Below are 115343 nucleotides of genomic sequence, written 5' to 3'. Positions count from 1 at the left end.
TAACTTTGTCTTTCCAAGAACGGATCTTAGTGATGTCCGTTTGAGGTTCGCCAAATACAACACCGTGTGCTGCCATCGCTTTGGCTTCTTCAATTACTTTAGAAACGTGTAGTAATGCTTTTGAAGGAATACAACCGACATTAAGACAAACACCACCAAGCGAGCTGTAACGCTCAACAATCACGGTTTCTAAACCTAAATCTGCACAACGGAATGCCGCTGAATATCCAGCAGGACCGGCACCAAGTACCACTACTTGTGCTTTAATTTCTTTGCTCATTTTGACCTCGTTATAGTCATTATCCCTGACAAGCTGACGATTCCCATTTCACTATTTACTGCACGACATGACAGTGAATGGGAGTGAATTATCTAATTCAGAATTAACAATAGTTTATCGACTTGTTAACGCTGTGAAAAGTGATTCACGTTAGCCTGTGAGCTAGACAACATTCTTTTTTCTTTGAGTCCTATCGCATCGTTTTTCCAACTCGGATTTCGATGCAATAAGTCGAAATATATAAAAAATAAGGTGGCTGTTTGGCCACCCTATTTTATCCCTTACTACAGAACTAAACGGCGAATGTCAGACAGACAAGCATTTAGGTAAGTAATAAAGCGAGCACCTTCAGCTCCATCGATTACGCGGTGATCGTAAGAAAGAGAAAGTGGCAACTGTAGGCGTGGTTCGAATTCTTTACCATTCCATACTGGTTTGATTTCAGATTTAGACACCCCAAGAATACCAACTTCTGGTGCGTTCACGATAGGTGTGAATGCGGTACCACCGATACCACCAAGGCTTGAGATTGTGAAACAACCACCTTGCATATCAGAAGACGTTAACTTGCCTGAACGTGCTTTCTTAGAAATAACTGCCAGTTCTTCTGATAATTCGTAGATGCCTTTTTTGTTTACATCTTTAAATACAGGAACCACTAAGCCGTTTGGCGTATCAACCGCGATACCGACGTTTACGTATTTCTTCAAAATGATGCTTTCGCCATCATCAGAAAGAGAAGAGTTAAACGTTGGGAAGGCTTCTAACGCTTTTGCTACCGCTTTCATGATGAACACAAGTGGTGTGATCTTCATGCCAGTGTCGCGCTTGGCTTCAATTGCATTTTGTTCTTTACGGAACGCTTCCAATGCCGTGATATCAGCGTTATCCCACTGAGTAACGTGTGGGATCATTACCCAGTTACGGTGCAAGTTAGCACCAGAGATTTTCTTGATTTTAGACAGCTTTTGAATCTCAGTATCACCAAACTTGCTGAAATCAATTTTCGGCCAAGGAAGCAGACCAAGTGCGCTGCCATCGCCGCCTTTACCTGATGCAGCCGCACCAGATTCAAGACGTTTTAGAGCTTCTTTAACGAAGTTTTGTACATCTTCTTTCAAGATGCGGCTCTTACGACCTGTGCCTTTTACTTTAGCAAGGTTAACACCAAATTCACGCGCTAAACGACGAACCACAGGAGAGGCATGTGCGTACTCATGGTTATCTTGGAAATCACCGCTTGTTGCAGGCGCGCCAGCTTGTGCTTTAGCGGCTGGTGCTGCTGATGCTTGAGGTGCGGCAGCTTGTGGCGCTGAAGCCGCAGGTACAGAACCTTCCACTTCAAAGATCATGATCAAAGAGCCAGTCGACACTTTATCGCCAGCAGCAATTTTGATTTCTTTGATTTTACCAGCAAACGGAGCAGGAACTTCCATTGATGCTTTGTCGCCTTCAACCGTAATTAAAGATTGCTCTTCTTCTACAGTATCACCAACCGCAACCATAACTTCCGTGACTTCAACTTCATCACCACCGATGTCTGGAACGTTCACTTCTTTCGCCGCAGACGCAACAGGTGCAGCCGCTTGAGCAGGGGCTGCTTGTTGTGGGGCAGGGGCAGAAGAGGCCGCGCCACCAGCACCAGCAACTTCAAAAATCATCACTAATGAACCGGTTGAAACTGAATCGCCGACGTTGATTTTAATTTCTTTTAGCGTACCGGCGAAAGGTGCTGGCACTTCCATTGACGCTTTATCACCTTCAACAGTAAGAAGAGATTGTTCTTCTTCAATGCTGTCACCGATAGCAACCATGATCTCAGTGACTTCAACTTCATCACCGCCGATATCAGGAACATGAACTTCTTTTAGTTCGCTTGCTGCTGCAGGAGCAGGTGCTGCTTCGGTTTTAGGTGCTTCGGCTTTAGGAGCTTCAGCAACGGGTGACGCTGCTGCGCCTTGTGCTTCAAAGGTCATAATGAATGAGCCAGTCGACACTGAGTCACCCACGTTAATTTTAATTTCTTTTACGATACCTGCTTGAGGAGCCGGTACTTCCATTGACGCTTTATCGCCTTCAACGGTAATAAGAGACTGTTCTTCTTCAACCTTGTCGCCAACGCTTACAAGAATCTCAGTGACTTCAACCTCATCGGTACCAATGTCAGGTACATTAATTTCGATTGTCATTATGCTTTCCTATTAATTGATTGAAATGCGCTGCAATAAAGAGTCATCACAGCGCATCAATGCTTATTCACATTGGCTTATGCGTATAGCGGGTTGATTTTATCTGCATCGATGTTGAATTTAGCAATTGCGTCAACAATAACCGATTTTTCAATATCGCCACGTTTGGCAAGTTCAGTCAGCGCAGCAACCACAACATAACCGGCATTCACTTCGAAGTGAGTACGTAAGTTATCGCGGCTATCTGAACGACCGAAACCATCAGTACCCAACACTTTATAAGACTCAGATGGCATGTAAGCACGCACTTGCTCTGCGTAGTTTTTCATGTAATCCGTTGCAGCGATTGCTGGCTCAGATCCAAGTACCGTTGAGATGTAAGCCACTTTTTCTTCCGCTTCTGGGTGAAGCATGTTGAAGCGCTCAGCATCTTGGCCATCACGAGTCAATTCATTGAAAGAGGTTACTGAGAACACATCCGAAGCCACACCGTAGTCATCGCTTAGGATTTTCGCAGCTTTGCGTACTTCGTTCATGATAGTACCCGAGCTCATCAATTGAACTTTGCCCTTGCTACCAGTGTAAGACTCTAACTTGTAGATACCTTTACGAATGCCTTCTTCCGCGCCTTCTGGCATGGCTGGCATGTGGTAGTTTTCGTTCATCACAGTTAAGTAGTAGTAAACGTTCTCTTGGTTTTCACCATACATACGCTGAATACCATCTTGCATGATAACCGCGAGCTCATAAGCAAACGTTGGATCGTAAGAGACACAGTTTGGAATGGTATTCGCTTGGATGTGTGAATGACCATCTTCGTGCTGTAGACCTTCACCATTTAGCGTTGTACGACCAGCCGTTGCACCCAATAGGAAGCCACGTGCTTGTTGGTCACCCGCCATCCACGCCATATCGCCAACACGCTGGAAGCCGAACATAGAGTAGTAAATGTAGAATGGGATCATTGGAAGATCGTTGGTGCTGTATGAGGTCGCCGCTGCTACCCATGAAGACATTGCACCAAGTTCATTGATACCTTCTTGTAGAACCTGACCTGAAGTCGCCTCTTTGTAGTAAGACACTAAGCTGCGATCTTCTGGGGTGTATTCTTGACCTTGTGGATTGTAAATACCGATTTGACGGAATAAACCTTCCATACCAAAAGTACGAGCTTCATCGGCAACGATTGGAACAATCTGCTTACCAATGTTTTTATCTTTAATTAAGATATTAAGCGTACGCACAAACGCCATTGTGGTCGAGATGTCACGTTTTTGCTCAGTAAGCAGTGCATCAAAATCACTTAATGCTGGCACTTTAAATTCTTGGGTGAACTTAGGCAGACGCACTGGTGTGTAACCATGTAGTGCATCACGACGAGCGTGTAAGTAAGTATGCTCTGCTGACCCTTCTTCTAGAGTTAGGTAAGGCAGTTCTTTTACTTTCTCATCAGACAAGATGTCTTGTAGACCTAAACGGTCACGTAGATAAAGAACATGGGTCATGTCCATTTTCTTCACGCCGTGAGCAATGTTCTTACCTTCAGCCGCTTCACCCATGCCGTAACCTTTAACCGTTTTCGCAAGGATAACAGTTGGCTTACCATTGGTTTCTTGAGCCGCTTTAAACGCAGAGAACAATTTAGATGAATCATGACCGCCACGCTTAAGCGCAAAGATTTGATCATCGGTCATGTCAGCCACAAGTGCTGCTGTCTCTGGGTATTTACCGAAGAAGTGTTCACGAACGTACGCACCATCTTTCGATTTAAAGGTTTGGTAATCGCCATCGATGGTTTCGTTCATCAATTGCAGAAGTTTACCTGTGGTGTCTTTAGCAAGTAGTGCATCCCAGTTGCTACCCCAGATAACTTTAATTACATTCCAACCTGCGCCTTTAAATAGGCCTTCAAGTTCTTGAATGATGCTGCCGTTACCCATAACCGGACCATCAAGGCGCTGTAGGTTACAGTTGATTAGGAAACATAAGTTGTCGAGTTTTTCACGAGAAGCGAAAGAAATCGCACCGCGTGATTCTGGCTCATCCATCTCACCATCACCAAGGAACGCGTAAACACGTTGATTGGTGGTATCTTTAAGGCCACGACCGTTCAAGTACTTCAAGAAGCGAGCTTGATAGATAGCAGACATTGGACCTAGGCCCATCGATACGGTTGGGAACTGCCAGAATTCAGGCAATAGTTTTGGATGCGGGTAAGATGGAAGACCGTTACCTGTTGATTCTTGACGGAAGTTGTCTAGTTGCTCAGCCGATAGACGACCTTCAACGAATGCACGCGCATAGATCCCTGGAGAAATATGACCTTGGTAATAAACTAAATCGCCACCGTCGGTTTCATTTGGAGCGCGGAAGAAATGGTTAAAACATACTTCGTAGAAAGACGCTGCTGATTGGTAAGACGCCATGTGGCCGCCAAGATCCAAATCTTTTTTCGATGCACGCAATACGATCATGATGGCATTCCAACGAATGATCGAACGAATGCGACGCTCTACTGTGATATCACCTGGATAAGCCGCTTCTTGCGTAGCTGGGATGGTGTTTACATAGTTAGTGTTAATACCCGTTGGCATATCAACGCCATCTAAACGAGCTTTATCAAGAACTTGCTCTAGTAAATATTGAGCGCGTTCAACACCTTCTTCGCGTACCACTGATTCAAGGGCTTCTAACCAATCTTGAGTTTCCAGTGCATCAACGTCATTATTAATGACTTCAGACATAGCGATCTATCCTTCTGTTGGTTTATCAGGCTATTGCTTATCTAAGATTATGCTTATCAAAGATAAAGAATAGTTAACCTGTATTAAGATTCGTTGGCTTGTTGGATTCGGCGTAATGAACGCTCACGACGACTCTCTTCTCGAGTCAAATCCAACAAAGTCTCTTCAATGTAAGCCAAGTGTGCATGAGATGCTTTGCGTGCCAATTCTGGCTCTCGCTTAAGGATCGCTTGCACGATATTGGCACGGTGAACACTCACCTTTTCCACCACTTCATCACGACGATAAAGTAATTCTAAATTCTGTAATACGTTTTGTTCTAGCAAAGGAGCAAGGCTACGAACAATATGCAATAACACCACATTGTGAGCCGCTTCAGAGATGGCAATTAATACCTTCATTACCGCGCTAGATTCTTGCTTAATATCTTTATTTTCAATCGCGATTTCGACTTCTCGTTGACACTCTGAAATATGTTCAAAATCTTCTGTCGTGCCACGCAGCGCGGCAAAATAAGCTGAAATCCCTTCCATCGCATGGCGAGATTCCAATAAATCGAGTTGCGTTTCTGAGTGAGTCGATAACAATTCTAGTAGTGGATCGGAAAAAGACGTCCATAATTTTTCACATACGAACGTACCGCCACCTTGCTTACGAGTCAGTAAGCGTTTTGCTTCTAAACGCTGGATCGCTTCACGAATGGAAGGGCGAGAAACATCAAATTGTTTGGCTAGTTCACGCTCTGGCGGCAATTGTTGCCCTGCAGATAATGTGCCTTCTACAATCAGCCTTTCTAATTCTTGTTCAATCACATCAGAAAGTTTTGGCTGACGGATCCGTTGATAAGCCATGATGAAGTCTCGTTTCACTTATTGAGTGTAAATTGGTAATACCAATTACCAGCGCACGAAAATTTTACATAATCCTAACGCCAGTGTCTAGTCAAAAATTGATTCAAATCATAGAACGAATAACGAATTAACCAACCATTAACAATTATTCATTAAAACACCAATAAGATTGGTAAGACCATTTAATAATGGTCCCACAAAACGCACCTCTTTATAGGTATTTGTTACCCCTCTTTATCTATTTTTCTTTAAAGTGTGATTAAGATCGATCTCTTATAACAAAAAAAAGCGTTACCGAAACAAGCTCTATTGGGAGAATAAAATAAAATTGTTGCATTTATTTAACACGCGAAATCAAACCTGGCTTCACACGGTCTACTTTGATACCGATATCAAACCAACTTGAGATTCAAGATGAAGTATTTTCTCAATATAGTGATTAGAGTTATGATCATTAGCGTATTTTCAAGCTCGGCGATGGCCGCGCCTAAAGCCGATCTTTGGCCTTATTGGAATGTCAGTAATCCAAACAACCCCCAAAGCATTGATCACTCGGCTTGGCAGGGCATTTTAGATCGTAACCTTAGTGTGCAAGGCGACAATCATTTATTTGGTTATGGCAGCATAAGCGATCAAGACAAAAAATCGCTGCATCAATACATCCAGCAACTAACCCAACTCGACCCACGTCAATACAATAAAAAGCAGCAATTCGCCTATTGGGTTAATTTATATAACGCGTTAACAGTGCAAGTGGTGTTGGATAATTACCCCACTAAGTCAATAACCAAAATTGGTGGCTTATTTTCGTTTGGGCCTTGGGGGCAAGACATCGCCACTATTAATGGTAAAACCATCACTCTCAATGATATTGAACATCGGATCTTACGCCCAATCTGGCGAGATCCTCGCATTCACTATTCAGTTAACTGCGCCAGTTTAGGTTGCCCTAACTTAGCGACTCAAGCGTTTACTGCGCAAAATACTGAGGCGCTTTTAGCTCAAGCGGAACGAGAATTTATCCTTAGCGATAAAGGGATGAAAATAACCAACGGCAAGTTACAGCTTTCTTCTATTTATGATTGGTTTGTGGTCGATTTTGGCGGTCAATCAGCCATGCTGGATTATTTGGCAAAATTTAAACCGGAGATAAAGAGGATCATAACCAAGCCGAACTTTAGCCAACCAAGCTATGAGTATGATTGGCGCTTGAATGGGAGTTAAAAAATAGAACAAAAATAAGCGAGATTCCCTGTCTCTTCGCCTAGGCTCATGCATGGAATGACGCGTTGGATCGCAAGGCTCAGGCATGGAATAACGGGGATTTTTCACCGAACGTTGACGACTTAAAGAGCGTCATCTTGGAGAGTGACGAAGGAGCGAGTTCAAGATCTCCTACCACCATTTGAGACTCAACGCGTTGTTGGAGATCCCTGATGTCACCTTCGGCTCCTCGGGATGACGCTGCCCGTTTAAAAGTAACGCAACATACATCGTCACCTCACAAACAAGAAATAAGTTAAAAATCGTCACCTCACCAACAAGAAACGGGTTAAAAATCGTCATCTCGGAAACGAGGGACGAGTTATCCGTGATCTCGTTTCTAGTCTTTTTACTGATTATGAACTCAATAGCTCACACGTTATCACTTGATCTCCCTCGCAAATCCACTGCCATTTGACCAAGATGCTTTAGCGGCTACTGAGTATTTATTAACCTTTTTATCACTTATAAATCCCCCTATTCAACTAGTCAGTCGCAAAAAAATGTCACCTTGGTGAAACAATTAACAAACATTACAATCTGGCTCGAAAGCGCGCTGCAATTGATTTCTCCTTTCTCTGCCTTGTTTCTATCCTGTGCTGGTCAACAACCTATATCCAAATGACCATTATTCGAAGTCGTTGGTGCTGTAGTAAACGACAGTACTCAATACACAGAATAAACCTTTCTATATTCACGGAGATGAAAAATGAAATTACAACAAGGTAAAAAGAAGCTACAAAAGGGTTTCACCTTAATTGAATTGATGATCGTAGTAGCGGTTATCGGTGTGCTTGCTGCTATTGCTATGCCTCAATATCAAAAATACATTGCCAAATCTGAAGTAGCTTCAGTATTAGCCTCTTTAACTGGAGTAAAAACTAACATTGAAGCATACACTGTTGAAAATGGAACATTTCCTACAAACGCTCAATCATCAGCCTTAGGTATACCTACTATGGATCTCGGCACAGCATCAATTACTTCTAATAGTGCAGATTCTGGAACGTTAACATTTACTTTTGGTTCTGTAACTACCGATGCTAGCGCCTTAGTTGCCGATAAAATTATTACTCTTTCCAGAACAGCAGGAACTGGAGCTTGGCTTTGTGGTACAGCTTCTGGAGCAACAGGCTTAGACTCTGATTTACTCCCGAAAACATGTAAATAATTACACATAACAAATGAACATCAACCTCGCCTCCATTTTACGTCAAGCCGACTTCCTGACTCACGAGCAGGAACAGGTGGTGGTGAGCAGCGTTCTTAACGATAAAAAAAGCGTCCCCGTGGTGTGCGTGGACGCTGGTTTTATAGATAGCCAAGCGTTATTGCAACAACTGTGTCAATTATTTGCCCTACCCCAAGCTCACCTTGACCATTACAGCTACGCCGAAGTGTGTGAACAACTCGGATTACGCGATTTAATCACTAGCCACCAAGTGCTGCCGCTACAGATTGATTCACAAAGCTTATTACTGGCGGTATCCGACCCCACCAATACTGGGGTGGAAGACGATTTTCGCTTTGCTACCGGTAAACAAGTCGAATTTATTCTGGCCGATTGTAAAGAGCTGGAAGGCGCGATCCGCCGCTTGTATGGCCGAAGCGCAGGCAGCGACAGTGGCCAAGGCAAAGACATCACCCAAGACGAACTGGCTAACATGGTGGAAGTTGGCAGTGATGAAATTCAAGAAACTGAAGATCTCAGTCAAGATGAAGCGCCGGTCAGTCGTTTTATCAACCAAATTTTGCTCGATGCGGTGCGCAAAGGGGCGTCAGATATTCACTTTGAACCGTATGAAGAATTGTATCGGGTGCGCCTGCGTTGTGATGGTATTTTGGTTGAAACCAACCGCCCTGCGCAGCATTTAGGACGCCGCCTTGCCGCGCGAATTAAAATATTATCTAAGCTCGATATTGCCGAACGCCGCTTGCCGCAAGATGGGCGGATCAAAATTCGCTTAAACGCCGATACCGCGATTGATATGCGAGTTTCAACCTTGCCGACCTTATGGGGCGAGAAAATCGTATTGCGTCTGCTCGACAGTAGCGCTGCCAATTTGAATATCGACAAACTTGGCTACAGTGCCCCACAAAAAAAATTATATTTAGAGGCGCTACAGCAACCGCAAGGCATGATCTTAATGACCGGCCCAACCGGTAGCGGTAAAACCGTTTCTTTGTACACCGGATTGCGGATTTTAAACACCCCAGATAAAAATATATCGACCGCCGAAGATCCGGTCGAGATCAACTTAACCGGAGTCAACCAAGTGCAAGTGAAACCGAAAATTGGTTTTACCTTTGCTGCTGCTCTGCGCGCTTTTTTACGTCAAGATCCCGACGTGGTAATGGTGGGCGAAATTCGCGATCTCGAAACCGCTGAAATTGCAGTAAAAGCGGCGCAAACTGGTCACTTGGTATTATCAACTCTGCATACCAATTCATCCGCCGAAACTATTGTGCGTTTGTCGAATATGGGGATTGAGGCGTTTAACCTTGCTTCATCGTTAACTCTTATTATCGCTCAGCGCTTAGCCCGTCGTTTATGCTCTCACTGTAAAAAGCCCGATCCATTCCCCGATGTATTGCGCCAAAAATTAAATATCGCGCCGGATGTGGTGATCTACAAAGCCTTTAGCCAAGGCTGCCCAGAATGTACCGGTGGCTATTCTGGCCGAGTAGGGATTTATGAAGTAATGCCATTTAGCACCGAAATTGCCACAGCGGTGATCAAAAAAGCCTCTGCCAACGATATTGAAATGATCGCGGTAAAACAAGGAATGTCGACCCTGCGTCAATCCGGCATTGATAATTTAAAACAAGGTGTGACCAGCTTCGCCGAACTGCAACGCGTGTTGTATTTTTAGTAATTTAATCAACCTACCTCCTTTTTAAAACCCAGTAACAAGGAAGCATCATGCCTAAAACTGCCAAAATTAAAGCGCCAACTTTACGCAACTTTCAATGGCGTGGAGTCAATAGCTCGGGCAAAAAAGTCTCTGGGCAGATCATGGCAATCAATGAGAGCGAAGTGCGCGCCAAATTAAAAGAGCAACGGGTACAAATCAAAAAACTCAAACGTCGCAGTGTGTCTTTTATTGCCAAAATGAGCCATAAAGTAAAACGCAAAGACATCACGGTATTAACTCGCCAACTTTCCACCATGCTGACCACTGGCGTGCCGATTGTACAATCACTCAAACTGATCGCCGACAGCCAACGTAAAGCGGAAATGAAGTCGATATTGTCGATCATTTGTACTCAAGTTGAAGCCGGTACTCCTATCTCTAAAGCGCTTAAAGCCAGTAGCCCCTTTTTTGATGATTTCTATTGTGACTTAGTCGCCACCGGTGAACAAACTGGTAATTTAGGCCAAGTTTTTGAACGCCTTGCCACCTACCGAGAAAAAAGTGAAGAACTGCGATCCAAAGTGATCAAAGCGATGATCTACCCAGGCATGGTAATGTTGGTTGCTACCAGTGTCTCAATTTTAATGTTAACTATGGTTATTCCTGAGTTTGAAACCATGTTTAAAGGCTTCGGCGCTGAACTGCCCGCTTTTACCCAACGAGTGATCGACCTGTCTCACTTTATTCAAGACTACTTATTGCTAATGATCATCGGGGTATTTGTGTTTATCTTTGCGGTGAAACAAGCTCGCAAACGCTCATTTAGTTTTAGATTAAAGACCAGTCGTATAGCGTTAAAAATGCCAGTATTAGGACCGGTATTTTCCAAAGCGGCGATCGCCAAATTCAGCCGAACTCTTTCTACTAGCTTTAGCGCCGGTATTCCAATTTTAACCAGCCTACTCACCACCGCTAAAACCGCTGGTAGCTTGCATTATCAAGTGGCGGTTGAGCAAGTCCACAAAGACACTGCCGCCGGCATGCCGATGTACATAGCAATGCGTAATGCCGAGGCGTTTCCTGAAATGGTATTGCAGATGGTGATGATTGGCGAAGAGTCCGGTAACTTGGATGATATGCTCAATAAGGTCGCCACCATTTATGAGTTTGAAGTGGATAACACCGTCGATAATTTAGGTAAAATCATTGAACCTGCGATCATTGTCTTTTTAGGCGTAGTGGTTGGCGGACTGGTGGTGTCACTTTATCTGCCAATCTTTAAGCTAGTTAGTGTATTCTAAGGCTATTATTTTCACTTTCAGTGGCGCTGTGAGCTAACATGATAATTTTTGACTATTACCCTTTTCTATTCCCTATTTTAGCAGGTGTGTTTGGCTTGCTGATTGGCAGTTTTTTAAATGTGGTGATCTATCGCCTACCCGTAATCATGGAACGCGAATGGAAACAAGAGTGCTTCGACTACCTTAGTGAACTCAAGATTGGTAAAAAGTTTAAAAATGATCCCGAAATAACCGCGCATTTAGATGAGTTAGCACAACCGTTTAATTTAAGCATTCCACGTTCACGCTGCCCTAAGTGTGGGACTCAAATTCGCGCAGTCGATAATATTCCCGTGATCAGCTGGTTATTTTTACGTGGTAAATGCCGTCAATGTGCCAACCCAATTAGCCCTCGCTACCCTGCTATCGAATTATTAACTGCTCTGCTTGCGGTAGTGGTTACCTGTTATTTCCCTGCCGATTGGTATGGCTTAGCGTTATTGTTTTTCACCTTTACCTTAATAGCGGCCACCTTTATCGATCTCGATACCATGTTGTTGCCTGACCAATTAACCCTGCCGTTATTATGGGCGGGATTGGCATTATCGGCGTTTGGTATTAGCCCGATTTCATTACAAGATGCGGTGATTGGCGCAATGGCGGGTTACTTATGCTTATGGTCGGTATTTTGGGCATTCAAATTACTCACTGGTAAAGAAGGCATGGGGTATGGCGATTTTAAATTGCTGGCCGCTCTTGGTGCATGGCTTGGATGGCAACAATTACCGTTATTAATATTACTCTCTTCGGTGGTGGGACTCATCTTTGGCATTATTCAATTACGCCAGCAGAAAAAAGGCATCGATATGACCTTTCCATTTGGCCCCTACCTTGCCATCGCCGGGTGGTTTTGTTTGATTTGGGGGCACGATATCGCCCATTGGTACTTCACTTATATGCTAGGTGCGTAATTTTATGATCATTGGACTGACGGGCGGGATCGGCAGCGGTAAAACCAGTATTGCTAATTTATTCCACCAGCATTTTAATATTGATTTGGTGGATGCCGATATTGTGGCGCGTCAAGTGGTGCAGCCGAACACGCTTGGCCTCAATGCGATAGTGCAACACTTTGGCGACTCGATATTAACCGACACTGGTGAGCTTGATCGTCGCCAGTTACGTGAACGTATTTTTTCTGCTCCAAGTGAAAAACAATGGATCAATGATTTACTTCATCCGTTAATTCGCACTGAAATCAAACGTCAACTTCAACACGTTACCTCACCTTATGTGATTTTAGTGGTACCACTATTGGTTGAAAGCGAGTGGAAGAATTTTGTCGATCGTATTTTAGTGGTCGATGCGAGTGAGCAAACTCAAATTGAGCGAACTTGCTCACGCGATAGCACCTCGCAAACTCAAGTCCGCGCTATTCTCGCCTCACAAGCCTCAAGGCAAGAACGCTTATCTTTTGCTGATGATGTGATTAACAATGACGCCGATCTCAATCCACAAACTCAACAAGCGTTACTATTACAAGTGACGGCGTTGCATCAAAAATATTTAGATATTAGCCCATCGTAGGCAAATTACTGGATTTAAAGGTAACTTGAAGCGACAAGGGGATAGCAAGACCTATCAATATCTGTGACAATAGCTCTATCAATGTCACCCAAACTATGTGTTGAAATTATTATGTTAAAATTCGAACATCCATTAAATGAAAAAGTACGAATTTATCTGCGAATAGACACTCTAATTAAGCAGCTGCATAGTTCTGCCTCTTTTGAGACCCCGCAAGCCTATCAGCTTTTTTTCCGTTCTTTATTTGATTTAATGGATCTGTTTGAACAAATTCAAATTAAATCTGAAATTGGCAAAGATCTCGAAAAACAAAAACTTGCTTGCAAACATTGGATGGGGGTTGCAGGGGTAGATCAAGCGATCCTCACCACTATTTTAAATGAAATTGATACTAGCTTTAAACAAGTAATGGCAGCGGAACGTTTTGGGGGCAGCTTAAAAGAAGACCGTTTTTTAAGTTCGATCCGTCAACGTTTTAACCTCCCTGGCGGCACTTGCTGCTTTGATTTACCCGCGCTACATTACTGGCTGCATTTACCATTAGAACAGCGACTCGCGGATGCCAAAGTTTGGACTGATACCCTGGCACCTTTAAAACAAGCGTTAGCATTAATGTTGCGCCTAACGCGTGAAACCTCACAACTCAAGCCTCAAATCGCTCGTAATGGCTTCTTCCAAAGTGAAGCCGAAGATGCCCACGTTCTACGTTTGCAATTACCGGTTGAGCTCGGCGTTTACCCTATGATTTCTGGGCATAAAAACCGCTTTGCAATTAAGTTTATGTATTTTGATACCGGTAATGCTTGCAGCCAAGATATCGAGTTTGATCTCGCGATTTGTTAACGCTACACTTCTGAGCATATAAGCGATTAAGTTATCAAAACCGAGTAATCAATATGAACAGCCCTACGCCAAAGAAAACCACCGTTGTTAAATGCCCTACTTGCCAAACAGATGTCGTTTGGGGAGAAATCAGCCCTTACCGCCCTTTTTGCAGCAAGCAATGCCAAATGATTGATTTTGGTGAATGGGCCGATGAAGAAAAATCGATTCCCGGCGCGCCAGATATGTCGGATTCAGATGGTTGGTCGGAAGGTTAATACCAACGCCGTCATACCCTGCTTGAGTCTTGCCCTTAACGCGTCATTCCATGCCTGAGCCTCGCCCTCAACGCCGTCATTCCATGCATGAGCCTAAGCGAAGAGACAGGGAATCTCGCTTTTTTCTTTATGAACGTGTGATAATTTTTGGTGGTTAATCGGTGGGGAGTGATTTAAAAGCGAGATCACGGATAACTCGTTCCTCGTTTCCGAGATGACGGTTTTTAAGTCGTCGTGCTTTTTGAAATCACGATGATTTGAACTGAAAATCTCAATGAACAGCTGCTTATATAAGATCACCTCACAAACAAAAAAGGCCAGGTGGGCACTCATGTCAAAGCACCACCTAACCTTTTGTTCACTCTTTATAATTTCTGCTTTGCTTAGCAAACAATGTTTAACAAATAATGCTTAACAAACAATATTGCTAGACAATCATTACCGCTTGGTAACGATTACCGTTTGTAAGCGATTACAGTTTAATAACCACACGACCCGTCACTTGGCCATTAGTAATATCATCGGCGTACTTAGGCACTTCATCTAAACTCACTTCGGTACACGCTTGCTCAAAGTAACTGGCAGGAAGAATTTCAACTAACTTATTCCACGCCGCAATACGTTTCTCGCTTGGGCAGTTCACTGAATCCACACCTTGCAAACGCACGTTACGCAAAATAAATGGCATTACCGTGGTCGGTAAATCAAACCCTGCCGCCAGACCACAAGCTGCAACCACTGAGTTGTAATCCATTTGTGCTAAGACTTTAGCTAATACTTTGCTGCCTGTAGTATCAACTGCGCCAGCCCAAATTTGTTTCTCTAATGGACGAGCAGGCTCTTCAAACTCACTGCGATCAATAATGCGTGTTGCGCCAAGTTTTTCGAGTAGCGGACCGTTTGTTTCAACACGCCCCGTCACGGCTGCCACTGTGTAACCGAGCTGGCTAAGTAAAGTCACCGCAACAGAGCCAACACCACCGCTGGCACCCGTCACTAAGATTTCACCATCTTCAGGTTTTACGCCACCATCAAGGATAGCTTGAACACATAACATCGCGGTAAAGCCTGCGGTACCAATCATCATCGCTTGCTTGCTATCAAATCCTTGTGGCAAAGGCACTAACCAATCGGCTTTCAAGCTGGCTTTTTGTGCCATGCCGCCCCAATGGTTTTCACCTACGCCCCAACCGGTTAATACCACTTTATCACCTGCATTGTAGCGTGCATCTTTTGACTCAAGAACGGTACCGGCGAAATCAATGCCAGGAACCATTGGGAAGTTGCGGATAATTTTTCCTTTCCCTGTGATGGCCAAACCGTCCTTGTAGTTTAAAGAAGAATAATCAACCGCTACCATCACTTCACCTTGTGGCAAAGTGGCTTCATCTAACATTTCAATACTAGAAATAGTGCGTTTTTCTTCTTGATTTAGAACTAATGCTTTAAACATAACGTCTCCAGATTGGCGCTCTTAACGCTTAAAATAAGAAATAAAATCTTGCTGATATTCGTGACGACTTGTTTCGAGTTGCTTGCAGTATAGACAATAATTATCAATGAAAAAAGTGAAACTAAATCATTTAATACATTACAAATAATCATAGATTTAATACAAAAGTATTCTCGCTACGACTTTAGTCACAAGTTAACCTCGTTCACAAAATGGACACAACTGGCTATATTTTGATAACAAGTTCATTTAACATCGTTAGTGTTAGATGTGTCAATAAAGAATAATTATAATAACCACCCATTCATATCAAACATCAATTAATTGGTGAATTGATTCTGAAATGTTTCATTAAATGGCATTACTAACCCAATATCGAGGTTCAACATGGCTATTCCTTTTATCGTGAGTGATCACCCTGCACTTTTTACCATTAATACCAATGATAAACCTATGTATGAAGACATTATCCCTGATGAGTGCGCCAAGGTGTATCAGACCATTGGCGAGTTTTTGCAATCATAAATATCTAACAAATGGTTGGAAATTTTACAATCTCCACTTCATACCCTTGCTCTGTGTTTCCAACAAAATCGAGGTAGTTTTTAATTGCGGGCAACGCATCATCCACATGGTGGGAAACGTACAGCAATTGGCTTAAATTTTCTTGTGCGAGCATATTTAAGGTATTCATCACCAGCTTACGGTTGATAAAATCCAAGCCTTGATACGGCTCATCTAAAATCAATAACACCGGTTGTTTAATTAGCGCCCGACCAATAAGTAATAACCGCTGCTGACCATAATCCAACTGCTTAAAACTAATTTTCTCACAATGACTCATGTGCAAAATAGCCAACCAATCTTTCGCGAGATCGATCTGCTTTTTACTCGGCTTTTGATACAAACCAATCGAATCAAAAAAGCCGGATAACAACACCTCAAGCGCACTGCAATTGACTCGATATTGTAGATGCAACGCCGAGGATACAATGCCAATTTGTTGCTTCACTTGCCAAATGGTTTCGCCACTGCCGCGCGGTTTGCCAAATAAAGTAATATCGTTGCTATAACACTGAGGATGGTCGCCTAAAATCAGCCCTAATAAGGTACTTTTTCCGCAGCCATTCGGGCCGCGAACTTGCCAATGCTGGCCATTATTAATACGCCAATTCACATCCTTAAAAATCAGCCCATCGGTGTATTCCACTTTGCCGTTTTTTAACTCCACCAGTGGATCGGGGTATTGCGCTTGATAACGCTGACGTTTAATTAACCCCATTACCTCATCACTGCGCTGTTGCGATAACTGATTAAGCTGCGCCATCACTGGGTGTGCGTGCCACTGCTCGATCGACATTCCCTCCCCTAAGGTATTGACCGTCACACCTTGCTTATTTTGGCTATGATTAAACATCGCCACGTGAGTAATGCACTCCGGCACCTCATCTTGACGGGAAGTCATCACGATAATTTGTATGGTCTGGGAGAGTTGATTAATCAGGCTGGATAATTGTTGTTGATGGGCAAGATCTAATCCGGCGTAAGGCTCATCTAAAATAAGCAAGCGAGGACGAATAGCTAACGCTCGCGCCAACATCACACGGCGAGTTTCTCCGGTCGATAATTGACGAAAACCTCGCAAACGCAAATGAGCAATATCGGTTAATGCTAATAATTCATCCCGTTGCTCGGCAGAGTCACAACACTCTAAAACTAATGCTTCGACCGTGGAACCGATATCAATTTTATCCATAAAATCAGTATCATCATTGGCAATTTCTTTTTCGAGCAATGCCTGTTGCAAATGCAAAGACACCCAACCAATCGAATCAGGCAAACCTTGTAAATTCAGCCCAATATTCGCTGAATGATCGCCTGCCACTGGTTTAGGATTGGCTTTTAAATCTAAGTCACCGGCCAGCACTCGACCTAACGTTGAACCACAATGACTGTAAGTCGAAAAGATCACCCAATGCTGCTCGGGCTCAATGGTCCAGCAAGGCACTTCGATTTGCTCGGTGGCAAGAGATAGTTTGAGATCGCGTAAACAAATAGTCATGCTTCATCCTTGATTAATATCTTTTCTTTTTACCATTCCATTGATAGCTAATTGAGTCAAATATAAATCAATGGCATATAAGAACAGCCATAAAAAAACCCGCAAATCTGCGGGTTTTTTATGGTCAGTTATAAGGGGGACTGATTACATCATGCCGCCCATACCACCCATTCCGCCCATGCTACCCATATCAGGCATTGCAGAACCAGAATCTTGTGGCTTATCAGTTACCATCGCTTCGGTCGTGATCATAAGACCGGCAACCGATGCGGCGAACTGAAGTGCGCTACGAGTGACTTTCGTTGGATCTAAAATACCCATTGCGATCATATCGCCATATTCGCCGGTTGCAGCGTTGTAACCGTAGTTACCTTCGCCTGCACGAACATTGTTAGCAACCACAGATTCTTCATCACCTGCGTTTTTCGTGATTTGACGAATTGGGGATTCCATTGCGCGAAGTGCTACGCGAATACCGACGTTTTGCTCTTCGTTATCGCCAGCTAAACCATTTGCAGAAACGGTTGCTGCAGCGCGGATAAGTGCCACACCACCACCGGCAACAATACCTTCTTCAACCGCAGCGCGAGTTGCGTGCAGTGCATCTTCAACGCGGTCTTTTTTCTCTTTCATTTCAACTTCGGTTGCTGCGCCAACTTTGATGACTGCTACGCCGCCAGCTAATTTAGCTACACGCTCTTGCAGTTTTTCTTTGTCGTAGTCAGAGGTTGCATCTTCGATTTGTTGACGAATTTGGGTTACGCGACCTTGAATGATTGACTCTTCACCTGCGCCATCAATGATCGTGGTGTTTTCTTTAGTGATGGTGACACGTTTCGCTTGACCAAGATCTTCTAGCGTTGCTTTTTCAAGCTCAAGACCGATCTCTTCAGAAATAACCGTACCCGCCGTTAATGCCGCGATATCTTGTAGCATCGCTTTACGACGGTCACCGAAACCAGGCGCTTTAACTGCCGCGACTTTCACGATGCCACGCATGTTGTTTACTACCAATGTTGCGAGTGCTTCACCTTCTACGTCTTCTGCAATGATAAGCAGTGGACGAGAGGCTTTAGCGACAGCTTCTAGTGTTGGCAGTAATTCACGGATGTTTGATACTTTCTTATCAACCAATAGGATGAATGGGCTTTCTAGATCAACGCTGCCCGCTTCTGGGTTGTTGATGAAGTATGGCGATAAGTAACCACGGTCGAATTGCATACCTTCAACCACGTCTAGCTCGTCTTGCAGTGCTTGACCTTCTTCAACCGTGATCACGCCATCACGACCAACTTTATCCATCGCTTCTGCAATGATTTTACCAATGGTGCTATCTGCGTTTGCAGAGATCGCGCCAACTTGTTCGATTTCAATGCTAGTCGCACAAGGCTTAGATAAGTTTTTAAGCTCTTCGACGGCAGCAGCAACCGCTTTATCGATACCACGTTTCAGATCCATTGGGTTCATACCCGCAGCAACCGCTTTAAGACCTTCAGTGATGATAGATTGCGCCAATACTGTCGCCGTTGTTGTTCCATCACCAGCAACATCGTTCGCTTGAGAAGCAACTTGCTTCACCATTTGTGCGCCCATGTTTTGGAATTTGTCTTCTAGCTCGATTTCACGTGCAACAGATACGCCATCTTTAGTGATAGTTGGTGCGCCAAATGATTTATCTAGCACCACGTTACGACCTTTAGGCCCTAAAGTCACTTTTACCGCGTCAGCCAGAACGTTGACACCTTCTAGCATTTTGATTCGTGCGTCGTTACCAAATTTTACGTCTTTTGTAGCCATGTTGAATATTCCTTAAATCTATTGAATGCGTTTGGTTTTTTGAATGCGAGTATTAATCAATAACAGCCATGATGTCATTCTCTGACATGACTAATACTTCTTTACCATCGATTTTTTCAGACTTGGTGCTATAACCTTCAGCAAAAATTACCGAGTCACCGACTTTAACGTCTAGCGGCAATACTGTGCCATTTTCTAAGATACGACCTTTGCCTACAGCTAGAACGATACCGCGAGTTGATTTTTCCGCAGCAGAACCGGTTAGTACGATGCCACCAGCCGATTTAGATTCAACTTCTTGGCGTTCAACAATAACTCGGTCGTGTAAAGGACGAATGTTCATCTGGTTGTTTCTCCTAGTAGATGTTCATAGAAATTTTAGGGATGCCGAATCATTCGGCTGATAAAGATGTTGGGGAGCTCAGGCCATAATCCAAGGGGGCAGACGAAAAAAAATGTGATCCCGGTTGGAGATCTTGAACTCCCGAGCCATAGCGTGCCCGCTTCCCGCTTTTTCGCTTTTCCTGTATCCTATTGCTTCCATCATCAACGTTGTCATTACCATGCATGATAAACACGGCCTACTCACTGGCCACATTCAAACCGTCTTAAAAAAAATGACCGTACCAATGATGTTTGGCTTATTTGCGATCCTGACATTTAATCTTATCGATACCTTTTTTATCTCGTTATTAGGCACTCAAGCCTTAGCGGCGATCAGTTTCACCTTTCCAGTCACCTTTGGCGTGAGCTGCATTACGCTTGGCATCGGCATGGGGTTATCGGCCAATGTTGGTCGTTTACTTGGGCAAAAAGATGACAGCAAAGCGGCGAGTTTTTCGACTCATGGTTTATTGCTGGCAATACTCTTGGTCAGCATTGCTTCAACCATTGGCTTTCTCACAATTAAGCCGCTATTTAGTGCATTAGGAGCGACTCCGCCGCTGCTCCCGTTGATTGAGCAATACATGTCGATTTGGTATCTCACCATTCCATTATTAGTCGTACCTATGGCCGGCAATAGTGTGATCCGCGCCACCGGTGATACCAAAACGCCCGCTAAGATCATGATGATGTCGGGGTTAATTAACGGCATACTCGATCCGCTACTTATTTTTGGCTACGGCCCTTTTCCTGAACTTGGCATTCAAGGCGCGGCGATTGCCAGTGCGATCAGTTGGTTAGGCGGGTTAATCCTTATTTTACATGTGTTGATCTTGCGCGAAAAAATGGTGGCTCGACCAAAGTTTGCAAACATCTTGAGTGATTGGAAACAAATCTTAAAAATTGGCACTCCAGCGGCATTCTCCAGTGCGATGAATCCGCTATCGGGCGCAATTTTAATGTGGATGCTGGCAGGATTTGGAACAGAAGCGGTGGCGGCTTATGGCGCTGCACAACGAGTCGAATCGATTATGATCTTAGTTTTAATGTCGCTTGGCTCAGTACTCACCCCGTTTATCGCGCAAAATATGGGGGCAAAGAATCCACAACGTAGCTTTGAGGCTTTGTTTGTGTCGATGCGTTTTTCGCTGATCTTTCAATTTGGTTTATTTGTATTGATGGTGCCGCTAAGTTGGCCTATTGCTTCCTTATTTAGCCAAGAAGAAAGTGTCCACCGAACCTTGTGGCACTTTTTGTTAATTGTGCCTTTTAGCTATGGTTTCCAAGGGCTTGTCATGATGTTGGTCAGTTGCTTAAATGCAATGCACTTGCCACTTAAAGCCTTCTTCTGGAACTTTGCCCGCCTATTTATTTTCACCTTACCTTTTGCTTGGTTTGGTAGTCATCATTACGGCGTGCAAGGCCTATTTGTTGGCATCGCGGTTGGTAATATAGTCGGTGGGATCTGCGCTTATGGTTATGCGGTGTATTTTAGAAAGCAATTATTGCAACAGCTTCAAGAGTGAAGCCATAACGCTCAGAAGGCATAAAATTAAAGTTACCACTGTATTTTGAGGTTTGCAGCGAAGCGCACTCGGCGTCTCGCTGCCTATTCTCAGATTGTCGTATTTATCTCTGCAACCAACTCTTTGGGTTTTGTGGCTGACTGTTACGTCTAACTTCAAAGTACAGTGATGGGCGATCTTGTCCACCGGTATTACCTGCCAGAGCAATGGTTTCACCAGCAGCGACCACATCACCATCTTTTTTCAGTAAGGTTGAGTTATAACCATATAAGGTCATATCACCTTTACCGTGATCCAGTAATACCACTAAACCGTAGCCGCGTAGCCATTCGGCAAATACCACCTTACCAGAATGCACCGCTTTCACCGCTTGACCTTGTTTGGCGTTAATCACAATACCTTTCCAAGTCACTTGCCCGCTTTGGCGAGTACCATAACTGTGGGCAATACTGCCTTTTAATGGCCACGGCAAGCGACCTCGGTATTTCGCCAGCCCATCCATTGGCGAAATATTACGTTTTGCTGCTTTAGCTATCTCGGCTTTTAAGCGTGTTTCATTGCGACGCAATTCAGCCAAGCTACTTTGATTACTCTTAATGTTAGTGCGAATGCCTGAGACAGTGTTTTTACGTTGGCCTTGCGCTTTTTGTAGATCGCGGCGCTTGTCTTTTTGGCGCGCCAATAGCATAGATTGCTTATTTTCTTCGACTGAAAGTTGTTGTTGTTTTTCGTCCAATTGAGATTGGGTTACTTCTAACGCTTGGATAGCTTCGGTACGAGCGGTCGCAAGATGCTGGAAATATTGGCTAATGCGATCTTTTTCTGCTGGATCGCCGCCTTGTAAAATTTGGGAGACATCATTATTGCGGCTAGTGATGTAATAGGCTTTGATTAATTTTTCAAGCGTGGCTTTTTGCTCGGCTTTGGTTTGCTCTAATTGTTGTTTTTGAGTTTGAAGCTGATTTAAATTAACGTGAACCTTACTCAGCTCTCGCTCAGTATGACGGATCTCTTGACCTAATTTTGAAATCGCCACTTCGTGATCTTTTAATTCGCTTTGTAATTTATTGAGTTTTTTCTGCTGCGAACTGATGGAGGAATTTTGACGAGATATCTGCGCCGATACGCCTTTTAGATCCTCTTTTGAGGCAGCGTTTACGCTAAGTGGAAGTAATAAAATAGAAAGTGATAGGCCGACGAGGTAACTAGAAAGCCTTTTTTTGCATAAATTCATCTAAAACATGGTCCTTTCTATCTTTTAAAGACACGATCTGCGTCTATCAAAAAGACATGATCTACAAATATTGTGCGAACTACCATAACAGTAATTCGCACAATTCGTTATCCAAAGTAATTGATGTTGCAGTGAGGCGACAAGATCATTCATCTTCATGAGCTTTCTTTTGTAAACAGAAAGCTGTCTAGGTGATTGGAGTGAATGATCGTAGTCAACCTATTATCAATTTAGAGCTAGCTGTAGCTTCAAGTACGAAGGATAAGGATTATTTCAGATTTACGATTACCTCACCAGTCATCTCTGCTGGGATTTCCATTCCTGTTAGTTCAAGCATGGTTGGCGCAAGATCAGATAGCTTACCGCCCGCTTTGAATTCAAGGTTTTTAGAACCAACGTAAACCAATGGCACTGGTAAGTTAGTGTGCGCAGTGTGTACGCCACCGGTTGTTGGATCGATCATCATTTCAGCGTTGCCGTGATCGGCTGTGATCAGCATTTGACCATCGACTTCTTTGATTGCAGCAACCACACGGCCGATGCATTCATCAACGGCTTCACATGCTTTAACCGCAGCTTCATAAACGCCAGTGTGACCAACCATGTCGCCGTTCGGGTAGTTACAAATGATAGTATCGAACTTGCCTGATTTGATCGCTGCAACTAACTTGTCGGTTAATTCTGGCGCGCTCATTTCAGGTTGAAGATCGTAAGTAGCGACTTTTGGAGACGCGACTAATTGGCGCTCTTCACCTTCAAATTCATCTTCTTTACCGCCGTTGAAGAAGAAAGTAACGTGAGCATATTTTTCAGTTTCAGAAATACGCAGTTGAGTTTTGCCACATTTAGACAGCCACTCACCGTAAGTATTTTCTAATGATGCCGGTGGGAATGCGCAAAGCAGAGGAATGTCTGCCGCGTATTGAGTTAGCATCACAAAATCAATCGTTGGGAATACAGCACGTTCAAAACCAGAGAAATCAGGTACGAAAGTACGAGTAATTTCACGAGCACGGTCAGCGCGGTAGTTCATAAAGATCACAGCGTCGCCATCAACGATAGACGCTTGTGCATCACCTTCGGCGCGAATTTCAGTCGCTTGTACAAACTCGTCATTTTCATCACGCGCGTAAGCCGCTTCAAGGCCAGCAGTTGCTGAATCAAAAGTAAATTCCGCTTTTGCTTGAGTCAGCAAGTCGTAAGATTTTTGGACGCGATCCCAATTGTTATCACGATCCATAGCAAAGTAACGACCAATTAGAGAGGCAACACGACCTTCTTTAAGGCCTAGCTCTGCAAATAAATCTTGGAAACGTTGTAGTGCATTGTTTGCACTGCGCGGCGGAGTATCACGACCATCAAGGAATGCGTGTACATAGATTTTTTGGGCGCCGCGTTCTGCTGCCATTTGTACCGCAGCGTAAATGTGATCTTCATGGCTGTGTACGCCACCAGGAGACATAAGACCCATGATGTGAACCGCGTTGTCAGATTTAACAGCCTTATCAATCGCATTGGCAAGTGCTGGCGTATCTTTAAATTCACCATCGGCAATAGATTTCGTAATACGAGTTAAGTCTTGATATACCACACGACCCGCACCAATGTTGGTGTGACCCACTTCAGAGTTACCCATTTGACCATCAGGTAGACCTACATCGAAACCTGAAGCTGAAATAAGCGTGTTCGGTTGATTAGCAAATAGAGAATCCAGTACCGGAGTATTGGCATTAGCAATCGCGTTATCGCCATGAGTTTCGCGAGAACCCCATCCATCAAGGATCACTAAAGCGATTGGTTTTTTATTCGACATGTTAAACCTCGTTTAAAGACTAAAAATTATAGATATTCGTTGAGCGTAATTTTACTACACTTTTCATTATAAACTGTAGGATAAGATCAATTTAAGACCGCTTATTGGTCGATACACTTGCGACTTACCCTGCAACTGTCACATAAATCTGGTACAAAATTTCATTGATTGCCAACATTATGCCGAAGTTTTAAGCAAGATGAAAATCCAAAGCGCGCATAACGATCGAGCTCGCCGAATAATATTTGAAACCCAACCCGCGGTGAGTCGATCACCACGCGCTGAACCACAGAAATTCGTCATTCCTGCCGAGCATAAGCGAGAGCGGGAATCTAATCACCGCGCGCTGTAGGTAGATCCTCGAAAGTGACGGGCTGTAAGAGCCTCAACAATACCGTTTTTGCCGTATTGATGTGCTTCGCTATCTTACCAATAATGTGTATTTCCCTTCGGTATTAATATAGCTTGGCTTTTGCCCTTTGGCTGCTAAGGCTTTGATGATTTCTGCTTGTTTGTTTTTAGTAATGATCACGCTGCCAACTTTAAGATTCACCGCTTGTTGAACCGTGTTAATCAAACGTACCGGCTGATTAAAATACACATCCATATTTTGGAGCGATTCTTTTTTGTAAGCGTAATAACCTTGATTGCCATACTTTGGAGATTGCTGTTGCGCTAAGTTTGCGACTTGTTCTACCCCAAGTAAGTTGTTGTATTTCGGCACCACTAACGCCGCCACCAGTATAATCGCGAGCATAGTACACCCAAGTGAGACCACAGCATGTTGATACTTCTGTTTGAGTAACAAACCCATCGTTATTACACCAAAAATAAAGAGGCTCGCAAGCAGTAAGTAGGCATCACTTAATGACACTGGTAATTTATCTAATGCGGAGGTGAAAAATAATGCCACTATAGGTGCAATCATGGTCAGCACTGCAATTGGGTATAACCCCCACAACCACCATTTACGCTCATTGAGTTGTTGCAATATCATCACGCTAGCGAAAATAACAAAAGGCATCAGGGGCAGAAAATAAATCTCAAGCTTACTGCTCACCGCCGACAACATTACCACCCCAGTGATTGTTACCGTCAGAAATAAACATGCAGTATCAGATAGTTTGGATTGGGTTTCTAATTGCGATTTAGATTTAAAAAATTGCAGAATAAAGCCAAGCCCACTCACCACCAGCAATAGACTCCAAGGTTGTAAGGTACTAAAGGCGCTTTGCAAATAATAATAAATAGGCTCTGGGTGCACGCTAGCATGAATACCGCGTTTTAGTGCTTGACCTATAGTGAGTTGATACAAATATTGATGCCCGCCATCATAATCAATGCCCAAACCCCACAAGCCAATGATCAGCAAAAATAACAACACACCTTTTAATGGAAAATACAGCGACCATTGCTTTAGTGATTTTTTTTGCCACAAGAAAGCGAAGATAGACAGCACCGGCAATAACAGCCCGACCGGACCTTTAATTAATAAGGCCAATAAGATAAACAGTAAAATAAAGTAGCGCTGAGCGGATGGGGCTAAATATTGTTGCTGACGGATAAATGCAAGATGGAACTGATACAACGCCAAGGTAATAAACAGCGCCATCAACATATCCATACGCAAAATAATGGCGCAAGCTAAAAATAACCCACTGCTGATCAACATCACCACCGCGATATTGCCCATCGCAGGTTTGAGCTCATGTTTAGTCCAACGATGCATCACTTCTGCAATACCAATCGCCGGCAAGATACTAAATAAACAGGTAAACAACGCCGCGCCATTGGTGCCAAATAGCTTAATACCCACCATGATGATCCAAAAATACACCGGTGGTTTGTCGGCATAAATTTGACCATGATTATAAAAAGCAAACCAATGGTTCGATTGCAACGCTTCCAGCGCAATGCTGATGTATTTTAATTCATTGACTGGAGTTAAATCGCGATTAATAAAACTCAGCAGTGCAATAGCAAAAAAAGCGAAATAAAAAGTATATCTGTGTTTCAACATGTAAAGCCCTGCCTATTTAAAAGCCGCCTTAATCCTATCTCATCGAAGCTAGCGAGAGATCATGATTAAGACGGCGATAAGGTCGTTATATTATGAGTATGGTTGAGTAATCGTTAAGTGATAGCGTTTCTTCTCTTTTGGCGCCGTGCAGGTAGTAAGCAAGCTGCGACTGTCGAGTAGAATCCAATCACGGCGATGCGCCATACCAAGATCCACCGCTTTAGTGCGATCAAAGCATTCCATATCTTTAGAATTGGTGGTCATGATGTAGCGATTCGGTTTTTCTTTCATCCACTGCCAAGCGTTACGGTCTTGCTCTGTCGCCTCATCTAAATAACTAAAATGAGTTAATGAAATTGGCGAGAACAATAAAAACTGCTCTTTAAAGCGAGTTAAACCGAGTTCGCCATCAGAGCCAATTTTTTGCTGCACATCAAGCATCATGGCTTTAGCAGGAGTCCGCATTGGATTTAATAAAGAGTAGCCGACAAAACTGTATAACACCCAAGTAATGGCTAATGCCGCGCCTAAACTGCATAATGCTGGTTTTTTTAGCCCTTTCCAGAAAGCCAGCAACCACACCGCGCCTGCAACAATAAAGAATGCCGCATAAGGTAAGGTGTCATCGCCCAATGCTTTAGTCACCGCATGCGCTTTAAATAACGCCATGCCTGCGACCACCAGCATCGCAACACCAAGGACGGCAATTAAGCCTTTGAGCAATTTTTCGACCCAAGGTTGCCAAGTGTCTCGCGCTAAGAAATGCCCCGCGATCAGTGCCATCATCGGCAGTGCTGGCAGAATATAAACCCCACGCTTACCAGGGCTAAAGCTAAAGAACACCACCACTAATGCAATCCAAGCTAATAAGCTAATGATCACCACAGATTGGCGACTTTGTTGCCAGAATTTCTTATTGAAAAATACAAAGTACAAAGGAAACCACATGGCAGGAATAACGCTGACCACAAAGTAATACCAAGGTTTAATGTGCCCCCAAGAATGGGCGTAACGCTGACCGGTTTGCTTAAATAAAATATTATTTTTATAAGCAATAAAATCGGGATTATGGCTACTTTCGGCAATCGACAGCATAGGAATCAACCAACAAGCGACGACCGCAAGCATGGCCACCGGTCCCCACAAGAGTTTCCATGACACTTGTTCTTCAAAGCGATGCTTGCCCGAAAAGTGTAAAAACAAGATAGGAATAAGCAGTAGCGCCGGTAAGAACCCCACTCCTTTGGTAATGATCCCCATTCCCATAAAGCCCCAGGCAACGCAATACCAAGTCCAACTGGTTTTAACAAAAAAGTGGCGTAACAAACCATACATCGCAATCGTTATCCAAGCGGCAACCATGGCATCAATCTGCGCCGCTTTAGCCTGAATAATAAATTGTGGGGCGATCAGTAATAACAAACCAACCGTGCGCGCAGTTTTGACATTCCACAATTTGGCGGAAATGTCATAACAACACACTAATGCCATCAAACTCACAATCGCATTAGGTAACATGAACGTCGCTTTTAAACTGCCCGTTAGCCAATAAAAAGCCGCCATCGACCACATAAACACCGGCGGTTTATCTGGGTATAATTCCCCTCCCCGCATCGGGAAAAACCAATTACCCGATTGCACCATCTCACGCGCCACTTCGACAAAGCGAGGCTCATCGGCAGGCCACGGGTCACGAAAACCTGCGCCGGCTAAAATAATAACCGCCGCAATCACCAATAAAAACAATAGGGTTTGATAGTAATCTTCATTGCGCCACGCTTGTTGACAGCGAGCTCCAATAGAGCCTGAAACCTGGTTCATGATGCTTCATCCAAATTTGATTCTTGATTTAATGATTCAACCTGTTGTTTGACATGATCACGATAAATCAAACTGGTTAAAATGGTACTCACCACACCTAGGCCAACACTGACGTAAATAAGATTACTGTCAGGCGACTTGATCCCCGCACCAGCTAAGACAAAAATGATCGTTTGCGGCAAATAGCCAAGAATACTGGCGCAAAAAAAGGGCACTAGTGGCACCCGCACACTGCCAGATAACACATTGGTTACCACGTTATTGCCAATCGGAAATAAGCGCAGTAATAAAATTTTGGTAAACGGCGCGCGGCTGGCAAAGGCATTAAATTTTCGCATTCGATTCGGAAATCGTTTAAATAGAATATTAGCCAGTAAAAAATGCGCCACCGTATAATTGATCGATGCCGCGACTACACACACAGCGATCGTCAATAAGGTTCCAAGGTAAATATGGTACAAATAGCCAAACACCAAAGCGATCACTTGCTTAGGTCCACTGATGGCTAAGAAGAATATGGATGTCACCAGTAAAATAACATCGCCTTTAATGCCATTTTGTCCAATGTAATCCACCAGCCAGTTTTTATCGGCAATATGGGCGATCACCGGATTATTCAGTTGCGAAATAAGCAACAAGATAATCACGATCAACGCCGCCAGCTTTAACCACTTCATTTAGATAGTGTCGTCATTGGAATAAGCGTCATCACTTTTGCCCGTTGGCGCGGTGACCGCTTGAACATCTTTGACCACCGGCAGTTTGGCACGGTGCTTTAACCAAATCACGCCAAATAAATCGACCACACCCACCCAAGCTCGATTCCAAGCATTGTAGTTAGATGTGCCGACTTCTCGATCACGATGTTGAACTTGATGCACCACAATCTCGCCATCAAGGCGCTTAATTAACGCTGGAAGAAAACGATGCATGTGATCAAAATACGGTAATTGAAGATAGGTTTGCTTAGGAATAACTTTTAAGCCACAACCTGAATCGGGCACGCCATCGCCCAATAATTTATCGCGAATGCCATTAGCAAATTTAGATTGAAAGCGGATCCACGCGGTATCTTGGCGCTTAGCTCTAAACCCTGCGATACAAAAGTGCGGGTTGGTCACTTTCGCTGCCGCCTCTAGCATCGCAGGCATATCGGAAGGATCATTTTGGCCATCCGCGTCAGAAGTCACAATCCAGTCGCCTTTGGCATGTTTGACTGCAGTTAATACAGCGGTGCTTTGCCCGCAGCTTTGTGCATGGCTAATTACTTGCACTGCACATTGGCACTCGCGAGCAGTCTCTATGGCTTCTTGTACGGTTTGGTCGGTGCTGCCATCATCCGTGATAACAATTTCTACTTGCTCAAAAGCATGTAGGCTTTGATGGATCTCCTTGATAAGCCTCCCAATGTTTCCTTGCTCATTTTTAGCAGGGATCACAACAGAAATACTCGGAATCATTCTGGCCTCGTTATTTATGATTAATATAGCCCAATGACGTCAAGATGCGTGACTGGAGTATATTTGGTTTTTCTCTGGTAAGAGTAGCATGTGCAAGGTAATAGCAAATTGAAATAGCATGTCAGTATAATGACATGGCTTGAATTACTTGCCGCCACCAATAAACACATTGTACCAAGAAACCCTTAAGGTTTACTGAAGATAAACTGACATTTTACTTTGGGCTTTAGGGAATATTGAACAAAATTTAATCACGAAAGATCAACAGCCCCTAGCCTCTTTTAAGATCTAGAATAGGTTTTTTCTCTTCTCTTCTCGCCACTGCTTGTTTAGACGGTTATACTCTTGCCTTTCAAATTTCAGCTGTGGATGTCCCCAGCTATCGCAGGTAAGAGCTTAAAATATGCAAGAATATACGGAATTTTTTCAACAAAACCTAATCATGTGCCTTGTTTGGGTTGGTGTACTGGCGGCATTGGTCATGAGTTTTTATAAAGCTTCAACCGCCAAATACAAAACCATTGATAACGATGAACTGACTTTTTTAATTAACAAACAAGACGGCGTTGTGGTTGATATTCGATCGAAAGAAGAGTTCAAACATGGTCATATTGCGGGCTCAGTTCACATTTTACCATCAGACATCAAATCTGGTGCACTTTCTACCATTGAAAAATTCAAAGCGACCCCAATCATTGTGGTATGCAAGTTAGGACAAACTGCGCCAGAAAGTGCCAACCTATTGGCCAAAGCCGGTTTTGAAAACGTGACCGTACTGAAAAACGGCATGAGCGCTTGGAACGAAAAGAACTTACCGTTAGTCTCTGATAAAGCAGTGTCTAAAAAAGGTAAGAAATAAAATAAGCAAAGCCACTCACGCATATCTCGCATCATCATGCGTGCTGGCTTACAAATCATTTTTTAATTTATCTCTACAAGGATTTTAATCATGGCTGAAGCAGCACCGCAAGAACAACAGAACTTCACAATTCAACGTATCTTCCTAAAAGACATCTCTTTTGAAGCGCCGAACTCACCAAACATGTTTCAAAAAGAGTGGGAACCAGATGTTAACCTTGAGCTAGACACTCAAAGCCGTGAATTAGGCGAAGGCGTTTATGAAGTGGTTCTACGTTTAACCGTGACCGTTAAAAATGCGGAAGAAGTGGCTTTCCTATGTGAAATTCAACAAGGCGGTATCTTCACTGCAGGACAAATGGAACAAGGTCAACTGGCTCATTGCCTAGGTGCATTCTGCCCGAACATCCTATTCCCATACGCTCGTGAAACAATCTCAAGCTTAGTGATTAAAGGTACGTTCCCACAATTGAACCTAGCACCGGTTAACTTTGATGCATTGTTCATGAACTACCTACAGCAACAAGCTGAACAAGCACCAAAAGAAGAAGCATAATCTGGTTTTCTCGATGAAGTGTGAAAGCGCTTCGTTTTGAACGCTGAAAATAAAAAAGCAAAAGCGCTATACTCAAGTAATATCGACATTAGATGTTTCGTGAGTATTTAAACGGCTTTTGCTTTTTTGTCTATTGCGTTATCCCCTTCAGAACTCATCAAAAGGTTTTCATCATGCCAAACACAACTCCTCATCAAAATGTCGTTATGACCGTTATCGGCGCGGGCTCTTATGGTACTTCTCTTGCCATCGCTCTGGCTCGTAATGGTTCAAATGTTGTGCTTTGGGGGCATGAAGCCGAGCACATGGCAAAGCTACAAGCAGACCGTGCCAACCATGAATTTTTACCTGGTATCACCTTCCCAGAATCGTTGATCATTGAAACCGATTTAGCCACTGCGGTATCCTCAAGCCGAGATTTATTAGTCGTCGTACCAAGCCATGTATTTGGTTTAGTGCTCGGCAGCTTAAAACCGCACTTATTAGACAATTCACGCATTTGCTGGGCAACCAAAGGGCTTGAACCTGAAACTGGCCGTTTATTAAAAGATGTGGCGCAAGAAGCTTTGGGCGATGACATTCCACTCGCGGTATTATCTGGCCCAACCTTTGCCAAAGAATTGGCGGCCGGATTACCCACGGCAATTTCTGTTGCCTCTCCTAATGCTCAATTTGTAAAAGATCTACAAGAGACTATTCATTGCGATAAAAGCTTTCGCGTGTATGCCAATGAAGATTTCACCGGTATGCAACTGGGCGGCGCAGTGAAAAACGTGATTGCGATTGGCGCTGGCATGTCCGATGGCATTGGTTTTGGTGCTAATGCTCGAACCGCCTTGATCACTCGTGGCCTGGCTGAAATGACCCGCTTAGGCACAGCATTAGGCGCACAAGCAGAAACCTTTATGGGCATGGCAGGTTTAGGCGATTTAGTGTTAACCTGTACCGATAACCAATCGCGTAACCGACGCTTTGGTTTGGCATTAGGTCAAGGTAAAACCATCGATACAGCCCAACAAGAAATAGGTCAAGTAGTAGAAGGCTATCGCAACACAAAAGAAGTGTGGCTACTGGCTAATCGTATGGGTGTTGAAATGCCAATTGTTGACCAAATCTATCAAGTATTGTATCAAGGTAAAGATGCTCGCCAAGCGGCGCAAGATTTACTCGCCAGAGCGAAAAAAGCAGAAAGATAAAAGATTAGAAACATAAGAATCTTGGCACTAAAGGATTAACTCGTTATCGTGGTTTTCAAAGCGGCGATAACGACTAAAAGAGAAATAGGATTTCATGAAGCACTGCGAAAAACAGAAGATCTGGCACAAAATCGTAGAAGAAGCCAAGCAACAGGCAGAGCAAGAGCCAATGCTGGCCAGTTTCTATCATTCGACCATTATTAACCACGACAGCTTAGCCGCGTCATTGAGTTATATCTTGGCCAATAAACTCAAAACCGCTTCCATGCCCGCCATGGCCGTGCGTGAAGTGGTCGAAGAGGCGTTCCTTTCTGATTGCAGTCTAACCGAATCGGCGACGTGTGATATTTGCGCTACCGTAAACCGAGATCCGGCGGTTTCAATGTACTCTATTCCTCTATTGTATTTAAAAGGTTACCACGCGCTACAAGGCTATCGCGTGGCCAACTGGCTATGGAATCAAGGTCGCGTCACCCTTGCCACCTATTTGCAAAATCAAATTTCCGTCGCTTGCCAAGTCGATATTCACCCAGCCGCAAAAATTGGTCATGGCATTATGCTCGATCACGCCACTGGCATTGTGATTGGTGAAACAGCGGTAGTGGAAAATGATGTGTCAATTTTACAAGACGTCACCCTCGGTGGTACTGGTAAAGATGGTGGCGATCGTCATCCGAAGATCCGTGAAGGCGTTATGATTGGCGCAGGTGCCAAGATATTAGGCAATATTGAAGTCGGTGAAGGGGCGAAAATTGGTTCGTGCTCGGTGGTCTTACAAGCCGTCCCCCCTCACACCACAGTTGCAGGCGTTCCAGCTAAAATCGTGGGTCGCCCGCAAAGTGACAAGCCATCTTGGGATATGGATCAGCAATTTAATGGTACTTCACCTGATTTAATTGATGGCGCCGGGATTTAAATAGGAAAGAGAAAAGCGAGATCCCCTATCTGCTCGTTCTACTCGCGTATGGGATGACGGAATTTACCTACTCGCGTGGGGTGACAGGGTTTATCTATTCGCATGCGATGACAGGGTTTATCTACTCGTGTGGGAAGTCACGTGGGATAACCGTTTTATTTTATCTTATAAATACCGCTGGCTTAGCGCCTCAATAAATGCATTCATTTGATCGGCGTTTAAGTGATTGATCCCAGCCGCCGCACGTCTTCCGCCTCCAGTGGCAAATTGCCCACACACTTCATCTGCGCCCAGTCGATTATTCAAAGGCGCGCGAACGCTGACGGTGTAACTCTTCTCGCTCTTCTTTAATTCTTGATCTTGATTAAGCTGATTTAACGTTAACACCGCAAATGCTTTATCCGGATTTCGATTAGCCAGTTCATTGCCAAACACGCCACTAATCCGCCTTGCCCACGGCTGGCACGGCAAGATGAACACTTCACAAACCTCATCCACATAACTGGCAGAAATAGCGCTCAGATGGGCTTTATCGGCTTGGTATCCGGTTTGAAGTTGATAAAATGGCGACTTTAAATCAGCTTGTAAATCAAACGGGTTAGGGTAGCTCAGTAATTGAGTAAATAAATCCGCTGGAGAGATATGCAAATCATTTAAGTCAGCGCCATAACCGTTGTAGTTAATCAGTACGCCAAGCTCATTAAGAAAGTCGATTTGAGATTGGCTAAGGTCGAATTGCTGAGCTAAACGTAATGCCCCTTTCACCATATTGTCACCAAATGCCGCCGCAATCGCCCAAGTTTGATATTGGCCTTTTAGCTTTTGGTTGATGAGTAAACTGGTGCACATTTCAGAGTCGAGATTAATTAAAGTTGTCAGGCTGGAGTGGTTGGGAATATCGCCACTTTGATGGTGATCGCAATAAAAAACAGGGATCGCACGTTCAAGCAACGCAGTCAGTGGAGTAAGGTTTTTTTGCAATGAAATATCAAGCACTGTCACCGACGTCACATCACGGGCATTTTCAACTTGAGTAAGCAATTGAATATCACGCTTAACCCCCGTCACTAATTGACTTTTTTTAGGGGAAGCTAAGCGCAATTGCAGCAACGCAATAATGCCATCTGCGTCGCCATTAAACACATCGTAATGCATGACAATCCTTTGTCGTAGTTACCTTTCGTCATTCAGGAAACGAAGGACGAGTTATCCGGAATTTCGCTTTTAGCTCTTAATCCGAGCCAAATAAATCGCGGGTGTACACTTTATCCGCCACATCCGATAATTCATCCATCATACGATTGGATACGATCACATCCGACATTTGCTTAAACTCATTAAAGTCGCGGATCACGCGTGAATTAAAGAAATCGTCTTCTTTCATCACCGGCTCATACACCACCACTTCAATACCCTTGGCTTTCAAACGCTTCATAATGCCTTGGATACTGGAAGCGCGGAAGTTATCCGAACCGGCTTTCATGATCAAACGGTAGATACCCACCACTTTTGGCGCTCGCTTAATAATGGAATCGGCAATAAAATCTTTACGAGTCCGGTTAGCATCCACAATCGCGCCAATGATGTTATTTGGTACGGCGTCGTAGTTTGCCAGTAATTGTTTGGTATCTTTTGGCAGGCAGTAACCACCGTAACCAAACGATGGGTTATTGTAGTGATTACCAATACGAGGATCTAAGCCTACGCCTTCAATAATTTGGCGCGCGTCCAAACCGTTAGCTTCAGCGTAAGAATCTAACTCGTTAAAATAGGCCACACGCAATGCAAGGTAAGTGTTAGAGAACAACTTCACCGCTTCGGCTTCGGTTGAATCGGTAAATAGCACCTCAATGTCATCTTTAATCGCCCCTTCAACCAGAAGGTTAGCGAATACTTGGGCACGTTCAGATTGTTCACCCACAATAATGCGAGACGGATGCAAGTTATCAAATAAAGCGCGACCTTCACGTAAGAACTCTGGTGAGAACAAAATATTGTCACAGTCAAGTTCTTGTTTAATGCTGGCGGTATAACCCACTGGCACGGTCGATTTGATCACCATCACAGCATTGGGATTAATCGCCATCACCTCTTTAATGACCGCTTCAACCGATGAAGTATTAAAGTAGTTGGTTTTAGGATCGTAATCGGTAGGCGTGGCAATGATCACGAACTCGGCATCTTGGTAAGCCAATTGTTTATCAAGCGTCGCGGTCAGGTTTAACTCTTTTTCCGCTAAATATTGCTCAATTTCGGCATCGGCAATAGGCGATTGTTTATTGTTAATCATCGCCACTTTTTCAGCAATGATATCGACTGCCATCACCTGATGATTTTGCGATAAAAGAACCGCATTCGAAAGGCCAACATAGCCTGTACCCGCAATAGCAATTTTCATAACATCCACTCGATAAAATTAATAATAAAGGACTTACCATTCAAGCAATAAAATCACAGTGTTAGTGTTATTTATTGGGAAGAACACTGAGATATTCACGGTCAGTGAGATCGTTGCGTAAAGAGTAAGGAATAGTCACATTGTAAAAGGAAGGATGGCGCATTTCTACTATAATTGCGCTCAGCCATTCAATTATCTTCGCACAAACTTCTGAGAACAATCAAACACATCATAAACTTGACCTTCCCCTTAAGTCACGTATTCTGAGCGCCTGTTCTAGCGAGTACTACCATTACATTAAGTGACCTCAATTATGCGCCCCAATAGCAAAGATTTTCTCAATATCTTCTTAAATGATATTCCTTTGATGGATGTTCGCGCGGCGATTGAGGTTGATAAAGGCGCTTTTCCTCAATCAATCAATCGTCCATTACTCGATGATGCTCAGCGGCATGAAATTGGTATTTGCTATAAAGAAGCTGGGGAAGAGGAAGCCATATTACTGGGTTTAAAACTGGCGACACCGGAAATTCGCGCACAACGGCTGGCCGATTGGAAAGCTTTTTGCACCGACAATCCCAATGGTTATCTCTATTGCTTTCGGGGCGGTTTGCGCTCTCATACCACTCAAGCTTGGCTTAAAGAATCCGGTGTGGATTATCCACTTATTGATGGTGGCTACAAAGCGATGCGCCGCTTTTTGATGGATCAACTCGATGACAATATCGAATCACTTCGTTTGATTAATATCTGTGGCCCGACCGGTTCTGGCAAAACGCGAGTGCTGCAACATATTGATCATCAAATCGATTTTGAAGGACTGGCTCGGCACCGAGGCTCAGCTTTTGGTCGCAACGCCGATGACTTTCAACCTAGTAGCATCGATTGGGAAAATGCCGTATCAATTGCGATGTTGAAACATCGTCACCGCCACCCACAACAGCCATTATTTGTGGAAGATGAAGGTCGCTTAATTGGCCGAATAGTGATGCCCGAGAACTTATGCCGCGCCATGACAAGTAATGAGTTAGCGATATTAGAGGAGCCCATAGAAAAGCGGATCGCGATGACGGTTGAAGATTATGTGACACAACCTTGGCAGGACTATCAGCAACGCTTTGGCCCCGATGCAGAGCAACACTTTAGTGATTTTGTATTAGGCAGTTTAACTCGGATTAAAAAACGATTAGGTGGCGCTCGCTTTAACGCATTGCACACGAGCTTAACTCAGGCATTGGACGTGTTATTTCGTACAGGTAAGCACTTGGCATTTGATGCGCCAGTCAAAACCTTATTAGCTGACTATTACGATCCTATGTACCACTATCAATTTGGCAAACGCCAAGGCAAAGTCATTTTTCAAGGCAATAGTGAAGCCATGATCGAGTGGGCAAATGCTCAGTAAGTATTGATCTTATTCCATAGCAACAGTTGGAATGCTAACTTAGATAACAGCAAAAAAACCGAATTACAGATCTAACCACTGGCTTTGCTCTCCTTGCATTCTGCCGGTTTGGATCAGTTGTTGGATGTGCTTGATTATTGGGCTCGGGACGTGATTTTTATCGGTCAGAAAGTAGGTGTGACCGGTGGGAAAGTCGAAATGGGTGTTAAAACTATCGCAATCAACTTCCATTACTTTGCGCTTAGGCAGTTTGGATAAATCTTCTGGGCCGGTCATGCCCATTCTGCGTGATAACGTTCTACCATAAAGGTTGACGATTTTAGACGCGGGCATGGCGAGATCGTCGCTGGCAAAATAGACGATGGTATTTTTGGCCGAATCGATAATATGTCGCCCCGCTTGACCTTGCTCTAAAGTTTGATTTTCAACATCGGCGGCCACCATAAACACATTACGAAATAACTGCGACATGCCTCCTGGTTGAGTGTGCTGCACCCAAGTTTGCATGGCGTTGAGCAATACTCGGTTTCCCATTGAATGAGCCAATACGTTCATACGGCGTAAACAAGGATTTTGTTGTTGGGCTACATCATGTCGCCATTGGTCAAACTTCCAAAACAATCTAGCAAAGGCGATACCACTGTAATCAGCGGCTTTTTGGTCGTCCCAGTAATCATCGACAATTTGTAATCCTGAGTCATCGTCACAGGGCCAAATAATCGGGATCACTTTCACCAAATCAGCATCATCTTGATTGAGTAAGGCTTCTAGTTGCTCGGCCCTGCCAAAGACGTCTGGCTCCATATTGTTATTAAAGCCATGGATATAGAACAATATTTGAGTATGCGCAGGCAGTGCTTTAAGTTGCGAAAAGAAGGGCTTGGAGAGGATTTCTGTATAATCGCCTTCCCCATTACGCTCACAAAAGAACAACCATTTAGAGATGTCGGTATTTTGGCTATTGAAACTGATTTTACGATTGGCTTTAGAGCGAGCCGATTGATTGGGAGTGCGGTTGGTAATAAAGAGCATGGGCAGTCCTTGCCAAGTTAATGTGGTCATTAAAGAAGCACCCTTGCCTCTAGTCGAATATTTTCACCTGTTCTTGATGTCGATTTTGACTGTTAAGCTTTTATACCCGTCTTACTTGAAGCTGCAGCTTTGTTGGCTGCGCTAACTCACCCCAATCACTTAGGCAAGCTAAGCTCATGGGCTTCGTTTACTTGCCGCCTCACTGCAACTTCAATTACTTTGGGTATACATCTTCAATCATGACTCTTTGCTTCCAAACCAAATCACTAATGCCATCGCTCGGGGTAAATCCTGCCGGGGTATTGATCAATATCTCACGAATAAGGTCATGGTCAAAGTCGTGACAAGCTTTATCGAGCTGTTCGAGCAATCGCTGGTATTCTTCACTGCTAATGCACACTTCTGATGCGGTCATAATTCGCTCGTGCGAGGTTTCACTCACATCATTACCAATCAATAACTCTTCATATAATTTCTCACCAGGGCGTAAACCGGTGAATTGAATTTCGATATCACCATGCGGGTTACTCTCGGATTTCACTTCTAAACCAGACAGGTGAATTAAGTTTTCAGCTAAATCCGTGATGCGTACGGGTTCGCCCATATCAAGAACAAACACATCTCCGCCTCTTGCCATCGCGCCGGCTTGGATAACCAATTGCGCGGCTTCAGGAATGGTCATAAAGTAACGAATAATATCAGGATGGGTGACTGTTAATGGTCCACCTTGTTCAATTTGTCGCTTAAACAATGGGATCACCGAGCCTGACGATCCTAAAACATTTCCAAAACGAACCATACAAAAATCGGTTCCATGTTCTTTTTTTGCTTCTTCTTGTGCTAAAGCCTGTAACCCCAATTCGGCAATACGTTTAGTCGTGCCCATCACATTGGTTGGGCGCACGGCTTTGTCGGTAGAAATAAGTACAAAGGATTTTACCCCTGCCTCAATGGCCGCTTTAGCGCTGTAATAGGTGCCGAAGATGTTATTTCGAATACCTTCTACCACGTTGTACTCTACCATCGGGACATGTTTGTAAGCCGCGGCATGATAAACAGTCTCGACCGAAAAGTGTTTCATGGCTGTCGCAAGGCGATTAATACGCTGCACTGAGCCTAGTAACGGATAGATAGGAATAGATAAGCCGTTTTCAGCGATGTAAGTACTCAGCTCTTTATCGATTTTATACAGCGCAAACTCAGATAACTCGAATAACACTAATGCTTTGGGTTTTTGCTGGATGATCTGACGACAAAGCTCTGAACCAATCGAACCACCGGCGCCCGTTACCATCACCACTTTATTTTTTATATTTAATTCTAATAGTACTTTTTGCGGCATGACAGCTTCACGCCCCAATAAATCTTCAATCGGCACATCACTTAATTGATCAATGGTTGCCTTGCCCGACACAATATCGCTCATTGCAGGAACGGTTAACACTTCGACCGGATAAGGCACTAAGGTATCGATAATTTCTTTTCGTTGTGATCGAGTTGCACTAGGCAGCGCCAGCAGGATTTTTTTAATATTGTAGCGTTTAATCAGATATTGGATGTTTTTCGGTTTATTCACCGTCAATCCTTGGATCACCGTGTTTTGCAATGTTTTATCGTTGTCGACAAAAGCACGTACTCGATAATCTGAAGAAGAACGCAATGCAATCGCTAACTGACGACCAGAGCTGCCAGCACCATAAATCAATACTGGCTCCAGCCCTTTGGTGTATTGCTGCGAAACCAACACGCGAACGATTAAGCGAGAGCCTCCACACATCAAGCAAAGAAATGCACTGTAGATGATGGGAATAGAACGCGGCACATAGGCATCAAGATAAAACGCACATATTGCAACAGTAGTACCGGAAATAATGGTACCAACACTAACAACAAATAATGCATGAAAGGTTAAGTAACGCAGAATAGCTCGATATAAACCCAGCTTGGTAAAACAGAGTAAAGTAACCGCTAATGTCGCCAAAAGCACATATAAGTTATCATTTTGGAACACCGCGTGGGTATGCCCCAACCGAGCCCAATAAGCTGCGACAAATGCGAGAGTGACAAAGAATGCATCGATAATGAGACTAATGATTCGTTTGTTGAATCGAGATAACGACCAAATGTAGTTAAGTTTTATCATAGACCTAGCGGATCTCTTCTATTCTTGTTGCTAAAAAACCAAAAACGCCAGCGATAAACTGGCGTTGTTAGAAAAGTCTTCATTGTGAATAACTATTATTTCGAAGGCTTAACCGCATCACCACTACCACTACCTGTAGCAGTCATGATTATATACTTAAAATATAAGGATAAGGTTAAAGTATCGATCATTTTTTTATCTGTTTTGGCTAGCAGTTCAGGTGTAGACATATCAATGTTCTGAACCTGGGCTAAACCAGTGATCCCTGGTAGTACATCGTACACTTTCAGTGCATCGCGCTTTTCAATCAACTCTTCTTGATTAAATAGATTAGGGCGCGGCCCTACTAAGCTCATCTCGCCTTTCACCACATTAATCAATTGAGGAAGCTCATCAATCTTTGTCTTGCGTAAAAAAGCACCTAACTTAGTAATAGAGGCATTATTGGCTAAGTGGCTTGCCACCGATTTGGTTTCAACTGACATGGTGCGAAATTTGATCAATTTAAATGGCTTTTTATTTTTACCAACTCGAGTCTGCACAAACACAGGCGAGCCCGTATCAAATAGCCCAATGATCACAACAATCAAAAGAATGGGCCATAAGAAAAGTAAGCCGAAGAAAGCCACGAGAAAGTCGATAAGTCGGATCATTTATTATCACTCTGATTTGTTGTTGAATCTTGGTCTGAAAGTAAAGACATAGCCTGCTTCATTGTATAGGGCGCTTTCCAACCAAGAATATCGTAAGCATTTGATGTGTCAACTTGTAAGTCATCCAATAATTGCACAGCCATTGCAGACTTACCCAGTAATTTAGCGGCAAATTTCATCATTGAGATTGGTAGCGGTAACTGAATTAATTTTTTACCCTGCCCTTCGGCTATGGCATTGGTAAACTCTTTTATAGATACCGTCTCACCATCAGATGCCAAAAATGTATGTCCGGGAGCATTTGGATGCTCGGAGCAAGCAATTAATAAATCCGCAAGATTTTGAACCGCAATAAAATCACGCTTATTATTGGCCAATCCAAAAGGTAGAAAGGGGACTTTTTTCACTAGTTTTGTTAAAGCGCCAAAATTACCTGGTGCATTTGGGCCGTAAACTAAAGTCGGACGTACAATGACTACCTCTAAACCCGTTTCAGCGGCGATTTTTTTCAATCCAACTTCTGCATCATATTTTGATTGAGCATAAGCATTGTGGGGACATGCCACTTGCCCTGGAGTAAATACGCTATTATGCGTCACGGTACCATTAACACCTATTGAGCTCACAAAAACAAAACGTTTGACGCCAGCTTTAGTCGCCTCTGTCGCTAAATGTAGAGTACCTTGAACATTAACGGATTTATAATCTTCTACCGTGTAATCATGGTTATGAGCTAGGCCTGCAAGATGGATGATTGAGGTAATATTGTGGAAGGCATTATTCCAATTAGTTTTCGAGTCAAGAGATGAGATAAAATGTGTATGATTGCTGACGTTAGTATTTTCAACATTAGAATTAACAGCTCGAACAACCTTCTTAGCTGAAGTGATTTTAATGTTAGACCCTACAAAGCCAGAAGTACCAGTTATTAAAACCCTAGACATTACTGTCGTTTCCTAATCGCGTTAAATACATAAGATAAATAACAAGATATACGCTTCATTACTGATAACTCTTTAACCTCCAAGTATACTTTTAAGGTTACGAATAACATTTTTATCTTGTTACTGCTCACGCTTCCAGATCTAATTCTATATTTAACCAAATCAGAATCTAAACCATAAGATTTATAACCTTGCTTTAATAAATCAATCCACAACTTTAAATCTTGCCTAGCCCTTATTTCACTAAACTTAATGCTATCTAAGACTAAACGCCTGTTTATAATTGCAGTAGACGTACCAATTTCTGTTTTACGGAGGTTAGTTTCCAAATTAACGCACTTAGATACACTTACCGAACCTGGTCTAGAAAAACCGTCTTCATCAATAAAAGAAAAAGATGTATGACTAATTTCTGCATTATTAGCCTTCATAAACCCCAATTGCTTAGTTAATTTATTTGAATCCCATAAATCATCTGAATCTAAGAATGCGAGAAACTGACCACTAGCCAATTCAATCCCTATATTCCTTGCGACCCCAGCGCCAGCATTCACGTTTGTGGAGTGACACCTCACCCTACTATCTTGATGTGAGTATTTATCAACAATTAAAATTGTAGAATCTGTAGAGCAATCATCAATAACAATTAACTCCCAATCACTATAAGACTGATTAATTACAGATTCTATCGCTACTGCAATATGTTTTGAAGAATTATATGCAGGCATGACTACTGAGACCTTCACATTATACCTCACCAATACAAGAGGTGAAATTTTTTATGCTTACATTCTTCATTTTATTTAGCTTAGCCTCCAGGCAATTATAATCGATACATTTACTCATGCCCTTATTTAAAGTAAGATCATCAAAACTGTATATAAACCCAGATAATGATAACGTATTATAAATTTCAAAAAGCCCCTCAGAAATGATGACCGGAACACCGAGTGATAATGATTGAAGAAGTTTATTAGGCATGCAAAACTTAATATTTAATCTATCATCATCAAAATATATGAGACTAAAGTCATAAACACGAATCAGATCACCAATATTATCAGGACTATACCTCCCCTTAAACATCAATTTACATTCATTCTTTAATCTTTCAAACTCAAACTCATAACTTGATGTGCAACCAGAAAAGTAACCATAAATATCAACAGAATATCCACCACTCAATAATTCAACCAATAAATCAAGTGGCAATCTATTTTGATTGATCTGACCAAAATATACAATTCTTTTTTGATTATTATATTTACAACAAGATAATAAATCAATATCATCAGACATATTATATACAACAGGAACTTTTTTATTATACTTTAACCATAACAATCTAGACAAACCTTTTGAAACAGTGATAAATCGAACACCAGGCAACTTAAATACAATAAATTCCAAAGCGAAAATCATAGAAAAAAAAACATAAGATTTCACTGTCTTATTATATTTAATCTCATTCAAATCATGAACATCAAATACAATTCTAACCTTAATCATTTTAACCATACAAAAAAAATAAACCATGATAAGATTTAACAACATTGCATGCTGGTGAAATATAAACACAGAATTATCACCTGAATACTTAAATAATTTAAAGTCTAAATATTTAAGGTTATCAACAATCTTGTGCTTCTTAATTGTGGGTATTGTTTTCTGAAAATGCAAACGACTACTAATACTAGCATCACCTTTGTAGATATGAAATATCATTATTACCTTTCCTTCTCAATAAAAACAAAACGAACCATATTAAAGGCACGGTAACAAACAAGACATTAATATTCGTAAATCGTGCCATCTCACCTTTAGGTAAAATAAATATTATCTTTGAAAGTATATAGATATATATATATATATACATGCTATTATTTGTTCTCAATAACTTATGATATAAAATATATGACATAAAAACCAATGAAAAAATCCCAAAAAAAAGAAATATGACACCGCCATTTGCATAAAACTCACCAAATAAACTGGGTGGAAAACCACTACCAGGCTCACTAACAAAGAATGCCTGTTTAAACTGTATTGATATAGGTGTAAAATCGACACCATCAGATATAAAACTCTTAAGTGCAGGGAAAAGATTAAATAAAGGTGCAATTATAGTTTCACCTTCTCTGTAATCTAAAAATATACCATAGGAATTAACCATAGCAAAAAAACTAGCATAGTTAGGCAAGTTACCTTCATTTAACAGCTTATCTAGAATCATACCAATGATGGTTCTGATATTTGATAAAGAAACAGAAGAAATCATACCAACACGATACATATCCGTTATATATCTAATTGAAAAGATGAGCATTGCGCTTAAAAAAATGACAACGCCGAAAAAAAACACCTTTTTCAGCGATACTTTTAAATTAATTAATCGAACATAAAACAGTAAGAAAAACAACATATCAGTTACCAACTGAGTGACTCGAGCTTTAGTAATGAAAATAAAAAAGAAAAAAAACATAACAACAAACAAGTGGTATTTGGATATATCCTTATTAACATATGCAACTATTGATATAAACATTGATATATACAACAGATTATAACCCAATTGTGACAACTTCATCACTGAAACCAGTTCTGCATTTGACTTTAGTGATAAGAAATAACTTAAAACGCCACCAGAAACCAAATTTGAAATATAAATAAAATTCAAACAAGCGACAACAATAAAAATAAGATTAAGACTTCTTATTACTTTAGAGTCAATAGATTGTATACTAGGTCTTCTAATCCGAACGTCACTAATCAAAATATTAGAAATAATTGATAATATTAAAAAAACACACACAGCAGAAAAAAACAATAAAAAAGTTGACTCGTATTGATATTTCTGTATATCAGTCAAAAAAGATACTATTCTTACATTATCAAACCCATAGACTGTTCGATATACAGCACAGAAATATATAAACAAAGTGTATGGAAGAAGCAACAGTAAAGGGTTGAATATATGTTTGATTGTAAAAAGAAACAATAAAACTAAAATTGTCAATATTAATGTGCATAATATTATGAACACCTTGACCTCCAAAATAGCAATGGAATGGGGCTGATCTTCAATCTTTTATACACAAATAAAAATAATAAGATATTTTGTGAAGACAAATAAATTAAATATGCTAATGCTGCACCAAATAATTGATATTTATAAATGGCTACAGGTGCAATTAACAACATTACACACATTATAAAGAAAGAAATATTTTTCACATCTCGTTGGTGCCCAGTCATATTTAAAATAGAACCTACCGACCCCAAAATAACATTAAACCATTGAGCTAGACACATAATATTTAATACTATACCATGCCCCGAAAATCCATTACCAAATATAGACAAAATAGTATTAGGGAAAAATAAAACAAAAAGAACATATGGGAGAGTCAGTATAAAACAGATTTTAACACCAGATTGCATCAGATTTTCTAATTTCTTTATTTCCTTTTTTCTATACAAAAAACTAAACTTAGGCATTAATATTGAATTAATGACAACCAACACAAAGCTAATAACTAAAGCTACTTTCTCAATAGCTTTGAAAACACCTAAATCTTGACCACTTAACATAAAAGAACAAATGTAAGTAAACATCGAAACTTGGATATAACCCAATATTGATACCGTTAAAAAATCATTAGTTTCTCGCTTCGAGTATGTATGATTCTTATTGAGACTTATTAATCGTTTATCTGCTTTAAAAAAAACGCTGTAAATACCAATTATTGAAACCAATACAGAAGATAAAAAAAACATCCTTGACACTATATTAAAATCAAATACATTCATTGTACATGAATAAAAATATGTCATCAAAACTGTAAGCATGGAAATAGATCCAATTTCAAACAAGCATGCTATTGATGGTTTCTGAGACGCTTTATAAAATGCTGAAAACAAGTAAGCCATTGAAAAAAATGGTAAAGCTAATAATAAGAATACAAAGTTCGATATGACCTCATTAGAATTATCATAATAAACCCACGCCCCTCCTAGTAGGGCAATTAGTAGGACGATATAAAGCGAACGCTTTAATAATTTAAAGCACAATGTAAAAAACAAATCTAACCGCATTAATTCATTATCAACATCAAACCCATGCTTTATATAATAAACATCAAATCCATTTTTATTTAAAAGATTAACCCCATTCAATATAACCAACGATAACGAAAAATAACCTAAATACAGTGGTCCAAACTTATTAGCAACAAATATACTTAATAATAAACTTCCAGAAACTGTAATAATTCGACTAATAATAGTCATTATGACATTTACAATCACAATGCTATTCCTTTAATCAAGGAAATCAATTTTTCGGTGTTTTTTCTAGAGCAGTATGAATTTCTCGCCTTCCTATACACGTTTTGCCTTATAGACTCATTAAACATAATGTCTCTAGATATATTTTTTATTAAAAACTCAAATTCATTTGAGTTCGGATCAAATGTAATTGATCCTGTATCAGAAAGCATTTCTGATATGCCTCCTACATCTGAAGCAGCTACAGGAATGCCGCAACTCATCGATTCCATAATTGATACCGGCAACCCCTCAGACTTACTTGCATTTATAAACAAGTTAAACTGTTGAGATTTATATAATTCCATTATTTCAATTGTAGTCATATATCCTAGAGCATTACACTTTAAATTCTTCACTTCATTAAAGTGCATTAGATTTTTTATATTTTCATATTCAGGGCCATTGCCTATATGATACCAGTAAACTTCTTTATCATTATAAAAATCAGCTAGCTTTTGACATATTTTAAGGATCTTATCAAGGTTCTTATTTTTCGTACAAAACGAACAAGATACTAATTTTACAACATTTTCATCTATTATAAAAGAACATCGATCATCCATGATATTGATACCTAATGGTATTATTTTAATTTTTCGTTGTTCAATATCATACTCTTCAATTAAATATTTACATGCTTTAATTGACAAACATATATATTCATCTACATAGTTTTTAAATTGCCATTTAAACAACATCTGTTGTTTATTTTGAACTTCTTTATATAAATCAAAACCATGCACCCTTGAAATTAAATTTATATTTAGACCTTCCTTCTTCAACATTGAACACGCATAAGATTGAACATCATTCCAGAAAGTATACACAATAGAAACTTCATGTTCCTTGCAGATCTGTCTAATTTTACTCTTTAACTTTATTATATGGGCTGATTTAACTAATAATGGTTTAAGTAAAAATATCTTTTTCTTCCATGGAATGTTATATAATTCCAACCAAAAAAATGAACTAAAAAATGACAATAAAGCATAAAAAAAAACATCCTGATTACACTTTAAAATAGGCTTAACATTATATTTATTTGAATTATCCCTTAACTCTCCTGAAATTTTCATAGGTGATACGATGATATCGAAGCCCTTCTCCTCATGAAAATAATCTAATTCAGGCTGAATAAATGACTCACCAACTCCATAAGGATACGAACTCGTAAGATATAATATTTTCTTAGAGTTCATGGCCTAGCTCTCTCATTTTAATCTGATATTCTTGATGCTTCATATCTAAAGGTATCGTTATTTTAAATATATCTAAACATGAAAATGCAGAGTCAAAAATATAATTCCAGTTACTAATTACATCTTTAATTCTCACTATTGCTTCACTTTTAGTACATGTGCAGTTATAACTATACCATTCTATAAACCTATTAAAGTCACTATATTCAGATGATATTATTGATATTGACATTTCCTTAGCATCATTAGCGTTTATTTTTTCCACAGAGAACTCACTCGTGTTTTCTCTAAATAAAAAAAACATTTTTTCTATTTTCGTACCTTGAACATCAACCTGGTTAAATAAACGTGACGGTTTTATTTTTCTTCTCACCTTTTGAGTGTTTATTTTATTTTTAATTTTGAAGTGTAGTTTATTAGCAATGCTTTTATCTGATAATATTAAATCTTTCATTTCATTACCAATACAATTATAACCATAGATTTTTGGCTCAGCCATATTTCCATAAACTATTGCATCTTTAGATATTATAGCTATATCATCACTGATAAAACCGACATCAAGATCTTTCAAAGCTAATAATGCTGATGACTTACCAACACCACCAGTACCTGTAAATAGATATGCCTTGTTATTTTTTGATATCGTTGCTGCATGTATAGGCATGATATCTTTAAAAAAATATGTCATTGGCACCAACACAAGTTCGTGTAATATTTGACCAATCATCTGTTTCTGAGTTGAAAATTCCATCGATATTATTTTGCTGATAAAATCTCTAGTTTTACTTTTATCTTTTACCTTTAGATTAACATTTAAAATATCATCAACCATAAACCATGCCACATCAATATTTCTATAGTGTGAAATGAAACCATTATCCAATTTCGTTAAAATTTTTGGATTTACTGACTCAGTATAACTATCCTTTAGTTCATTATTAAAACTAACTATGACATCAGTTAAATTAGATGTTGTGTTTTCATATAAACTTAAGTTATCTTCAACTAAACTCAATAATTCACTTTTAATATTGAAGTGGACATTTTTTCCAAAAATTATTTTATTCATAAATCGAACCATCATTCATGTAAGGATGCATAGGAAGGCTAATTACCATTTTAGCCAAAGATTCAGCTACTGGATAATCATTATTAATGCAATTCAAAGAGCTAAATACAGATTGCTGATGCATACATTTCTTGTAATATATCATTGTTGGTATTTTTTCTTTTTCATAATCATTCATAAAACTATCACGATCTCGGCTTAATATCGTATATTGCGCCCAAGAACTAATATAGCCATCAGGAATTATTGGTGTATCAACAATTCCATGTAATTGTTTAGAGTATTTATCAGCTTGATTTTGTCTCGAAACCATCTCAAAGGGAAAAACTTCTAATTTTTCTAATAAAATTGCTGCTTGAATAGTATCTAACCTAGAGTTCATACCAATCCGAATATTATCGTATTTATCACGTCCTTTACCATGTACTCGATACGATTTAATTAACTCTGCATATTCATCATTATTAGTAAAGATAGCACCACCATCACCATAACAACCTAATGGCTTTGCTGGAAAGAAACTGGTTGTGGCAATATCGCCAAAGCTTCCTGCTTTCTTATTATTAATACTACCACCAAAACCTTGTGCGGCATCCTCTACAAGTTTTAGCTTATATTTATCGGCAATTTTTTGAATTTCAGGGTAATTAGCTGGTAAACCAAATAAATCCACGGCAATGATCGCTTTAGGTATTAATCGACCTTCGGCAATAGTTGCTTGAATACGTTTTTCTAAATCGAGTGGGCATATATTAAATGTCGCTTCATTAGAATCCACAAATACCGGCGTTGCTCCCTCATAAGCAATCACTTCTGCTGTCGCAAAAAAAGTGAATGTAGGGCAAAAAACGGCATCCCCTTCTTTAATATCGAGCACCATCATAGAAAGCGTTAAGGCATCAGTTCCATTAGCACAAGTGATCGCATGCTTTACGCCAACATATTTTGCCAGAGCTTCTTCAAGTTCTTGTACTTCTGGGCCCATGATGTATTTACCATGATCCAATACGCCTTGAATACGAGCGTCAATTTTGGTTTTTAAATGTTGATATTGAGCCGCAAGATCGATGAATTGCATAAAGAGGATTCCTACTTTTATCTAATATTAAGAGATACGATGAACGTCATTATTGACCAAGCGATAACAGGCCCCCGTATGAGGACATCTTGTCTCTGTATTGCCCGTTAACGGTAAATCTAATTTTTCACCAAATTCCGACATCCAACCAATTTGCTTAGCTGGCACCCCAACCATTAATGCGTAGGGTTTAACATTTTTATTCACAACAGTACCAGCACCAATAAATGCGTATTCACCAATTTCTATGCCACAGACCACTGTACAATTGGCGCCTAATGTTGCACCTTTTTTAACAAGGGTATCTCGATATTCATCTTTACGTTCAACTAATGAACGAGGATTATAAACATTGGTGAACACCATACTAGGACCACAAAAAACGCCTTCTTCTAAATGCACATTATCGTATACAGAGACATTATTTTGAATTTTACACTTGTCACCAATGGTAACTTTATTGCCCACAAAGACATTTTGTCCAAGTGATACACCTTGGCCAATCACTGCATTAGAACAAATATGCGCCCAATGCCATACTCGGCTATCCATGCCAATTTGCGCACCTTCGTCAATAATAGCGGTATCATGTTTAAAATATTTCATACTGACTCTTATCCTGACATTGATTAAATCCAACAGAAAAAGCACCATTATAGTGCTTTTTATATTAGCGTTGCTTTACAATCTAAGGTCGCTATCATCCGGACCGAATACATATTTAACATCGTAGATAACGTGATTTTTTTTACCTAGCTTACGTACGGCCTCAATTCCCATCGTTTTAAATTCACTATGATCAACCGCTAGAATTACACCATCATAAGAGTCTAATTCCAATTCTGATTTTAACGAAATACCATATTCATGTTTGACTTCCTCTGGATTTGCCCAAGAATCGTACACATCAATATTGATGTTAAAGCTTTTCAATTCATTAATTGCATCAATGATTTTGGTATTACGAACATCTGGGCAATCACCTTTAAAGGTAAAACCAAGCACCAGAACTTTTGCTTCATCAATATGTATTTTCTTACTGGCCAGCTTTTTCACCATTTGTGTCGCTACATAACTTCCCATGCCATCATTGATACGACGTCCTGCTAAAATAACCTCTGGGCGATACCCAACCTCTTGCGCTTTGTGAGTTAAATAATATGGATCCACGCTGATACAGTGCCCCCCAACCAAACCTGGTTTAAATGGTAAGAAGTTCCATTTGGTTCCTGCCGCTTTTAACACTTCTTCTGTATCAATATTTAGCTTATTAAAGATTTTAGCAAACTCATTAATGATTGCTATATTCAAATCTCGTTGAGTATTTTCAATAACCTTTGCAGCCTCAGCAACGCGAATCGATGATGCTTTATGCGTACCTGCAGTTACGATAGAAGCATAAACAGAATCAACAAAATCTGCGACTTCAGCAGTAGAGCCCGATGTGATTTTCGTTATTGTGGTCAGACGATTAACTTTATCACCTGGATTAATTCGCTCAGGGCTATAACCGGCAAAAAAATCTTGATTAAAAACAAGGCCTGATATTTTTTCAATAATAGGGATACATACTTCTTCCGTCGCACCGGGGTAGACAGTTGATTCAAATACAACAACATCACCAGCGCTTATAACCTTACCGAGCGATTCCGATGCTTTAATTAAAGGAGTTAAGTCTGGGGCGTTATTATCATCGATAGGCGTTGGTACCGTGACGATATAAAAGTTACATTGCTGAATATCTGAAAGCTCACTGGTATAAGTTAATTTTTTTGCACTCATTAACTCTTCTTTCGAACATTCTAATGTTGAGTCTATACCTGTTTCTAATGCCTGAACTCTCGTTTTATGAATATCAAAGCCTATTGTTGGGAAACTCTTACCAAACTCGACCGCTAACGGTAGTCCCACATAACCTAGACCAATAATACCAATATTTAAACTTTCTAATTTCATAGCTCTATATTACCTAAATGTTATAAATTTAATGGTAAGCCGACTTCTTTATTATCTCTTGCAGAACGATATATACCAATTAATAACTCTAATGATTTCAAGCCTTCACGACCATCAGTCTCAGGCTCTGCTTTGCCTCTTAATACATCGGCAACATTTTGAAAATATGGGGGATGGCCAAAGCCGTAGACAGAAGATGTTTGATAGTTAGCATCTTCTATTTCTGCATCATAGTCACAAGGTTCATCAAATAACCATTCTTGAATATCATTAACTGCAACTCCGCCAATACGAACCGTTCCCTTTTCACCTAAAATGGTAATTGAACCTTCCATATTTTTAGGGTAGGTACACATCGTTATCGCCATTGAACCTAATGCACCGTTACGCCATTTAAAGTTCACCACACCCGTATCTTCTACGTCAATATCGCGGTGAGTAGATGTCATGGCATGTATTTTTTCGATAGGGCCAACAACCCAATGTAGCAAGTCGACATAATGAGTTGCTTGATTCATAAATGCACCGCCATCCATATCCCATGTTCCAGACCATGCGGCTCGATCATAATATTCTTGAGGCCGAGTCCAAAACACATTGATATGTACCATATGAATCTTACCAAAACGCTTTTCTTGCGCGGCACGTTTCAGTAATTGAAGCGTTGAATTACGACGGTTTTGTTTGACAACAAATAGACGAACATTCGCCTCATCACAAGCTTTCACCATTGCAAGTCCATCAGCAAATTTAGTTGCCATTGGCTTTTCAGTTATAACATTAACTTTTGATTGTGCTGCTTTTAACGTTTGACTTGCATGAAGACCGCTTGGCGTACATAAGGTAACCAAGTCTAAGGTTTCATTTTGTAATAAATCGTCTATAGATAGATAGCCAGGGACGTTATACTTTTTTGCGTGGTCTTTAAGTACATCTTCATTATTATCACAAATAGCAACTAATTCGAATTCCGAATCTAATTTTTCAATCGAACCAAAGTGATTTTTGGATATACGACCGCAACCAACAACCGCTATTTTAATTTTGTCATTTTTTAGCATTCTTTAATTCCTTGATATTTCGATATAATAGATCGTACAAGCATTTCCTAACATTAGTAAATTAATTTTTTTTAAAGGAAAATCTTATAAATACAACACCAATACCAATCATCCCACCTAACAACAACCCTAAAACTGCAATCAAAGATCGCTTAGGTGCGGTTCGATTAATTGGTTTCTCCGGTTCTTCTAAGTACTGCTTAACCTCAAATTTTACGTTGTTATCAATATTAAGATGAGTCAGTAATGATAACTTAGCCGCGGTTTGTTGTAGGCGAGGTTCTATAATACTTAAGTTCTTAAGTTGATTAAGCGCGGTGATTTTGGCTGCTAACGCATTGGCGCCTAAGTAAATGGCAAACACTTCATTAGCGCCTAGGTTTTGTACTGGTGTTTTCACGCCAGCTGATTTGGCAATATCGAGTGCGTATTGGGTGGTTTCTTTTTCTACTTGTAAGCGATTCTCTGCTTGGTCGGTTAAAATATTACGTTGTTGCAATAATTCATTTTTCTTAGCGCTAACTGCAGAGCGTAAGTTATCTAACGCAATCTTCTGAGATCGCTTATTAATTGAATCGACATAGCCTTTTAAAAACTCAAAACTGTCTTCTGCGGTAATCGACTCAGCTGTTAATATATAAGGGCCTTTCGTCTGCTTCGAATCCACAAGCTTTGACGATAATTTTTTATACCATTCAGAGTATAATTTAGCGGTATCATCACTTGTTAACTCCGAACCTTTATCTGTTTTTAAATCTGCTAACGCCATCTTGAATAAGCGTGAATGTTCTAAATATCTCTTTTTATTACTACGCGCATCAAACTCTTGCATAAATATATCGAACAAAGTTTGAGGCTGACTAAAATCATCGAGTTTGTGACTGACTAAGACTGTACCATCTTGTTGGTATACGTCAAAGATCGGTTGATATTCGCTAACCTGAGTTTGATATTCTGAAAGTTTACTTGGTTGTGGCTTTGCGATAACCGCTGTTGATGTCCATTTTTCTTGCGCTAATAATGCATAAGCGATGGCCAGTATGGTACACAGTGCGGTGCAAGCAATAATCGTCCATTTACCTTGCCACAGTGCAGCAAACAATTCCCTAAGATCAATTTCATCATCTTGAGGTTGTTGATAGTAGTAGTGTGGAGGCAACGGGGCTTGCTCGGATGAATGCGGTTGTGGGGATTGTGCTTGGGTCACATGAACTCCTGAAATTGACACGCTACCGCCCTAAGGTTAAACGCATCCTCAAGGCGTATATCTAAAAAGAAAGTAAAATTTGATGCGAAGTTTATCATTAACCTAAACTTTGCGCGAGCATCGCAAGACAATTGCAAGTCAAGAAATCCTCTTATTTTTGAGACATTATTCTTTGTTACATTCTGCTATCAATCTTTGATTCTCGTTTCTTGATTTTAACCTCAGAAATGATAGTTCTCCTAAACAATACCCTATAGATTACAACATATTGTTTACTTTGTTATTGATAGGTTTCTTATGGCGCTTTCCAATTATAGACTACACCCACAGCACAGTTACTATTTGACCCACCATGGCGGTAAAAACACGGTTACAGGCTCGTGCCATGAGATCAATATCAATGGTTTAGGTATATTAATCGATTGCGGTTTATTTCAAGGTAAGGATGCATCATCGGATCCTATCGAATCGCTCAGTATTGAGTTTACAATTGAACATATTGAAGCTTTGATCGTGACTCATACCCACATTGACCATATCGGCCGTTTGCCTTGGTTGTTGGCAGCAGGGTTTGATAAGCCGATTTATTGTACTCCCGCGACTGCTGCTTTAATTCCATTGATGTTAGATGACGGCCTGAGGCTACAACTGGGTTTAAACCAAAAACAACGCCAAAGAGTACTTACCAAAATCCAAAAATTGCTCGTGCCTTTAGATTATGACCAACGATTTGAGATAAAAGCGGATGAAAACGCCATTCAAATTTGTTTTCAGCCTGCTGGGCATATTCTGGCTCAGCTTATGTTGAGGTTACTTTGCCTAATGACGAAGTGATTGTGTTCTCGGGCGATCTTGGCCCTCGAAATACTCCGCTACTGCCCGATCCTCAATCCCCGAAACGAGCAAATTATTTGGTGATTGAAACCACTTATGGCAACAAATGTCATGATGATGTGTCGACTCGTTCAAAGCGATTGGAAGAGATCGTGATTCGATCACTTGAAAATGGCGGTGTTATTTTTATCCCAGCATTTAGTGTCGGGCGCACCCAAGAATTGTTGTTTGATATTAAGCGTTTGATTGCCCATAGCATTGAGACCCAATCTACCTCGGATGACTTTTGGCAACGTTTGCCTATTATTCTTGATTCCCCGTTAGCATTAAAAGTCACTCAGCAATATCAGCAGTTTAAAGGTTTATGGAATAACGAAGTTGCGATAGATGCCGAGAAACATCATCGTCATCCGCTTTGTTTTGAACAACTGATCACGGTTGAAAATCATCATGAACATCAAAAGCTGGTCAATCGTTTGGCTTCTACCAATGAAGCTGCGATTGTGGTTTCGGCTAGTGGTATGTGTAGCGGCGGCCGAATTATGAATTACTTGCAAGCTCTTCTTCCTAACAAGCAAACCGATGTCATTCTAGCCGGTTATCAAGCGCAAGGAACGCTGGGGCGGCAATTACAAGATGGTGATCCGTCGGTTTTTATTGCTGATGAAAAAGTGATAGTGAACGCTCACATTCGTTCTATGTCTGGTTACTCGGCACACGCAGATCAAGAAGATTTATTGGCGTTTATTAAAGGGATTAGATCTGAGATAAAACAAATACATTTGATTCATGGTGAGCCTAGCACTAAACGTGAGTTTGAAGCCGTCCTTAATAAAGAACTTGGGTGCATTCCAATAATCATTTAAAAGGTAAAGTCGCAGGTTTCATTCCTGTGCGCTGTATGTAGATCCTCGATGTCGCTTAGGCTCCTCAAGGATGACGAGAGAAATAATAGAACCTCAATGTGGCTTCGGCCCTTCAAAGATGACGGCAGAAATAAACTATGGCGTTTTTTCATTATTGTGCTGAATCACAGAAATTCGTCATTCCTGCCGAGCATAAGCGAGAGCGGGAATCTAGTCACCGCGCGCCGTATGTAGCTCCTCGATGTCGCTTAGGCCCCTCAAGGATGACGAGAGAAATAGTAGAACCTCAATACCGCTTCGGCTCCGCAAAGATGACGGTAGAAATAAACGATGACGGCTTTTCGTTATTGCGTTGAATCACAGTAATTCGTCATTCCTGCCGAGCATAAGCGAGAGCGGGGATCTAGTCACCGCGCGCTGTATGTAGATCCTCGATGTCGCCTTGGCTCCTCAAAGATGACGGATGACGGATGACGGATGACGGATGACGGGAAATTGAAGCATCTAGCAACAAACCCATGCTTTTTCTATCATTACATTCCCCGATTCTGTTATAATTTCTAAAGACTTAATTTGAGTAATAGGAAAGATTTATGATTATCGTAACTGGCGGCGCTGGCATGATTGGCAGTAACATTATTAAAGCATTAAATGATTCTGGCCTTAACGACATTTTAGTGGTCGATAATCTTAAGAATGGTCGTAAGTTCAAAAACTTAGTAGACCTAGACATTACCGACTACATGGACCGAGATGATTTTCTGACTCAAATAATGGCCGGTGACGATTTCGGGCCAATTGAAGCGATTTTCCATGAAGGGGCTTGTTCAGCAACTACTGAGTGGGATGGAAAATTCATCATGCTCAACAACTATGAATACTCTAAAGAGTTACTTCATTACAGTTTAGAGCGTGAAATCCCATTCTTGTATGCTTCTTCAGCTGCAACTTACGGTGCACAAGATCAAGAGTTTATCGAAGAACGTGAATATGAAGGTGCGTTAAATGTTTATGGCTACTCTAAACAACAATTCGATAACTACGTTCGTCGTTTATGGTTAGATGCCGAGCAGCACGGTGAAACTCTGTCGCAAATTACTGGTTTCCGTTACTTCAACGTTTATGGCCCTCGTGAACAACATAAAGGCGGCATGGCATCAGTCGCTTTCCATTTAAACAATCAATTACTAGCCGGCGAAAATGCAAAACTGTTTGAAGGCAGCAATACATTTAAACGTGATTTCATCTACGTGGGTGATGTATGCAAGGTGAATCTTTGGTTCTTAGAACACGGCGTATCTGGCATATTTAACTGTGGTACTGGTAACGCAGAAACCTTCGGTGAAGTGGCAAAAGCAGTCATTAAGCATCATGGAAAGGGTGTTGTAGAAAATGTTCCGTTCCCCGATCATCTAAAAGGCGCTTATCAAGAATACACCCAAGCAAGTTTAACTAAATTACGAGCTGCCGGTTGTGATGTTGAGTTTAAATCTGTCGCTGATGGTGTGGCTGAGTATTTAACGAAGATTAATGCTTAATCAACTTTCCATTACGTATCGACAATAGCGAATTAACCATAAGCAAGCGTATCGAGTTTTTATGAAAATTTTAATCATAGGACCATCATGGGTAGGTGATATGGTGATGTCTCAATCACTGTACATCACTTTAAAACAACAACATCCTGATGCAATTATTGATGTGCTTGCTCCTGCATGGTGCAAGCCAATTTTGGAGCGCATGCCCGAAGTTCATCAAGCAATAGAAATGCCTCTTGGTCATGGTGATTTTAATTTTCTTGGTCGTCGAGCGTTAGGTAAAGAGTTAAAACTTAATGATTATACTCATGCGTATATTCTCCCAAACTCTGCTAAATCAGCTCTAATTCCTTGGTTTGCCGACATTCCAGTTCGGACAGGTTGGAAAGGTGAGATGCGTTATGGGCTATTGACCGATTTACGTAATAATAAAAAATCATTCCAATACATGGTGGAGCGATTTGTTGCTCTTGCACACCCAAAGCACGAGATGCAAGACTCAGTATCGTTAGGTGGCCTAGAGACCTTACCTCGCCCACTTCTGCATATTGATAAAACGATGCAGCAAGAGACGCTTGATAAGTTCAAACTCAATCAACACAGAGAAATAACCGGCTTATGTCCTGGAGCAGAATTTGGCCCAGCTAAACAATGGCCAGCTGAGCATTATGCGGTTGTAGCCGACATATTGATTTCACAAGGTAAACAGATCTGGTTATTTGGTTCAGCTAAAGATAAAGCCACCACCGAAACCATCAAAAACTTGATATCAGTTGAAAATCAACAATATGTCCACGTACTGGCTGGCTTAACGTCTCTTATTGAAGCGGTCGACTTACTCGGGGCTTGCCATACTGTGATCAGTAATGACTCAGGCTTAATGCATGTTGCGGCGGCAGTTGGTTGTGAAGTGGTCGGTATTTATGGCTCAACATCACCTAAATATACTCCACCACTGGCAGAAAAAGTGTCGATTGTTCATACCAAGATTGAATGCAGACCATGCTTTAAACGCGAGTGCCCATTGGGTCATTTGAAGTGTTTAAAAGAGTTAGAGCCAGAGATGGTTATTAAGGCTATCAATAATGACGTATAAGCTATCTATATTACAAAAAACTTTAATTGATTTATTTTGGAAGCGGATTGCAAAACCCAAAAACCAACAAAGCTTTTTTATACGAAAAATGTCAAAATTGTTATTAATGCCAAATTCTGAATCTATGCGTTACTTAGCAGATCAACACTTCAACTTCTCAGTTGGTCCACAAACCTATCGTTTTGAACAGTTTTTTAACAACTCATCATATTTAAATTTACAATGCATAGGGGGATTTTGCTCAATTGGGGACAACGTTTGCATTGTAAAAGGTAACCATCCCCTTACATTTGTATCAACCCATCCATTTTTATACGAAAAAAAACACGGTGGATATATTGATGTAGATATCGACATATCCGATAACATAAACACAAAAAAAGTAATTATTGAAAATGATGTATGGATAGGTGCAAATGTCACAATTCTTCCTGGCGTTAAAATTTCTAACGGCGCAATTATTGCAACTGGAGCAGTCGTTACTAAAGATGTAGCCGCATACGCTATTGTCGGTGGAGTCCCCGCAAAATTGATTCGATATAGATTTGAACCTGAAGTAATAGAATCCTTACTACTAAGTCAATGGTGGTCCTGGCCTAAAGAACAAATCCAACAGCATATCGATTTGTTTTATAAACTCGAAAAGTTTACAAAAAAGGTAGGTAATCATGAGTAAAATCGATATTGTTTACACATGGATAGATGGTAGCGATCAAGCATGGAACAAAAAAAAAGATGCTTACCTAAAAAATTGTCAAGTATTTAATAACTGCCAAAGTAGTCAAGCTGGCAGTGAACGATATACCGATCATCAAGAGCTAAAGTTTTCGTTACGTTCTATAGCAATGTTTGCACCTTGGGTAAATCATATCTATATCATCACTGATAATCAAAAACCAACATGGCTGAGTTGTTCCTCAAAAGTGACAGTGATAGATCATAAAGATATTATTCCAATAGAGTATTTGCCAACATTTAACTCAAGTGTGATAGAGGCACATATACACAATATAAAAGATCTACAAGAAAAATTTATTTATTTTAATGATGATATGTTTTTAGGTAAACCTACATTTCCTAGAGATTTTTTCGTGAATAATAAACCATTGGTATTCACCTCATCAATATTCCAGAGGAGACGAAAAAGAAAAGCCTCTAAAGATCACACCTATAATGTTAAGTCGATCAATTCGAGTCGTGACATGGCTGAATCATCAACAAAAAAGTATGTTGGTTATGGCATAAAACATGGCATTCGCCCACTGCTAAAGTCTCGATTGCTAACTATATCCCAATTATATTCTGATATTTTACAGCCTCATTATACTGAAAAATTCAGATTGCATCCTTTTTCATTGTTGTACCTCTATACATTTCATGAGTTAGCTCTAAAAAATGCAAAACCAAAATACTTAAAGAATGCCCACAAAAAAAGCATACTACCTTTGTATTCGAGTTTTTTATATATCACCGACAAAAACATACATAATTTAGAATCTATCTATATAAAAAATAGACCTTTAGTTTTTTGCCTCAATGAAATAACAGATAACATCGACAGAATATCATTTTTTTCAGATGGTATATTTTCAAAAAAATCAGAGTTCGAACTATAATGAAAGAAAGAATATATAGTCTAATTTTATTTATTACATCTTCTTGGGTATTCTCTGGATTATGGCTCACACATGGAAGTTTGAAAAAACTCACAGCACTCGCTATTATTTTCTTTGTATACTCTATAATATTCTACCCAAAGATAATTATTAATAATATAAAGAAAAAATCAACCATTATTATTTTATTAATTACATTATTGTCTTTATATGCTAAATACTATCATGGTGGTATATTTGGCAGCTTTACCCGTTCTTGCTTGATCGCTTGTATGATTTCGCTTGCTTTTAATGCTGAGTGTATAGGAAAACATAAGATAAAATATAGCATTTACATTGGACTGTTAATTAACATTTCATTTTTAATTTACACAACTATATTTAGCCATGAATCTCGTCCATTTTATCTCATGAACCCCAACATATACGCACCCGTTTTTGGTTTATTCTTCCTTTATTTTTCTTGCTCTACTTTTAAATCTCGAAAAATAATTGATCTTATATTCTCCATCATAGCATTATATGGTGTATTCATAATGCAATCTAGGGGGGTTATCGTTGCCTCTATTGTTGCTCTCTTTGTTATGTCATATTATGTAATTTTAAGACAACCATTTAAACTAAAGATTAAAGCCTTAATATTGCTAATTCCTGTACTGTTATCAACCTTACTAATTAACACATCAATAGGAATGAAACTTTATAATAAAACTAATACTGAATACGATAAGATAGAAAGTGGAAATCTAAATACATCTATAGGATTTAGAATTCAAATGGGGATTATCGCTAAAAACCTTATTGCTGAGAAACCTTTTGTAGGCCAAGGTGATAACTTTTACAGTGCACGTAAGGAAATAATTAAAGATAAAAACTACAACACTAAAATAAATAATTTTAAAACCCTACATAATGTTTACTCTGATAGTTGGGTAAAACTTGGATTATTAGGCTTTATAATTTCAATTTTATTGACCATATCTCCATTATTAATACTAAAAGGTAGTTCAGATATCGCTTTAGGGCTTTCTTTTACTATCTTTACTTTTTCCATATCAATGGTAGATACTGCATTACTCGGTGGTGAGTATTTATTAATGTTAATAGCACTAACTAGTATCTATAAATATCAATTTTTAACCTATACAGATAAGTAATATGTTTTCATCTATTACCTTTCTTTACATAAGCACTCACTAAATTCAAATGCATCTATAACAGCAAAAACCTCATTGCTTTTTATATGCGTTTGAAAATAACTATGATTACTGTAGAACTGATAGCCACTTTTTATTATTTTTTTCGACCACCACTGTTTGATATTTTTTTCAATTCTATTTTTACTGCGTAAATCGTGCATTGAATCTAATGCAACCACTTTCTCTTTTTGTGTATTCATACTCAATTGATGGCTATAACAAGAATATTCTCCAAATACAGACTCACTGTTATACCATGGGGAAAGAGCGGTTCTCGCATGCTCAGGCCCATAAGGAAATTTTTTAATTTCTCTTAAGTGATTGACATACAATAAAACATTGTCCGGCTTATAGTCACTCTTTTGAATCGCAAGAGCCACTGCATGTGCAGCGACAATATGCTCATGATGTGGATCAATTTCAGGATCCGTGACTAAAATAGTGCTTGGTTTGATTTGCTCTATCAAACTCACTAGATCGTCAATAAGTGCTTGGCCTGTATTAATAAAATTTTTGTCATTTGGGAGATTTATATGATTAAACGAGCGTTCTTTTTGTGAGTTCAACTGGCCGATGACTGTATCTAATTTCACTTCATGAGGCGTTTCATATAAACATGTTTGGGTAATATTATAATAACCTAGGTAAGAAATATGATTATAGTCAACCCCCGCTAATAATGGCGTTGTTCTGCTATTCCATGCTCGTATTTTAGCTTTCCGCTCCACTGCATCACACATATCGCTATCAAGATCTTTAATATACTGTTGACTCAATTTCTGTACATTTTGCCCTGCGTTGATAGTGGTGATCCACACTTGTTCCGCAAAATCTTGATATAAACCGTAGGCGGCTAATTCAGCATCATCTGCATGCGGCGCTACAATGAGGATTGGTCCGGCGCTTAAATTAGGTTTCTTAAATGCCAACAGTGTTGCAGTTTCTGATAATGAACAGTTATCACAAAATAATGTCTTCTCAGATACATTAGAAATATTCTGGCTATTTTCACTGGTTAAATTTAAATAGCGAATGCCTTGCTGATTAGGCTCGAAATATTGGCTATTTTCAATACTAATTTGTGCTTCGTTATCGGTAACGGCAATTCGTCCTTGCTTTTTTTTATGCTGTGCACAATATGAAAATTCTAGCAGCCAAGTATAGTCCGTCACGTTTAAAGCTTGGAAATGCTCCTGCTGCGAAGCGATATTCAGTTTATACTGACACTTAGACGATGATTCTAATGAGATGGTGATATCATATTGCTCATCTGCTTTTAATGCATATTGATAATCTATCTGTTCCATTTTCATTATTTTGCCTTTACTGAATTAATTGCGCTTAATGTTCGACTTATGGCACCCGTATTAGCTTTAATGACATTTAGTGCTTGCTGCCCCTTATCATATCGACCTCCGGGATTAGAAAATAGCGAGATGAGTTGCTCTGCTAATTGATTGGCATTTACACACACCGTTGTGGCTTCGGCTTGTAATAATTGTTGAGTAATCTCTTTAAAATTATAATAACTCGGTCCGGTAATTGATGGGATCCCCAGCGCCGCAGGTTCGAGTAAATTATGCCCCCCAACCTTATCACCGAGTAAACTGCCCCCCATAAAACACACATGGCTAGCAGCTAGTAGTAATAACATTTCACCCATCGTATCGGCCAGATAAACTTGAGTATTGCCGACCAATTCACTTTGTGTACTTCTACGAGAAAAATAAAAGTTTCGAGCTTCTATAAGATCAGCCACCTGATTAAAACGTTCTGGATGACGAGGAACCAAGATCAAGATAGCATTAGGAAACGAGGAAAGGAGTTGTTGATGAGCTTCTAATACTTGCTCATCTTCTCCTTGATGTGTGCTAGCAGCAATCCAAATGAGGGGCTGATGATCGTGCTTTGAGCCTTTCGTCACTTGAAGTTGGTTACGTAAATAAGCGGCTTGTGTTTTTATTTCGTTCTCGATATGAATATCAAATTTTATAGAACCAGAAATTACCACTTTCTCTTCAAGTACCCCTAAACGAATAAAGCGCTCCGCATCCTCTTTATACTGACAAATCACTTTATCTAGAGAGGAAGACAATAGATTAAAAACTGATTGAAATTTGGCATAGCGCCTAGCTGAGCGTTCAGACAAACGTGCATTCATCACGATAATTTCAATATCATTCTCATGCACAGTAGCAAGAGTGTTTGGCCATAATTCCGTTTCCATTATGATCATTTTTTGCGGTTGAACTGCTTTAATAAATCGCTTAACCGCACCAGAAAAATCTAATGGCATGAATCGATGCTCCACTAAGCCTTTTAATTTTTCTGCTTGTTGGGCCCCTGTGGCTGTAGTGGTCGTTAATACAATAATTTGTTGTGGGTTTTGTTGCTTTAGCACTCTGATAAAAGGGGTAGCACCGATAACTTCACCAACTGATACAGTATGGATCCATATACTTTTTTCCCCTAGTGGTAAATTTAGTGGTGGAGTGAATCCAAAGTGTTCTTTCCAGCGAGGGCCAAAAGTAGGTTTCCCCTCTTTCTTTTTATATAAGCTATATAGGAAAAAGGGGGATAATAATATAAGTAATACTGTATAGATAAACCGGATCATGGCGCTACTTTCCTACAAGTTACTGACTTAAAAGCACTAAAGTTTACAGTATGAACTCCTGCCTATACTGCTTTACAATAAATTCTTGGTCAAAGTTAATTAACGCCTTATCAATATCATCCTTTAGCGGTTTATTCGGACTTGGTTCTAATGCTAAGTGTATTTTTTCTGCCAATGATGATGCATTTTGCTCTGCGAGAAATTGAATAAGCTTGCCTTGCATAATATCGCGAACGCCACCAGGACAGTCTGTTGATACCACTTTAACCCCACATGCTAATGCTTCAATCAATACCATTCCTAAGCCCTCGGACTTTGAGCTAAGTACAAACAAATCGGCTTGCTTATACCAAGGAAATGGATTGCTTTGTGCTCCTTTAAAAAAGACATATTGAGTTAACCCAAGTTCTGCAACTTTCTTTTCAAGCTGCTCACGATCTTTTCCTTCGCCAACGATCACCAAATCTTGCTCTAAGCCAAAGTGATGGCGCGCATAGTGATAGGCTTGAATTAGCAAGCTGATATTCTTTAGTGGTACGAGTCTTCCTAAACTCAAAATATAAGGTCTTGGGGGGAATAATTCGGCTTTAATTGGCTGCAAGGCATCTTGTCTTATCATTTGATAATCATTTGGATTACTGATTTTTACCACTTTGTTACAATGGATTTGATGCTCTTTAGTTAAGTCTAAAAAGCTAGCCTTAGACCCTTCAGATACACACACTACATTTCTATTTTCATAGAGTGATGAAAAAATCCATTTAGATAAACCCGCATATAAGTTTTTGTTTTGTACACTTTCACACACAAAGACAAAACGTTTATCTCTCATTGGCCAAATTTGCCCAAATGTGCCTTGCCCTCTAAAGATAATCAAATCAAAACGGCCGTCTTTTTTCTCTAGCTGTCGTAATTTATATCGAAAAGCAATCGCCTGAGCATAAGCAAAAAAGTGAGGAAAGGTTTTACGAAATAAGACATTCAAAAGCTTACACATTACAAACCATAACGCACCAATGCCCGTCATTAACACCCATTTTTTCAAATCAAAAAGATGGAGGCTAACGGCTTCATTTCTTGGTTGAATCTGTTTCTTCCTGTCTTTTAAATACATTAAGTGGCTATCATGCCCTGAGTGAGCAAAAGCATCAGCAAGATTAACTGCAACTCTTTCCATTCCACCTAGCTTTAAACAACTGACAACCACGGCTACTTTCATCAATCCCTCACAAAAATATATTTTTAATACGTAATTATTTTTACGATAGAAAATTCATCAATCTCAGGATGAATCTTCTATAGATGTAATTAGCTTTAACTAAACCTTTAATTTGTTCAAGGTCTGTATAATCAGCATCTCGCCATTCCGTTTTATGTTGATACTTTTTATACAAATGAAACCCAGAACTAGTACATGATTGCATCCAGGCTTTTCTTCTACCGCAAAAATGATATACACACGCCGTTTTTTTTAATTTTTTAATTTCAAGCTCTGTATATGGTATTAAATTAATTTGATACCGTCTTTTTTTCGAAAGTATATTTCTATACATAGGCATATAATTATAAAAAGGTGATAGATATTTAACATCATTAAATAACATTCCATTTAGTATATCTTGATCTTGATAAACCAATAAAGAAGAATATTTACCAAGATAATCAATAACCTTACCTTCAAAGTTCAGCCGCCTTAACCTATCCAAATCTAAAATTAACACCCCCGCATTAAAATAAAAAAAATCGCCATCAACACCAATACATCTTAAATGCTCTTTATTATTCAATGAAACTTCAGGTTCAATTACAGCTGCAATTGATTTCCCCTCAAGACTAACATCCCACATTTTTGAAATATCATCATTAATAATAATATCAACATCAAAATAAACAACTTTTTTATGACTCGGTAATAATGATGGCAACTTAAGACGAAAATATGTTGCTAATGATATATGTTCTATCGTTAATGGATAACCATCAAACATATTTACATCAATTTGCACAAATTTAATACCTATATTATTACGCTCTAATTTTTGTATTTTACCTCTATTTTCTTTTGATATTCCGGCATCAAACACAAAAATATCTAAGCGCTTACTCATTGAATAGTTATCAATAAGTGACGCTATAGATACAGCCAAGTGACGAGAATAATTATCATCGCAAGCATAAGTTACTGTTATACACTCTTTCATTTTACTTCCTAAACCGGCTAATTTGCTCTAACGCTTGCTGCAAATATTGATAATTAGGCTTGCCTTGCTTGGGGTGATTGGTTGTATCCATAAATTGAGACTGCCCTGTCGCCCCCACTTCTAAAATGGAATCATGAGTAATAACACCGTATCCACTGTAACTAGAAGCCAATAACCAAGGGCGATTTTGTTGTTTCCCGAGCAAATCAATACCGGTCGAGTAATCTGTTATTGGGCTTTCTATTCCAAGGTAATTTTTAGCTATTGTTGGAGCTACATCTTCATGGCTACTAAAACTATTCCCCCAACCTTTAACAAAGTTTTTAGGTACTTTAGGGCCAACTAAAACAAATGGAACATGAGTTTGAGCTGGGGTGAAATTACCATTATGCCCCCAATAATTAAGCTTATTATCGTTGAGTTCTTGAGCGTGATCTCCGGTAATCACCACTAATGTGTTATCCAATTCTCCTGCTATTTTTAGTTTATCTAATACTTGCTTAGCCAAACTATCAACGAAGTGCACACTTGTTTTATAGCGGTTCATTAGCGGAGTGGGATCGGTATTATTATTTAAATCTAAATAGTTTAACGTTTTCAGCATTGGTTGATATTGATGAGGGTAATCTTCAGGGAAGTCATAACCATGTGGCGCATCATAAAATAAGAACGAAAATGTTGGTTTGGATTTATCTCGCTTATCGTACCATTGTGACCAATCTTTAGTTAAATCAATATCACGCGCCGAAGGTGTTGCTCCTTTGGAGCCAATTCGGATATTTTTCAGGTTAGCAAATACGGTTTGATCAAACTCTGGCGCGGTTAATTTCGCAGAGGTAAAGAGACCAATCTGATAATCTAACTGTTGCAAACGATCCATAAATACCGGCGCTTTATGATTTGCTAAAAAACCATGCCAATACGTTCCAGGAATACCGTAAAATAACCCAAAAATCCCCGTTCGAGTCGCATTACCAGTTGATATATGATTATAGAAACGCTCACCTTGTTGAGAAAACTGCCACAAATTAGGTGCATTATCAGCGTTGAAGGTATCGGCTCGCCAAGAATCCACCACTAGGAACATAATATTCACTGGTTTATCTACTGGCTTCACTTGTAAAGGTGACAGTGGATAATTCAAATCACTATTACCTTTCAATGCCATCGATTTTTGACGTTCAACCGCCTTTTCATCAATCCAGCCATGCTTTCTCATAAAGCTATTCGCCGTTGCTGGCTGAAATAAAGGCAAATACTGTTTTACAATATTAACAGGTTGATATGCATAAGCAGATGCCCAAATATGAATACCATTAGTCAGTAGGATAGTAACAACCGTAATCCATGTAAATTTATGTCCTAATCGTTTTTTAGTTAAACTTGGTTGTAATTCCATACTGCGCACTAACCAGTACTGAAATAATATTAATGCCACTACACCAATAATCGTCATTAGCCAGGTGATCAACGGGAAATCGACTACATCTCCAGAGAAAACGAGCTCCACCACCACTGCATTGATATGAAAACGATACTGTGCAAACACAAAAGTATCAATAATGAGGGCACCAAGGGCTATTGATGTAATGATGGCAATAGCGCTGCGTCTAGCCATTGTCGGCAAATAAAGCAAAGGGAGCGTTATAACACCAATGACCGCTGCTAGTAGCGTCATTTGGCTCCACGTTCCCGCCACAATAAAGCTCGCGCTCAAACTATCTTGTGGGAAAGCAGGGAGATATAGGAAGTATCGAATAGCGATAAGCATTGCTATCAAGGAGTTAACTAAGATAACCCAACCATGGCTATGAAGCTTTTGTTTGAATGTTAATCTAGGTGGTTGAAAATTCACGTAAAAACCTGCTTATTCTGTCGTTTAGTCGGTGTAACCCGATAAAAATGCTTGCCAATCCGAAGTTTGCTTCCAATGGATTTGACGCTTTTTTAGCTCTTTCTGAAAAGAACGTAATAACCTATCAATGTTACCTTGTTTCCAATTTTTTTGATTGTTGTTTTTTTCAATGTGGCACTTATCAAAATCAATAATCCAGACCATATTTTGTTGATCGATCAAAATATTATGTATATTTAGATCGGTATGGTTAACATTCGCTTGGTGCAATTTTTTCACTTCCTGACCAATTTTTTCATACATCGTTGAGTCGATTGCATTTATTTGCAATAATCCAACTAAATCTTGTGCTTGAGGGATTTTTTGAGTCAATATATCCGCTTGATAACACAACCCTTTTCTCACCGATCGCGCCGCAATCGGTTGGGGAACATTGACTCGTTGCACAATTAAATATTCAAGTAGGATGAATTCTTGATAGCTTCTGGTTTTATCCCACCCAGAAAACCAATAAGAGTCATTGATTAGCTTACCAAATAATCCACCTCGACGATAATGCCTAAGCGCGGCGGGTAAAGTTTCAGTTTGTACAAACCAAGTGGTACCTCGCCCTTGTGCCGAACCTAATATTTTACCTTGCTGTTGCCAGTATTCAGGGTCACAACACAATTTCACTGAGTCAGAGATCAATGTTTCGTTATACCAAATAATTTGATTATGTGATTTCAATGTATTCATGTGGATAAGAATACAGGGAAAAAAGCTTAGATGGTAGCATTTGCCGCTGACACCTAAGTTCATTCAGTGTCACACTTTACATTCTTTGCCTTTAAGCCACACACCCCATATAATCTGTATATTATTTTTTAAGCCTAAATATACTTATGCCTCTTTTTACCAAAGCACCAAACTCTATCTGCATCCTACGCTTATCTGCAATTGGTGATGTATGTAACACGATCGCAGCGGTACAGTGCATTCAGCGCCAATGGCCTAGCACTAAGATAACTTGGATAACGGGTAAACTTGAAGCACAGTTAATCAATGATCTTCCAAATATTGATGTTATTATTTTTGATAAAAAAGATGGCATTAAAGGTTATTTTTCATTATGGAAAAAGCTTAAAGGACAAAATTTTGATGCTTTACTTCATATGCAATATGCCTTGCGGGCGAGCATTGCCACACTAGGTATAAAAGCAAAATACAAATTAGGTTTCGATGCTAAGCGTAGTCAGGATTTTCAAACTTGGTTTACTAATGTAAAAGTACCATCACCAGAAGCTCCACATGTTTTAGATGGGTTACTGGCTTTTGCTAGCACACTCGGTGTGATTGATATTACCCCTACTTGGTCAATCCCTTATTCTGAAGACGATAATCGATGGGTTCTGCAACATCTTAGCAATCAAAATAACGAATCTAAAAACTTACTTATTGTACCCGCAGCAAGCAAAGCTTATAAAAACTGGACGGTAGAAGGTTATGCTGCAGTGATCCAACATGCTCAACAATTAGGTTGGAATATTATTTTAGCGGGCAGCCCTGCACAAATTGAAATTGATTTAGCCTACAAAATACAATCAAAGGCACCATCAGTAACCAACTTAGTCGGAAAGAGTACGATAAAAAAAATGCTTGCTTTGATTGATAAAGCCGATCTAGTCATTGCGCCCGATACCGGACCAACTCATATGGCAAATGCGATGAATATACCTGTGATAGGTTTGTACGCTCACCATAACCCAGAAAGAACTGGGCCTTATTTGTATCGACAATATGTTGTTTCTTCCTATAAAGAAGCCATTGCAAAGGAGCATGATATCACTATTGATAACTTGCCTTGGCGAACCCGAGTTAAAGACGAAAATGCGATGACGTTAATATCTAGCAAGCATGTTATCTCAATGTTTGATAAAGTAGTCAGCACCTTGAATTAGTGTCATAAATTCAAATATCACAACAATTTAATAGGCTTAACATATGATCACAGGCGTTGTTATTACCCTTAATGAATCAAAAAATATCAGAGAATGCATTGAATCTCTTCAACAAGTTTGTTCTGAAATCATTATTGTTGACTCAGAAAGTGCCGATAACACAGTACAATTAGCGCAAGATCTCGGTGCCAAGGTCATTCAACAACCATATTTAGGGGATGGCATTCAAAAAAATGTTGGTTTAGATTATGCCAGCAATGATTGGATCCTTAGCTTAGATGCTGATGAGCGATTAACTCCAGAGGCAGTTGATACTATTCAATCACTTAACTTAGAAAACACTGAGCATGATGCTTTTGCTCTACGTCGACGCAACTATATTGGTAACCGTTGGATCAAGCAATGTGGTTGGTACCCAGATTTTTGCATTCGCTTATACAATAAAAATAAAACTCGTTTTGCTGCCGTAAAGCAACACGCAGCGGTTAAAGCTAACAACCCTGAACGTTTAGATGCAGATATTATTCATTATTCATTTGAAGATCTTGGCCAATTATTTGCCAAGCCTGGTCGCAATTTTAGCAGTCGCGCGGCTAAAATCATGTATCAAAAAGGCAAACGAGCGAACGCCTGGTCTCCTTTTACTCATGGTCTAAATGCCTTTGTTAGAAAGTACTTTTTTCAAAAGGGTTTTTTAGGTGGTGTAGATGGTATGACGGTTGCGTTGAGTTCAGCCATTAATAGTTATCTAAAATATGCCAAACTACTCGAACTGCAAAGAGATCCAACAGTACTAGAAAAAACTGATTTTAATAAAATTTGGTAGACTCTCACGATAACAAAAAGGCTATTACAATTATATGAACATTTGCCACGTCAACCTTGCTTCCGGATTTAGTGGTGGTGAGCGCCAAACTTTACAACTAATAAAACAACAAGTTAGTGAGGGATATCAACTCACCGTTGTGATGAATCCAAAAAGTGAACTGGTCGATGAAGTAAAGAAGTTGGGTTGTCGTATTATTCTCGCGACCCATTTTACCAAATCACACAGTAAAACAATTACTCAAGATTGCGTGGCTATTCACGTACATGAAGGGCGAGCGATTTACTGGGCGCTAATACAACACTTGCTACATGATGTACCTTATATCGTTACCCGTCGCATTGATAACCCAATGAAGAATAAGTGGCTATCCAAACTGGCTTACCGTAAAGCATCTGCACTCATTGGATTAAGCGGGGAAATCGTCTCTAAATTATCTGAATTTAATGATATTAATAAAATATATAAAATCCCAAGTTCACCCGTATCCTATTCTTATGAGCAAAATAATGTAGATGATATTTTAAACCGTTATCGTGGCAAGTTTATCGTGATCCATGCGGCCAATATGCTGAAACACAAAGGTTTTGATGTGACGGTCGCGGCAGCAAAAGCACTCGGAGTACAAAATCCAAGGGTTCAATTTTTGCTGCTCGGAGATGGCCCAGAAAGAGAAAAGTTGGAACAAGAAGCCACAGGTTTAACCAATATTCAATTTATGGGTAAACAGCGCGATATGGGAACTTGGTTTGCAGCAGCAGACTTACTTATCCATCCTTCTTATTCTGAAGGTTTAGGTTCAGTTATCCTTGAAGCAATAGGTGCAGGTTTACCTGTGATTGGTGCAAATGCAGGCGGAATACCGGATATTATTGAGCATGAGAAATCTGGACTATTATGTGAAGCGGGTAACTATCAACAATTGGCTCATTTTATCGACCAATTAGAAAATGATAATGTTTTGTATAAACAATTACAGCAAGGCGGAAAAGAAAAACTTAAGCAATTTGATATTTCTTATACTTCATCTCTATACAAAGGGGTATACTCTCATTTAATAAAAGTTAACATTTAGGTTTTTATCAGTGATAGATAAAAAAAACAACCTTATAAAAGAACAAATAAATATAGCTGTTTTTGTTCCTAATCGAGCGTTTTTTGGAAACATTACAACACAACTTCCATTTCTGTGTGCGCTAAAAAAAGAACATCCCAATTCAATCATTGATGTATGGTCCAAAAACGAAAAAAGCAAACTATTAATTAGCAGCGGCGGTGCTGACAACTTAATATTATATAAAAACATTTCATTTTTAAAGTTAACTAAAAACCTTCGAAGTAATAGATATTATTATATATTTAACTTGTATCCTGCATCTGAAAGAGTCCATTGGGCAATAAAGCTATCGGGCACCATGAATACATTCAGTTTTATTTCATCTAAACTGCATTCATTATGTTACAAATATACATTAATCGAAAAAAAAAATAGCCAGTATATTGCCTGTCGTTTTTTGAAATTGATAAATTATTTTTATGGCACAAACTACTCTTCTGTGATTATTTCATCTTTAAGCTCGCAACCAGAAATGATAATTAACCAACGTGCCAGTTTAACAATCATTCCTGGTGGTGGTGCTGGTTCATATAAACGATGGGACATAAAAAAATATTGTCGTGTTGCATTAGAATTAATAGAAAAAAACAATTTTAATGAACCTATCCAATTTATCCTAGGCCCTGAAGAGCAGCACTTCCAGGATGTTATAGTAGAAAAATTAAAATCCATCTCAAATAAAGTCTATATTATTAACTCACCATCCATACCAGAATTGATTGATATAGCTAAAACATCTCGTTTAACCATCGCTAATGATTGTGGGCCAACTCATATTTTTCAAATGCTGGAGTCACCTTTAATTATGATTTGGGGATGGCACGATAATGGCGCTTCACCGTATCCCACATTGCAAGAATGGTTTAATTCGACTGAAAACAGTTGGTCTATATTCCCTAACGAAAAAACAAAAAACATTCAATCAATAACTGTCGATAAAGTTTTATCTCTAGCTCGCATTCAATTATCAAGAAATGATGAAATGATGAAATGATGAAATATTAAAATTATCAAAGATAATAACTTATTGCATCAGATGGTGGCATTCAAAACATATTATTATAAAAAGGTATTAATGAAGTTCTAACCCCAACTCTTATCGATGGGGTTGGAGTTAAAAATGATGACTTTAAATATAAACTAAGGTTACATATTTAATACTTATCTCGATATAAAACCCGAAAACAGACAAATATAATACTAAAAAAAGTAGCATCGTTTAATGATAATTAAAGATAAACTAAACCTTATAAAACCCACGATACCAATCAACGAACGCTTGCACACCCTCTTTAACCTTAACCTGTGGCTTGTAATTAATAGCTTTGAACAAGTCATCAGTATCAGCGTAAGTGGCATACACATCACCCGGTTGCATTGGCATAAAGTTCTTTTTCGCTTCGATGCCTAAAGACTCTTCTAGCGCTTCAATGTAATCCATTAGTTTTACTGGGCTACCATGGCCAATGTTGTACACTTTATAAGGTGCAGAACTGGTGGCTGGCGATCCCGCTTCTACTGTCCAATCGGGTGTCGGTTGTGGGATAACATCTTGAATTCGCATAACACCTTCAACAATATCATCAACGTAAGTAAAATCACGCTGCATATCACCATTGTTGTAAACGTCGATTTCTTTGCCTTCAATGATCGCTTTGGTAAATTTAAATAATGCCATATCAGGGCGGCCCCAAGGACCATATACAGTAAAGAATCGAAGTCCTGTAGTGGGTACGCCATACAAGTGTGCGTAAGTATGTGCCATTAATTCATTTGATTTCTTAGTCGCCGCATAAAGCGAAATTGGGTGATCAACCGTATCACTGGTATTAAATGGCATTTTTTGATTCAAGCCGTAAACAGAACTTGAAGACGCATACACCAAGTGCTCAATTTTATGGTGACGACAACCTTCTAGTACGGTTAAAAAACCCACCAAGTTGCTGTCTGCATAGCTCATTGGGTTATCAATTGAATAACGTACACCCGCTTGACCGGCAAAGTGGATCACTCGTTGAAATTTCTGTTGTTCAAACAGATTCGCCATCCCATCACGATCGGCTAAATCAAGTTGGATAAATTGATAGTTTTGATGGGTTGCTCGCTCAATACGGGCTTGCTTTAATGAAACATCGTAATAGTCGTTTAAATTATCAATACCAATAACTTGATGACCTTGTGCACATAAGCGTTCAACAACTGAACTGCCGATAAAACCAGCAGCACCTGTGATTAAGTATTTCATTAGTAACCTCATATAAAAATGTGAACAACAATCAATTCTAACCTTTTCATTTCAGTATATAATACTTTAACCTTACATGTAGAATAGCGATATAAATTAAAACTAAGGTTCAGTGAAACTAATCATGACTAAACTCACCACTCAAGCGATTTATCCTGGCACTTTTGATCCTATCACTAATGGCCATTTTGAACTCATCAAACGTAGTGCTCGTCTGTTTGATCGTGTGATTGTCGCGGTGGCAGAAAGTCCAAGTAAAAATACCATGTTCGATCTGCAAGAGCGGGTTGATATGGTCACCGAAGTGATAAAAGGATTAGATAACGTAACAGCAATTGGATTTTCTGGCTTGTTAGTCGATTTTGCTAAACAACAGAAAACCGACATTCTTATCCGTGGCTTGCGTACAACCATTGACTATGAATATGAATTTGGCTTAACCAGCATGTATAAAAAGCTGATGCCAGAACTGGAAAGCGTGTTCTTAACCCCAACCGAAGAGTTTGCCTTTTTATCTTCAACCATTGTGCGTGAAGTGGCAATCCATGGCGGCGATGTGACCCAGTTTTTGCATCCGTATGTGGTAGGAAAGGTCAAAGCGAAAGTGTAAAAGGTAGATTAAATACGGCTCCGAGTCGCTTAAAATAACAGCTAAGACGCTGCGTTCGGGATCTGAAAATCTAACCAATAGATCGAATCTACGAAGGCGTAATGCTCCGCTTTTCTAACTTTTCACCTGACAACTCTCACAATAAAAGCTATTCCTTTGCCCTATTTTCTCATCCTGAATCAAGTTTGAACAGACAGGGCAAGGTTTACCTGCTTTACCATACACTTGTAGCTCTTGAGCAAAATAACCTGGCTTACCATCCACTTGGTTGAAATCTTTTAACGTCGTGCCGCCTTGGTTGATCGCGCGCTCTAGCACGATTTTGATTTCGGCCACCAGCAGGGTGATTTGTTTTAATGTCAGTTGATTGGCTGGCGTTTTAGGGTGAATTTTAGCGCTAAACAAGGATTCACTTGCGTAAATATTTCCTACCCCAACTACAATCTTGTTATCCATAATAAATTGCTTGGTCACCACTTTCTTATTGCGCGATTTGGCAAATAAATACTCAGGATTAAACTCATCAGTTAAAGGCTCAGGGCCAAGATGCGCCATGACGGCATGCTCTGTGCCTTGCTCACACCATAACCAAGCACCAAAACGCCTTGGATCGTGATAACGTAACACTTTGCCATTGGTGAGGACTAAATCGACATGATCGTGCTTATTGGGCTCAATAAAACCATCCAATATCCGCAGATTTCCCGACATGCCTAAATGGATAATCGCACAACCTTGTTTCGTTTCGATCACCAAATATTTGGCGCGACGGGAAATCGCTACAATGGTTTGGCCTTGCAAGCGTTGGATTTCTTCTGGTACTGGCCAGCGTAATTTGGGTTGTCTAACGTGGATCTTATCAATGGTCTGCCCAAGCAGATGAGGTGTGATCCCCATACGACTGACTTCGACTTCCGGTAGTTCTGGCATAAATATCCTTATACAGGCAAAGCTGGGAGTGCTTCGCTCGGGTTTTGAGAATCTAGTTTCGAGAGCCGAGAAAACATCCCACAGCTTAAGACCCAACACGCTTTAACAGAGCCCTGATGTCACCTTCGACTCCTCGGGATGACGGTTTTTATTGCTGTCATTCCGGAAGCGAGGAACGAGCTATCCGGAATCTCGCTCTTAGTTTATAGGCAAAATAAAAAGCGAGATCCTGTATCTTGTTCGCTTCGACTCCTCGGGATGACAGCGTATTTTATTACTTCTTCGCTTTGGCAAATGCCGCGGCAAATGCGCCTCCCATAGCGGCGTTTTCTACTGGTGCCGATGAACGATTTTTAGCTTGATGTTGATTTCTTGCAGGCTGGTTACGAGCGGCTTGATTACCAGCAGATTGATTACGAGAGTCGGGCTTAGCACTGCGTTGGCTGTTTTGCTCACCTGGCTCATCGGTTAAGCGCATGGTGAGGGCAATACGTTTGCGCTGGATATCCACTTCCATCACTTTCACTTTCACAATATCACCGGCTTTAACCACTTCGCGCGGATCGGCAACATAACGGTCGGTTAAAGCGGAAATGTGCACTAAACCATCTTGGTGTACGCCAATATCAACAAAGGCACCAAAGTTGGCAACGTTCGAGACCACACCTTCCAAAATCATCCCAATCTCGAGATCTTTAACTTCGGTTATACCCGCAGCAAAAGTGGCAGTTTTAAACTCTGGGCGAGGATCTCGTCCTGGCTTATCTAACTCTTTAATAATATCGGTCACGGTAGGCAGACCAAAATGCTCATCGGTGTAGTCACTGGCGTGCAAGTTACGCAAGAAGTCACTGTCGCCCATGATTTTCTTCGCCGTTTTACCGTTTTTCTCGGCAATGGCTTTCACCAAAGGATAAGCTTCAGGATGAACCGAAGACGCATCTAATGGGTTTTTACCGTTCATAATGCGCAAGAAACCCGCGCACTGTTCAAACGCTTTTGGCCCTAAACGTGGGACTTTTTTCAGTGTGGTACGCGCTTCAAATCGACCTTGCTCATCACGGTAATCGACAATATTTTGCGCCATAGTAGTAGATAGCCCTGCTACCCGAGTCAGCAATGCCGCCGAGGCCATATTAACGTCCACTCCCACCGCATTAACACAATCTTCCACCACCGCATCTAACCGCTTTGCCAGCATGCTTTGACTCACATCATGTTGATATTGACCCACACCAATCGCTTTAGGATCTATCTTCACCAGCTCTGCTAATGGATCTTGCAGGCGACGTGCAATTGATACTGCGCCACGGATCGACACATCCATATTCGGGAATTCTTTAGCTGCTAACTCAGAGGCCGAATACACCGACGCCCCCGCTTCACTAACAATGATTTTCTGCACGCTTAAGTTGCCGCGTTTAATAATATCGGCCACAAAGGTATCGGTTTCACGCGAGGCGGTACCATTACCAATCGCAATTAAATCCACGTTGTGTTGCTTGATTAATTGTTCAACTACGCGCGCGGATTGCTCAATTTTATTATGCGGCTGATGCGGATAAATGGTGTCGGTAGCCAGTACTTTACCGGTGGCATCAACCACCGCAATTTTGGAACCGGTGCGTAAACCAGGATCTAAACCTAGCGTGGCACGAGGACCAGCCGGCGCTGCCATCAATAAATCTTTTAAGTTGGTGGCAAAGACTTCAATCGCATCAATTTCGCCGCGCTCTTTCATTGCGCCCATCAATTCGGTTTCAAGATGCATCGAAATTTTGATGCGCCATGCCCAACTGATCACTTGTTTACGCCACATATCCGCCGGAGCTTGATTAAAGTGCACTCGGTAATGATCCGCAATAATGGTTTCACAATATGATCCGCGAACGCTTTCTTCTTGCGCGGGATCGGCATTGATACTTAACTGCAAGAAACCTTCATTTCGACCGCGTAACATCGCCAAAGCGCGGTGAGATGGCACCCGGCTAATGCGTTCATTGTGCTCGAAATAATCTTTAAACTTCTCACCTTCACGCTCTTTTCCCGTCACCACACGCGATTGCAGCTCTGCATTTTTTTGTAAGTAAGCACGCACTTTCTCGAGTAAATTGGCATCTTCCGCCATTCGTTCCATAATGATCGCACGCGCACCATCCAATGCGGTTTTGGTATCAGCAATGGAATCTTTAACATACTTTGCCGCTTCCACTTCTGGCTCAAATTGCGGGTTATTCCACAGTGAGTCGGCGAGCGGTTCAAGCCCAGCTTCAATCGCAATTTGACCTTTAGTCCGACGCTTAGGTTTATAAGGTAAATATAAGTCTTCAAGGCGTGTTTTACTGTCTGTGGCAAGGATTTCTCGCTCAAGCTCTGGAGTCAGTTTATCTTGTTCACGAATCGATTTGAGAATGGTTTGACGGCGATCGTCCAACTCGCGCAAGTAGCTTAAACGGCTATCGAGATTACGCAGTTGAGTGTCATCCAAGCCGCCGGTCACTTCTTTACGGTAACGAGCAATAAATGGCACCGTATTGCCATCGTCAATTAAAGTCACCGTTGCGGTCACTTGTTCTAGTCGAACATTCAACTCTTGGGCGATAATTTTACAAATTTGATTCGATTGGCTCATGGTCTCTCTTCTTTGGAATTAGTTTTACTTTTTATGGGCATAGACATGGGCATTATACCCTAAGTAATTGGAGTTTCAGTGAGGCGGCAAGTAAACGAGGCCCCATGAGCCTAGCTGGCCTAAGTGATTGGGGTGAGTGAACGTAGCCAACAAAGCTGTAACTTCAAGTAAGACGGGTATGTATTGATTCTGCAAGCTAATCTTGGTAGGAGCAAGTGATTAATCCCTGTGGTTGCACAAATTCACTCAATCATGACGGATTTTATAACCCAGCATTGCTTATCCGGTTAAAAAACGATAATTTCAAACTCCCTATAGGTTAAGCGGTTGCTTTGGTGGCTTCGCTTGGCCCTTAACTATGAAACCAGTTGGATACGCGAGTGAAAACCAAACTGATCACCCGTGAGGGTTACGATAAACTAAAAGCCGAACACGACCATTTGTGGCATAAGCAGCGTCCTGAAGTGACTAAAATAGTGACTTGGGCGGCCAGTTTAGGCGACCGTAGTGAGAATGCCGATTATCAATACAACAAGCGTTTATTGCGCCAAATCGATCGTCGAGTACGGTTTTTACGCAAGTTTCTACCTGAAGTGACCGTGGTCGATTACTCCCCACAACAAGAAGGAAAAGTGTTCTTTGGCGCTTGGGTAGAGATCGAAAATGAAGTGGGAGAAATCAAGCAATTTAAAATCGTCGGGCCAGAAGAGATCTATGGCGATGCGAAAAACTATATTTCAATTGATTCGCCGATGGCGCGTGCGTTACTCAAAAAAGAAGTCGATGACGAAGTGGTGGTAAAAACCCCAGAAGGTGAAAAAGAGTGGTGTGTTAACGCTATTCGTTACCAACAATAGAGCACTAAAACCCCAAAAGACAAGAGATCCTCATATTACTTTAAGGATCCCTTTCAGTCTTTTCCGTTTTTAATTGCCTTTAATCACGATTATTTGGCAAAGTTCACGATAGGGAAGCATGGGAAGAAACCGTTTTCAGCGCAGTTGATCAAGCCAATTTGCACCCCTTCAATTTTCTTCGTCATATTAAAAATGCCAACTTGAACCGTTGAAGCATCAGAAATACTCGCCGCGCCGACATCCACCATCGTGTTGCCTTCAGAATAGTTAACAAAAGAAACGTTAGCGCCTCTCACATTATTAGTAATGTTAACAAGGCTTAAGTTTGCTCCTAAATCGTCACCATCATGAATGTTAAATAAACCAAATGATGCACCAGTCATGCTGTTTGTGACTCGGTTACCACCAAAGAATAAGCCAATATTTACTCCAACCGTATCCTTGGTTTGCGACATACCAAGAATAGAAACATCCAAACCCGTAACTTTGTCAACTTGACCATGAAGCGCACTCACTCGAACGCCTTTAACTTCATTTTTAGCCGGAGCATTAAAGTGTTTAATACTAGAAAACATAACAGGTGTAGTATCAGCATGAGCACCCGTCACGGCAAATACACTGGTCAAAACTGCAGTTAACATTAACTTTTTCATTGATAGGTCCTTATGAGATCAATTTTCGATTCATTAATAACGAATCGCTTAACAGATGTAACAAAATAGGTTAATAATGATAAACAATAGCAAATGAACATCGTGCAATCATGATCTATATCACATAAAATACAAACTTAAGTTTATATCTGCATGACCCCCATCCTCGTTAGTTGAGTCAAAAACTCGATATTTTGAGGTTAACAATGAATAAAATAGATAAAATCAAAGAATATCCGTTACATTTGCTTTATATTAAAATTTCGATTCTATTTTATTCTTTGCTCATGTTTTGTCATGATGACAAGATGTTTCGGAAAGCCTTCAATAATGCGAGAAAATAAGATGCAAGATAACTATAAGATTTTAGTGGTCGATGACGACGCACGTTTACGTTCATTATTAGAGCGCTACCTAACCGAGCAAGGTTTTCAAGTACGTAGTGTGGCCAATGCCGAGCAAATGGATCGCTTGTTAACTCGCGAAAACTTCCACTTGATGGTGCTCGATTTAATGCTACCAGGCGAGGATGGTCTTTCTATTTGTCGTCGCCTGCGCCATGACAACAACCAACTGCCGATTGTGATGTTAACCGCTAAAGGCGATGAGATTGATCGTATTGTTGGGCTAGAAGTGGGCGCCGATGATTACCTACCAAAACCATTTAACCCACGCGAATTACTGGCTCGTTTACGCGCGGTTCTACGTCGTCAATCGGTTGAAGCCCCAGGCGCGCCAAGCTCAGATGAAGAAATTGTCACTTTTGGTGAATTCACTTTAAACCTAGGGACGCGTGAAATGTTTCGCGCAGAAGAGCCAATGCCACTGACCTCTGGTGAGTTTGCGGTACTTAAGATTTTGGTGACTCACTCTCGTACCCCAATGTCCCGAGATAAACTGATGAATATGGCACGCGGTCGTGAATATTCCGCAATGGAACGTTCGATTGATGTTCAAATCTCACGTTTGCGTCGTATGCTTGAAGAAGATCCAAGTCACCCTCGTTATATTCAAACTGTCTGGGGATTAGGCTATGTCTTCGTTCCTGATGGTAAAAAGGTATAGCCGCTAGTCTAATATGCTTTTTTCGTGGCTCGATATAATTAAATATCGAGCCACATTCCTTTTATCTCGGTAATGTTTCGACGTTGTAGCCACCTCGTTCAATTTCAGCGCCACCTTTCACTCAACGTCATAACAGCATGATATTTTTCAAGATACTCGTACAACATTGCCCAATTTTTCGGAATATTTCTCATGCTTCGCTTACGCAGCTCTCGTACTAAAACCGTTTTCTTCTTGGTGTTCTTATTGATCGCCAGCCAAGTGCTTTCTTACCTGATCATGTTTAATTACGCCTTGCTGCCAAGCTTAAAGCAGTTCAATCGAATTTTATCGCACGAAGTAAAACTTATGCTCGATGAAGATAAAATTCAGCAAAGCGACGATCGTGATCATCCATTACGCCGAGAATTGCTCTCCGAATTGGGAGTGTCAATTTATGCAGATAATTCAATTGAAGCGAACGAATTTAAGTATGCCGCTCCGATTGATTTCCTCAGCAAGGACATGACCAAACAAGTTGATTCCCCAACCGAAGCTAGATTGGTTTTAGGGGGAAAAAACTATGTGTTGTGGCTTAAAATAGACGCGCTTCCTAATAAACTGGTTCGTATTCCATTAACCGAGCTACAAGAGAAAGACTTTGCACCCTTATTTCGTAATAGTTTATTGATCGCCTTACTGCTTATTGCCGGTATGTGGTTCTTTATGCGATTGCAAAATAGGCCATTAGTAGCGCTAGAAAAAGCCGCTATCACGGTTGGCCATGGCGATATTCCAGCCCCACTACCAGAGCGCGGCGCATCAGAAATTTTAGCGGTAACCAAAGCCTTTAATCAAATGTCGAGAGGCATTAAAGCATTAGAAGAGGATCGCGCCTTGTTAATGTCGGGCATTAGTCACGATCTGCGCACACCGCTGACTCGAATTCGTCTAGCGACCGAAATGATGTCGCCGCAAGACGATTATTTAGCCGAGAGCATGATCAAAGATACCGAAGAGTGTAATGACATTATTAGTCAATTTATGGACTATTTAAAACCGGCCGAATTAGCCAATCATAACGATGTCGATATTAATCAAATTGTTACCGAGGTAGTCAATGCTGAGCGTGATAAGCACGGGGTGGATTTTGAATTAACCACTGGTGATGATTTGCGCCATGCTTTAGGAGAAGCAATTGCGCTAAAACGTGTGGTGTCGAATTTGATCGTCAATGCGATTCGCTATGGTAATGGCTGGATCAAGGTGTCGACTGGGATCACCGCCGACAATAAATTAGTTTGGGTGTGTGTTGAAGATAATGGCCCTGGGATTGATAAGCAGCAGCTTGATTCGTTATTTGAACCGTTTACCCGTGGTGATGCGGCGCGTGGCAGTAGTGAAGGAGCAGGTCTGGGGCTTGCGATCATTAAACGGATTGTTAGCCAGCACCAAGGATTAATTTTAGTCACTAACCGTAGTGAAGGTGGGTTAAAAGTTCAGATCAGCATTCCAGTGTATAAGAAAAAACGCGGATAAGAAAAGAGAAAAATTGAAAGCAAGATCGCGGACTTTCCTTTATCTCTTCTGAGGTGTCAGTGTTTTTATAATGTTGATATCACACTAAATATTCGTCATTCCATACGCGAGTAGAGCGAGCAGATAGGGAATCTCGCTTTACTCTTTACCAATCATTATTTGAGTCTCAACGCGCGGCATGAGATCCCTAATGTCGCCTTCGGCTCCTCGGGATGACCGTTTTTATATCGCATAAAAAACCCAGCCTACCGAAAATAGTCTGGGTTTTAATATTTTAAAGCGTTTAAGTTAATTACCTGATTAAGCCTGCTCATCACTGCGCGGCAAAATAATACTCAGTAATATCGCGGTGATACCACCCGCAGCCACGCCAGAGGAGAAGATGCTTTTTATAAAGTCAGGCATAAATTGCAAGATCTCAGGCTTTTGCGCGATCCCAAGTCCCATTGAAAATGATAACGCCATGATTAAAATCGCGCGACGATCAAGATCGACCCGAGAAATGATCCGCACTCCAGCGGCAGCAATGGTGCCAAACATCACAATGGTTGCACCGCCTAACACCGGCTCAGGGATCAACTGAACAAAGTTTGCCACTCCAGGAAACAGACCTAATAAAATCAACATCGCTGCAATAAAGTACCCCACATAGCGACTTGCCACGCCAGTTAACATGATTATGCCGTTATTTTGGCTAAAGGTTGAATTGGGAAAGCTATTAAACAAAGCCGCAATAGCCGAATTTAAACCATCCGCTAATACCCCCCCTTTAATACGCTTGAGATACACTGGCCCCTCAACCGGTTCACCCGACACTTCTGAAGTAGCGGTAATATCACCAATCGCCTCTAGTGCGGTGATCAAGAAGATCAACACCAATGGAATAAACAAAGACCAATCAAAGCCTAAGCCAAATTGCATCGGGATCGGCAAAGCGATCAATTTATGTTCGGTCGGAATAGAGAGATCTAACATTCCCATAAAGTACGCCACAATGCAGCCAACAAACATCGCGATCACTATCGATGCAACTCGTAAATAGGGATTTTTTGAACGGTTAAGTAACACAATCAAGCCCAACACCACACCGGCTAACGCGAGATTATCTAGACTACCGAACGTGTTACCTGCCATCGCTTCATAGCCACCACCAATCGAGACCAAACCAATTTGGATCAGCGTAAGACCAATTAAGGTCACTACGATCCCTGACACCAATGGAGTAATAATTTTTTGCGCATACTGCAAAATGCGAGATAAAAAGATTTCTGCGCTCGACGCGACCAAAATAGTGCCAAAGATAGCCGCCATCATAGTATCAATTGACGCGCCACCCGCTTTTAATGACAAGCCCGCGCCAATAATCGGACCGAGAAAGTTAAAACTGGTGCCTTGGATCGAGAGCAAACCCGAGCCAATCGGACCTATGGTTCTTATTTGAATAAAAGAACAAATCCCGGAAGCAAACAAAGACATACTAATGATGGTATTGGTTTGTTCGCTCGGTACACCTAAAGATTGGCAAATAATAAGGGATGGTGTAATTACGGCGACAAACATAGCCAACAGGTGCTGCATTGCGGCAAAAATAGTTTGTGGTAAAGGTGGCCGCTCATTGAGTTGATACACAAGCTCAGTTGGGCGCGGTGTGTTTGGCGTAGTCATGTTCATCCTTAACAGTACGATATATACCCGTCTTACTTGACTTAAATGTCAGTAATTTTGTGGCTATTATAGGAATCGCATACCAAAAAGCAATCGTTTGCTAAATTGTGGGGTTTTTAATTTAAACACAAAAAACCCAGCCTACCGAAATAGTCTGGGTTTTAATATTTTCAAGAGTTTAAATCAATTACTTGATTTTAGCTTCTTTGTACATAACGTGTTGGCGAACGACTGGATCAAATTTCTTGATCTCAAATTTGCCTGGCATGTTACGTTTGTTTTTATCAGTTGTGTAGAAGTGACCAGTTCCAGCAGATGATACTAGACGGATTTTCTCACGAATGCCTTTAGCCATTGTTCAATTCCTCTTATACGTTCTCGCCACGAGCACGGATATCAACAAGAACAGCTTCGATGCCTTTCTTATCAATAATACGCATGCCTTTAGCAGTTAGACGTAGTTTAACAAAGCGTTTTTCGCCTTCTACCCAGAAACGGTGAGTTTGTAGGTTCGGCAGAAAACGACGCTTGGTAGCATTTCGTGCGTGTGAACGGTTGTTACCCGTTACAGGACGCTTACCAGTTACTTGGCATACTCGGGACATGAATGTCTTCTCCAAATCGTTTCAGCTCTATATCACCTTGGGGCAAAAACCGCTATGGAAAAAACCATACCAAGGCTATCAAAGGTCGCGCATTATACTAACTTGACGTGCATTGCTCAAGACCTGTACCGATCCTTTTCAGGAAAAACGCGATCTTTTTTTGAGCAGTGCAGTTTTGATGCTTATTAATTAAGAACAAAGAGCTGAATCAGGTTCTAAAAATTAGTGGCGGGATTGTAGCAGATTTTCGAGCTCTCGCAAGGGAAAAGAAACGCTAATTTTAATTCGATTCCTAATCTGAACAAAGAGACCACTTCAGACTCTAGATCCACCCTCTTTCAGCAAACGACACCACCTCGCCATCACCAACAACAAAATGGTCTAAAATCCGAATATCCACCAATGCAAGGGCGTCCACCAAGCGGCGAGTGATTCGGCGATCGGCGTCACTCGGCTCGGCAATACCAGAAGGATGGTTATGCGCCAGTATTAACGCCGCAGCATTATGTTGCATCGCGCGCTTCACTACTTCGCGTGGGTAGACCGACGCGGCATCAATTGTACCTTCAAACAAAATCTCATCTTCCACTACTCGGTGTTGGTTATCCAAAAAGAGTACATAAAAAGCCTCTCGATGACGATCGCGCAACATGCTACTTAAATATTGCTTGGTATTTTCAGGACTGGTTAGCGCATCGCCTTTTTTCATGGTTTCGGCTAGATATCGCTTGGTCATTTCGACCACCGCCTGCAATTGTGCGAATTTGGCTGGACCTAAGCCTTTATAATCGCAAAATTGTGCTTGGCTAGCCGACAACAGCGCGCGCAATGAGCCGAATTGTTTTAATAGATGATCGGCCAATTCTATCGCATTCATTCCCTGTAAACCGGTGCGCAAAAAAATCGCCAGTAATTCAGCATCGGATAATGCCAACGCACCACGGGCTAACAGCTTTTCACGCGGGCGAGATTCTGGTGGTAATTGTTTTAAGGACATAACAAGCGTCTATAGATAAGGAGGTAATCAAATAAAAGCAGTCAAGTAAGCGAGATTCAAATTCAAACAGTCACATTATTGCTTTAATCTTCGCTTTATCGTCTTAATCTTAGATCTGACGTTAAGCAACATCGCTTACATCAAAAGTGAGAGTGACCGCATACCCAGCAAAGCAGCCTGTAACAGGTTTTTTTATAAATTTGTTGGCTAATTTTCCATGTTTGGCAGTACGTTTTAAGCCAAGCTATGGTAAAGTTGAGCCTGATTTCATTGATGAGAATGGATATGTCACAACTCAACATCACCAGCCCAACGACCTCAAGCGCCATCGCACAAACTCTCGCAGGAAAGAAAATCCTACTTGGGATCAGCGGGGGTATTGCCGCGTATAAATGCGCCGATTTAACACGCCGTTTGATCGAACGTGGCGCGCAAGTACAAGTGGTGATGACCCCCGCAGCCAAAGAATTCATTACCCCTCTCACCATGCAAGCGGTGTCGGGTAAGCCGGTCTCATTAAGTTTATTAGATCCAGCTGCCGAAGCTTCTATGGGACATATAGAATTAGCTAAATGGGCCGATCTGGTATTATTGGCGCCAGCGACGGCGGATTTAATTGCCCGTTTACGCGCTGGTATGGGCAATGATTTACTCTCAACCTTGGTACTTGCCTCAAACGCCCCAATCGCCGTGGCGCCAGCAATGAACCAACAAATGCATGCCAATGTTGCCACTCAAGATAATATCCAAGCATTAAGCCTGCGCGGCATGATGATGTGGGGCCCGGCCGCAGGACAACAAGCCTGTGGCGATGTCGGTTATGGCCGCATGTTAGAGCCGATGCAGTTAGTCGCTTTGTGTGAACAATTCTTTGGCCCGAAACCATTGGCAGGTATTCGCATCGCCATTACCGCAGGGCCAACCCGTGAAGCGATTGATCCGGTACGTTATATATCCAATCACAGCTCAGGAAAAATGGGATTTGCGATTGCCGATACCGCAGCTCAAATGGGCGCTCAAGTAACATTAATTAGTGGCCCAGTGTCATTAGCAACTCCGAAGAATGTTGAACGGATCGATGTTGATAGTGCTCAGTCGATGCACCAAGCGGCAATGCAGCATGCACCCACTCATCAAATCTTTATTAGTTGCGCTGCGGTGGCCGATTATCGCCCGAGCCAAGTGGCAGACCAGAAAATCAAGAAAACCGATGACAGCGATCAAATGACCATTACTATGGTGAAAAATCCCGATATCGTCGCCTCGGTTGCTGCGTTAACGCAAGATCGCCCATTTACGATTGGTTTTGCCGCCGAAACCCAAGATGTCGAACGTTATGCGCGTGGCAAGCTCGACAAAAAGAATCTCGATATGATTTGCGCCAACGATGTGTCGGTGCAAGGTTTAGGCTTTAATAGTGATGATAATGCGCTGCATGTGTATTGGCCTGAAGGCGATCAAGCCCTCGCCATTGCCAATAAGCAGCAACTAGCACAACAATTACTTGGTTTGATCGCCGAGCAATATAAGCATTAAGCTACATTGTAAACTATACCCAAAGCCATTGACCTTGTAGCTGTAAGTAAAGCGGGTATAACCCATTAGCCATATTTAGTAAACCATATTAGTGAGCCATAGAATGATGAATAAGATTGATTTAAAAATCCTTGATAGCCGCATTGGCACCCAATTTCCCCTGCCAACTTATGCCACCGAAGGCTCGGCTGGTTTAGATCTGCGCGCCTGTTTAGATGAGGCGTTAATCGTCGCACCGGGTCAAACTCACCTAGTGGCAACCGGCCTCTCAATTCATATTGGCGATCCAAGTTTAGCGGCCACTATTTTACCGCGTTCAGGTTTAGGCCATAAGCATGGCATTGTGCTTGGCAATTTAGTCGGTTTGATTGATTCTGACTACCAAGGCCCGCTAATGATTTCGGTATGGAACCGTGGACAAGAAGCTTTCACTATCGAACCGGGCGATCGCATTGCTCAGCTAGTGTTCGTGCCTGTGGTTCAAGTGGAGTTTAATCTGGTCGATAGTTTTGATAGCAGCGAACGCGGTGAAGGCGGATTTGGTCACTCGGGTAAAAGCTAGAAAAACCAGAAAAAACAATTTTCAACATTGCCTCAACACATAAACAAAGGAAGTCGCCCCATGGCAGGCTCTAGAAAACACAATCGCCGCGAAGAGATCTTACAAGCCTTAGCGCAAATGCTGGAATCCACCGATGGCGCAGCTCGCATTACTACCGCTAAGCTAGCCAAACAAGTCGGCGTTTCGGAGGCGGCGTTGTATCGCCACTTTCCCAGCAAAGCCAGAATGTTTGAAGGTTTAATCGAGTTTATTGAAGATTCATTATTGTCGCGGATTAATCGTATTCTGGATGAAGAAAAAGATACCTTAAAACGTATTCGTTTAGTTCTACAATTATTGTTAGCCTTTGCCGAGCGTAACCCCGGTTTATCACGCATTATGTCTGGTCATGCATTAATGTTTGAAAATGAGCGCCTGCGTGGTCGTATCAATCAATTATACGACCGAATTGAAGCTCAATTACGCCAAATATTACGCGAGCGTCAACTGCGTGAAGGAAAAAGCTTTCCAGTTGATGAGTCCATTTTAGCCGCGCAATTGCTTGGTCAAGTGGAAGGCAGTTTGAATCGCTTTGTTCGTTCTGATTTCAAATATCAGCCGACAGAAAATTTTGACCAATATTGGGCCTTGTTAAAAGCACAAATAGAATAGAGAAAAAAGAATGGCAGAAAAACAACCATCAGATAAACCTGAGTCCTTAGTGAACTTCATCCCACCGAAGTTTTCATTCTCTTTGCTGCACCCTAAATATTGGGGTGTCTGGCTAGGCTTTGGTATTTTGGCGGTGTTAGTTAATATTCTTCCTTATCGCTTATTATTTTGGACTGGTCGCGGACTTGGTTTTCTCGCCATGTTCGTAGCCAAAAAACGAGTGCATATTGCTCGTCGCAACCTAGAGTTATGCTTTCCTGATATTAGCGGTACTCGGCGCGACTTTATTGTGAAAGAGAACTTTAAAAATACCGGCTTTGCGCTGTTCGAAAGTGCTATTGCTTGGTTTTGGCCTGACTGGCGTTTAAAGCGCATTGTCAGTTATCACCATGTTGATCGTTTAACCACCCTTGAAGACCAAGGACGCGGCACCTTAATTTGTGGTGTGCACGCCTTAAATGTTGAATTAACTGCACGCTGCTGCGCCTTATTCTCGCCTGGCTATGGTGTTTACCGCCCGCACAGTAACCCAGCTTATGACTTTATTCAGCATTGGGGCCGTACTCATTTCGGCAATATTATGGTCGATCGTAAAGATCTAAAGGGTATGCTCAAAGTTTTACGAAAAGGCAAAAAACTGTTTTATTTACCCGATCATGATTACGGCCAAAAAAACTCCGTCTTTGTCCCCTTATTTGCCATTGATGAAGCCTGTACCACCATGGGAACCGGTGTTTTAGTCGATGCCAGTAAATGTGCAGTATTGCCCGTATCATGCTTTAGAACTGGTGGCCGTTATGACTTTAGGATTGAGCAAGATATTAGCCATAAATTCCCTCGTCGCGATCCAGAAGGGGCAGCACGAGTGATGAATAAAGTGGTCGAAGACTTAATTCTACGTGGTGGCGATCAATGGATGTGGGTGCATAAACGCTTTAAAAGTATGCCGGATGGTAAAAATAAAGGGATTCGGTATAAGTAATGCAAACTCAACTTCTTTCGGCGGTGCCTTTAACTTCTCTTGCTGGTGTTGGCGCGAAAGCCGCTGAAAAACTGAGTAAAATAGGTTTGAATTCGATTCAGGATTTATTGTTTCATCTGCCTTTGCGCTATGAAGATCGCACTCGAATTTATCCGATACCGCAATTACATGCTGGGCTATTTGCCGCCGTGCAAGGCAAAGTGATGCATTGTGATACCCACTTTGGTCGACGCAAGATGCTGACGGTTAAGATCAGTGATGGCCATGGCACCGTGACTTTACGCTTTTTCAATTTTAACGCCGGTATGAAAAACAGTTTTAGCGAAGGTCGCTTGCTTTATGCTTATGGTGAAATCAAGCGTGGTGGTATGGGGCTTGAGATCATGCATCCCGATTATCATTTTATTAGCGGCGCGGATGGGCCAGAGTTGGAACAAACCTTAACACCTATTTACCCTACCACCGAGGGGTTGCGCCAAACCACACTCAAAAATCTCACCGACCAAGCATTAGAATTGCTCGATAGTGCAACGGTCAGTGAGTTATTACCCGCCGGATTATACGATAACCAAATTAGCTTAAATCAAGCGCTGCATACGGTACATCGCCCGCCCCCTAGTTTGGATATGCAGCAATTCGAACAAGGCAAACTGCCCGCCCAACACCGCTTAATTATGGAAGAGTTGTTGGCGCAAAACCTTTCAATGATCGACATTCGTAACCAAGGTCAGCAAGATCCTGCTTTGCCACTTGCTTGTGCTGGCCAATTAAAACAACAATTACTTCAAGCTTTACCTTTTACTCCCACCAATGCCCAAGCTCGAGTGGTACAAGATATTGAGCGTGATTTAGCCAAACCTCACCCTATGATGCGTTTAGTGCAAGGCGATGTGGGTTCAGGTAAAACCTTAGTGGCAGTATTAGCCGCCACCCATGCGCTCGAACAAGGTTATCAAGTCGCATTAATGGCGCCGACCGAATTACTGGCCGAGCAACATGCGATCAACTTTGCCCAGTGGCTTGAACCTCTAGGTATTAAAGTCGGCTGGCTAGCCGGTAAAGTAAAAGGTAAGGCCAAGCAAGCCCAACTCGATGCAATTAGATCGGGCGAGGCAAAAATGGTGGTCGGTACACACGCCCTGTTTCAAGATCAAGTTGAGTTCGATCATTTAGCTTTGGTGATCATTGATGAACAACATCGCTTTGGGGTACACCAACGGTTAGAGTTACGAGAAAAAGGCAAGAAGCAACGTGAGAATAGCGAACACGCCAGTTACCCGCATCAGTTGATTATGACCGCCACGCCTATTCCGCGTACCCTCGCCATGACCGCTTATGCCGATCTCGAAACCTCAATTATTGATGAACTGCCACCTGGCCGTACTCCGATTCAAACTGTTGCGATCGCCGATACTCGTCGCCAAGATATTGTTGAACGAGTACGACAAGCTTGTAGTCCTGATGTGAATGGACAAGCTGGTAAGCAAGCCTATTGGGTGTGTACCTTAATTGATGAGTCTGAAGTATTAGAAGCGCAAGCCGCCGCCGATACTGCCGAGGATCTGCAACGTCAATTGCCCGAGCTTAATATTGGCTTAGTGCATGGCCGCATGAAACCGGCAGAAAAACAGAAAATAATGCAGCAGTTCAAACAAGGCGAATTGCATTTATTAGTCGCCACTACCGTGATTGAAGTTGGGGTGGATGTACCAAATGCCAGTTTGATGATCATCGAAAACCCTGAACGTCTAGGCTTGGCACAGTTGCACCAATTACGGGGACGCGTCGGTCGAGGTCAAGTTGCTAGCCATTGTGTATTGCTTTATCACGCCCCATTATCGAAAACGGCGCAAAAGCGTTTAGGAGTCTTGCGTGAAAGTAACGATGGCTTTGTGATCGCGCAAAAGGATCTTGAGATCCGCGGCCCAGGTGAAGTACTTGGCACCAAGCAAACGGGCGTGACTGATTTTAAAATTGCCGATTTGATGCGAGATCAGTACTTAATCCCCGAAGTTCAGCGTATTGCCCGCCATCTTTATGATCACTATCCAGATAATACCAAAGCGATTATTGAACGCTGGTTGGGTGATCGAGATATTTATGTCAAAGCGTAAAGATGAGTTATAGAAGACGAGGACGCTGCGAGGTTTTGAAAAAACGCTGTCATTCCATACGCAAGTAGCACGGGCAGATAGGGAATCTCGCTTTATTCGTCACGCATTATTCTACTCAGGCTTTTCTGCTTTAGAACCCGCTTCAAACAAAGCCAACAGTTCGTCCACTTTATTACGGCCAGCACCATTACTGCTGATCGTACGTTTAACGCGAACGACATTTAAACTCGCGCCTTTATATAAGCGACGAGTTAACGCGGTATCGTGATTTGAAATAAGCACCGGAATATCACGCTGGGTGGCGGCCTGTTCGGCAATGCTGGCTAACTGAGCTTGATCATCAAGCGAAAAGCCATTGCCGGCGTAAGAAGTGAAATTACTGGCTTGTGCTAATGGGGCATAAGGCGGATCGCAATACACCACGCAACCTTTACGTGCACGAGCAAACGTCTGCGGATAACCTTCACACACAAACGTGGCTTTTTTGGCTTTTTCAGCAAAGTTAAGTAATTCTTTTTCTGGAAAATACGGCTTTTTATACGAACCAAATGGCACATTAAAGCCACCCTTTTTGTTATAACGACATAAGCCATTAAAACCAAAACGATTCATATATAAAAACGCTAAAGAACGAAAGACAATATCATCGCTGGCATTAAAGTCAGCACGGATACCTAAATAGACGTCTTTGTTATTATGTTCAGGGGTGAAAAAACGCAGCGCTTCCTCGATAAAGAAGTCTGGTTTTTGTTTAAGAAGATTATAAAAATTGATCAGATCAGGATTAATATCTGCCAGCAAATATTGATCATAATCGGTATTCAAAAAGACAGAGCCAGCACCAACGAAAGGTTCAACTAACTTCCTACCTTCAGGTAGATGACGTTGAATATCATCGACTAAACCGTATTTACCACCTGCCCATTTGAGGAAAGCTCGTTGCTTCTTCATGACGTTAACTACTCACCGACGACTATTAATACCTTCAATCCACCGTATGTTTCGATGGGCAGAGGAATGTACCACATTTAGCCCCTGCCTTACTATATTTATACCCAAGTAACTGCATCGTATAGCCTATATAGCGATTACTTCGCCCGTAGGATTTCTTGTTGCACTTGCGCCATTGATTTTGGCCAAGGTAATTCTTTTTGCAAGTTAATCGGTAAATCTTGTGCCGCTTCGCTCGTTTTTTGAATGGTGGCAAAGTCTTGGTAAGTCACAACAAACCATTCCTTTTGGTTGCGAATGGTACGGTAGACTCGTACTTTATGCTGCAGCGAAAATTGATTAATAAAACCAAGTGCTTCTTGCTTAGAGGTTACCGCGGCCAGTTGTAACGTATAGCGATCTTCAGAGATATTAAGTAATTCATCCGTATTCAAAACTAAGCTTGTGATTGCAGTGGCTGAAGATTTATCACCTGACGTGGCCACGGCATTATTTGCGACTACCGCCGATGTATTCTCCACCGTCGACTTGTTACCGACAGAGTTATCACCATCGACTAATGCATCAACTACTTTGGCCGATACCACAACACGTTTTTGATTATCAGCCGATTGTTCTCCCACACTGACGGTTTTTTCCATCACCTCTGGTGGCAAATTTTTAGCATCATCTTCTAATTTTACAGGCTGAGTAGTAGGTAAAGTGGCTTGTGCACTTGAGGCCGGCTCACTATCAGTTAAAGATTGTTCGGGTTTTATTTGAGGCTGAGAAATAAGCATCGCATCATTTTTTTGATCATCAATACGAGATTGATAACTGGTCCACCATGACCACCCGCCCATCGCAATCAATAACGCAATTAAAACCAATAAAAATCGGCGCATCCAATGTGAGTTATGAATATAAGGTTCAGCTAAAGCTAATAATTTACCTGGGGTGTGGTCAATTTTTTCTGCGATTTGATAAATGCGAATACGTTGTTTGTCTTTTTTGGCATGTGGTACAACCAACTGTTCAAGAAAAGTTTGAGTATCTTCATCATTAAATGGTGGAATAATGATTGATTTAATATCCGGTAACTGCGCAACAACTGACAACTTCTGATCAAGTGCACCAGGCTTGCTAAATAAAATGACATTAACCTGCCATAAAGGACTGTTTTGTGCCGTTACGATTAATTCACACAACTCACTCAACAGGCCTTGGCACAATAAATCGGCATCATCGACAATCAAAGTGGTATTGCATTCTTGATCTTTTCGGTAATGCTCTAGACTTTGCGTCAGGGTTTCATCAGTACCGCACAAACTATCTGCCAGTAATTGCCCCATTAAGATGCAACGTTGCTGCTTGGTAGTTTGTGAAGGCAAACACAGTAAAAAAGAGAGGGTTTGAATTTCTTTATCACTATTTAAAAAATGTTGAGCTAACCAAGATTTACCCGAACCAGTATCCCCTTCAACACTAATAAGATTAGAGTTAAACTGAGTAAATAACTGTAATGCTTCAAATAACTGTGTTTGGGATCCTAACTTTACATCATGACTCATGGTTTTATCACTCACTAATACAGCTCAACATTCATTCAATTTTAAAGCGAACATCATGACTAGATTGAATATCAGATCAGCCACTAATACGACATAACTCAATAGCTTGTGCAATCATCTCGGGAGGAGTGTCCGCTAGGACTTCTGCTTGACCAATCGCGATAGGTAAAATCAACCTTAATTGTCCCGCAAGTACTTTTTTGTCTCGCATCATATGTTGCATAAAATCATCAAAATTCATACTGCTGGGAGTATGAATCGGTAGCGCTACTTTGAGTAACAAGGCTTCAATTCGTTCAACTTGCTTTTGATTAAGTAAGCCCCGTAACAGTGAGGTTTTGGCTGCCATCATAGTGCCAGCTGAGACCGCCTCACCATGCAACCAATTACCGTACCCCATTTGCGCTTCAATTGCGTGCCCATAGGTATGACCAAGATTTAACAACGCGCGCACACCGTTCTCTTTTTCATCTGCTTTAACAACATCTGCTTTAATTTGGCAACAACGAGCTATCGCATAAGTTAATGCCGCATGGTCGAGTTGATTTAATCGCTCACTATTGGCTTCTAACCAACTGAAAAAGTCGCCATCAATAATAATGCCGTACTTGATTACTTCTGCCATTCCAGCGGCAAACTCTCTGGCAGGTAACGTAGTCAGGCATTCAATATCGATAATCACCGATTTAGGCTGATAAAAAGCACCAATCATATTCTTACCCAGCGGATGATTAACAGCGGTTTTGCCCCCTACTGATGAATCCACTTGAGACAATAATGTGGTGGGAACTTGAATAAAATCCACACCACGCTGATAGCTTGCCGCAGCAAAACCCACTAAATCACCAATGACACCACCACCTAAAGCCACCAAGACCACATCACGGCTGTAATTGCCTTGTAGCAAAAAGCTCATAATAGTATCGAAGGTATCGAGAGTTTTGTATTGCTCGCCGTCTGGTAGACTCAACAAAGCAACATCGCAATCTAAGGAACGCAGTGTCGTGATTAAACGATCTGCGTACAAAGGCGCGACGGTGACATTACTGATCACAACAACTTTTTGATTAGGCTTTAAGTAAGAGAAAAGCGCTGGATCGCTTAATAATCCAGCGCCAATCGAAATAGGATAGCTGCGCTCACCGAGCTCTACATTGAGCCGTTCCATGGTAGGGTCTCCTTAGAGAAAAGATTAGCTCTCTTCTAGCATTTTCACGATTTGATTCGCAACCACTTTGGCACTTTGGTCATCAGTTCGAATGGTATAATCAGCAATTTCTTCATAAAGAGGATTGCGACCTTGAGCCAATTCTTCTAATACTTCTCGTGGTTGTTCCGTTTGTAATAACGGACGCTTTTTATCACGGTTAGTGCGTGCTAATTGCTTTTCGATTGTGGTTTCAAGATAAATGACAACACCACGCGCAGATAAACGATTACGATTATCTTTACTAATCACAGAACCACCACCAGTTGCAAGTACGATACCTTGCTCTTGAGTAAGATCGTCGAGTACAGACTCTTCGCGCACGCGAAAACCTGCTTCACCCTCAACATCAAACACCCAGCTGATATCCGCACCAGTGCGTTGTTCAATAACAGTGTCAGAATCTAGGAACTCCATATGGAGTTGCTGCGCTAGATGTCTACCAATTGTACTTTTGCCGGCACCCATAGGGCCAACAAGAAAAATATTGCGTTTTTCGGCCATGTTTAGCATTAATTCAACGTTAATATAATGGACATTGCCATCCGATATCGCAGGTCTACATCCCCTAAAACTAGGCGGGAAGCCAGACTGGACATCATTGTGGCACCAAATTCCTCACAGATAATTCGTGATCAGACCTGAAATTATCTAAGTATGGTGCCACTAATGCAACTTTAATTTTATTTATTTCACATCTTACTGCGAAATGCCGATAAAAAATCACCAATATACACAGGTTGCACCCTAAGTATTTGAGGTTACAGCGAGGCGGCAAGTAAACAAATCCCCAATCACTTATCGTCTAAGTGATTGGGTAAGTGCGCGTAGCTAACAAAGCTGCAGATTCAAGTACCACGGGTATATTAGTGATAATGTCATTACTGCAAGATCACTTTTGGGGTAACAAATATCAACAACTCGCTCTTACCGTAGTTTTCATAGCTACGACGGAACAACGCGCCTAAATAAGGAATGTCGCCCAGTAGTGGCACTTTATCGACACTTTTTTGTACCGAGTGTTGATAAATACCACCGAGTACCACAGTTTCGCCATTGTTAACCAGTACCTGAGTACCGATACGCTGAGTATCAATCGCCACCGCTTCACCATCACCGGTTTTCACTACCGCTCCTGGCCTATCTTGAGTAACACTTAAATCAAGCACCAAACGGTTATCGGGTGTGATTTGTGGCGTTACCATTAAGCTCAGTACTGCTTTCTTAAAGCTAACCGATGTCGCACCACTAGAAGAAGCCTCTAAATAAGGAATTTCAGTGCCTTGCTCAATATAAGCAGGTTGTTTATTGGTGGTGATCAAACGTGGGCTTGAAATTATTTCCGCTTTATTCTCACTTTGTAACGCTGATAATTCTAAATCCAGTAATGTATCGGAGCCCAATTTAGCTACTTGGAATGCAATACTTGAAGCATTACCACTTGTCGCTGCTAAGTTAACGTTCAAGAAGTCGTCGATACCAGTCGTTGAATCACCTTGACCTGGAATAAAATTGATCCCGTTTCGGCCATCGGCGATACCAGCTTGCCCCGTAGTACTTTCTATACTGCCACCAGTCGAAAAGTTACCATTGGTACTCGCGACGCCCCAACGAACCCCTAAGTCTTCGATATTACCTTCATTGATCGTCACAATGCGCGCTTCGATCTGCACTTGTTTAACAGGAATATCTAAAGACTCAACAATGCCTTTGATAATTTCGATATTAGAGGGTAAATCACGAATTAATAATGAGTTAGTCCGCTCATCAACCGTAATATTTCCACGGCTTGATAGCATACTCACTTCACCTTCACCGCCAATCATGTCAGCAATATCTGAGGCTTTAGCAAAATTGATTTGTATAAGGTCGGACGCTAAATCACCCAGTTCATCTTGTAAACGCGCTTGCTCTAAACGCTTCTTTTGTTGCTCATCCATTTCAGCTTTGGGCGCAATTAATACCACATTCCCTTCCACTCGTTTATCTAGCCCTTTGACTTGCAAGATAATATCTAACACTTGCTGCCAAGGAACGCCATCCAGACGTAAGGTTAAATTACCCGTCACTGAATCAGAAACTACCAAGTTAAATTTGTTGTAATCGGCAATCAACTGCAAGACATTACGCACTGGAATGTCTTGGAAGTTGATTGAGATTAACTTGTTATCCGCCCCGAGCGAACCTTTACTGTCTTTGATTTTTTTAGCCGCTTCTGGGGCGACTTCGGTGACGGTAATTTCAAGCTGCTTCCCCTTCAACCGGTAATCATAAGTAAACTCGCCACGGATATGAGCTTGCAAACGAGTGTTATCATTATCGCGGAACACTTCCACCGTGCTTACTGCGGTAGAGAAATCTTTTACATCAATCACATAAAGATCATCATCTTTAACCTCTGTATGGATTAACTCAATTTCTAAACCTTCTTTGTTCTTCTTAATATCCACCGCTGACACTGACGAGGATAATTTAACCACTATCACTGCTTCTTTTTGCTGGTTTAACCGAAAATCCAAGCCTAAGAATGTATTTTTCAATCCATTATCTTTGACCAACGGTTTATTGGCATTGGCCGCAATGCTTGAGGCTGGCGCAGCAGAGGCGACTTGAGCGACTAATATCAAACAAACCGGCAACAAACAGATTCTTAAGCTATTCAATAGCGATGAGAACGCTTTATTCAATCCGGTGCACGTTAATCCTGTATGCGTTATTCCTTTATGCATAGTTTCCTACTCAATAAATAGTTAATACTCTGATTGTTTATTTCAGTGCTAATTTGACACTACGTTGCTGCCAGCAGCCCAAACCATCCGGTAGGGTTTCTTTGACCACAATATATTGCGAGCTGACTTCCGATACTTGACCGTTGTTTAAGCCCATGTACTCACCTTTTTGTATTTTAAGCACATTACCTGTTGGGGTCTGAACCAAACCTGAAATGTTATTTTCACGCCCCATCACGCCACGCAAACGCAACTTATCTAATGGGAATTTTTCTAACGCTCCGCTCTTACTTCTAAAGCCAGGTTGCCAACAATCTTGCTTGGTTCTCGGTTGATTGGCGACCAGCGCAACTTTAGGCAATAAAAAAGGTGAACGCTGTTCCGTTGCATGATAAACCGTTGCAACATAAGGTTTCTCTGGAGCCAATTGTGCCATTTCTTTGCGAGATTGATTTTCAACTTGCGAAATAAAAGCATGAATCGAATCGTTTTCTTGTCCGCACCCCACCAGCAAAGCCGGAGCCATTAAGATCCAATAAGGTCTCATTTTTTAGTCTCCTCCGGTTTAAATTGATAGGTGTAAGCTCGAACCCTAAAGTGCAAGGTGCCACTCTCCTGACTAACACGGTTCCATTCCACATCATGCAAACTAATGATGCGGGGCAATTTGGCTATCGCCTCAGAAAATTGACCAATATTGTCGTAAGCACCGGTTAATTCAATATTGAGTGGCAGCCGATATAAAAACTCCTGTACTTGTTTTTCCCCCCAATCCACACGCGTAAAAGACAAGTCATTTTTAAGTCCTAAATCATTCACGGATGACAACATGCTCGCCAATTCTTTTTGTACTGGTAACTGCTTCAATAAGAATTCGTAACGTGTATTCAATTCATCTAACTGCGCTTGCAATTGAGGCAATGCAGCCACTTTTGCCGCTTTAATCCGAATAGAGCTTTTGAGCGTAACTTCTTGTTGGCGGATTTGATCTAACTCATCATGCTGAGGAGATAAATAAAACCAAGCACCAAAAACTTGCAAAATCAGAACCAACACGCCAATCACAATCACCTGTGGCAGTACTGGCCACTCAGGCATTTCTTCAAAATCTAAATCACGAAAGTCGATCATTATTTCGCTCCTTTCGTTTTAGCTTGCGCGGTTTCTGGCTGTTTGGATTCAAAACGAAACGAGACTTTAAAGGTTTGAAATTTTTTACCAAACAGAACCTTACCAGAGATAATAGAGTGCATTTCAACATCACTTAACCAAGCTGATCTTTCAAAACTATCGAGCATGGTGGCTAAGCGTGCGGTACTATCACTGATACCAGCAATTTCAACCTCTCGACCATTCATTTTCATCTTATCGATATAGACCCCTTCAGGAACAAGTTCTGGCATCAGGTTCATAAAATCGGTGGTTTTATTACGCTCATTTTGCAGTGACTCCACCAAGCGCAGACGAGTTAAAATAGATCTATGCTTGGCTTCAATTGCTTTTAAACTGACCAGTTGTTTGTCCAGTTCTTTAACGTAAGTTTGCAACTGCTGATTACGGGTTTGTTGCTGCGTCTTTAAGTGATCGATATACAAGCTACCAAACCATTGCAGTGCGAGCGCGAGTAACACTCCCAATACCACCATGCCGTAAAAACGTTGCTTATATTCTTCTCGCTTCTCTTCTCGCCATGGCAAGAGGTTAATATCATGCAACATGAATCCTCCTTTGCCATTGCAGGCCGCGTATGGCTAATCCGGCCGCCACACTAAAAGTGCATGGTGCTAAGTTGGAAACTTTTTTATTCTTTTTGCTTTCGAGTAATTGAAATGGGTTTAGGACTTCAACCGGGATTTGTAATTGTTGGGTTAACGCTTCGGTGATCCCCGAAATACACGCGCCGCCCCCCGTCAACCACAATCCTTCAATTTTTGTCTGCTGATTAACTGAACCATATAAACTCATTTGTCGCGTCAGGCGGTCGGCCAGCTCAGCAATAAATTCATCTTCATGGTGATCAATCCCGCTGTCTTGCGCCTTGCCTAAATCAATCACGCTTTCGCCGTGTTCAAACTCCACCACATTAAGATCAAGTTTTTGCGTCGCCTCTGGCATATTGCTCATGCCATAAGGTAGGTCTTTGTAATAAGCCGGGCGGCCTTGCGGAATAATGCAGATCGAGGTTTGAGATTGACCAATATCGACCATCATCCACGCTTGCTTATCCTCCTGTTGTTGCGCCGCTAATTGCCACACTCGCAATAAGCTATGCGCTTGCAGATCGATAACCACTGGTTTAAAGCCTGATTTTTTAATCACCTCCACTCGACTTTCGACCACTTCTTTACGCGTGGCGTACACTTGATAGGTGGCGGTGGTGCCACGCTTTAAGCTGTCTTGCTCTACTTTGACGTAATCTAAGCTAAGATCTTCGATTGGAAATGGCGATTGCTGGCCGAACACTTGGTAAATGGCGAATTCTTTTTCGCGATCTTCAAGATCGCCGTCAATATGCAATAACTTACTGATAACGGCATTATCTGGCAGCGCTAAAGCAACCTGACGCGACATCAGCGGCAATTGTTTCTTCAACTCTTTTAATTTTTTAACAATGCCCTGATGACTAAAGGTATGGTTTTCTGCAAAAATGCCTTCCGAAACTGGAATTTCTTTATAACTCACCAGTTCGAACTGTTCTCCGGCCGATTTTAGTACTACTGCTTTAATGCTGTGGTGACCAATATCAATGCCTGTAACAAAAGATTTACCCATTTAACTAGGCTCCAGCTTGAGTATTCGTACTCTTAAAAAAGGTTAAATAAAAAAGTTAAGAACGAATTTATTTGTCGTTATGCTAATATATCGCCTACTGTACAGGTGTTTATATCGACACATCCTCATACAATCAGGGAATATCCGGTGAAGTTCATAAAGCCATTGCTTATATTTTCATTAATTTGCATTATTCTTGGAGTGACAACGATTTTTGGGTTCTATTTTTACCTAAAACCACAACTCCCAGACGTCGCGACATTGAAAGATGTTCAGCTACAAACCCCAATGCAAGTGTTTAGCCAAGACGACAAATTGATTGCTCAGTTTGGCGAAAAGCGACGCATACCACTTAAAATCGATGATATTCCTGTCAAAATGCAGGAAGCCTTTATTGCCACTGAGGATAGTCGCTTTTATTCTCACTATGGTATTGATCCAATTGGTATTACTCGCGCTGCATTTGTGGTGGCCATTTCTGGTCATGCCAAACAAGGTGCCAGTACCATTACTCAACAGCTTGCTCGTAATTTCTTCTTATCCAATGACAAAAAGATCATGCGAAAGATCAAAGAGATCTTTATCGCGATTCATATTGAGCAAGTATTAAATAAGAAAGAAATTTTAGAGTTGTACTTAAATAAAATTTATTTAGGTTACCGCTCTTATGGTGTCGGTGCGGCGTCACTGACCTATTTTGGTAAAGAGCCAAAAGATTTAACTCTTGGTGAAATGGCGATTATTGCGGGTTTACCTAAAGCGCCATCGACCATGAATCCGATTTACTCGATTGACCGTGCGACCACTCGTCGTCATGTGGTTTTATTGCGGATGCTAGAAGAGAAATACATCACCAAAGCCGAATACGATGCAGCTAATGCCGAACCGATTGATGGTAAATACCATGGTGCAGAGATCCAAGTTAATGCTCCATACGTGGCGGAATTAGCACGTTCTTGGGCACTAAAAAACTACGGTGAAGATGCTTATTCATCGGGTATGAAGATCTACACCACAGTAAAATCAAACCTACAAGAAGCGGCTAATGAAGCGGCGATTGGCAACTTATTCCGCTACGATGAACGTCATGGTTATCGCGGTCCGATTGCTGAATTGTGGAAAAAAGGTCAACCTGCATTATCGCAAGATAAAATGGATGAATACCTAAATAAGCAACCGACTTTTGGTTTGGTTCGCCCTGCGATTGTCACCAGCATAAACAGCAAAACAGCGACGGTTTATATCAAACACTTTGGTGCACAAACCATCGCTTGGGACGGCTTAAAATGGGCTCGTAAGTACTATAATGATAAGTATCAAGGTCCAGCACCACGTCGTGCTTCCGATATTTTAGTTACGGGTCAAGCAATTTGGGTGCGTCCATTTGGAATATTACATTCTGTATCTGCTAACGATGCCGATGAGAATACTGAAATCGTTGATACAGATGCAACCAGTGATACAGCAACGAATACTGACGCTAAAGATGCACAAGCACCAATGACGTGGCAGCTTAGCCAAGTGCCAATTGTGAATACCGCGTTTGTAGCACTCAACCCTGAAGATGGCGCCGTGTTGTCTCTTGTGGGTGGCTTTAACTTTACTCATAGTAAATTTGACCGTGCCACCATGGCCGAGCGTCAAGTGGGTTCAAGTATTAAACCATTTATCTATTCGTCTGCAATTGATAAAGGGTTAACTTTAGCCACACTAATCAATGATGCGCCTATTAACCAGTGGGATGAAGGACAAGGCACTGCGTGGAGACCGAAAAACTCGCCACCAACTTACTTAGGCCCAACCATGCTGCGTCGTGGTCTAGCTCAATCTAAAAACGTGATGGCAGTGCGCACCCTGCGTCGTGTCGGTTTAGATTATGTGCTGGATTACTTACCTCGTTTTGGTTTTGATCCAGAAAAACTGCCACATTCAGAAACCGTCGCACTAGGCGCAGGTAGCTTAACCCCAATCAAGATGGCGCAAGGTGTTTCTGCCTTTGCCAATGGTGGTTACTATGTGAAGCCGTTCTATATTGATCATGTTAACGATCCTTACGGCAGCTTAGTGTTCCGTGCTAATCCGACTCGTGTTTGCACCTACAACTGCTCACACGAACCGATTGTGGTTGATAATAAGGGCACGACCGAAGTACCAAATTACGCTGAGAAAATAATCTCACCACAAACCGCATTCCTAGTACGTCAAATGATGTACAGCAATATTTGGGGTGGCGGTTTATGGAGTAATAAGACCGGTTGGAATGGTACGGGCTGGCGTGGACAAGCGCTAAAACGTCGTGATATCGGTGGGAAAACCGGTACTACCAACGATTCAGTCGATACTTGGTATAACGGATATGGCCCTGGCATTGTTGCCACTACTTGGGTTGGTTTTGATCAGGCTAACCGTCCATTAGGTTACACAAGCGTAAACCCGAACTTTACTCGTAAAGAGCAATATACCGGTGGTGAATCGGGTGGTACGACCGCCCAACCTGCGTGGGTAGACTTTATGAAGGTGGCATTGAAAGATGTACCAGAAAAAGATCTGCAATTACCAGCTGGTATTATTCGCGTTCGTATTGACCGTGACAGTGGTTTGTTGACTCGTAAGAATGATGATTCTTCGATGTGGGAATACTTTAAAGTTGGCACTCAACCAACAGAGTATGTACCCGATGCCGCAACGAATAATTTGTACAATGAAGATGAAGACGGCGATAGCTTGTTCTAATCAACGATTGTGTACATAAGCAATAATGGCCACCAGAGCGATCCGGTGGCCATTTTTTATTGCAGTCGCTCTTAAAAGCGAGACTCCCTATCTGCTCGTTCTACTCGCGTATGGAGTGACGATTTAATTACATTTATTTCACTGTCTGCGCAATAAAACGGGCGAGTTGCTGAAAACGTTGTTTCAATGGTGAGCCGGGACGATAAGCCAATACTAGCTTGCGTGAAGGGGTGGGATTGATAGCCGGCAAATAACACACCCCATCTTTGATTTTTTCTGCTGGCAGCGCTAATTGAGGTAACAAGGTGATCCCGCCACCTGCGGCCACCATATTACGCAACGTTTCTAAACTGGTGGCTTTAAAGCGCTCATCATCACGCGCCCCTGCAGCAAAACAAAAACCAAGCGCTTGATCTCTTAAGCAATGCCCTTCGCCTAATGACAACACCGTTCTACCATTCAATTGCTGTAAATCAATCTGGGGTAACTGCGCCCATTCATGCGCTTCCGGCACCGCTAAACTTAACGGCTCTTCCAGTAAATCCAATTCAATAAAGGGCGCGGTCTCTGCCACCGATGCCAAGATCAAACAATCTAAACGCCCTTCTTCTAATTGACGAACTAATTGATTAGTTTGAGCTTCATGCAAAAATAACTCCAAATCAGGAAACGCTTGTTTAAGCGGCAAAATGATTTTAGGTAATAAATAAGGGCCGACGGTGGGAATAAAACCGATATGCAATGGGCCACTCATCTCTTTACCTTGCAAGCTTGCCATATCCCTAAAGGTTTTGACCTCATCTAAAATACGCTGAGCTTGGGCCACTAACTGCAAACCAGAATCGGTAAACAACACCCGGCGACTGCTGCGCTCAAGTAACGAGGTTCCTAGTTCATCTTCTAATTTACGAATTTGGCCACTTAAGGTCGGTTGACTGACAAAGCACGCCTCTGCGGCTTTACGAAAATGTTGATGCTGTGCCAATGCCACCAAGTATTCAAAGTCTCGAATATTCACGCCGCCACTCCTCAATGATAAAATAATAGATAAAAACTATCAAAACGATAACATTAAACGATTAGAGCTATCAACGGTTTTTTAGCATAATCACTCCATCGAAACAAAACGTAGCAATTAAACTGATTACACTATAGAGAATAAGGCCACACTCACAGACATTGTAGTGTCACGATGTTGTACTAACATCCGTCTTACTCTCTCAACATAATTTATTTAAAGGACAGTTATTTATGTTTACATCAAAAGAAGGCCAAACCATTCCAAACGTTACTTTCCCAACTCGTCAGGGTGATAGCTGGGTTAATGTCACTACAGAAGCGTTATTTAAAGATAAAACCGTGATTGTGTTTAGCCTTCCAGGGGCATTTACCCCAACATGTTCATCAAGCCACTTGCCTCGCTATAACGAATTATTCCCAGTATTCCAACAGCACGGTGTCGATTCAGTCGTCTGTGTTTCGGTTAACGATACTTTTGTTATGAACGCTTGGAAGGCCGATCAAGAAGCCGAAAACATTACGTTTATTCCAGACGGCAATGGCGATTTTACCGATGGTATGGGTTTATTGGTCGACAAGAATGACATTGGTTTTGGTAAGCGTTCATGGCGCTACAGCATGTTAGTTAAAAATGGTGTGGTAGAAAAAATGTTTATTGAGCCAAACAAACCAGGTGACCCGTTTGAAGTTTCTGATGCTGACACCATGTTGAAATACATCGCGCCAGAGCAAAAACTGCAAGAGTCCATCACGGTATTCACCAAGCCGGGTTGCCCATTCTGCGCCAAAGCAAAACAGAACCTAATCGACAAAGGGCTGCAATATGAAGAAGTGGTATTAGGTAAAGACGCAACAACCGTCAGCCTGCGCGCCGTGAGTGGTCGTAGCACCGTTCCTCAAATCTTCATCGGTGGGAAACATATTGGTGGTAGTGAAGAACTAGAAACCTACTTAGGTTAATACTAGGGGCTGTTGATCTTTCGTGGTTGTTTTTGCTGCGAATTGTTGGGTTTTTATACAAGGAAGAGGCTTTGTGGTGTAGCTGGCTACACGAAAAGCCGATGACGAAGTAGAAAAGACCAACAAACGCAGCCCGAAGGGTTCGGCTAAAAGCCTTTTACTCTTCGTTAAGTCTCATTTACTTAGAATAACTAGGCTTCAATCGACTTGCCTCGATTAAAAGGCTTTTATCTCGAACAAAATTTAATCACGAAAGATCAACCGCCCCTAAGAGCACATCATTAAAATACTCGTTTTGGAGGTCAGCTTTGACCTCCGCTTTTTTGACTTGTGGTGAGAATTCTATTATGAAAAAAATATCAGTCGATGTCGCCATCATTGGTGGTGGTACAGCAGGATTAGGGGCCTATCGCGCCGCCAAAGAGTATACCGATAGCCTTGTTATGATTGAAGGTGGTCCTTATGGTACAACCTGTGCGCGTGTCGGTTGCATGCCATCTAAATTACTTATTGCAGCAGCAGAAAGTGCGCATCATATTGAAAAAGCTCATGCCTTTGGTGTCCACCCGCAAGGCGAAACCATCATTAATGGCAAACAAGTTATGGCGCGTATCAAAAGTGAGCGTGATCGCTTTGTCGGCTTTGTATTGGAAGGGGTTGATGAGATCCCTAGCGAGCATAAAGTGGCCGGCTTGGCTAAGTTTATGGATAACCACACCTTACAAGTGGATGACCATACTCAAATTACCGCTAAGCGCATTGTGATCGCTACTGGATCTCGCCCTGCTTACCCTGGCGCTTGGAATGAACTGGGCGACAAACTGATCATCAATGATGATGTATTTGAGTGGGACGATTTACCTCAATCGGTGGCTGTATTTGGCCCTGGAGTTATCGGCCTTGAATTAGGTCAAGCTTTGCATCGTCTTGGCGTGAAAGTGAAGATGTTTGGTCTTGGCGGACAAGTTGGCCCTCTCACCGATCCTGATGTAATGGCCTATGCGTATAAAACCTTCCAAGATGAGTTTTACCTTGATGCCGATGTGAAAACCGAAAGCATCAAACGGATCGAAACAGAAGATGGCGATAAAGTTGAAATTAAGTTTATCAACCATGATGGCGAGTTAGAAACTTTCGTTACCGATTATCTGTTAGCTGCAACGGGTCGTCGCCCCAATGTTGATAAGCTTGATATTGATAATACCGACTTAGAGCTTGATCAGCGTGGCGTGCCAAGTGCCGACTTTTACACGCTGCAAACCTCGGTCGAGTCCATTTTTATCGCCGGTGACGCCAGTAACCAACTACCGTTATTGCATGAAGCTGCCGACCAAGCTCGAATTGCCGGCAGTAATGCTGGACGCTTCCCTCATATTCGTGCAGGTCTGCGTCGATCCACCATTTCAGCGGTGTTTTCCGATCCACAAATTGCGATGGTCGGTGAAAGCTATAAAGCGCTAGAAGCTCGTTTAGGCAATTGTGGCTGCTTTAGCCGCGGTGAAGTATCGTTTGAGGGCCAGGGTCGCTCGCGAGTAATGTTGCGCAATAAAGGTGTATTGCATGTTTATGGCGAACAAGGCACCGGACGCTTTTTAGGCGCTGAGATGATTGGGCCAAATGCGGAACACTTAGCGCATTTATTGGCGTGGGCACATCAAAATAAGATGACCATCTCAGAAATATTAGATATGCCGTTTTATCACCCAGTGATCGAAGAGGGAGTACGAACCGCGCTACGAGATTTAAATGCCAAACTGCATTTAGGCCCAGACACAATTAAACATTGCCTAGACTGCGGACCCGGTTGTTAATCGCCTCAAAAATTGAATTCATAACGCCTTATCTGCCTAATCCGTTAAGGCGTATTCTGGTCTAATCGATCTGGACACCTTGATTGTGGATAATACGATAATCAATCGAGGTGAATATGAATACAAAACGTCAATATCGAACTTATACGAAAGAATTTAAAGAAGAGGAAATCGGCCTTATTACCGAACAAGGGTATTCTGTCGCCCAAGCTGCTGATGCGTTGGGAGTATCACAAAACCTGCTTTACACTTGGAAGCAGAAGGCTGACGAACTCAATAATTCATCTGTCAACGCAGATGAAAGAACGGAATTAATGGCTCTGAGAAAGGAAGTAAAGCAGCTTAGAATGGAGAAAGAGATCCTAAAAAAAGCCAGCGCCTTCTTTGCGAAAGAAATGAAGTAAAGTTTCAATTTATTCGAGAGCATCGCTCTCGATTTCCAATAAAAATGCTTTGTAACGCTCTAAAAGTAAGCCGCAGTGCATTTTATGATTGGTTAGCACGACCTGCTCAGATCATTACTGAGCAAGAGCTTAATTTATACAGAACTGCCAAGCGCTTATTCAAGCGCAGTCGTGGAAGTTTAGGCTCTCGTCAATTAGCTAAGAAACTACGTGAAGAAGGCTTCACTATCGGGCGTTATCGTACTCGCACCATCATGCGTAAGTTAGGTCTTGTTGTGCGTCAGCGTCGAGCTTATAAAATCACCACCAAGCGGAAACATAGTGATAGCGTTGCAGATAATATATTAAAACAACAATTTAATCCTACAGTGCCCAATCGTATTTGGGCCGGAGATGTTACTTATCTGAGAACCAATCAAGGTTGGATGTATCTGGCTGTAGTCATGGATTTACATTCACGCCGGATCATTGGTTGGGCATTATCAGATCGCATGACGGTAGGTCTCGTTGAACGTGCATTACAAATGGCAATTACACTTCGTAAGCCTCAAAGAGGCTTACTTTTCCATAGTGATAGAGGCTCACAGTACACCAGCAGTTCATTTCAGCACCTGTTAACGAGAAATGGCATCACATCATCAATGAGCAGCGTTGGAGCTTGTTTAGACAATGCAGTCGTCGAACGGTTCTTCGGTAGCTTGAAAAATGAATGGCTACTCAATGTGGTTTATTTAACGCGTGATGCAATGAAAGAAGATGTTGAAGAATATATCCGGTATTACAACCATGAAAGGTTGCATACTACGCTTGGTGATTTAACGCCAATCGACTATGAAAAATTACAAAGTCATGTGTCCTATTGGGCTTGACCAGAATAATCCACAGCACCGTACCCAACAAAAATGCTTTAAAAATAGCAGGAAAATACAAAATATCACCAAATATCAAATCTGATATTGGCATCCCGACATGAAATAACTGCATTGACATAAATAACCTTAAAGAAGATAACGTTAAATGAATGGCTTAGACGTTAGAATAATGAATCGAGCATCTAAGCAAGTATAGGCTATCAATTTGATAAGATAATAAAAAAACCCAAACTGAATAAATCAGCTTGGGCTATAGTATACGCCTCTTATAAACCGGCTCAATGTTATTGATGGCAAAGCAAAAGCATTAAAGAACAATAGAATTTAATGATAAACCCTATCAATTTAAACTTTCACTCTTTTAAGCTACATTGACCTTCAAAATAACTTGTTCGTTCAAGTTTACTTCCAAGGCGACTTCATCACACGCATGTTGGCGTGGGCATTGATCGCAATCTTTGAGTACTTTTTCTGGTAACAAGGTTTTGGAGGTCGGGATAAAGTCTTGCTTCATAAAGAACTCTGGCACACGGGTTAATACAAACACCTTGTTGATGGCCATTTGCTTAGCTCGCGCCACCAAGTGTTGAATGATCGCTGCGCCTTGTCCTTGACCTTGCCAACCTGCCTCAATACCAAGTGAGCGAATTTCAGCTAAGCCAGAGTCATAAACATATAACGAGGCACAACCGGTCACTTCACCATGATGCTCGGCCACAGCAAACGAGCCAATATCACGAATAAGCTCACTGCGGCTGCGCGGTAGATTTTCACCTAGCCCGGCCCAGTAAGCAACCATGCCCTCTAGTGAATCTATATCGGTTAGGCGCGCAGGTCTCACTTTAACGCCCGTAGTATCACGTTCGGCTAAACGTTTTTGCGCTTGATTAACCGCGTAGTTCACTTGTTTTGGTGATACGCCACCTAAGGCTGAGCGTTTTTCTAAACATGACTCTATGGTTAAAATGGCGTAAACATCCTCTTCGATTGCTGGCGAGAATTGTTTTAACTCTTCTAAGCTTAATTCTTCTAGCGCACAAGCTTTGGCAATGGCGCCCACCACCGCCACACCCACAATATGGTGCGCTTCACGGAATGGAATGCCTTTAGCCACTAAGTAATCAGCCAGTTCAGTTGAGTTGGCGTAACCTTGCTTCGCCGCTTCGAGCGTACGTTCGCCATTGACTTTAATGCCATCAAAACACAACGCCGCCATTTCCATGCAATCGTTCCAAGTATCGAGTGCGTCAAATAAGCCCTCTTTATCTTCTTGCATGTCTTTGTTATACGCTAACGGCAATGCTTTGACTGTCATCATCATGGCCGCGAGTGAACCATAAACACGGCCAGTCTTACCACGAATAAGTTCAAGTGCGTCCGGATTTTTCTTTTGTGGCATTAATGAAGAACCCGATGTCACGGTATCGGCGAGTTCAATAAAACCTGATTCGCCCGAGTTATAAAAAATCATATCTTCGGCAAGGCGAGAAAGGTGCAACATAGAGATAGAAGCGATCGACATTAATTCCATTACATGGTCGCGATCGGAAACCGAATCTAAACTGTTACGAGTGGCACGCTGAAAGCCCAGATTATGCGCCAGTTTTTCGCGATCCATTGGGTAGGCGGTACCGGCTAATGCGCCAGAGCCTAAAGGACAAGTATCAAGACGAACAATCGCATCTGACAAACGCGAGTAATCACGCTCAAACATTTCAACATAAGCTAAGCACCAGTGCGCAAATGTCACCGGTTGTGCACGTTGTAAATGGGTATAGCCCGGCAACACAGTATCTTGATGCTCACGCGCGACCGATACCATTTGAGATTGCAAACGATCGAGCGCCATCAGTAGTTGATGACCTTGTTGGCGACACCAAAGTTTTAAATCGGTTGCCACTTGGTCGTTACGCGAACGACCAGTATGCAGTTTTTTACCTAAATCGCCGACACGGCTGATCAATTGTGTTTCGACCCAGCTGTGAATATCTTCCGCATCCGATTGCAGGATTTGTTCTGGATCTTCCATTACCGCTAACTTTAGTTCGTTCAGCGCTAATTCTAATTTTTGTTGTTCTTGCTCAGTGATCACGTTAACTGAAAGCAAAGATTTGGACCAAGCGATCGACCCGACAATATCTTGCTCAGCCAATCGGTAGTCAAAGCGCAGTGAGTCATTGAATTGCTTAAACCGAGTGTCTGCTGCTTGGGTGAATCTTCCGCCCCATAATGCCATTGGTGTCTCTCCTGCTTCTCCTCATCGCACTTGAAGCTGCAGCTTTGTTGGCTACGCTCGTTCACCCCACTCACTTAGCGTACTAAGCTCATGGGGCTGAACGATCTTGCCGTCTCACTGCAACTCCAATTACTTTGAGTATATATTCTTAGTGATTTTAAACCGTCATACCCAATAACTCATTAAGAGCAAGTTACCGAATGACAGTAATTGTTGTCTTTATTTTTTCTTCGCTTCATTCAAAGTACGGATACGACTGGCAAGCGAGTACAGACGGATGAAACCGCCAGCATGGCTTTGGTCGTAAACTTCATCATCTCCAAAGGTGGCAAACTCTTCTGAGTACAAGCTGTTATCTGAACGTTTTTGCGTCACGATAGCTTGGCCTTTATACAGTTTAATCACCACTTCACCGTTAACATCTTGTGCCAGCTCTTCGGTTGCTGCCAGTAATGATTTACATAGCGGAGTGAACCAACGACCATCATAGACAAGGTGAGAAGCTTTCACGCCCAACTCTTCGCGGAATTCAAAAGACGCTTTGTCTAATACTAATTGCTCAACCGCACGCAGCGCTTCCATCATAATGGTGCCACCTGGAGTTTCGTAACAGCCACGAGACTTCATGCCAACTAAACGGTTTTCAACGATATCAATACGACCTACGCCATGTTTCACGCCTTTTTCATTTAAGTAAACTAACGCATTGTATGGTGTCATTTTTTCGCCATCAACCGCGACAACTTCCCCTTTCTCAACGATCACAGAAACATATTCTGCTTCATTTGGCGCTTGCTCTGGATCGACGGTCCATGCCCAGCAATCATCATTTGGTGCGTTCCAAGTATTTTCTAAAACGCCGCCTTCGGTTGAGATATGCCATGCGTTGGCATCACGAGAATAGATTTTAGTTAATGAAGCGGTACAAGGAATATTACGCTCGGCAAGGTAGTCTAGACACTCTTCACGGCTGACTAAATCCCACTCACGCCACGGTGCAATCACATGTAGATCAGGGGCTAGCGCGGCAAATGCGCCTTCAAAACGTACTTGGTCATTCCCTTTACCAGTACATCCGTGACATAAGGCATCGGCGCCCACTTTACGCGCTACTTCAACTTGCGCCTTAGCAATGATAGGACGAGCCATTGACGTACCCAGTAGGTATTTACCTTCATACAGCGCGCCAGTTTTAAGAGTTGGGTAAATGTAATCAGCCACCATTTCTTCTTTAAGATCGGCGATATAACATTCTGATGCACCAGAGGCGATGGCTTTTTCTTCGATACCAACCAATTCTTCTTCGCCTTGACCTACATCGGCCACAAACGCCACCACTTCACAGTCGTAGTTTTCTTTTAGCCATGGAATAATCACGGAGGTATCAAGGCCACCTGAATAGGCGACAACCACTTTGTTTACACTTGCTTTATCGACACTTAACTTGCCCATTGTACTTCTCCAAAAATATTAATGTCCTTCCTTGGAATGAGCGGTTTTGTGCCTGACTCTATTCCGTAGAGTATTTCTTTGTATTCTCACCCGATACCAATCAAAAATGACGGGGTAAGTTAAGGGTGAAAACGTGTCCCTATACTAGTTCCTGAAAACAATTGTGTTAATTTTTCAGGTTTTTTCCAACCCGCCACTTCAATGGCGCGTCCTAATTCTTTGGCCGCGTCGAGCGCTGCTTGAACTTTGACTATCATGCCATCTGTGATCACTTTTTGCTCAATTAATTGATCGGCTTGTTTTTGATCCAGTTCGGCGATTAATTGTTTATTGCCATCTAGCACGCCACTTACGTCGGACAACAAAGCCAGTTCGGCATCTAATGCTGTCGCCACCGCAACCGCAGCTTGGTCGGCATTAACATTCATGAGTTGACCTTGGGCAGTAATACCAATTGAACTAATGATCGGCAATGCACCGGTTGTTAAAATCGCACTTAATACTGCAGCACTGCCCGCTTTCGCATCACCGACCGCACCCAGCTGATCGGATACTTGGGTAATTTGACATAAACCGCCATCGGCTAAACTCAAACCAACCGCATTTAATCCCAGCTTGATCGCCTGACCTTGCAGCAGCTTGTTGGCGGTTCCAGCTAATACGCCAGAAATATAATTAATATGCTCAAAGGGCGTAACGCGTAAGCCGTTTATTTTAACCGTCTCTAATTGCAACTTATCCATCAATTCATCAACTAAATAACCGCCACCATGCACGATCACAATTTGGCGCTCGGCTTGTTGTTGATAATCGGCAATCGCTTTAAACAACAAGGCTAAAGTATCAAGATCGGAAAGTACCGCTCCGCCTAATTTTATCACCAAAGGTTTGAGGGTAAGAGCTGGGTTGATTGATTCAGTCATATTAATAATTAGCTCCTAAAGCAATGAGGTTAACATTGGGAAACCATAACGAATATTCAGACATTGCATCGCTTGGCTAGAGGCACCTTTGAGTAGATTATCAATAGCCGATACCACAATCACATGCTGCCCTTGTACTTTCCAACCGATATCGCAAAACGGGGTATTCTCAACATTTTGTAATTTCGGTAAATCTTGTTGTAAACGCACAATCGGCTTGCCTTGATATGCTTGTTCGAACGCCGCAGCGATTTGTTGCTGATTAACCCCATCAGCCAGTTTCATGGTAATGGTGGCCAAAATGCCGCGTTTGAAATTACCTAAATGCGGAGTAAAAATAACCTCACGCCCAAGATGACTAGAAATCTCAGGCTGATGACGGTGAGTAAATACGCCATAAGCTTGCAAACTCACTTCGCAAAAACTATTGGTCATCGTGGCTTTACGACCGGCTCCGGTCACACCGCTGGTGGCATTGATCACCGGCCACTGAGTATCGTCGAGTAAGTTTGATTCAATTAATGGTTTGATCGCCAATTGAGACGCGGTTGGGTAACAACCAGGAACGGCGATTAAATCAGCACCAACAATCGCCGCTTCATTCCATTCCGCCAAACCGTAAACCGCTTTATCTAACCACTTTGAATGAGTGTGCTCAAAACCATAATATTGGGGATAAAAGCCTTCAGACAGAACCCGATAAGCACCGGATAAATCGAGCACCACACAATTATTTTCCAGAAAAGTCGGCGCTAAGTCGTGACTCACTTCATGGGCAGTGGCGAGGAAAACCACATCACATTGCTGAGCCACCTCTTCTACCGAGGTTAAAGGTTGCACCGGCATATCGATAATGCCTTGTAATTTACCGTGTAGCTCGCAAATTGGTTTGCCGGCATCGACACTGTTGGCAGAAACGTATAAACCTGATAGCGTAAGTTCAGGATGTTTGTTCACCATTAACGCGAGCTCAGCTCCGGTATAACCACTTGCACCAACAATTGCCGCTTTTAACATATTAACTTCCGTATTTAATAATGATGAAGCTTAAAATATCGTATTTCTGATTTCGCACATATGACTACACATACAAAATTCTCGTTATTATTTGATTTTTTATTCACAAATAATGATTTAATATGTGTTTTATCGTTTTCTGGCTTTTTTGTCAACCACAAACCAAGTCTATCAATGTAAAGAATTTGTAAGGATAAATAAACTATGCAAATCCCTGACTTCATTCATGTCTATCGTGACCTAATTTCGACGTCATCAATAAGCTCTACAGATCCAACTTGGGATCAAGGTAACGAGAAAGTTATCGAAAAACTGGCGGGATGGTTTAAAGACCTCGATTTTGAGGTGGAAGTGATTGAAGTGGCACCAGGAAAACACAATATGGTGGCCAAAAAAGGTCAAGGCACTGGCGGTTTACTATTATCAGGTCACTCTGACACCGTGCCGTTTGATGAAGGGCAATGGAGCTTTAATCCGCATCAGTTAACCGAATCAAATAATCGTTTTTATGGTTTGGGCACCGCTGATATGAAGGGCTTTTTTGCTTTTATTATTGAAGCGGTAAAGAAAGTCGATTGGAGCAAACAAACTAAACCACTGTATGTTTTGGCAACGTGTGACGAAGAAACCACCATGCTCGGCGCACGTCATTTTACTCAATTATGCCAAGCCGATGATGCGCCGTATCAACCGGATCACTGTATTATTGGCGAGCCCACCAGCTTAAAACCGATCCGAGGCCATAAAGGTCATGTGGCTAATGCGGTGCGTGTAACCGGAAAATCCGGCCACTCTTCTGATCCAGCACTGGGGGTGAACGCAATTGAAATTATGCATGAAGTGTTATTTGCTTTAATGCAACTTCGTGACAAGTTAATCAAAGAATATCACCACCCAGGATTTGCTATTCCAAGCCCAACCTTAAACTTAGGTCATATTCATGGCGGTGACAGTGCGAACCGAATTTGTGGTTGCTGCGAGCTGCATTACGATGTTCGCCCACTGCCGGGGATCAGCTTAGATGGGCTCGACAATATGTTGCGCTCGGCGTTAAAAGAAGTGCAAGCCAAATGGCCAGGACGAGTAGACATCACCCCACTGCATGAAGCAATTCCAGGTTATGAATGCTCACATGACCATCCATTTATTACCGATATGGAGCAGATATGTGAGATGCCTTCCGAAACCGTCAATTACTGTACTGAAGCGCCATTTTTACAAGATGTGTGTCCAACCTTAGTGTTGGGGCCGGGTTCTATTGACCAAGCACACCAACCAGACGAATTTTTAGCCTTTGAGTTTATTGACCCAACCATCAAAGTTTTGTCAAAATCAATTCACCAGTTTTGTTTTTAAGCTTGACGCTAAACATCTAATTTCAATACTTATAATAATATTTTAAGTAATTGACGTTGCAGTGAGGCGGCAAGTAAACGAAGCCCCATGAGCTTAGCTTGTCTAAGTGATTGGGGTGAGAGCGCGTAGCCAACAAAGCTGCAGCTTCAATTACGACAAATATACCACTTAAGGATTAAGTGATTAATGTCTGACCAAGATCAATTGGATGCGTCTTTATTTATTTAAAGCACATAAAAGTTTGACTCAGTGCAAATAAATTCGCTAGATTGGACAGATAACGATAACAACGGATGTAATT

The 115343-nt window shown here is 41.4% G+C and carries 97 protein-coding genes and 1 pseudogene (1 of these 98 only partly in view); 39 read left to right on the top strand and 59 right to left on the bottom strand.

What is annotated here, in order from left to right:
- From lpdA to pdhR, 4 genes are all read right to left on the bottom strand, one after another.
- Nucleotides 1-280: the start of a dihydrolipoyl dehydrogenase gene (gene lpdA, locus GFB47_RS01530; RefSeq protein WP_153446019.1), read on the bottom strand. It extends 1148 nt beyond the left edge of the window; the window shows 280 of its 1428 coding nt (coding positions 1-280); the start codon lies at nt 278-280; its stop codon lies off the left edge, out of view.
- A gap of 284 nt (nt 281-564) precedes the next feature.
- Nucleotides 565-2469, bottom strand: coding sequence for a pyruvate dehydrogenase complex dihydrolipoyllysine-residue acetyltransferase (aceF, locus tag GFB47_RS01525; RefSeq protein ID WP_153446016.1), 1905 nt, complete (start codon nt 2467-2469; stop codon nt 565-567).
- A 77-nt stretch (nt 2470-2546) separates the two neighbouring features.
- Entirely contained in the window at nt 2547-5213 is a 2667-nt protein-coding gene (gene aceE / locus GFB47_RS01520; protein ID WP_153446014.1) for a pyruvate dehydrogenase (acetyl-transferring), homodimeric type, read from the bottom strand.
- Between the two features lie 83 nt (nt 5214-5296).
- Complete coding sequence (gene pdhR / locus GFB47_RS01515; RefSeq protein WP_153446013.1) at nt 5297-6064, bottom strand: pyruvate dehydrogenase complex transcriptional repressor PdhR; 768 nt, start codon at nt 6062-6064, stop codon at nt 5297-5299.
- 414 nt (nt 6065-6478) lie between these two features.
- Here pdhR and GFB47_RS01510 point away from each other — a divergent pair, with 414 nt between their 5' ends.
- From GFB47_RS01510 to yacG, 8 genes are all read left to right on the top strand, one after another.
- Nucleotides 6479-7288 carry a DUF547 domain-containing protein gene (locus GFB47_RS01510; RefSeq protein ID WP_153446011.1) on the top strand — a complete coding sequence of 270 codons (810 nt, stop codon included), beginning with the start codon at nt 6479-6481 and terminating at the stop codon, nt 7286-7288.
- 748 nt (nt 7289-8036) lie between these two features.
- Nucleotides 8037-8498: a pilin gene (locus GFB47_RS01505; protein ID WP_153446009.1), complete on the top strand. Its 462-nt coding sequence runs from the start codon at nt 8037-8039 to the stop codon at nt 8496-8498.
- Between the two features lie 13 nt (nt 8499-8511).
- Complete coding sequence (gene pilB, locus GFB47_RS01500) at nt 8512-10200, top strand: type IV-A pilus assembly ATPase PilB (RefSeq protein ID WP_153446007.1); 1689 nt, start codon at nt 8512-8514, stop codon at nt 10198-10200.
- Between the two features lie 50 nt (nt 10201-10250).
- Nucleotides 10251-11483 (top strand): type II secretion system F family protein, encoded by a 1233-nt coding sequence (locus GFB47_RS01495; RefSeq protein ID WP_153446005.1) that lies wholly within the window; start codon nt 10251-10253, stop codon nt 11481-11483.
- Nucleotides 11484-11521: 38 nt separating this feature from the next.
- On the top strand, nt 11522-12433 hold the full coding sequence (locus tag GFB47_RS01490; protein WP_153446003.1) for a prepilin peptidase: 912 nt from the start codon (nt 11522-11524) through the stop codon (nt 12431-12433).
- A gap of 4 nt (nt 12434-12437) precedes the next feature.
- The gene (coaE, locus tag GFB47_RS01485) at nt 12438-13049 is read left to right on the top strand and encodes a dephospho-CoA kinase (RefSeq protein WP_153446001.1); all 612 of its coding nucleotides are present in this window, start codon (nt 12438-12440) and stop codon (nt 13047-13049) included.
- Between the two features lie 111 nt (nt 13050-13160).
- Nucleotides 13161-13892, top strand: a complete 732-nt coding sequence (gene zapD / locus GFB47_RS01480; protein ID WP_407701681.1) for a cell division protein ZapD — start codon at nt 13161-13163, stop codon at nt 13890-13892.
- A gap of 53 nt (nt 13893-13945) precedes the next feature.
- Entirely contained in the window at nt 13946-14149 is a 204-nt protein-coding gene (gene yacG, locus GFB47_RS01475; protein WP_153445999.1) for a DNA gyrase inhibitor YacG, read from the top strand.
- Nucleotides 14150-14621: 472 nt separating this feature from the next.
- Here yacG and acuI read toward each other — a convergent pair whose 3' ends face one another.
- Entirely contained in the window at nt 14622-15602 is a 981-nt protein-coding gene (acuI, locus tag GFB47_RS01470; RefSeq protein ID WP_153445997.1) for an acrylyl-CoA reductase (NADPH), read from the bottom strand.
- A 387-nt stretch (nt 15603-15989) separates the two neighbouring features.
- Here acuI and GFB47_RS01465 point away from each other — a divergent pair, with 387 nt between their 5' ends.
- The gene (locus GFB47_RS01465) at nt 15990-16127 is read left to right on the top strand and encodes a hypothetical protein (RefSeq protein WP_153445995.1); all 138 of its coding nucleotides are present in this window, start codon (nt 15990-15992) and stop codon (nt 16125-16127) included.
- 4 nt (nt 16128-16131) lie between these two features.
- Here the strand turns inward: GFB47_RS01465 and GFB47_RS01460 are convergent, their stop codons facing one another.
- The 3 genes from GFB47_RS01460 to GFB47_RS01450 form a co-directional block, all read right to left on the bottom strand.
- The gene (locus GFB47_RS01460) at nt 16132-17664 is read right to left on the bottom strand and encodes an ATP-binding cassette domain-containing protein (protein ID WP_153445993.1); all 1533 of its coding nucleotides are present in this window, start codon (nt 17662-17664) and stop codon (nt 16132-16134) included.
- Nucleotides 17665-17808: 144 nt separating this feature from the next.
- Entirely contained in the window at nt 17809-19461 is a 1653-nt protein-coding gene (groL, locus tag GFB47_RS01455; RefSeq protein ID WP_153445991.1) for a chaperonin GroEL, read from the bottom strand.
- Nucleotides 19462-19513: 52 nt separating this feature from the next.
- Entirely contained in the window at nt 19514-19804 is a 291-nt protein-coding gene (locus tag GFB47_RS01450) for a co-chaperone GroES (protein WP_153445989.1), read from the bottom strand.
- A gap of 220 nt (nt 19805-20024) precedes the next feature.
- Here GFB47_RS01450 and GFB47_RS01445 point away from each other — a divergent pair, with 220 nt between their 5' ends.
- On the top strand, nt 20025-21371 hold the full coding sequence (locus tag GFB47_RS01445) for an MATE family efflux transporter (RefSeq protein WP_153445988.1): 1347 nt from the start codon (nt 20025-20027) through the stop codon (nt 21369-21371).
- A gap of 103 nt (nt 21372-21474) precedes the next feature.
- On the opposite strand, the gene GFB47_RS01440 is transcribed toward GFB47_RS01445, so the two are convergent.
- The 6 genes from GFB47_RS01440 to GFB47_RS01415 form a co-directional block, all read right to left on the bottom strand.
- The gene (locus tag GFB47_RS01440; RefSeq protein ID WP_153445986.1) at nt 21475-22605 is read right to left on the bottom strand and encodes a murein hydrolase activator EnvC family protein; all 1131 of its coding nucleotides are present in this window, start codon (nt 22603-22605) and stop codon (nt 21475-21477) included.
- 268 nt (nt 22606-22873) lie between these two features.
- Nucleotides 22874-24418, bottom strand: a complete 1545-nt coding sequence (gene gpmM, locus GFB47_RS01435) for a 2,3-bisphosphoglycerate-independent phosphoglycerate mutase (RefSeq protein ID WP_153445984.1) — start codon at nt 24416-24418, stop codon at nt 22874-22876.
- Nucleotides 24419-24839: 421 nt separating this feature from the next.
- Entirely contained in the window at nt 24840-26438 is a 1599-nt protein-coding gene (locus tag GFB47_RS01430; RefSeq protein ID WP_153445982.1) for an ArnT family glycosyltransferase, read from the bottom strand.
- A 90-nt stretch (nt 26439-26528) separates the two neighbouring features.
- Nucleotides 26529-28259, bottom strand: coding sequence for an ArnT family glycosyltransferase (locus GFB47_RS01425; protein WP_153445981.1), 1731 nt, complete (start codon nt 28257-28259; stop codon nt 26529-26531).
- A complete protein-coding gene (locus GFB47_RS01420) occupies nt 28256-28936 on the bottom strand; it encodes a TVP38/TMEM64 family protein (RefSeq protein WP_153445979.1) in 681 nt (226 codons plus the stop codon). Before GFB47_RS01420 ends, GFB47_RS01425 begins: the two co-directional genes overlap by 4 nt.
- The gene (locus GFB47_RS01415) at nt 28937-29719 is read right to left on the bottom strand and encodes a glycosyltransferase family 2 protein (RefSeq protein ID WP_153445977.1); all 783 of its coding nucleotides are present in this window, start codon (nt 29717-29719) and stop codon (nt 28937-28939) included.
- A gap of 403 nt (nt 29720-30122) precedes the next feature.
- Between GFB47_RS01415 and GFB47_RS01410 the strand changes: the two genes are divergently transcribed.
- The 4 genes from GFB47_RS01410 (at nt 30123) to cysE (ending at nt 33245) form a co-directional block, all read left to right on the top strand.
- Nucleotides 30123-30578 (top strand): rhodanese-like domain-containing protein, encoded by a 456-nt coding sequence (locus tag GFB47_RS01410; protein ID WP_153445975.1) that lies wholly within the window; start codon nt 30123-30125, stop codon nt 30576-30578.
- A 90-nt stretch (nt 30579-30668) separates the two neighbouring features.
- On the top strand, nt 30669-31133 hold the full coding sequence (secB, locus tag GFB47_RS01405) for a protein-export chaperone SecB (protein WP_153445973.1): 465 nt from the start codon (nt 30669-30671) through the stop codon (nt 31131-31133).
- Between the two features lie 173 nt (nt 31134-31306).
- Entirely contained in the window at nt 31307-32329 is a 1023-nt protein-coding gene (gene gpsA, locus GFB47_RS01400; protein ID WP_325077233.1) for an NAD(P)H-dependent glycerol-3-phosphate dehydrogenase, read from the top strand.
- A gap of 94 nt (nt 32330-32423) precedes the next feature.
- Complete coding sequence (gene cysE, locus GFB47_RS01395; RefSeq protein ID WP_153445971.1) at nt 32424-33245, top strand: serine O-acetyltransferase; 822 nt, start codon at nt 32424-32426, stop codon at nt 33243-33245.
- A 165-nt stretch (nt 33246-33410) separates the two neighbouring features.
- On the opposite strand, the gene GFB47_RS01390 is transcribed toward cysE, so the two are convergent.
- Nucleotides 33411-34400 carry a DHH family phosphoesterase gene (locus GFB47_RS01390; RefSeq protein WP_153445970.1) on the bottom strand — a complete coding sequence of 330 codons (990 nt, stop codon included), beginning with the start codon at nt 34398-34400 and terminating at the stop codon, nt 33411-33413.
- 76 nt (nt 34401-34476) lie between these two features.
- A complete protein-coding gene (locus GFB47_RS01385) occupies nt 34477-35643 on the bottom strand; it encodes a nucleotide sugar dehydrogenase (protein ID WP_153445968.1) in 1167 nt (388 codons plus the stop codon).
- 313 nt (nt 35644-35956) lie between these two features.
- Between GFB47_RS01385 and mnmH the strand changes: the two genes are divergently transcribed.
- Nucleotides 35957-37048: a tRNA 2-selenouridine(34) synthase MnmH gene (gene mnmH, locus GFB47_RS01380; RefSeq protein WP_153445966.1), complete on the top strand. Its 1092-nt coding sequence runs from the start codon at nt 35957-35959 to the stop codon at nt 37046-37048.
- A 63-nt stretch (nt 37049-37111) separates the two neighbouring features.
- Here the strand turns inward: mnmH and GFB47_RS01375 are convergent, their stop codons facing one another.
- The 15 genes from GFB47_RS01375 to GFB47_RS01305 form a co-directional block, all read right to left on the bottom strand.
- Nucleotides 37112-38110, bottom strand: a complete 999-nt coding sequence (locus tag GFB47_RS01375; protein ID WP_225874276.1) for an alpha/beta hydrolase — start codon at nt 38108-38110, stop codon at nt 37112-37114.
- Between the two features lie 184 nt (nt 38111-38294).
- Complete coding sequence (locus GFB47_RS01370) at nt 38295-40223, bottom strand: polysaccharide biosynthesis protein (protein WP_153445965.1); 1929 nt, start codon at nt 40221-40223, stop codon at nt 38295-38297.
- 95 nt (nt 40224-40318) lie between these two features.
- Nucleotides 40319-40876, bottom strand: coding sequence for a sugar transferase (locus GFB47_RS01365; protein WP_153445963.1), 558 nt, complete (start codon nt 40874-40876; stop codon nt 40319-40321).
- Nucleotides 40873-41820, bottom strand: coding sequence for an NAD-dependent epimerase/dehydratase family protein (locus tag GFB47_RS01360; RefSeq protein ID WP_153445961.1), 948 nt, complete (start codon nt 41818-41820; stop codon nt 40873-40875). The genes GFB47_RS01365 and GFB47_RS01360 overlap by 4 nt, the downstream gene beginning before the upstream one ends.
- Nucleotides 41820-42548 (bottom strand): glycosyltransferase family 2 protein, encoded by a 729-nt coding sequence (locus tag GFB47_RS01355; RefSeq protein ID WP_153445959.1) that lies wholly within the window; start codon nt 42546-42548, stop codon nt 41820-41822. Before GFB47_RS01355 ends, GFB47_RS01360 begins: the two co-directional genes overlap by 1 nt.
- A 19-nt stretch (nt 42549-42567) precedes the next feature.
- Nucleotides 42568-43545 (bottom strand): glycosyltransferase family protein, encoded by a 978-nt coding sequence (locus GFB47_RS01350; protein WP_153445957.1) that lies wholly within the window; start codon nt 43543-43545, stop codon nt 42568-42570.
- Complete coding sequence (locus GFB47_RS01345) at nt 43520-44689, bottom strand: oligosaccharide repeat unit polymerase (protein ID WP_153445955.1); 1170 nt, start codon at nt 44687-44689, stop codon at nt 43520-43522. The genes GFB47_RS01350 and GFB47_RS01345 overlap by 26 nt, the downstream gene beginning before the upstream one ends.
- A 164-nt stretch (nt 44690-44853) precedes the next feature.
- Nucleotides 44854-46128 carry an MATE family efflux transporter gene (locus GFB47_RS01340; RefSeq protein ID WP_153445953.1) on the bottom strand — a complete coding sequence of 425 codons (1275 nt, stop codon included), beginning with the start codon at nt 46126-46128 and terminating at the stop codon, nt 44854-44856.
- Nucleotides 46125-47348: a glycosyltransferase gene (locus GFB47_RS01335; RefSeq protein ID WP_153445951.1), complete on the bottom strand. Its 1224-nt coding sequence runs from the start codon at nt 47346-47348 to the stop codon at nt 46125-46127. Before GFB47_RS01335 ends, GFB47_RS01340 begins: the two co-directional genes overlap by 4 nt.
- Nucleotides 47338-48420 carry a hypothetical protein gene (locus GFB47_RS01330; RefSeq protein WP_153445950.1) on the bottom strand — a complete coding sequence of 361 codons (1083 nt, stop codon included), beginning with the start codon at nt 48418-48420 and terminating at the stop codon, nt 47338-47340. Before GFB47_RS01330 ends, GFB47_RS01335 begins: the two co-directional genes overlap by 11 nt.
- Complete coding sequence (locus tag GFB47_RS01325) at nt 48413-49498, bottom strand: DegT/DnrJ/EryC1/StrS family aminotransferase (protein ID WP_153445948.1); 1086 nt, start codon at nt 49496-49498, stop codon at nt 48413-48415. Before GFB47_RS01325 ends, GFB47_RS01330 begins: the two co-directional genes overlap by 8 nt.
- A gap of 27 nt (nt 49499-49525) precedes the next feature.
- Complete coding sequence (locus GFB47_RS01320) at nt 49526-50104, bottom strand: acyltransferase (protein WP_153445946.1); 579 nt, start codon at nt 50102-50104, stop codon at nt 49526-49528.
- Between the two features lie 75 nt (nt 50105-50179).
- A complete protein-coding gene (gene tviB, locus GFB47_RS01315; RefSeq protein ID WP_153445944.1) occupies nt 50180-51454 on the bottom strand; it encodes a Vi polysaccharide biosynthesis UDP-N-acetylglucosamine C-6 dehydrogenase TviB in 1275 nt (424 codons plus the stop codon).
- 20 nt (nt 51455-51474) lie between these two features.
- Entirely contained in the window at nt 51475-52515 is a 1041-nt protein-coding gene (locus GFB47_RS01310) for a Gfo/Idh/MocA family protein (RefSeq protein WP_153445942.1), read from the bottom strand.
- Between the two features lie 61 nt (nt 52516-52576).
- Nucleotides 52577-53743 carry an LPS O-antigen chain length determinant protein WzzB gene (locus GFB47_RS01305; RefSeq protein WP_153445940.1) on the bottom strand — a complete coding sequence of 389 codons (1167 nt, stop codon included), beginning with the start codon at nt 53741-53743 and terminating at the stop codon, nt 52577-52579.
- 276 nt (nt 53744-54019) lie between these two features.
- On the opposite strand from GFB47_RS01305, the pseudogene GFB47_RS01300 reads away from it, so the two are divergent.
- The 6 genes and pseudogenes from GFB47_RS01300 to GFB47_RS01275 all read left to right on the top strand — a co-directional run bounded on the left by GFB47_RS01300 (nt 54020) and on the right by GFB47_RS01275 (nt 60829).
- A pseudogene (locus GFB47_RS01300) lies at nt 54020-55422 on the top strand (MBL fold metallo-hydrolase RNA specificity domain-containing protein).
- 593 nt (nt 55423-56015) lie between these two features.
- Nucleotides 56016-56960 carry an ADP-glyceromanno-heptose 6-epimerase gene (gene rfaD, locus GFB47_RS01295; protein ID WP_153445938.1) on the top strand — a complete coding sequence of 315 codons (945 nt, stop codon included), beginning with the start codon at nt 56016-56018 and terminating at the stop codon, nt 56958-56960.
- Between the two features lie 61 nt (nt 56961-57021).
- Nucleotides 57022-58056, top strand: coding sequence for a lipopolysaccharide heptosyltransferase II (waaF, locus tag GFB47_RS01290; RefSeq protein WP_153445935.1), 1035 nt, complete (start codon nt 57022-57024; stop codon nt 58054-58056).
- A complete protein-coding gene (locus GFB47_RS01285) occupies nt 58046-58732 on the top strand; it encodes a CatB-related O-acetyltransferase (RefSeq protein ID WP_153445933.1) in 687 nt (228 codons plus the stop codon). The genes waaF and GFB47_RS01285 overlap by 11 nt, the downstream gene beginning before the upstream one ends.
- Nucleotides 58725-59672, top strand: a complete 948-nt coding sequence (locus GFB47_RS01280; RefSeq protein WP_153445931.1) for a stealth family protein — start codon at nt 58725-58727, stop codon at nt 59670-59672. The genes GFB47_RS01285 and GFB47_RS01280 overlap by 8 nt, the downstream gene beginning before the upstream one ends.
- Nucleotides 59672-60829: an O-antigen ligase family protein gene (locus GFB47_RS01275; RefSeq protein WP_153445929.1), complete on the top strand. Its 1158-nt coding sequence runs from the start codon at nt 59672-59674 to the stop codon at nt 60827-60829. Before GFB47_RS01280 ends, GFB47_RS01275 begins: the two co-directional genes overlap by 1 nt.
- 14 nt (nt 60830-60843) lie before the next feature.
- Here the strand turns inward: GFB47_RS01275 and GFB47_RS01270 are convergent, their stop codons facing one another.
- The 6 genes from GFB47_RS01270 to GFB47_RS01245 are packed head-to-tail and all read right to left on the bottom strand — an operon-like array spanning nt 60844 to nt 68282.
- A complete protein-coding gene (locus GFB47_RS01270) occupies nt 60844-62184 on the bottom strand; it encodes a PIG-L deacetylase family protein (protein WP_153445928.1) in 1341 nt (446 codons plus the stop codon).
- Nucleotides 62184-63488 (bottom strand): lipid IV(A) 3-deoxy-D-manno-octulosonic acid transferase, encoded by a 1305-nt coding sequence (gene waaA / locus GFB47_RS01265; protein WP_153445926.1) that lies wholly within the window; start codon nt 63486-63488, stop codon nt 62184-62186. Before waaA ends, GFB47_RS01270 begins: the two co-directional genes overlap by 1 nt.
- A 43-nt stretch (nt 63489-63531) precedes the next feature.
- A complete protein-coding gene (locus GFB47_RS01260) occupies nt 63532-64707 on the bottom strand; it encodes a glycosyltransferase (RefSeq protein WP_153445924.1) in 1176 nt (391 codons plus the stop codon).
- Nucleotides 64708-64747: 40 nt separating this feature from the next.
- Nucleotides 64748-65689: a glycosyltransferase family 8 protein gene (locus tag GFB47_RS01255; RefSeq protein ID WP_153445923.1), complete on the bottom strand. Its 942-nt coding sequence runs from the start codon at nt 65687-65689 to the stop codon at nt 64748-64750.
- A gap of 1 nt (nt 65690) precedes the next feature.
- Complete coding sequence (locus GFB47_RS01250; RefSeq protein WP_225874275.1) at nt 65691-67544, bottom strand: DUF3413 domain-containing protein; 1854 nt, start codon at nt 67542-67544, stop codon at nt 65691-65693.
- A 24-nt stretch (nt 67545-67568) separates the two neighbouring features.
- Nucleotides 67569-68282 (bottom strand): 3-deoxy-D-manno-octulosonic acid kinase, encoded by a 714-nt coding sequence (locus GFB47_RS01245; RefSeq protein WP_153445921.1) that lies wholly within the window; start codon nt 68280-68282, stop codon nt 67569-67571.
- Nucleotides 68283-68428: 146 nt separating this feature from the next.
- Here GFB47_RS01245 and GFB47_RS01240 point away from each other — a divergent pair, with 146 nt between their 5' ends.
- From GFB47_RS01240 to GFB47_RS01225, 4 genes are read left to right on the top strand one after another with little or no spacing between them, the layout of a single operon-like run.
- Nucleotides 68429-69484, top strand: a complete 1056-nt coding sequence (locus GFB47_RS01240; RefSeq protein WP_153445920.1) for a glycosyltransferase family 9 protein — start codon at nt 68429-68431, stop codon at nt 69482-69484.
- A gap of 43 nt (nt 69485-69527) precedes the next feature.
- The gene (locus GFB47_RS01235; protein ID WP_153445918.1) at nt 69528-70310 is read left to right on the top strand and encodes a glycosyltransferase family 2 protein; all 783 of its coding nucleotides are present in this window, start codon (nt 69528-69530) and stop codon (nt 70308-70310) included.
- 34 nt (nt 70311-70344) lie between these two features.
- Nucleotides 70345-71385 (top strand): glycosyltransferase family 4 protein, encoded by a 1041-nt coding sequence (locus GFB47_RS01230; RefSeq protein WP_153445916.1) that lies wholly within the window; start codon nt 70345-70347, stop codon nt 71383-71385.
- 10 nt (nt 71386-71395) lie between these two features.
- Nucleotides 71396-72421, top strand: a complete 1026-nt coding sequence (locus tag GFB47_RS01225; RefSeq protein WP_153445914.1) for a glycosyltransferase family 9 protein — start codon at nt 71396-71398, stop codon at nt 72419-72421.
- Between the two features lie 246 nt (nt 72422-72667).
- Here the strand turns inward: GFB47_RS01225 and GFB47_RS01220 are convergent, their stop codons facing one another.
- Nucleotides 72668-73672, bottom strand: coding sequence for an NAD-dependent epimerase (locus GFB47_RS01220; RefSeq protein WP_153445912.1), 1005 nt, complete (start codon nt 73670-73672; stop codon nt 72668-72670).
- A 124-nt stretch (nt 73673-73796) separates the two neighbouring features.
- Here GFB47_RS01220 and coaD point away from each other — a divergent pair, with 124 nt between their 5' ends.
- Complete coding sequence (gene coaD, locus GFB47_RS01215; protein ID WP_153445910.1) at nt 73797-74282, top strand: pantetheine-phosphate adenylyltransferase; 486 nt, start codon at nt 73797-73799, stop codon at nt 74280-74282.
- Between the two features lie 114 nt (nt 74283-74396).
- On the opposite strand, the gene mutM is transcribed toward coaD, so the two are convergent.
- Both mutM and GFB47_RS01205 read right to left on the bottom strand, forming a co-directional pair.
- On the bottom strand, nt 74397-75212 hold the full coding sequence (mutM, locus tag GFB47_RS01210) for a bifunctional DNA-formamidopyrimidine glycosylase/DNA-(apurinic or apyrimidinic site) lyase (protein ID WP_153445909.1): 816 nt from the start codon (nt 75210-75212) through the stop codon (nt 74397-74399).
- Nucleotides 75213-75486: 274 nt separating this feature from the next.
- Nucleotides 75487-77844 (bottom strand): Tex family protein, encoded by a 2358-nt coding sequence (locus GFB47_RS01205; RefSeq protein WP_153445907.1) that lies wholly within the window; start codon nt 77842-77844, stop codon nt 75487-75489.
- Nucleotides 77845-78224: 380 nt separating this feature from the next.
- Between GFB47_RS01205 and greB the strand changes: the two genes are divergently transcribed.
- Nucleotides 78225-78701: a transcription elongation factor GreB gene (greB, locus tag GFB47_RS01200; RefSeq protein WP_153445905.1), complete on the top strand. Its 477-nt coding sequence runs from the start codon at nt 78225-78227 to the stop codon at nt 78699-78701.
- Nucleotides 78702-78790: 89 nt separating this feature from the next.
- Here greB and GFB47_RS01195 read toward each other — a convergent pair whose 3' ends face one another.
- Nucleotides 78791-79354, bottom strand: coding sequence for a VC2662 family protein (locus GFB47_RS01195; RefSeq protein WP_153445903.1), 564 nt, complete (start codon nt 79352-79354; stop codon nt 78791-78793).
- Nucleotides 79355-79684: 330 nt separating this feature from the next.
- Between GFB47_RS01195 and ompR the strand changes: the two genes are divergently transcribed.
- Complete coding sequence (ompR, locus tag GFB47_RS01190) at nt 79685-80419, top strand: osmolarity response regulator transcription factor OmpR (protein WP_153445901.1); 735 nt, start codon at nt 79685-79687, stop codon at nt 80417-80419.
- 192 nt (nt 80420-80611) lie between these two features.
- Nucleotides 80612-81937 carry a two-component system sensor histidine kinase EnvZ gene (envZ, locus tag GFB47_RS01185; protein WP_153445898.1) on the top strand — a complete coding sequence of 442 codons (1326 nt, stop codon included), beginning with the start codon at nt 80612-80614 and terminating at the stop codon, nt 81935-81937.
- A 300-nt stretch (nt 81938-82237) separates the two neighbouring features.
- Here the strand turns inward: envZ and GFB47_RS01180 are convergent, their stop codons facing one another.
- From GFB47_RS01180 to radC, 4 genes are all read right to left on the bottom strand, one after another.
- On the bottom strand, nt 82238-83602 hold the full coding sequence (locus tag GFB47_RS01180) for a uracil-xanthine permease family protein (protein ID WP_153445896.1): 1365 nt from the start codon (nt 83600-83602) through the stop codon (nt 82238-82240).
- Nucleotides 83603-83789: 187 nt separating this feature from the next.
- Entirely contained in the window at nt 83790-83957 is a 168-nt protein-coding gene (gene rpmG, locus GFB47_RS01175; protein WP_002535344.1) for a 50S ribosomal protein L33, read from the bottom strand.
- Between the two features lie 13 nt (nt 83958-83970).
- On the bottom strand, nt 83971-84207 hold the full coding sequence (gene rpmB / locus GFB47_RS01170; protein WP_102523431.1) for a 50S ribosomal protein L28: 237 nt from the start codon (nt 84205-84207) through the stop codon (nt 83971-83973).
- A 322-nt stretch (nt 84208-84529) separates the two neighbouring features.
- On the bottom strand, nt 84530-85204 hold the full coding sequence (gene radC / locus GFB47_RS01165; protein WP_153445895.1) for a RadC family protein: 675 nt from the start codon (nt 85202-85204) through the stop codon (nt 84530-84532).
- A gap of 285 nt (nt 85205-85489) precedes the next feature.
- Between radC and coaBC the strand changes: the two genes are divergently transcribed.
- From coaBC to recG, 5 genes are all read left to right on the top strand, one after another.
- Entirely contained in the window at nt 85490-86740 is a 1251-nt protein-coding gene (coaBC, locus tag GFB47_RS01160; RefSeq protein ID WP_153445893.1) for a bifunctional phosphopantothenoylcysteine decarboxylase/phosphopantothenate--cysteine ligase CoaBC, read from the top strand.
- 106 nt (nt 86741-86846) lie between these two features.
- Entirely contained in the window at nt 86847-87302 is a 456-nt protein-coding gene (gene dut, locus GFB47_RS01155) for a dUTP diphosphatase (RefSeq protein ID WP_153448098.1), read from the top strand.
- A 60-nt stretch (nt 87303-87362) separates the two neighbouring features.
- Nucleotides 87363-87953, top strand: coding sequence for a nucleoid occlusion factor SlmA (slmA, locus tag GFB47_RS01150; protein WP_153445891.1), 591 nt, complete (start codon nt 87363-87365; stop codon nt 87951-87953).
- A gap of 10 nt (nt 87954-87963) precedes the next feature.
- Nucleotides 87964-88935, top strand: coding sequence for an LpxL/LpxP family Kdo(2)-lipid IV(A) lauroyl/palmitoleoyl acyltransferase (gene lpxL, locus GFB47_RS01145; protein ID WP_153445889.1), 972 nt, complete (start codon nt 87964-87966; stop codon nt 88933-88935).
- Nucleotides 88935-91049 (top strand): ATP-dependent DNA helicase RecG, encoded by a 2115-nt coding sequence (gene recG / locus GFB47_RS01140; RefSeq protein ID WP_153445888.1) that lies wholly within the window; start codon nt 88935-88937, stop codon nt 91047-91049. Before lpxL ends, recG begins: the two co-directional genes overlap by 1 nt.
- Before the next feature lie 111 nt (nt 91050-91160).
- Here recG and GFB47_RS01135 read toward each other — a convergent pair whose 3' ends face one another.
- The 9 genes from GFB47_RS01135 to pilM all read right to left on the bottom strand — a co-directional run bounded on the left by GFB47_RS01135 (nt 91161) and on the right by pilM (nt 100258).
- Nucleotides 91161-92000 carry a Dam family site-specific DNA-(adenine-N6)-methyltransferase gene (locus GFB47_RS01135; protein ID WP_153445886.1) on the bottom strand — a complete coding sequence of 280 codons (840 nt, stop codon included), beginning with the start codon at nt 91998-92000 and terminating at the stop codon, nt 91161-91163.
- 137 nt (nt 92001-92137) lie between these two features.
- Nucleotides 92138-93550 carry an SPOR domain-containing protein gene (locus tag GFB47_RS01130; protein ID WP_153445884.1) on the bottom strand — a complete coding sequence of 471 codons (1413 nt, stop codon included), beginning with the start codon at nt 93548-93550 and terminating at the stop codon, nt 92138-92140.
- 76 nt (nt 93551-93626) lie between these two features.
- Complete coding sequence (gene aroB, locus GFB47_RS01125; protein ID WP_153445882.1) at nt 93627-94718, bottom strand: 3-dehydroquinate synthase; 1092 nt, start codon at nt 94716-94718, stop codon at nt 93627-93629.
- 24 nt (nt 94719-94742) lie between these two features.
- A complete protein-coding gene (gene aroK / locus GFB47_RS01120; RefSeq protein ID WP_153448097.1) occupies nt 94743-95261 on the bottom strand; it encodes a shikimate kinase AroK in 519 nt (172 codons plus the stop codon).
- A 377-nt stretch (nt 95262-95638) separates the two neighbouring features.
- Nucleotides 95639-97486: a type IV pilus secretin PilQ gene (locus tag GFB47_RS01115; protein WP_225874274.1), complete on the bottom strand. Its 1848-nt coding sequence runs from the start codon at nt 97484-97486 to the stop codon at nt 95639-95641.
- A 37-nt stretch (nt 97487-97523) separates the two neighbouring features.
- Nucleotides 97524-98033, bottom strand: a complete 510-nt coding sequence (locus GFB47_RS01110; protein WP_153445880.1) for a pilus assembly protein PilP — start codon at nt 98031-98033, stop codon at nt 97524-97526.
- Nucleotides 98030-98617, bottom strand: a complete 588-nt coding sequence (locus tag GFB47_RS01105) for a type IV pilus inner membrane component PilO (RefSeq protein ID WP_153445877.1) — start codon at nt 98615-98617, stop codon at nt 98030-98032. The genes GFB47_RS01110 and GFB47_RS01105 overlap by 4 nt, the downstream gene beginning before the upstream one ends.
- On the bottom strand, nt 98617-99204 hold the full coding sequence (locus GFB47_RS01100; RefSeq protein WP_153445876.1) for a PilN domain-containing protein: 588 nt from the start codon (nt 99202-99204) through the stop codon (nt 98617-98619). The genes GFB47_RS01105 and GFB47_RS01100 overlap by 1 nt, the downstream gene beginning before the upstream one ends.
- Complete coding sequence (gene pilM, locus GFB47_RS01095) at nt 99194-100258, bottom strand: type IV pilus assembly protein PilM (RefSeq protein ID WP_153445874.1); 1065 nt, start codon at nt 100256-100258, stop codon at nt 99194-99196. The genes GFB47_RS01100 and pilM overlap by 11 nt, the downstream gene beginning before the upstream one ends.
- A gap of 147 nt (nt 100259-100405) precedes the next feature.
- Here pilM and GFB47_RS01090 point away from each other — a divergent pair, with 147 nt between their 5' ends.
- Complete coding sequence (locus GFB47_RS01090; RefSeq protein WP_153445872.1) at nt 100406-102991, top strand: penicillin-binding protein 1A; 2586 nt, start codon at nt 100406-100408, stop codon at nt 102989-102991.
- A 133-nt stretch (nt 102992-103124) separates the two neighbouring features.
- Here the strand turns inward: GFB47_RS01090 and oxyR are convergent, their stop codons facing one another.
- Entirely contained in the window at nt 103125-104009 is an 885-nt protein-coding gene (gene oxyR, locus GFB47_RS01085) for a DNA-binding transcriptional regulator OxyR (protein WP_153445871.1), read from the bottom strand.
- A gap of 233 nt (nt 104010-104242) precedes the next feature.
- Here oxyR and GFB47_RS01080 point away from each other — a divergent pair, with 233 nt between their 5' ends.
- The 3 genes from GFB47_RS01080 (at nt 104243) to GFB47_RS01070 (ending at nt 108055) form a co-directional block, all read left to right on the top strand.
- Nucleotides 104243-104971 carry a glutathione peroxidase gene (locus tag GFB47_RS01080; RefSeq protein WP_153445869.1) on the top strand — a complete coding sequence of 243 codons (729 nt, stop codon included), beginning with the start codon at nt 104243-104245 and terminating at the stop codon, nt 104969-104971.
- A 347-nt stretch (nt 104972-105318) separates the two neighbouring features.
- On the top strand, nt 105319-106782 hold the full coding sequence (locus GFB47_RS01075; RefSeq protein WP_153445867.1) for a dihydrolipoyl dehydrogenase: 1464 nt from the start codon (nt 105319-105321) through the stop codon (nt 106780-106782).
- A gap of 116 nt (nt 106783-106898) precedes the next feature.
- Nucleotides 106899-108055 (top strand): IS3 family transposase gene (locus GFB47_RS01070; protein ID WP_153445865.1). Its coding sequence is split into 2 segments (ribosomal slippage): nt 106899-107154 and nt 107154-108055, totalling 1158 coding nucleotides; the frame shifts between segments, so codons are not numbered across the junction.
- A gap of 364 nt (nt 108056-108419) precedes the next feature.
- On the opposite strand, the gene argH is transcribed toward GFB47_RS01070, so the two are convergent.
- From argH to argC, 4 genes are all read right to left on the bottom strand, one after another.
- The gene (gene argH, locus GFB47_RS01065) at nt 108420-110294 is read right to left on the bottom strand and encodes an argininosuccinate lyase (RefSeq protein ID WP_153445863.1); all 1875 of its coding nucleotides are present in this window, start codon (nt 110292-110294) and stop codon (nt 108420-108422) included.
- 219 nt (nt 110295-110513) lie between these two features.
- A complete protein-coding gene (locus GFB47_RS01060) occupies nt 110514-111746 on the bottom strand; it encodes an argininosuccinate synthase (protein ID WP_153445861.1) in 1233 nt (410 codons plus the stop codon).
- A 119-nt stretch (nt 111747-111865) separates the two neighbouring features.
- Nucleotides 111866-112669 carry an acetylglutamate kinase gene (gene argB / locus GFB47_RS01055; protein WP_153445859.1) on the bottom strand — a complete coding sequence of 268 codons (804 nt, stop codon included), beginning with the start codon at nt 112667-112669 and terminating at the stop codon, nt 111866-111868.
- Between the two features lie 15 nt (nt 112670-112684).
- Nucleotides 112685-113686 carry an N-acetyl-gamma-glutamyl-phosphate reductase gene (gene argC / locus GFB47_RS01050; RefSeq protein WP_153445857.1) on the bottom strand — a complete coding sequence of 334 codons (1002 nt, stop codon included), beginning with the start codon at nt 113684-113686 and terminating at the stop codon, nt 112685-112687.
- 204 nt (nt 113687-113890) lie between these two features.
- Between argC and argE the strand changes: the two genes are divergently transcribed.
- A complete protein-coding gene (argE, locus tag GFB47_RS01045; protein WP_153445855.1) occupies nt 113891-115042 on the top strand; it encodes an acetylornithine deacetylase in 1152 nt (383 codons plus the stop codon).
- The last annotated feature ends 301 nt before the right edge of the window (nt 115043-115343 follow it).

It is taken from the genome of Vibrio algicola (assembly GCF_009601765.2).
Classification (GTDB): Bacteria; Pseudomonadota; Gammaproteobacteria; order Enterobacterales; family Vibrionaceae; genus Vibrio; species Vibrio algicola.
The sequence above is the reverse complement of the archived record's forward strand: the minus strand, read 5'-3'. Positions and strand labels throughout refer to the sequence as shown.

What these genes read in the sequence shown, in the direction of transcription:
- GFB47_RS01445 (WP_153445988.1), top strand. Translation starts at nt 20,025, where the DNA reads ATGCATGATAAACACGGCCTACTCACTGGCCACATTCAAACCGTCTTA.
- GFB47_RS01105 (WP_153445877.1), bottom strand. Translation starts at nt 98,617, where the DNA reads ATGATCGACTTTCGTGATTTAGATTTTGAAGAAATGCCTGAGTGGCCA.
- radC (WP_153445895.1), bottom strand. Translation starts at nt 85,204, where the DNA reads ATGTCCTTAAAACAATTACCACCAGAATCTCGCCCGCGTGAAAAGCTG.
- GFB47_RS01450 (WP_153445989.1), bottom strand. Translation starts at nt 19,804, where the DNA reads ATGAACATTCGTCCTTTACACGACCGAGTTATTGTTGAACGCCAAGAA.
- pilB (WP_153446007.1), top strand. Translation starts at nt 8,512, where the DNA reads ATGAACATCAACCTCGCCTCCATTTTACGTCAAGCCGACTTCCTGACT.
- GFB47_RS01425 (WP_153445981.1), bottom strand. Translation starts at nt 28,259, where the DNA reads ATGAACCAGGTTTCAGGCTCTATTGGAGCTCGCTGTCAACAAGCGTGG.
- pilM (WP_153445874.1), bottom strand. Translation starts at nt 100,258, where the DNA reads ATGGGTAAATCTTTTGTTACAGGCATTGATATTGGTCACCACAGCATT.
- GFB47_RS01410 (WP_153445975.1), top strand. Translation starts at nt 30,123, where the DNA reads ATGCAAGAATATACGGAATTTTTTCAACAAAACCTAATCATGTGCCTT.
- GFB47_RS01360 (WP_153445961.1), bottom strand. Translation starts at nt 41,820, where the DNA reads ATGTCTAGGGTTTTAATAACTGGTACTTCTGGCTTTGTAGGGTCTAAC.
- GFB47_RS01440 (WP_153445986.1), bottom strand. Translation starts at nt 22,605, where the DNA reads ATGAATTTATGCAAAAAAAGGCTTTCTAGTTACCTCGTCGGCCTATCA.
- GFB47_RS01260 (WP_153445924.1), bottom strand. Translation starts at nt 64,707, where the DNA reads ATGAAAGTAGCCGTGGTTGTCAGTTGTTTAAAGCTAGGTGGAATGGAA.
- coaE (WP_153446001.1), top strand. Translation starts at nt 12,438, where the DNA reads ATGATCATTGGACTGACGGGCGGGATCGGCAGCGGTAAAACCAGTATT.
- GFB47_RS01205 (WP_153445907.1), bottom strand. Translation starts at nt 77,844, where the DNA reads ATGAGCCAATCGAATCAAATTTGTAAAATTATCGCCCAAGAGTTGAAT.
- gpmM (WP_153445984.1), bottom strand. Translation starts at nt 24,418, where the DNA reads ATGTCGAATAAAAAACCAATCGCTTTAGTGATCCTTGATGGATGGGGT.
- GFB47_RS01080 (WP_153445869.1), top strand. Translation starts at nt 104,243, where the DNA reads ATGTTTACATCAAAAGAAGGCCAAACCATTCCAAACGTTACTTTCCCA.
- GFB47_RS01195 (WP_153445903.1), bottom strand. Translation starts at nt 79,354, where the DNA reads ATGAAAAAGTTAATGTTAACTGCAGTTTTGACCAGTGTATTTGCCGTG.
- aroK (WP_153448097.1), bottom strand. Translation starts at nt 95,261, where the DNA reads ATGGCCGAAAAACGCAATATTTTTCTTGTTGGCCCTATGGGTGCCGGC.
- slmA (WP_153445891.1), top strand. Translation starts at nt 87,363, where the DNA reads ATGGCAGGCTCTAGAAAACACAATCGCCGCGAAGAGATCTTACAAGCC.
- coaD (WP_153445910.1), top strand. Translation starts at nt 73,797, where the DNA reads ATGACTAAACTCACCACTCAAGCGATTTATCCTGGCACTTTTGATCCT.
- GFB47_RS01235 (WP_153445918.1), top strand. Translation starts at nt 69,528, where the DNA reads ATGATCACAGGCGTTGTTATTACCCTTAATGAATCAAAAAATATCAGA.
- GFB47_RS01275 (WP_153445929.1), top strand. Translation starts at nt 59,672, where the DNA reads ATGAAAGAAAGAATATATAGTCTAATTTTATTTATTACATCTTCTTGG.
- GFB47_RS01430 (WP_153445982.1), bottom strand. Translation starts at nt 26,438, where the DNA reads ATGTTGAAACACAGATATACTTTTTATTTCGCTTTTTTTGCTATTGCA.
- GFB47_RS01510 (WP_153446011.1), top strand. Translation starts at nt 6,479, where the DNA reads ATGAAGTATTTTCTCAATATAGTGATTAGAGTTATGATCATTAGCGTA.
- dut (WP_153448098.1), top strand. Translation starts at nt 86,847, where the DNA reads ATGAATAAGATTGATTTAAAAATCCTTGATAGCCGCATTGGCACCCAA.
- groL (WP_153445991.1), bottom strand. Translation starts at nt 19,461, where the DNA reads ATGGCTACAAAAGACGTAAAATTTGGTAACGACGCACGAATCAAAATG.
- GFB47_RS01465 (WP_153445995.1), top strand. Translation starts at nt 15,990, where the DNA reads ATGGCTATTCCTTTTATCGTGAGTGATCACCCTGCACTTTTTACCATT.
- rfaD (WP_153445938.1), top strand. Translation starts at nt 56,016, where the DNA reads ATGATTATCGTAACTGGCGGCGCTGGCATGATTGGCAGTAACATTATT.
- GFB47_RS01325 (WP_153445948.1), bottom strand. Translation starts at nt 49,498, where the DNA reads ATGCAATTCATCGATCTTGCGGCTCAATATCAACATTTAAAAACCAAA.
- rpmG (WP_002535344.1), bottom strand. Translation starts at nt 83,957, where the DNA reads ATGGCTAAAGGCATTCGTGAGAAAATCCGTCTAGTATCATCTGCTGGA.
- GFB47_RS01245 (WP_153445921.1), bottom strand. Translation starts at nt 68,282, where the DNA reads ATGAATACATTGAAATCACATAATCAAATTATTTGGTATAACGAAACA.
- ompR (WP_153445901.1), top strand. Translation starts at nt 79,685, where the DNA reads ATGCGAGAAAATAAGATGCAAGATAACTATAAGATTTTAGTGGTCGAT.
- GFB47_RS01180 (WP_153445896.1), bottom strand. Translation starts at nt 83,602, where the DNA reads ATGACTACGCCAAACACACCGCGCCCAACTGAGCTTGTGTATCAACTC.
- GFB47_RS01490 (WP_153446003.1), top strand. Translation starts at nt 11,522, where the DNA reads ATGATAATTTTTGACTATTACCCTTTTCTATTCCCTATTTTAGCAGGT.
- mnmH (WP_153445966.1), top strand. Translation starts at nt 35,957, where the DNA reads ATGCGCCCCAATAGCAAAGATTTTCTCAATATCTTCTTAAATGATATT.
- GFB47_RS01495 (WP_153446005.1), top strand. Translation starts at nt 10,251, where the DNA reads ATGCCTAAAACTGCCAAAATTAAAGCGCCAACTTTACGCAACTTTCAA.
- gpsA (WP_325077233.1), top strand. Translation starts at nt 31,307, where the DNA reads ATGCCAAACACAACTCCTCATCAAAATGTCGTTATGACCGTTATCGGC.
- GFB47_RS01375 (WP_225874276.1), bottom strand. Translation starts at nt 38,110, where the DNA reads ATGACCACATTAACTTGGCAAGGACTGCCCATGCTCTTTATTACCAAC.
- GFB47_RS01460 (WP_153445993.1), bottom strand. Translation starts at nt 17,664, where the DNA reads ATGACTATTTGTTTACGCGATCTCAAACTATCTCTTGCCACCGAGCAA.
- waaA (WP_153445926.1), bottom strand. Translation starts at nt 63,488, where the DNA reads ATGATCCGGTTTATCTATACAGTATTACTTATATTATTATCCCCCTTT.
- GFB47_RS01350 (WP_153445957.1), bottom strand. Translation starts at nt 43,545, where the DNA reads ATGATATTTCATATCTACAAAGGTGATGCTAGTATTAGTAGTCGTTTG.
- GFB47_RS01420 (WP_153445979.1), bottom strand. Translation starts at nt 28,936, where the DNA reads ATGAAGTGGTTAAAGCTGGCGGCGTTGATCGTGATTATCTTGTTGCTT.
- GFB47_RS01365 (WP_153445963.1), bottom strand. Translation starts at nt 40,876, where the DNA reads ATGATCCGACTTATCGACTTTCTCGTGGCTTTCTTCGGCTTACTTTTC.
- GFB47_RS01075 (WP_153445867.1), top strand. Translation starts at nt 105,319, where the DNA reads ATGAAAAAAATATCAGTCGATGTCGCCATCATTGGTGGTGGTACAGCA.
- GFB47_RS01505 (WP_153446009.1), top strand. Translation starts at nt 8,037, where the DNA reads ATGAAATTACAACAAGGTAAAAAGAAGCTACAAAAGGGTTTCACCTTA.
- GFB47_RS01060 (WP_153445861.1), bottom strand. Translation starts at nt 111,746, where the DNA reads ATGGGCAAGTTAAGTGTCGATAAAGCAAGTGTAAACAAAGTGGTTGTC.
- GFB47_RS01280 (WP_153445931.1), top strand. Translation starts at nt 58,725, where the DNA reads ATGAGTAAAATCGATATTGTTTACACATGGATAGATGGTAGCGATCAA.
- argB (WP_153445859.1), bottom strand. Translation starts at nt 112,669, where the DNA reads ATGACTGAATCAATCAACCCAGCTCTTACCCTCAAACCTTTGGTGATA.
- argE (WP_153445855.1), top strand. Translation starts at nt 113,891, where the DNA reads ATGCAAATCCCTGACTTCATTCATGTCTATCGTGACCTAATTTCGACG.
- GFB47_RS01335 (WP_153445951.1), bottom strand. Translation starts at nt 47,348, where the DNA reads ATGAACTCTAAGAAAATATTATATCTTACGAGTTCGTATCCTTATGGA.
- aroB (WP_153445882.1), bottom strand. Translation starts at nt 94,718, where the DNA reads ATGGAACGGCTCAATGTAGAGCTCGGTGAGCGCAGCTATCCTATTTCG.
- coaBC (WP_153445893.1), top strand. Translation starts at nt 85,490, where the DNA reads ATGTCACAACTCAACATCACCAGCCCAACGACCTCAAGCGCCATCGCA.
- envZ (WP_153445898.1), top strand. Translation starts at nt 80,612, where the DNA reads ATGCTTCGCTTACGCAGCTCTCGTACTAAAACCGTTTTCTTCTTGGTG.
- GFB47_RS01310 (WP_153445942.1), bottom strand. Translation starts at nt 52,515, where the DNA reads ATGCTAAAAAATGACAAAATTAAAATAGCGGTTGTTGGTTGCGGTCGT.
- argH (WP_153445863.1), bottom strand. Translation starts at nt 110,294, where the DNA reads ATGGCATTATGGGGCGGAAGATTCACCCAAGCAGCAGACACTCGGTTT.
- GFB47_RS01115 (WP_225874274.1), bottom strand. Translation starts at nt 97,486, where the DNA reads ATGCATAAAGGAATAACGCATACAGGATTAACGTGCACCGGATTGAAT.
- GFB47_RS01285 (WP_153445933.1), top strand. Translation starts at nt 58,046, where the DNA reads ATGACGTATAAGCTATCTATATTACAAAAAACTTTAATTGATTTATTT.
- zapD (WP_407701681.1), top strand. Translation starts at nt 13,161, where the DNA reads ATGTTAAAATTCGAACATCCATTAAATGAAAAAGTACGAATTTATCTG.
- GFB47_RS01390 (WP_153445970.1), bottom strand. Translation starts at nt 34,400, where the DNA reads ATGCATTACGATGTGTTTAATGGCGACGCAGATGGCATTATTGCGTTG.
- secB (WP_153445973.1), top strand. Translation starts at nt 30,669, where the DNA reads ATGGCTGAAGCAGCACCGCAAGAACAACAGAACTTCACAATTCAACGT.
- GFB47_RS01355 (WP_153445959.1), bottom strand. Translation starts at nt 42,548, where the DNA reads ATGCCTGCATATAATTCTTCAAAACATATTGCAGTAGCGATAGAATCT.
- aceF (WP_153446016.1), bottom strand. Translation starts at nt 2,469, where the DNA reads ATGACAATCGAAATTAATGTACCTGACATTGGTACCGATGAGGTTGAA.
- GFB47_RS01320 (WP_153445946.1), bottom strand. Translation starts at nt 50,104, where the DNA reads ATGAAATATTTTAAACATGATACCGCTATTATTGACGAAGGTGCGCAA.
- GFB47_RS01255 (WP_153445923.1), bottom strand. Translation starts at nt 65,689, where the DNA reads ATGAAAGAGTGTATAACAGTAACTTATGCTTGCGATGATAATTATTCT.
- argC (WP_153445857.1), bottom strand. Translation starts at nt 113,686, where the DNA reads ATGTTAAAAGCGGCAATTGTTGGTGCAAGTGGTTATACCGGAGCTGAG.
- GFB47_RS01220 (WP_153445912.1), bottom strand. Translation starts at nt 73,672, where the DNA reads ATGAAATACTTAATCACAGGTGCTGCTGGTTTTATCGGCAGTTCAGTT.
- GFB47_RS01385 (WP_153445968.1), bottom strand. Translation starts at nt 35,643, where the DNA reads ATGAAAATTGCTATTGCGGGTACAGGCTATGTTGGCCTTTCGAATGCG.
- GFB47_RS01330 (WP_153445950.1), bottom strand. Translation starts at nt 48,420, where the DNA reads ATGAATAAAATAATTTTTGGAAAAAATGTCCACTTCAATATTAAAAGT.
- GFB47_RS01230 (WP_153445916.1), top strand. Translation starts at nt 70,345, where the DNA reads ATGAACATTTGCCACGTCAACCTTGCTTCCGGATTTAGTGGTGGTGAG.
- GFB47_RS01270 (WP_153445928.1), bottom strand. Translation starts at nt 62,184, where the DNA reads ATGAAAATGGAACAGATAGATTATCAATATGCATTAAAAGCAGATGAG.
- rpmB (WP_102523431.1), bottom strand. Translation starts at nt 84,207, where the DNA reads ATGTCCCGAGTATGCCAAGTAACTGGTAAGCGTCCTGTAACGGGTAAC.
- recG (WP_153445888.1), top strand. Translation starts at nt 88,935, where the DNA reads ATGCAAACTCAACTTCTTTCGGCGGTGCCTTTAACTTCTCTTGCTGGT.
- GFB47_RS01240 (WP_153445920.1), top strand. Translation starts at nt 68,429, where the DNA reads ATGCCTCTTTTTACCAAAGCACCAAACTCTATCTGCATCCTACGCTTA.
- acuI (WP_153445997.1), bottom strand. Translation starts at nt 15,602, where the DNA reads ATGTTTAAAGCATTAGTTCTAAATCAAGAAGAAAAACGCACTATTTCT.
- pdhR (WP_153446013.1), bottom strand. Translation starts at nt 6,064, where the DNA reads ATGGCTTATCAACGGATCCGTCAGCCAAAACTTTCTGATGTGATTGAA.
- aceE (WP_153446014.1), bottom strand. Translation starts at nt 5,213, where the DNA reads ATGTCTGAAGTCATTAATAATGACGTTGATGCACTGGAAACTCAAGAT.
- GFB47_RS01130 (WP_153445884.1), bottom strand. Translation starts at nt 93,550, where the DNA reads ATGAGTCATGATGTAAAGTTAGGATCCCAAACACAGTTATTTGAAGCA.
- lpxL (WP_153445889.1), top strand. Translation starts at nt 87,964, where the DNA reads ATGGCAGAAAAACAACCATCAGATAAACCTGAGTCCTTAGTGAACTTC.
- GFB47_RS01370 (WP_153445965.1), bottom strand. Translation starts at nt 40,223, where the DNA reads ATGATAAAACTTAACTACATTTGGTCGTTATCTCGATTCAACAAACGA.
- GFB47_RS01135 (WP_153445886.1), bottom strand. Translation starts at nt 92,000, where the DNA reads ATGAAGAAGCAACGAGCTTTCCTCAAATGGGCAGGTGGTAAATACGGT.
- yacG (WP_153445999.1), top strand. Translation starts at nt 13,946, where the DNA reads ATGAACAGCCCTACGCCAAAGAAAACCACCGTTGTTAAATGCCCTACT.
- waaF (WP_153445935.1), top strand. Translation starts at nt 57,022, where the DNA reads ATGAAAATTTTAATCATAGGACCATCATGGGTAGGTGATATGGTGATG.
- cysE (WP_153445971.1), top strand. Translation starts at nt 32,424, where the DNA reads ATGAAGCACTGCGAAAAACAGAAGATCTGGCACAAAATCGTAGAAGAA.
- mutM (WP_153445909.1), bottom strand. Translation starts at nt 75,212, where the DNA reads ATGCCAGAACTACCGGAAGTCGAAGTCAGTCGTATGGGGATCACACCT.
- tviB (WP_153445944.1), bottom strand. Translation starts at nt 51,454, where the DNA reads ATGAAATTAGAAAGTTTAAATATTGGTATTATTGGTCTAGGTTATGTG.
- GFB47_RS01415 (WP_153445977.1), bottom strand. Translation starts at nt 29,719, where the DNA reads ATGATTCCGAGTATTTCTGTTGTGATCCCTGCTAAAAATGAGCAAGGA.
- GFB47_RS01100 (WP_153445876.1), bottom strand. Translation starts at nt 99,204, where the DNA reads ATGTTGCATGATATTAACCTCTTGCCATGGCGAGAAGAGAAGCGAGAA.
- GFB47_RS01110 (WP_153445880.1), bottom strand. Translation starts at nt 98,033, where the DNA reads ATGAGACCTTATTGGATCTTAATGGCTCCGGCTTTGCTGGTGGGGTGC.